This window comes from Asanoa sp. NPDC049475 (assembly GCF_040676915.1).
Lineage (GTDB): Bacteria > Actinomycetota > Actinomycetes > Mycobacteriales > Micromonosporaceae > Asanoa.
In genome coordinates, this window is record NZ_JBFAPY010000011.1 from 1 (window position 1) to 113,356 (window position 113,356).

Here is a 113,356-nt window from a genome sequence, read left to right on the forward strand (position 1 = left end):
GCGGCGGCACCATCAACCTTCCGTTCGACGGCGTGATCGCCCGCCTCAGCGACACCTGGCTGCCGCCGTGGGCGACCCCTCCACCACACGTCACGAACCGACGCAGGTCACCGTCGGCAGCGTGTTGGTGCCGGAGTGCGTGCCGAGGAAGCCGAACGTCGTCTTGCCTTCCGGCGCGATCGAGCCGTTGTAGCTCACGTTCCGGATGGTCACGTTCGTCCCCGAGACGCTCGACGTGCCGTTCCAGACCTGTGCGAGCGTCTGCCCGGACGGCCAGGCCCACGACGCGGTCCAACCGCCGTACGTCCGGTTGCTGTGATTCATGATCTCGACCTCGGCCTGGAAGCCGCCGGTCCACGAACCGATGATCTTGTAGACCGCCATACACTCGCCGCTCGGAGCTGGCGTGGTCGGCCCAGTCGTCGGACCCGTGGTCGGGCCGGTGGTCGGGGTCGGCCCGCCCGGGTCGCCGGGGTTCTCACTGCCCGGGCCGACGCCCGTGACCTGGCCATTGCCGCCGTCGAAGACGACGTCGGAGCAGCCGAAGAAGTTCTCGTTGCTGTCGGAGCGCACCCAGCGCGAGTAGATCAGGTGCCGGCCGCTCTTGTTCGACGGCAGGTTGCCGCTGAAGTAGTAGTGGCCCTCGTTGGTGCCCGGCCCACCGTTCTGCGGCGGGTTGGTCACCGTGAGGAACGGCGTCGACTCCAGGTCGTTCCAGGCCAGTGCCCGGGTCGGGCTCCAGCTGTCCTTGGTCACGTAGAAGTAGAACGTGCCCGGGTGGTGTGCCCAGTTGCTGTACTTGAAGTCGAATCGGGATCCGGCCGTCAGGTGGGTCAACGGCCAGTCGTTGCGAGCCTGGTTGTACGCGGAGAACGTGGTGTTGCCACCGCTGCAGAGCTGCCCGTCGGGGATGAACCCGACGGTCCGGCCCGCGGCGTCCGAGCGCAGCACGCTGAACCAGTTGTAGAGCGGGTTCGTCCCGCCCTGCTGGACGGCCGCGGCGCAGGCCGGGTTGTGCGGCTGGATGTCGCCCTGCTGCGACAGGCCGTCCTTCCAGCACAGGAACGTGCGGCTGCCCGGCGACATCGGCGTGCCGTGTCCTTGGGCGGGCAGTTGGCTGACCACCGACACGAGGCCGGCGGCGAGCATGGCGGCGGCACCGAACACCGCGGCCCTGCGGATGAGTCTCACGGGATTGCTCCTCGGGGAGTCGGCGCGATGGCGCGCCGGAGTCGACTCGGGGAGCGCGGGCTCGCGAGCATGCCGCGGCGCGCGCTGACCCACCTGTGCCCCTGTCGGTGGGCGGCGCCATCCGCGTGTATTGCCCGGCGTGGATATCGGACCACGACGGGGCGCGCGCGGGCAAGGGCGGGCTTGCGAAGATGCACCCCATGGCATACGCGGTGGTGCTCGGTGAGGCGTTGATCGACCTGCTCGACGGCGAGTGCGCCGGCGAGCGGGTCTTCCGGCAGGCGATCGGCGGCGCGCCGTTCAACGTGTCGGTCGGGGTGGCCCGCCTCGGCGGCGAGGTGTCGTTCGCGGGCTCGCTGGGTGACGACGCCCTGGGCACACGGATTCTGGACTTCCTGACCTCCGCCGGGGTCGGGGACCGGGCGGTGGTACGCGTGCCGGTGCCGACCACGCTCGCGGTGGTCACCTTCGACGGCGCCGACCCGGAGTTCCGGTTCTACGGCTCGCCGCCCTCGTACTCGCTGCTGGCCGAGGTGCCGCGTGACCTGCTGGCCGGCTCGGCGGTCGTCTACTGCGGCTCGATCGTGCTGCTGCACCCGGAGTTCCTGAGCGTCGCCCGGTCGGCCTGGTCGACGGCCGGCGGCCTGCGGGTCTTCGACCCCAACGTGCGGCCGACGCTGCTGCCGACGCCGGCCGACGTGGACGCCTTCCGTGGGGTCGTCGACGAGTTCTGCGCGTCCGCCGACCTGGTCAAGCTGAGCCACGCCGACGCCGCCGTGCTCTATCCGGGGCTCTCGCTGTCGTCGGTGGCCGGCGACCTGCTCTCCCTGGGCGCCGGCGCGGTCGTGGTCACCCGTGGCGCGGCCGGTGCGCTGGTCGCGCACGGCGACGAGCGCGTCGACCTGCCGGCCCCGGTGGTCGAGGCGGTCGACGCGACCGGCGCCGGCGACTCGGTGATGGCGGCCCTGATCTCCGGGTTGCTGACCGACGGCTCGCCGACCACTGTCGACGGTTGGTCCCGGCTGACGACGTACGCGCTCCAGGTGGCCGGGCTGGTCTGCGAGCGGCCGGGTGGCGCGGTGGCGATGCCGACCCGCGCGGAGGTGGCCGAGCGCTTCGGCGCCCGGGCATGATCGACGGGTGACGCAGACCTACGCGACCGACCCCGCCCACCATGCGGCGCTGTTGGACAACCTGCCCGCCGACGTCGAGGCGCTCGGGATGGTGGTACGCAACGTCGTCGGCGGCGCCGGCACGCCCGGGGCCGACCATGCCCGGGTCGTCGACCTGCTCGACGCCGACCAGGCGTGCTTTCCGGCGCAGGGCCTGCGGGTGCCGCGGGGGCGTCCGGTCGGCGGCACCTGCCGGTCGGCGGCGCTGCTCATGCTCGCGGCGCTGCGGCACCGCAGCCTGCCGGCCCGGTCCCGGGTCGGATTCGCGCCCTACCTCGACGACGCGGCCCACGTCGTGGTGTCCTATCACGACGGTGAGCGCTGGCGGACGACGGACCCGCGCGTGGCAGGCGCCACGGGCTTCGTCTTCCCCGGCGACGCCTGGCTCGCCTACCGCGCCGGCAGGTCGAACGCGGCTCGCTTCGGCGGCGGAGCGGCCCTCCGCGACGCCGTGCTGCGCGACGTCGCCCACGTCAACGGGGCCGAGGTGCGGCTCACCGGCGAGTGGGGTCCGATGGGTCCCGACCTGGTCGACGGCCTCGACGTGGTGGACGACCTGGCGGCCCTGCTGGTCGGGCTCGCGGAGGGCAACCGGGTGGCGGAGCGGGAGTTGGCGGAGCGCTACGCGAGCGACCACCGGATCCGCGCGCCGAGGCTGGTCGTGGCGACGGCCTGAACGGGGGACGCCGCCGAGCGCGCCGGTCAGCGAGAATCTCCGGTCATGGCACTCCTCTGCCGGCTGGGCTGGCACCGCTGGACCGACTCGGGTGGGCGCGTCCTGTGCCCCAACTGCCGCACCGTGGCGGTCGCGCCCCGGCCGCGCCTGGTCCGGCTCGCGTCGTGGACGCTCGTCGCCATCGGGGTGGTCTCGGTCATCCGGGCGCTGGTCGCGGTGCTCGTCACGCCGCACGTCGACGAGGCCGAGCGGCAGTTCGCCGCGGTCGTCGGCGAGGTCGAGACCGCGGTGTACGAGACCCGGGACGTGCTCGGCTACAGCATCCTCGCGGGCGTCCTGCTCGCCGTGGTGCTCGTGCCGGTGCTCCTCGCGCTGCGGGGTCCGCTCAGCGGCGCCAGGTGGGCGACGATCGCTGTCCTGTCCGCGTCGCTGATGGGCCAGATCCTCTTCGTCGCCAGCGACCTGTCCGGCGGGGCGCTGCGGTGGGGCATCGTGCCCGACTGGTACCCGCTGACCCAGCAGATGATCGAGCTCGTCCTGATGCTGGCCTCGGCCGCCGTGATCGTGCTGCTGCTGCACGGGACGTCCCGGGAGTACTTCGAGGAGGGCATCGCCGACGCCGACGCGGATGACGACATGGAACGGGCACTGGCGGCGGCCCGCGCCCGCCGGGCCGCCGAACGATGAACTGATCGCCCACGGTCGGACGGTCGGAGGTTCGCGCGTTGTCGGCCTAGCGCGGACCCTCGGGCGTATTGCCCAGTGCGGGAGTCGCACCCTGTGTGATCTTGTCGATCTCGGCCAGGTCCTCGGCGTCGAGCGTGAGGTCGGCCGCTTCGGCGGCCGCCTCGACGTTGCGCGCGTGCCGGGCACCCACGATCGCCACGTGTACGCCCTCCTGGGCCAGCACCCATGCCACGGCCAGCTGGGCGACGGTCATCGAGCGGCGGGCCGCGAACATGGCCAGGTGGTCGACGATCTCCAGGTTCTTGATGAAGGCGTTGCCGGAGAACGCGCTCGACTTGGCGCGCCAGTCGTCCTCGTCGAACCGGGTCGAGGCGTTCAGGGCACCGGTGAGGAGGCCGCTGCCCAGCGGGCTGTAGGCGAGGACGCCGATGTCGAGGCGCCGGGCGTACGGCAGGATCTCGTCCTGGATCTCCCGCTGGAACAGGTGCAGCGGCGACTGCAGCGTCTCCACCGGCCGCACGGCCTCGAACGCGGTGAGCTCGGCGACGTCGTAGTTGGACACACCGACGTGGCGGATCTTGCCCTCGTCGACCAGCTCCTGGAGCGCGCCCGCGGTCTGCTCGGCCGGCGTCGCCGGGTCCGGCCAGTGCACCTGGTAGAGGTCGATGTAGTCGACGCCGAGCGCGCGCAGGCTCGACTCGACACCGGCCCGCAGGTGGGCGGGGCGCGCGTCGCGGGTCCGCGTGCCGGCCGGGTCGATGCCGCCCTTGGTGGCCAGCACGATCGACTCCCGGTCGGACCGCAGCTCCGACCGCAGCGCGCGGCCGAGCACCTCTTCCGCGGTGCCGTAGCCGTACCCCTGTGCGCTGTCGAAGAGGTTGATGCCCAGCTCGTAGGCCCGTCGGATGGCGGTGATCACCCCCGACTCGTCGAAGCTGCCCCAGTCGCCGCCGAGCTGCCACGTGCCGAACGCGATGCGCGAGACCGCCAGCCCGGACCGGCCAAGTGTCGTGGTCCGCATCTTCAAAGCCCACACCCCGGCTGTCCGGCGTACGACCGTTTCGGGCTGATTGAGAAGCAGATCACCCGGGAACGCGAGGTCCGATCGGCGCCAGACGTGGGACCGCCAGTCGATCAAGCTTCTTCGCATGGACAACACACTTGACGGCAAGGTCGCCCTGGTCACCGGCGGCGGACGTGGGATCGGCGCGGCGGTGGCGCTGCGGCTGGCGCGCGAGGGCGCGGCGGTGGCACTGACGTTCCAGCAGGACCAACAGCGGGCCGACGACATAGTCGAGCGGATCGTGGCGTCGGGCGGCCGGGCGACCGCGATCCGCGTCGACAGCGCCGACGCGACGGCCCTGGTTGCCGCCGTCGACCAGGTCGCGGCCTCGTTCGGCCGTCTGGACATCCTGGTCAACAACGCGGGCGCGTTCCTGCTGGGTCCGTTCGGCGAGCTCGGCACGGCGGAGTTCGAGCAGACGGTCGCGGTCAACGTCCGGGCGCCGTTCCTGGCGACGCAGGCCGCTGTCCGGCACATGGTGGCCGGCGGGCGGATCATCAACATCGGCAGCAACATGGCCGAGCGGGCGGTCTTCCCAGGGTTCTCCTTGTACGCGATGAGCAAGACCGCCCTGATCGGACTGACCAAGGCGCTCGGCCGCGAGCTCGGCCCGCGTGCGATCACCGTGAACCTGGTCAACCCCGGCCCGACGGACACGGAGCTCAATCCGGCCGACGGGCCGAACGCCTCGGCCATCAACGGGCTGACCGCGCTCGGCCACTACGCCGAGCCGGCCGACATCGCCGCCGCGGTGGCGTTCCTCGCGGGCTCGGGTGGGCGCTACATCACCGGTGCCACAGTCAACGTCGACGGCGGGTTCACCATCTGACAATGATGTAAAACTTTCTAGACATGGAGTAAAGGATTCGCTACCTTCGTGATGTCAAATATTCTGTACACGCGAAGGAGCGGGTCGATGACCCTCGAACAGAGACGGGCCTGGATCGGACTCGTCGTGGCCGTCGTCGGCTACGGCGTCTACCTGGTCGTGGTGCTCGGCCGCGCCGACGGTCTGCCGCTGGCGGAGGTGGCCTACGCGGCCCCGCTGCTGTGGACCATCGGCGCGGGCATCGTCACGGCGATCGTCGCCGAGATCGTGTTCGGCATCTTCAACCCGCGGGCGTCGCTGCTCAAGGACGACCGCGACCGCGAGATCGGCCGCCTCGGCGGCCACGTCGGCCAGCCGTTCGTGGTGATCGGCGCGGTCGCGGCGATGCTGATGGCGATGGCCGACTGGGCGCCGTTCTGGATCGCCAACGTGATCTACCTGGGGTTCGTGCTCTCCGCCGTGGTCGGCGGCGTCGCCAAGGTCGTCGTCTACCGGACCGGCGTGCCCCAGTGGTGAAGCCGACCCAGGTGACCAACCGCATCCGCGCCCTGCGGTTCGAGCACGACGAGATGACCCAGGCCGACCTGGCCGACCGGATCGGCGTGACCCGCCAGACCCTCATCGCCATCGAGCAGGGCCGGTACTCGCCCTCGCTGGAGATGGCGTTCCGCATCGCCCGCGCGTTCAAGGTGCCGCTCGACGACGTCTTCCAGTACCCCGAGGAGCCATCATGAAAGCTCTGGTGCAGTCCGTGTACGGGTCGGCCGACGTCCTCTCGCTCCGCTCGGTGGCGGCGCCGGTGGCCGGCCCGGGTTCCGTCCTGGTCCAGGTGCGGGCCGCCGGGGTCGACCCCGGTGTGTGGATCAACATGACCGGTCAGCCGTACGCAGCGCGGGCGGCTTTCGGTCTTCGGCGGCCGAAGGTCGCCGTCCGTGGTCGGGCGCTGGCCGGCGTGGTGGCCGCGGTCGGTCCCGGTGTGACGGCGTTCTCGGTGGGTGACGAGGTGTACGGGACGACGGGGTCCGGCAGTTTCGCCGAGTACGCGGCGGTCCCGGTCCGATCCCTCGCGCGTAAGCCGGCTCGCCTGTCGTTCACCGAGGCCGCGGCGGTGCCGATCTCGGCCGTCACCGCGCTGCTGGGCGTCCGTGACGTCGCCCAGGTGCGGCCCGGGCAGCGGGTGATGGTGATCGGGGCCGCGGGCGGCATCGGCGCGTACGCGGTGCAGATCGCCAAGGCTTCGCACGCTGTGGTGACCGGAGTGTGTGGTCCCGGCAAGGGCGACCTGGTGCGTTCGTTGGGCGCGCAGGACGTCATCGACTACACGGCGGAGGAGGTTGACCGCGACGGCGCCGTGTATGACGTCGTCCTCGACACCGCCGGCTGCCGGCCGCTGTCGTTGCTGCGGCGGGCGGTGGTGCCGCGCGGTGTGGTGGTGCTGGCCGGAGGTGGGCACGACGCGGGCGGGCTGCTGGGCGGCTACACGCGTTCGCTGCGGGCGCCGTTCGTGTCGATGGTCGCGGCGCAGCGGGTGCGGGGTGTGATGGCGGGGGAGAAGGCCGAGCATCTGGACGACCTGACGCGCCTGATCGAGGACGGCACGGTGAAGCCGGTCATCGACCGGGTCTATCCGCTGGCGGAGGCCGCGGACGCGATCCGCTACCTGGCCCAGGGCCACCCCGCGGGCAAGGTCGTCGTCACGATCTAGCCGGTCAGTTCGAAGTGCCAGATGACCAGGGCCGGCGTGCCGTCGTAGACGGCCCGGTGCGCCTCGGGGACGAGTGCGAACAGCGACCACGGCCACTCGTCCCACGGCCCTGTCTCGCGGTCGAGGCTGGGTGCGGTCGGCTCGGCCACCCGCATCCTGGGCTCGGCGCAACGGCGCACGGTGAAGCCCGCCGCGAGCGCGGCGTCGAGGTAGTCACTGGCCCGGTGGCGGTAGGCCGGCAGGAACGCGGGTTCGCCGCCCGCGAGCCGGACGTGCGGCATGGAGCCGAGCGCCACCAGCTCGTGGTGGCAATCGGAGATCACCAGGTGGCCGTCGGGACGCAGCACCCGCGCGAACTCCTTGAGCACGGGACCGAGGTCGCGCAGGTGGGTCAGCGCCAGTGCGCACACCACCAGGTCGACCTCGTTGTCTCCGAGTGGCAGCGCGGTGAGGTCGCCCTCGCGGAGGTCGTCGTCGGGCAGCCGGTTGCGGGCGTGGGCCAGCATGTGGGGCGAGCTGTCCACGCCGATCACCTGATGGCCGCGCTCCGCCAGGTATTCGGTGAGCCGGCCCGTGCCACAGGCCGCGTCCAGGGCGACGCCGAGCGGCAGCGGGTCGACGATCTCGCGGAGGACGGGCCGTTCCAGGTCGAAGAGCCCGTTGCCCGGTTGGTCGTAGGTGCGCGACCAGATGCCGTACCCGGTGACGGTGTCGGTGTGCCCGGCCGCCACCGGCTCGGTGTCGAGCGCCGGGTCGTCGAGCAGCTGGCGGATCTCGTCGATCCTGGCGGCACCGAACTCGGCGTCGTAGTCGCCCGCGTTGGCGCGCAGCAGGGCGATGCCCTCCAGTGCCAGCAGGTAGGCCAGCGGCCGCTGGTAGATCATGGTCCGACGCTAGTTTCGGGGCTCCTTTATCGCCAGCGATTAATGTCGTACCCCTGTGATGCACTACGGGTCATGGAGAGCTCCCGCTACCTCGAATGCCTGGCCGCCGATTTCGACCGTCTGCGCACGGTCGCTCAGGTCGATCCGGCCGGAGCGGTCCCGACCTGTCCCGGGTGGACAGTCGCCGACCTGACCCGGCACGTCGGCGAGGTCTATCTCCACAAGACCCTGGCCATCCGCGACGGCGCCGAGCCCGAGCCGTGGCCGCCGGCCGAGCTGGCGAGCGAAGACCCGCTGACGCTGCTCGACCGCACCTATGGCGCGCTACGCCACGAGCTGACGTGGCACGCGCCGACGGACCGGGCCGGCTCCTGGTACGCGCCGGACCAGACCGTCGGCTTCTGGATCCGCCGGATGGCCCAGGAGACGGTCGTCCACCGGATCGACGCGGAGCTGGGGGCGGGCCAGGCGGTCGCCGCGATCCCCGACGACCTGGCCATCGACGGCGTCGACGAGCTGCTGAAGGTCTTCGTGGCCTACTCGGTGGCGGAGTGGAGCGACGCCTTCAAGGAGGCCCTTGATCCGTCGCCGGGGTGGGTCTTCGCGTTCCGCACCGACGGGGCGGCCTGGCGCGTCCGCACGGCCCCGGGCACGTTCACCGTCGAAGACGGCGACGCGACGGACGCCGACGTGACGATCAGCGGTCCGCCGGCGGCCCTGCTGCGCTGGGTGTGGCACCGCGAGCCCGGCGACGAGGTGAGGGTCACGGGTCCGGCGGAGGCGCTGACGGAGCTACATGGCTGCATCACCATCGCCACCCAGTAGGGGAGGGAACCCCGGGCTTGGCCATCGGGTCCAACCATGATGGGGATGGCACTGAAGGGTTCGGGTCGGCTGGCAGCGGGAGGCATGTGTGCACTGCTGGTGATGAGCTTCGCAGCCGCCTGCGGCGCGGGAGACGAAGGTGCGCGGCCGCCCGGCTCGGCCGCCGCCACCGGCTCCGGCGAGTGCACGAGCCCGGCCGAACCCACAACGAGATCCGAGCCCAAGCCAGGCGGGTCCCCCGGGGGTGCGGGCGGCGGCGAGAGCGGTAGCCCTGGCGGGCCGGGCGCGCCCGACGAATGTGTCGGGTCCGGCGGCGCTACCGGGAAGACCGAGGCCGGCGGGTCGATCGCGCCAACCGTCGCTGCGGTGCCGACGGGCGGCGGGCTCGATCTGCGGCGGTCCGGTGACGTGGCGTTCTATCAGATGTTCAACGTGGACAGTGCCACCCGGACGGTCCACTACCGCGACCTCGACGAGGGGACGCGGGCGTCGACCGCCGTGGTGGTGGCCCGGGTGGTCGACGTGGCCACTCGGCCGTTCGAGGTCGCTGACGAAAGGTTGCCGCGGATCGGCGTCGTGCTCCAACCCACCGACGTCGTCGCCGGGTCTTTGCCGCGGCAGGCTGCCGAGCGCCTGACGGTCGAGTTCGTCGGCAGAGGATACGACGAGGAGGAGGTCGCGAAACTGAAACGGCGCCTGCCCGCGCAACCGGGCCTCTGGTTCCTGCGGTTCGACGACGAGCGGCCGCGCGACGCCTTCTTCCACGTGATCTCGCCGCAAGGGCTGTTCGTGCAGGGCACCCAGGGCGTGGAGACCCCACTGACGAAGGAGGGAGACGGCGACCTGGGCGCGCAGGGACGCACGTACCGCCGGCTCAGCGCACTGGTCCAGCGCGTCCGCGGCGTCCGCTAGTTAGATGAGCGGGGCGTTGCAGGCGGACACGAGCGCCCCTCGGCAGGCGGCGGCCAAGGGGCGCAGGGCCGCGTCGCGAGCCTGGACCTCGAAGCCGTTGACCGCGCCGCCCGGGGCCACCTCGTCGGCCAGTGCCAGCACCCGGTCGAGCACGCTCGCGCGGGCGAACAGCCGCCGCGAGCGGGGGTCGAACCCGGGCGGGAGCTCGTTGGCGCTGTCCGGCTTGCGGATCGCCGCCAGGGCGCCGGCCAGTTCCGGGCGCCACTGTGCGATGTCGAGCCGGGCCAGCGTGTTGGTCGCCTCGGCGAGCAGCTGGTTGAGCTCGCTCTCCGCCTCGGCCACCGAGACCGGCACCGGAGCCGGTGTGCCGGCCGGCAGCGGGAAGCAACGCCACAGCACGGTCTCGAAGGTGACGCCCGAGCCGGAGGTGTGCGTGCGCACCTCGGGGATCAGCCCCAGGTCGCCCGCGATCACGGCTTCGCCCGCGACCAGGGCGGCACCTGTGAACTCGCCGGCGCCGGGGCCGGGCAGGCCGCGGGGGTCGCCGGGCGCCGGCAGCACCAGTCGGATCTGGTCGGGGGTCAGTTTGGAGAACGCCGTCAGGCCCTCGCGCAGGGAGACATCGGTCCAGGCGCCGGGTGCGTCGGCGACGAGGTGCTCCTCGCCGCGGGCGACCTCGTCGGCTACCTCGTCATAGGGCACCAGGCCGGCGCGCCACGACCGCACCCAGGTGACGAGCCGGCTCGACCGGCGCGTCGCGAGGGTGGTGGCACCCGCTGCGGTGGACATGCAGGAAAGGGTACGTGCTGACCGCGCCGCTGTCTCGATCGCGCGACCTGCGGCACCCGCGAGGAACACCACACCCGCCCGAGCTGGACAGAGCGGTGGGAACCGGTCGAGACGGCGCGTCGGGCGGGAACGGCGACACGTGGGCGGCTAACGTCCGGATTCATGTATGGGGAGGACGTGCTCGCGGGCAACTGGCGCCGCCGCAAGGTGACGCCCGAGGTGGACGCCGAGCCTGACCTGGTCGTCGAGGACGCCGACTCCGGCTTCTGCGGCGCCGTGGTCGGCTTCGAGATGGGCGCCGTCGTGCTGGAGGACCGGTTCGGCAAGCGCCGCAACTTCCCGCTGCTGCCGGCCGCGTTCCTGCTGGACGGGCAGCGGGTGACCCTGAGAAGGCCGACCGTGGCGCCGGCACAGCCCCGAAGGACCCGTACCGCCAGCGGCTCCGTCGCCGTCCAGGGCGTCACCGCCCGCGTCGCCCGGGCCAGCCGGATCTGGGTCGAGGGCATCCACGATGCCGCGCTGGTCGAGCGGATCTGGGGAGACGACCTCCGGATCGAGGGGGTCGTCGTCGAACCGCTCGACGGCATCGACGAGCTGGAGCACGAGGTCGCCACATTCGGTCCCGGCCCGGGCAGCCGGCTCGGCGTGCTGGTCGACCACCTCGTGCCCGGCTCGAAGGAGAGCCGCATCGTCGCGAAAGTGACGTCAAAGTACGTGCTGGTCACGGGCCACCCGTACGTCGACATCTGGCAGGCGGTCAAACCCGCCGCCGTCGGCATCCGCGCCTGGCCCGTGGTGCCACCGGGACGCCCGTGGAAGGAGGGCATCTGCGCGGCCCTCGGTGTGGCCGAGCCCGCCGACATGTGGCGCCGCATCCTCGGCACTGTCCGGTCCTACAAGGACGTCGAGACGCCGCTCATCAACTCGATGGAACGCCTGATCGACTTCGTCACCGCGGAAGACTAGGGCCCCAACCGGTCGGGGTGTCGCGTGTAGATGAACGTGGCGATCTCCAAGGCCACCGGCACCCCATGTTCGTCCCGGCGCACCGTCATCACCTCGCCGTCGTTGGGTCCGCCCCGGCCGCGCCAGCGATCAGTGCCCTCCGCCGCGAACCGGGTCGCCTTCGGCGCGCCTACCCGCAGCTGGGACAGCACGAGCTCGCCGCCGGCGTCATCCCACGCCAGGTCGTACTCGATGCCCATCCACCACCAACGGCCCGTCAGGGGGGCCAGCGGCGGCGGGGGCGCACCGGCGGGGCGCCACGGGGTCGGCAGCTCCGGTTCCCGGTCCAGCACGTCCGTCAGCACCTCCCGGCCCAGCGCGCCGATCGAGCCCTGGCGGAAGCTGTACGCGTTGGCGAACCCCACCACGCCCGTGCGCGACCGGCGGTGCACCGCCAGGCAGGCGACGTAGCCGGGCATCGAGCCGCCGTGCCCCACGTACACCCGCTCACCGACGCGGTAGAGCTCCAGACCCAGACCGTGCCCGGAGGTCCACGCCTCCAGGTCGGAGATGATCACAGGCGCGCACATCTCGGCCAGAGTGTCGGCGGCGAGCACCTCGGGGCGCGGATCCGCCAGGAAGGCCGCCCAGTGGGCCAGGTCGGCCACGGTGGACCAGAGCTGACCGGCGGGCGCCATCGCGCCGGTGTCGGTCCGCGGTTCCTCGCGGAGCGTCGACGACCAGGGGTGTACGACGTAGCCGCGCGCGAACGGCTCCACCGGCTCGTACGTGGTGGCGCGCATGCCCAGCGGGTCGAACAGCCGCTTGGTGAGCAGCGTCGTCCACTCCTCACCGGTCACCCGGCGCAGGACGGCGCCGAGCAGCCCGTACGCCAGGTTGGAGTAGTGATAGGTCCGATGTGGCGGGAAGGCGACCTTGTCCGGCGTGAGGCCCGCGAGCAGCGCGTCGATGTCGTCGCCCTCGTGCCGTTCCCACCACTTGCCCTCGGGCTCGCGCTGCAGACCCGCGGCGTGCCCCAGCAGCTGGCGCAGCGTCACCCCGCCCACCGGCGTGCCCGGCAGGTGCCGGTAGAGCAGGTCGTCGAGGGCCAGCCGGCCCTCGTCGCGGAGCTGGAGCACCAGCGTCGCGGTCATCGTCTTGGAGATCGAGCCGATCCGGTAGCGGGTGTCCGGACCCGGCCGGGCGTCCTGCGGTGAGGCGGGGCCACCGGCGGTCGCGACGTGCACGAGCTCGCCGTCGCGGACCACCCCGAGGGAGATCGACGGAACCTGGCCGGTCGCCTGGGCGCGGGCGACCGCGGCATCGACCGAGCGAGCGGTCTCCGGAAGCAACGACGTCATCTCGAGTGGGCTCCTCGGGCTGGGGCGCGGGCGTTTCCGGAGGGTCAACTGGTTCCCCCGACCCGACGTTACCGTCGTGCGACCGTTGCGCAGTCGCAATGGGTGCGCCGCCGTGACACGATCGATGTGTGGATGTCGTTCTCTGGGTCGTTCTGGGAGTGGTACTCGCGGTGGCTGAGATGTTCACCGCGACCCTGTTCCTGTTGATGATCTCGGTGGGTGCGCTCGCGGCGGGAGCCGCCGCCGCCCTGGGCGCACCCGCGATCGTGCAGGCGATTGTTTTCGCCGCTGTTTCGGGCCTGACCGTCTTCGCGGTGCGCCCGATCATCCAACGGCACCGGCTCTCCGCGCTCGAGTCCAACTCCGAGCCGATCGGGCTGGAGGCCTTCGAGGGTTCGAGCGCGCTCGTGCTCGAGCAGGTCGACGCGGACCAGGGCGTCGTCAAGATCGACGGAGAGACGTGGCGGGCCCGCGCGTACGACGCCCACCAGGTGTTCGCCCCTGGCGAACGCGTACGCGTGATCGAGGTCAAGGGCGCGACCGCCATGGTCTGGCGGGATGACGTGTCAGATACGGATAAACCCGGAGAAAAGGTGAACTAGGGATGGAAATTGCCATTGCGGTCGTGGTAGCGGCGATCGTGCTCGTCGCGGTCATCACGATCGTGCGCTCGGTGCGGATCGTTCCGCAGCAGCGGATGGACGTCATGGAGCGGCTCGGCAAATACAAGCGGACCCTGTCGCCGGGCCTCAACCTCCTGGTGCCGTTCATCGACGCGGTGCGCACCAAGGTCGACATGCGGGAGCAGGTCGTCAGCTTCCCGCCCCAGCCGGTGATCACGTCCGACAACCTGGTCGTCTCGATCGACACGGTGCTCTACTTCCGGGTCGTCGACCCGGTCCGGGCGACCTACGAGATCGCCAACTTCCTGCAGGCGATCGAGCAGCTCACGGTGACGACCCTGCGAAACGTCATCGGCTCGCTCGACCTGGAGAAGGCGCTGACCAGCCGCGAGGAGATCAACCGCCACCTGTCCGGGGTGCTCGACGAGACCACCGGGCGCTGGGGCATCAAGGTCACCCGGGTCGAGATCAAGGCCATCGAGCCGCCGCCGAGCATCCGCGACTCCATGGAGAAGCAGATGCGCGCCGAGCGTGACCGGCGAGCCGCGATCCTCAACGCCGAGGGCCACAAGCAGGCGGCGATCCTGACCGCCGAGGGTGAGAAGCAGGCCGCGGTGCTGCGCGCCGACGGTGACCGGCAGTCCCGGATCCTCCAGGCGGAGGGCCAGGCCAAGGCGATCCGCACGGTGTTCGACGCGATCCACACGGCCAACCCGAGCCAGAAGGTGCTGGCCTACCAATACCTCCAGGCGCTGCCGCAGATCGCCAACGGCTCCGCCAACAAGGTCTGGATCGTGCCGACCGAGCTCACCAAGGCCCTCGAGGGCATGGGCGGCGCGCTGGGCGGCCTGGCCAACATGGTCGGCGACCAGCCGACGCAGGGTGTCGACTCCAGCGCCGTCGAGCGCGAGGCCGACGAGGCGGCGCGGGCCGCCGCGGAAGCGGCGGCCGAGGTCAACCACGAGGTGCGCCAGGCGGAGGAGCAGGTCTCCAGCTCGCCCGGTCTCCCGCCGCAGACGCCGGGGATCACGGCCGGCAACCCTGTGCCACCGTCCACGGTGCTCGGCGAGGAACGCGCCCGCGAACGCGGCTAGCACCATCTGGAAGGGCCCTTTCTGCTACGGAAGGGGCCCTTCCTGCTGTCCACTGAAAGTTCCTCACTGTTTCGCCGATCCAACGCGAGAGGGCTTCGGAAGCTGTCAGGATTCCCGTAGGTAACGCACGGTCACCCTAGGGTCACGGGCGCCATGCGCGTTCCGTCGCCGGAGGACCGTGGTCCGTTCCCCTGAGAATCGAGGTGACGGCGATGGGTCACGTGGCGAAGCACTCCGCCGGCGCGGGGTCCAACCGGGACCGTTCCGCGCCGCCGCGCAAGCCGGGCGAACCCGCGGAGACACCGGCGGAGCCGGTCGCGGTCAAACCTGGCGAGCCCGGCGACCGGCCGGACGACCCGGCCGGCTCGGTCGTGGTCGAGCCGGTGGCCACGCGTGCCCGCGCCGACGCCGACCGGACGGTCGTCCGTCCCACCATGCCCGCCCGCGGTGGGCGCCGCTGGTGGCAGTTCGGCCGAGGTGCCGAAGCGCCGCGGCCCGTCTCCCACGCGGCCGGCGCGAAGAACCGGTCCACAGCTGACGAACGCCCCTCGCGTACGGCCGACCGCGACCCGTCGCCGGGCGTGGCGACCGGGCGGTCCCGCGTGGAGCCCACCGCCCGCGGCCGCGACTCCGTTTCGCCGGAGGGTGCCGACGAGGCGCCACGCCGGTGGCAACCGGCCGGATCGGACGGTGCCCGGCAGGGCGACGCTTGGGGCAGCAGCGGACCCGGTCTCGGTGGCACGCCGGACGTCACCGACCGCCCGACCGCCCTGGAGTCCGTGAGCGGCGGTAGCGCCTGGGGCGCGTGGGAGTCGCGGGAGAGCGCGTCGCCGGATTCCCCGATCACCGACATCGCGCCCTGGAAGGGTCCGGACGGCGCCAACGACCACGCGGAGTCCGACGAGGACGACGGGGACCGCGTCAGCGTGAAGCTGCGCGAGGGCGAGCGCTCCTCGCTGCGGCCCACCGCTCCGGCCGGCACCCCGACCTACGAGGGGGACTGGGCGGGCGTCGAGGACACGGCCGTGCTGCCGCCGCTCGGCAGCCCGCTTCAGACCCAGCGGATCTGGACCAGCCGGCCCGACCCCGCGGACGAGGACACCGACTCCGCGGGCAGGAACGGCAAGGGCAAGAGGAAGAAGAAGATCGACGTGACCAGCCTGCTGGACGTCGGCATCAAGCTGCTTCCGGAGATCGAGCCGGCCGCACCGGACGGCCCGATCACCAACGCCCGCTGGGCGGCCCTGGTACGCGCGGCCGCGCGGCGGATGAGCTGGAGCCTGCCGCTCGCCGGCGTCGTCGCCGGAGCCGCGTCGATCGGCGCGATGGTCCGTGGCGGTCCGGCGCACTATCTCAACGGTGCCGAGCCGTTCCGCCTGATCGCCTGGGTGACCAGCGTCTGGCTGGGCATGCTCGCGATGATCTGCCTGGTCGGTCTGCTGGCGGCGGTACGCGTCCGCGGCACGGCCCTGCTGGGCCTCATGCTCGGCCTCCTCGGCGGCATCTCGATGCTGATGTTCGCCGCGGTCGCGCCGGCCACCCCCATCTGGGGCCTCAGCGCGAAAACGCTGACCCTGTCCTGCGGCGCCCTGTACAGCGCCGGGTGGATGGCGATGGGCTGGGCGGTCTTCCGGTCCCGCATGTTCACCCGGGGCGACGGGCTGATGCTCATGCTCGCCGGTCCGATGGTCGGCATCGCGGGCCTGTGGATGTCGCCGTTCCACACGGCCGGCGCGCTGCTGATGATCGCGGGCGGCCTGGGCATCGCCTGGAAGTCCAACAGCACGCTGCGCGCCGTCCGCGCCGGCCGCGAGGCCGAGCTCGTGGAGCGGGCCGGGCCGCCGCTGGAGCTAGCCGAGATCCGGCCCCGCAGCGCCCGCAAGGAGAAGAAGGCGAAGGCACCGAAACCGCCGAAGCGGCGTGGGCGGGCGGCCAAGCGGGCGGAGGCGGCCAAACAGGCGGCAGATGCCAAGCAGGCCGAGGCGGCCAAGCGGTCGGACCAGGGCAGGCAGGCCGAGGCGGCCAAGCGGTCGGACCACGGCAGGCAACCCGACGCGGGACGCGGCCAGCCGGCGCAGCCCGAGCAGGGCAGGCAGTCCGACCCGACGAAGCCGTCGGAGTGGTCCAGGCAGGGCAGCCAGCAGTCCCAGTGGGACCGGCGACCCGACGGGCGCGAGGCGACCGACCAGCCGACGCGCTCGGCCCGGCCGGGCGCGGACGCCGGCAGGTCACAAGGGACGACCGGCCCGACCAAGGACGAGAAGGCACCGCGTCGGCCGGGCAAGCGCCGCCTGCGCGTGGGCGCCACCACGGAGACCCCGGCGGCGCCGCCGCCCAAGCCGGAGGGGGACCGCGGCAAGCGCTGGGGATTCAAGCGCGACGGCAAGGACTGACGACCGAAGGAGACCCGGGCACAGCCGCCCGCCGCCCACCCGGCGCCGGCTGTGCCCGCCTTCGCGTCCGGGAAACGGCGCTAGAGCCGCTTCGCGCGCAGGACCGCGCTCGACAGTGGGTGCTCCCCGCCTTCGCCGCTCGTGTGGATGTCCCAGTAGTGCGGCGCCACGCGGTCCGGATCGGCCTCCTCCGCCTCGCGCGACAGCGGAACATGAGCCGCGTACACGCCCTTGCCCGCCAGCGCGTCGTGCAGGTTCAGCACCCAGTTGCGCAGCGCCGCGCAGGCCAGGGCCACGTTGCCCATCGCGGGCGCCGGCCGCACCGACCCCGACCCGGTCGTGTAGAGGAGCGTGCCGCTGCCGCGTTCGAGCATGTCCGGCAGCACCTGGCCCGTGGCCGTGATCGCTCCGTGCACGTAGAAGTCCAGGTGCGGCTGCACGTTGGCCACGCTCACGTCCAGCGGCCCCGCCAACACCAGCCCCGCCTCCGGGCCGTGCGGCGCGGGGGAGAACTCCAGGACCTCGACCGGCTCGTGGTTGCGGGCGATGTCCCGGAACGCGCGCACCAGGCTCGGCCGGTCCATGACGTCGGCCGTGTAGCCCGCCGCCGCGATCCCCTCGTCCGTCAGCGAAGCCACCAGGTCATCCAATGTGGACGCCGTGCGGGCGATCAGGGCGACCTCGAAACCCTGCTCGCCGAAGACCCGGGCCAGGGACAGGCCCAGCCCCGGCCCCGCACCGACGATCGCGACGGTAGCCACTAGCGGCGCGTGTCCACCACGAGCTTGCCCAGCTTGTGGCTGCCGAAGTCGGCGAGCGCCTGGGCCGCTTCGGCCATCGTGTACGTGTGCGTGATCGGCACCCGCAGCGTCCCGGCGGCGATCGAGTCCAGGATCGTGCCCACGGTCTCCGGCGTCGCGGTGGGCATCACCGGGGTGACCGTGATGTCCTTGCGGCCGACCGAGTCGGTGTCCGCGCCGAGGGCCGACGACATCCGGCCGCCCGCCGGCAGCAGCGCGGCGAGGGTGGTCGCGTCACCGGCGGCGTGCACGATCGCCGTGAGTCCGGGTGGGGCGGCGAAGCCGTCCGTGTAGTCGACGGTCTCGTTCGCGCCGAGCCCCCGCACGAACTCGGTCGGCTCGCCGGGACGCGCGGTGGCGTAGACGGTGGCGCCGACCGCCCGGGCGAGTTGCACGGCGTACGCGCCCACCCCGCCCGTCGCCCCGGTGACGAGCACCGTGTCGTCCTCGGTCAGCTTGAGCGTGTCCACGAGGGCCTTGGCCGTGACCGCGGCCAGTCCGGCGGCGGCCGCCTGCTCCTCGCTGATGCCCGGCGGGAGCGGCGTCACGCTGCGGGCGTCGAAGACGATCGTGTCGGCGAGCGCGCCACGGGCCATCGACGTACCCGTGATCACCCCGGCCACGCGGTCACGAGGGCGGATGGTGGCGACGCCGGGGCCGACCCGTTCGACGGTGCCGGCGAAGTCGCGGCCCAGCACGACCGGGAAGCGGTGCGGCTCGGACTCCCAGAAGGCCCCGGCCCCGGTGGCCACGTCGATTCCGTTGACCGAGGCCGCCTCCACCGCCACCCTGATCTGTCCGGGTCCCGGGTTCGGCACCGTGACCTCGACAACCGCGGGGGACTGGTCGCGGCCGGCGACCGCCAGTGCTCGTGCCATCGCGAGACCACCTCACCTAACTGGGGGATTGTCCCTGCTTAGCTCCTTCTGCGACGCTAGCACGACCAGAGATCAACCCCCGGTTACCGTCGTAAGGTATCGACCATGTCTCCCGGGAGCCTGCGGGCCGACGCTGAGCGCAATCGCCGCCAACTCCTCGACGCCGCTCGCGCGGTGTTCGCCACGCGCGGCCTCGACGCGCCGCTGGACGACATCGCGCGGCGTGCGCGGGTCGGCAACGCCACCCTCTACAGACGCTTCCCGCGCCGCCGCGACCTCGTCGGCGCCGTCTTCCTCGAGCCGCTGCGCGAGGTCGTCGCCACCGCCCGCGAGGCCCTCGAAGACCCGGACCCGTGGCTGGCCTTCGCCGGTCACCTGCGCTACCTGTGCGAGCTGCAGGCCCGCGACCGGGCGCTCGCCGAGCTGCTCACCGCGCGCATGTCCGATGTGGACGAGCTGGACGACCTGCGGGACATCGCGTTCGACTGCCTGACCGCGCTGTTCGACCGCGCCCGGGCGGCCGGTGCCATCCGCGCCGAGGTCGACCACGCCGACGTGGTGCTGATCCTGATGGCCAACGCGGGCCTGGTCGAGCGGACGGCGGCCAGCGCCCCGGACGCCTGGCTCCGCCACCTCGGCTACGTGCTCGACGGCCTGCGTCCGGCGGCGAACGCGACCACGGCCCCACGCCAACTGGCCGAGCGGCTGCCCGGCTGACGGCCGCCGGCTGCCGGGGCGGAGAATGTCCCGCGTGCCGGTCACCGTGATCACCGAACCTGGCGACGAGCGGCTCGCCGACTACCGCGCGCTGACCGACGTCGAGCTGCGTACCCGCTGGGAGCCCCCGCACGGCCTCTTCATCGCCGAGGGTGAGCTCGTGCTGCGGCGCGCGCTGCGCGCCGGCTACCGCCCCCGCAGCTACCTGGTCGACGAGAAGCGGGTCGACCAGCTCGGCGACCTGATCGACACCGCACCGGTGTACGCCGCCGGCCAGGCCGTCCTGGAGCAGGCGACCGGCTTCCACGTGCACCGGGGCGTGCTGGCCAGCTTCCACCGCCGCCCGCTGCCGGACCTGGACACCGTGCTGGCGGACGCGCGGCGGCTCGCCATCCTGGAAGACGTCAACAACCACACGAACGTCGGTGCCATCTTCCGGGGCGCGGCGGCACTGGGCATCGACGCCGTGCTGCTCTCGCCGACGTGCGCCGACCCGCTCTACCGGCGCAGCGTCCGAGTCAGCATGGGCGAGGTCTTCGCGATCCCGTACGCGACCCTGGCTCCCTGGCTGAGCGGCCTCGAGAAGGTGCGCGAGGCCGGGTTCACGGTGCTGGCCATGACCCCGGCCGACGACGCCGTCCCGATCCAGAAGCTCACCGAGGCCCAACGGCGCAGGGCGGCCCTGCTGCTCGGCGCCGAAGGTCCGGGCATCACCGAGAGCGCCCAGCGGGCCAGCGACATGCGGGTCGCCATCCCCATGCGCAAGGGCGTCGACTCCCTCAACGTCGCCGCCGCCGCGGCCGTCGCCTTCTGGGAGCTCGGCCGCGAGGACGAGGACTAGGGGAGCAGCTTCGCGTACGTCTCCGGGACGAAGTGCGGGCCGCCCGGCGTGAAGACCTCGGAGTCCGACGCCGCCGCCCAGGCCTCGGACGGGACGGCCGCGACCAGCGCGGTCACCACCGGCGACCCCGACCAGGCCGGCTGGCGGGACAGCAGCCCGAGGGCGACCAGCGACTCCTCGACCTCGCCGACGCACTCGAACGGCTTGTGCCCGTCGATGCCCAGGATCTCCAGGTAGCCAGGGATCTGCGCCGGGTCGGCGAACAGGTCCAATCCGAAGATGTTGGCCAGCCGCGCAGGCTCCATGAACGGCGCCATGGCCAGGAAGACGAACCGGCACTTCGGGCAGTGGCCGCACCAGCGGGCGGTCGCGTCGCGCAGCTTGAACGCCTGGTTGCAGCTCGTCACCACGTCGTCGTAGCCCGTGAAGCCCGCGAACAGCTTGGCGATGTGGAGCTCGGACAGCGTCCGGAGCAGCGAGAAGTAGGGGTCGACGAGCCCGGCGTGCGCGGCCAGCGCGGCCCGCAGCAACCCCTCAGCTTCGACGCCCTTCGACCACTGGTGGTTGACCTCGTGACCGTTCCAGATCAGGTTCGGGTCGGACGCCGAGCGCTCGTTGGACATCACCACCGGCCCGAGCCCGTGCAGCACGGCCGTGGCGACGGCGATCAGCGAGTTGATCGCGGTGACCGGGATGTGCCCGTTGAGCGCCCCGGCCCCGTTGAGCTCCAGCAGCAGCGGGTCGAGGCGCCGGCGGGCGGCCAGCGCGGGCACGCCCGAGGCCGCGTTGACCGCTTCGATGATCCGGTTGGGGTTGACCGAGAACGGCACGGGGTCGAGCCCACCGAGCCGCAGGGTCTCCAGTGAGACGATCGAGTCCTTGCCGCCGCCGACCGCCGACAGCGGCCGGCCCTCGGTCAGCTCCGGCGCCGGCGCCAGCGGCGCGGCCGTGCCGACCACGACCGGCACCAGCGACAGCACGTGCGGCAGGTCGTTGCGGTACGCGTACTCGGCGAGCCCCTTGGTGTAGACCGCGGTGACGTATTCGACCACCGCGTCGGACACGGGCGCCGGCAGCTCGATCCGCGGCGGCGCGGCGGCCTTGTAGTAGCTGACCCCGGCGACCAGGTGGAGCAGCGAGAGCACCTGCCGGACCGCGGCGAGCCGCGCCTCGGAGGGCGGCGACGAGGGCACCGGAAGGGTGACGGTCTCGGTGAAGGTCACCGCACCGGCCGGCCCGTCGAGCTCGTAGGAGAAGGTCGCCACCCCGGTGGAAGGGTCGAACGACGCGGACGGGAAGCGGAACACCGCCATCTGGCCGAGCTGGTCGTTGGGCACAGGCCATACTAGTTCGGCGCCCGCTACCGGGCCGCTCGACACCACGAGGGAGCACTCCGATGAGGTTGGCCGACCTTCAGGGACGCCGGGTCGCCGTGTGGGGCACCGGGCGCGAGGGCCGGGCCGCGGTGGTCGCGATCGCCGCCCACCATCCCGCGAGTCTGCGCGCCGTCGACGACAGCGGCAACTTCCTCAGCCTGCCCTGGGAGGGCGAGCTCGCCGCCGCGGCGCCGCTCACCGACCGTTACGAGGCGCTCGCGGAGGCGGACGTGGTCGTCCGCTCGCCCGGGATCCCGCAGACCCACCCGTGGATGGTCAAACTCCGCGAAGCCGGCGTCACGGTCACCCAGGGTACCGCGCTGTGGATGGCCGACCACGCCGACCGCACCGTCGGGGTCACCGGCAGCAAGGGCAAGAGCACCACCTCGAGCCTGGTCAGCCACCTGCTCACGGCGCTCGGCCGACCCAACCTCTACGGCGGCAACATCGGCGTGCCGGTGCTCGACCTGCCCGGTGACGCCGACCGGTACGTGTTGGAGCTGTCCAGCTACCAGTGCAGCGACCTGGCCGTCTCGCCCGCCGTCGCGGCGGTGACCGCGCTGTTCCCGGAGCATCTCGACGCGCACGGCGGCGAGGAGGAGTACTACCGCGACAAGCTCAACCTCGTGGCCCACGGACCGAAAGCGATCATCTACAACGCGGCCGACCCGCGCCTGGCGCCCCGCGTGCGGGACCTGCCCGGAGCGGTCCCGGCCAACGACCCCGCCGGCTTCCACATCGACGGTGACGACGTCGTGGCGCCCGACGGCACGAGATTGTTCGAGCGGGCCGCGCTCAACCTGCCCGGCCGCCACAACGCCGGCAACCTCTGCGTCGCGCTGGCCGTGCTGACCGCGCTCGGCATCGACTGCGTCGCCAGCAAAGCCGACCTGCGGGCGGCCGCCGCGAGCTTCCAGCCGTTGCCGCACCGGCTGACCGAGATCAGCGACCCGTCCGGCATCACCTTCGTCGACGACACGCTCGCCACCAGCCCCCATGCGACCACACACGCCATCGACGCGTACGTCGGCAAGCCCTTGACCTTGATCGTCGGTGGCAACGACCGCGGCGTGGACTACACCGTGCTCCGGGACCACCTGGAGGCCCTCGACGCGATCACCGTGCTGGCGGTCCCCGACAGCGGCCCGCGCATCGTCGACGCGCTCAAGGGCCTCGAGCACGTCCACGCGGAAGTGGTCGACGACCTCGTCGCGGCCGTGCGTCGGGCACGGGCGCTGACCCCGCCCGGCGGCGTCGTCCTGATGTCACCGGGCGCGCCCAGCTACGGCCGGTTCCGCAACTACGAGCACCGCAGCGAGGTGTACGCCGAGGCGATCAGGGATTCCGCACCGGCGTAGAAAGCCCACCGGGGTCTGCGGTGTGCTAGACCGTGAGGATGACGAGCACCGACGACCTGCTGGCGCGGCACAAGGCCGTGCTGCCGAGCTGGATGCCGCTCTACTACGCCGAGCCGCTGGAGATCGTCTCCGGTTCCGGGCGGCGGGTGACCTGCTCCGACGGCCGCACCTACCTCGACTTCTTCGGCGGCGTGCTGACCACGATGGTCGGCTACGACATCCCCGAGATCACCGAGGCCGTGGAGCGGCAGTTGCGCACCGGGGTGGCGCACACCTCGACGCTCTACCTGATCCGCGCGCAGGTCGAGCTGGCCGAGAAGATCGCCCGCCTGTCGGGCATTCCGGACGCCCGGGTGTTCTTCACGAACTCCGGCACCGAGGCCAACGAGGCGGCCCTGCTGATGGCCACCAACCATCGCCGGTCCAACCAGATCCTGGCGGTGCGCAACAGCTACCACGGCCGGTCGTACGCGGCCATGGGCATCACCGGCCATCGCGGCTGGTCGTCGAGCTCGCTCAACCCGCTCCAGGTCAGCTGGCTGCACTCCGGTGACCGGCTGCGTGGCCTGCTGTCCCGCCTGGGCAGCGACGAGCAGGTCGACGCCGCCGTCGACGACCTGCGCGAGGTGCTCGCCACCCAGACCTCGGGCGACGTGGCGGCGCTGATCGCCGAGCCGGTGCAGGGCGTGGGCGGTTTCGTCGCCGGCCCCGACGGGCTGTTCGGCGCGCTCAAGAAGGTGCTGGACGAGACCGGCATCCTGCTCATCTCCGACGAGGTGCAGACCGGCTGGGGTCGCACGGGCGAACATTTCTGGGGCTACCAGGCCCACGGCGTCGTGCCCGACCTGCTCACCTTTGCCAAGGGCATCGGCAACGGCTTCGCGCTGGCCGGCGTGGTCGGTCGGGCCGACGTGGTCAACAACGTGCCGGCGATCTCGTTCTCGACCTTCGGCGGCAACCCGATCTCGACCGCGGCCGGCAACGCGGTCGTCGACTACGTGCTCGACCACGACCTCCAGGGCAACGCGGCCCGCGTCGGCGCGATCCTCCGGGAGGGCCTGCGGGCTCAGGTCGGCGACAACCCGATGGTCGGCGAGATCCGCGGCCGGGGCCTCATGTTGGCCATCGAGTTCGTCCAGCCGGGCACGACCGTGCCCGACGTGCCCGCCACCGTGCGGGTCTTCGAGGCGTGCCGCAAGGGCGGCCTGCTCGTCGGCAAGGGCGGTCTCTACAACAACGTGATCCGGATGGGCCCCGCGCTGACGCTGACCGAGGACGAGGCCCGCGAGGCCCTGAACATCCTGGTCAACGCCATTGAGGAGACAAGCGCCGCCTGATCGTTACCGCTTCGAGAACCCCGCCGGTGCAGCATGCCCGGCGGGGTTTCGCGTGCGTATCGGCGCGTAACAGTTTGAAAACTTCACCCAAAGTCTTGACACAAGGGGGGCTTCAGTAAGAACTTTTACCACTAACAGTTAACACTCTTTTTTGAAAGGCGGACCCATGATCGAGCGCGAGGCCGACTCGACCGCCACCGCGGTCGTCGATGCCTCGCCCGCCGACGGGGTCCTGCTCCGGGTGCGTGCGGGCCTTCCCGAGTTCACCGGAGCGTTGCAGCGGGTGGCCGAGCAGGTGCTCGCCGACCCGGCCGCCGCGGCCCGGGCGACGATCGTCGAGCTGGCCGAGCGCAGCGGCACCTCGCCCGCCACGATCACCCGGTTCTGCCGGGCGCTGGGCTTCGACGGCTACGCCGACCTCCGGCTGGGCATCGCCGCCGAGACCGGCCGCGCCCGCTCGGCCGGCTGGACGTTCGACATCGGACGCGAGATCCAGCCGACCGACCCGCTCGACCGGGTGCTCGGCCAGATCATGGCCGCCGACACGCGGGCCATGCACGACACCGCCGCGCTGCTCGACCTGGCCGAGGTGGAGCGGGCCGCCGACGCGATCGCCGCCGCCACCCGGGTCGACATCTTCGGCGCCAGCGGCAGCGCGCTGGTCGGCGAGGAGATGCAGTTCAGCCTCCACCGCATCGGCGTCGCGGCATGGGCCTGGACCGACGTGCACAACGGGCTGGCCAGCGCCGCGCTGCTGCGCCCCGGCGACGTGGCCCTCGGCGTCAGCCACAGCGGCGCCACCCGGGAGACGATCGAGATGCTCGCCGAGGCGGGCAGCCGCGGCGCCACCACGGTCGCGCTGACCAGCTTCCCGCGGTCGCCGCTGGCGGAGCTCGCCGACATCGTGCTGCTGACCGCGGCGCAGGCCACCACGTTCCGGCCGGACGCGCTCTCCGCGCGGCATCCGCAGCTCGTCGTGCTCGACCTGCTCTACATCGCGGTCGCGCAGCGCACCCACGACCGGGCACACGCCTCGTTCCAGCGCACCGCGCAGGCGGTCGACGGACACAAGACGGCCAAGGGGGCGGCGCTGTGATGATCTCCGCGAGGGGCTACGCCGACGCCGTACGCCCGCTGCTCGACGGTGTTCTCGACGCCCAGACCGACGACCTGGCGCGTGCCGCGGACCTGATCGCCGAGAGCCTGCGCGACGGGGGAGTGCTCCAGGCGTTCGGCGCCGGGCACTCCGCCGCGTTCGCCGCCGACCTGGTCGGCCGGGCCGGCGGCCTGGTGCCCACCAACCGGCTCGACATCCACGACCTGGTGCTGCACGGTGACGCGCACCGCGACGTGCTCGGCGATCCCAAGCTCGAGCGCGACCCCGGCATCGCCCACCAGATCTACGAACTGGCCCGGCCGCAGCCGCAGGACGTGTTCGTGGTGGCCTCGCAGTCCGGGATCAACGGTTCGGTCGTCGAACTGGCGTCCCTCGTGAAGGAACGCGGTCACCAGCTGATCGCGGTCACCTCGGTGGCGCACACAACCCGGGTGGCACCGCGCCACCCGTCGGGTCGGCGGTTGTCCGACCTCGCTGACGTCGTGCTGGACAACGGCGCGCCGTACGGCGACGCACTGCTGCCGACGCACGACGGCGGCACGGTCTGTGCGGTCTCGTCGGTCACCGCCGCGCTGTTGGCGCAGCTGTTGACCGCCGAGGTCGTGCGACGGTTCCACCAACTCGGAGAGGTTCCCCCTATCTACCTCTCCGCCAACGTCCCCGGTGGGGACGCGCACAACCACGCCCTCGAATCGCGGTATGCCGGGCGTCTCCGGCGTACCGCATGACCCCGATCGATTGAATCGAGGAGACAAGATGTCGCAACTCCCCGACAGCACGTCGGACCTCAGTCGCCGCTCGCTGTTGCGCGGTACGGCGGCCGCCGGTCTGCTCGCCACCCCCGCCGTCGGCCTGCTCTCCGCATGCGCCGGCAGCTCCACGGGGGATGACAAGGCCGAGACCGGGGCCAAGACCGACGACAACCCGCTGGGTGTCGCCGACTCCGGCAAGGTCGACGTCGTCGTCTTCAACGGCGGCCTCGGCGACGCGTACGCCAAGTTCGACGTGACCGTGTTCAACAAGAAGCACGCGGGCGTCACCGTCAACCTGAGCTCGACCCAGAAGATCAAGACCGAGCAGCAGCCGAAGTTCAGCACCACCCCCGCTGACCTGATCAACAACGCCGGCGCCGACATCATGGCGCTCGACACCCTGGTTAACGAGGGTGCGCTGACCGAGCTCACGCCGCTGCTGGACGCGCCGAGCTGGGACGACCCGAACACCAAGGTGCGCGACACCCTGCTGCCGGGCACCGTCTCCGACGGCACGTTCGACGGCAAGGTGTTCGTGCTCAACTACGCGTACACCGTGTTCGGCATGTGGTACAACCAGGCGCTCTTCGACAAGAACAGCTGGACGGCGCCGACGACCTTCGACGAGTTCTTCACGCTCGCGCCGAAGATCAAGGCTGCTGGCATCGCGCCGTTCGCGTTCGCCGGCAAGTACCCGTACTACATGCGCTGGGCCATCATGAGCTGGATCTGGCAGTCCGGTGGCAAGTCCGCGGTCGTCGACATCGACAACCTCAAGCCCGGCTGCTGGAAGACCCCCGAGGTCATGGCCGCGCTCGAGGCGACCGAGAAGCTGGTCAAGGACGGCTACACGCTCGCCGGCTCGGCCACGCTGAGCCACACCGAGTCCCAGCAGGCGTTCCTCGACGGCAAGGCCGCTCTCCTGCCATGCGGCACCTGGCTCGAGAACGAGATGCGCCAGACGATCCCGTCGGGTTTCCAGATGAAGCTCGCCAACTTCTGGGGCGTCACGGCGAACGACAAGGCCAAGGGCGCGGTGTACGCCGGCTCCGGCGAGAACTGGATCGTCCCGAAGAAGGCGGCCAACGCGGCGGCTGGCATGGAGTTCCTCCGCGCCATGTTCTCCGTCGAGGGTGCCGGCAAGTTCGCCGAGCTGACGAGCTCGCTCTCCTCGCGGATCGGCTCGGGCGACAAGGTCACCAACTCGACCGCGCTGGTCTCGGCCGGCGAGGTCATGAAGAAGGCCTCGGGCGACCTGGTCTCCTTCAAGCACCCCGACTGGTACGCCGACATCGACAAGGCGGAGCAGAACGCGATCGGTGAGCTCATGGCCGGCCGCATGACCGCTGCTAAGTTCGCCGATGTGCTCCAGCAGGCCACCGACAAGGTGGCCAAGGACAGCTCCATCAAGAAGTTCACCCGCGACGCCTAGAACGGATAGTCGAGATGCGGCACGGTAAAGCCCGCTTCGTCACGAGCTTCCTGTTCCTGCCGGTGCTTCTGTACGTGTTCTACGTGCTGTGGCCCTATGCGCAGGACATCGGATACTCGCTGACGAACTGGGGCGGCTACTCCGACACACAGGAGTTCGTCGGGCTGGACAACTACGTCCGGCTGGTCAAGGACGAGCTGATCCGGAAAGCCTTCTGGCACAGCGTGTTCTTCCTGGTAACCGTGCCGGTCTTCACGATCGCGCTGGCCCTGCTCTTCGCGTTCCTGCTCAATGTGGGCGGACGCGGGAGCAGGGCCGGGGTCCGCGGCGTCTGGGGCTCCCACGTCTACAAGGTCGTCTTCTTCTTCCCGCAGGTGCTCTCGCTGGTCCTGGTCGCCATCATGTGGCAGGCCATCTACCGCGGCGACGAGCAGGGCCTGCTCAACGGGTTGCTGATGAAGATCGGCCTGGTCGACCCCGAGAAGCCGCTGCAGTTCGTCGCCGACCCCACGCCCTTCCTCGGCGTACCCACCGTGCTTTGGTGGTTGTTGCTCATCGCCGTCTGGGGTGGCACCGGTTTCTACATGGTGCTGTTCTCCGCCGCCATGCAGTCCATCCCGAAGGACATCTTCGAGGCCGCGACGCTCGACGGCGCCAGCCGGGTCAAGACGTTCTTCCGGATCACGCTGCCGCTGCTGCGCGACTCGGTGTCGGTGGCCTGGGTCTACCTGGGCTTCATCGCGCTCGACATGTACGCGCTGGTCTACGTCATGACGCCGAGCCAGGGCGGGCCGGACCACGCGAGTGAGGTGTTCGCCTCGGTGATCAACTTCACGGCCTTCAACAAGGGCCAGTTCGGGTACGCCTGCGCGATCGCGGTGGCCCTCGGCATCTTCACCCTGCTGCTTGCCGCCGTGCAGCTGCGCGTCACCCGCCGCGAGCGGATCGAGTACTAGGAGTGTTGGGATGAGCACGATCACCACACCTCCGTCGACGGGGACGGTCGGGGTGCAGCCTTCGCCGTCCGGTCGCGGTCGGTCCGGTCCCAAGGGCACCTCGGTCGGCGACGCCGCGGTCAGCGGCTTCTCCCACCTGTTCCTGCTCGTGTGGGGCGCCATGGTGGTGCTGCCGCTGTTGTGGGTCGTCATGTCGTCGTTCAAGACCGACGCGGAGATCATCAAGAACCCGCTGTCGCTGATCCCGGACGGCCTGCACTGGGGCAACTTCTCCCGGGCCTGGACCAACGGCCACTTCAACGACGTCTTCCTCGACACGATCATCATCGTGGGCGGCGGCGTCTTCCTCACGATGCTGCTCGGATCGATGGCCGCGTACGTGCTGGCCCGCTACGAGTTCCCCGGCAACCGGCTCATCTACTACCTGTTCCTGGCCGGTCTGACGCTGCCCGTCTACATGGCCGCGGTGCCGCTCTACAAGGGCATCGACAACATGGGCAACATCCTGCCGTTCCTCGGGCACAACCAGTACGTGATGCTGATCCTGGTGTACGTCGCCTGGTCGCTGTCGTTCACCGTCTTCTTCATGCACTCGTTCTTCCGCACGCTGCCCTCGACGGTGGCCGAGGCGGGCCTGGTCGACGGCTGCTCGCACACCACGCTGTTCTTCAAGGTGATGCTGCCGATGGCCAAGCCGGGCCTGATCAGCATCGGCATCTTCAACGTCATCGGCCAGTGGAACCAGTGGTACCTGCCGGTCCTGCTGATGCAGCCTCAGAGCGGCGAGGACAAGAAGGCACCGATCGCCCAGGCGCTGATCGACCTGTCGGTCAACCAGGGCTACCGCTCCGACTGGTCGGGCATGTTCGCCGGCCTCACGATGGCGATGCTCCCGGTGCTCGCGGTCTACATCATCTTCCAGCGCCAGGTCCAGGCGGGTCTGACGGGCAGCATCACGAAGTAGTTGTCGTACCTCTGGGGTTAGATGGCTTCGTGCTGGTCGCGGCGGTTCCGGGGGAGGGCGGGTCGGGTCGGCTCCTGCCGCTCGACGACGGGGGCCGCCCAGCCGGTCCTGCTGTGACCGCACCGTCGCTGGCCACCGCGGTGGCCTCGTGGGAGTCGTCGGCTCGACCTCGTTGGGTCTGGCCGTCGACTCTCGCCGTCTATCCGGGTCTGCTGGCCGCCGGCGTGCGGGTTTCGCGCTGCCACGACCTCGAGCTCACCGAGGCGCTGCTGCTGGGCTCGGCCGGCTCGTGGGGCGCGCCGCGCTCGGTCGCCGCCGCGCTGGCCCGGCTGCGCGGCACGCCCGTGCCGCCCGATCCGTTGCCGGTCGCGGCCTCGCCGCCCGGTGGGGGCCAGGGCGAGCTGTTCGCGCCGCCTTCGGCTGCTTCTCCTGTGTCTCTGGACGACCTGGTGGCTGTCTACGCTGACCAGCGTGCCCGGATGGCTCTCGTGCCGTCGCCGCCGGGGCGGTTCCGGTTGCTGGTCGCGGCCGAGTCGGCGGGTGCCCTGGTCGCGGCCGAGATGGGCGCCGCCGGGCTGCCATGGCGGGCCGACGTGCACGACGCGCTGCTCCGCGAGCTGCTCGGCGCGCCGTCCCCGGTCGGCGGGCCGCCGGCGCGGCTGGTCGCCCTGACCGCGGAGATCGCCGAGGCCTTCGGCGTGCGCTCGCTCCATCCGGAGTCGCCGGGCGAGCTGCTCAAGGCGTTCCACCGGGCCGGGGTCGACATCCCCAACACCCGTTCCTGGACCCTGTCGCGGGTCGACCACCCGGCGGTCCGCCCGGTCCTGGCCTACAAGGAGCTGTTCCGCATCTGGACGGCCCACGGCTGGGCGTGGCGCGACGCGTGGGTCCACGAGGGCCGCTTCCGCGCCGAATACGTGCCGGGCGGGGTGGTCTCCGGCCGCTGGGCCAGCCGTGGTGGGGGAGCGCTGCAGATCCCGAAGGTGGTCCGGCGCGCGGTCATCGCCGACCCGGGCTGGCGCCTGGTGGTGGCCGACGCCGCCCAGCTCGAGCCCCGGGTCCTGGCCGCGGTCTCGGGCGACGCCCGCCTGGCCGCCGCCGGCCGCGCGGGGGATCTCTACGCGGCGCTGGCCAACGACGCCTTCGACGGCGACCGGGCGAAGGCCAAGGTCGCCCTGCTGGGCGCGATGTACGGCCAGACCGGCGGCGCCGCCATTCCCGCGTTGGCGGCGCTGCGCACGCACTACCCGACGGCGTTCGACTACGTCGAGAGCGCGGCGCGCACGGGCGAGGGCGGCGGCCTGGTGCGGTCGTGGCTGGGCCGCACGTGCCCGCCGTCGTCGGTCTCGGTGTCGCTCGCGGAGTCGGGCTACGAGACGGGCGACGCACCCGACGCGGGCCGCTCACGCGCGCGAGGCCGCTTCACGCGCAACTTCGTCATCCAGGCCACGGCGGCGGAGTGGGCGCTGGCCCTGCTGGCGACGCTGCGCACGGCGCTGGCCGGCACCCCGGCCGAACTGGTCCTCTTCCAGCACGACGAGGTGCTGGTGCACTGCCCGGCCGACCAGGCGGAGTCGGTGGTCTCGGCGGTGCACGAGGCAGGTGCCCGCGCGACGGCGACCCTGTTCGGCGAGACAGAGGTCCGCTTCCCGATGGAAGCGGTCGCGGTCGAGTGCTACGCGGATGCCAAATGACGCAGTTCGTCACGTCGACCGACGGCACCGCCATTGCCTTCACCGCGACCGGCGCGGGCTCGCCCGTAGTGCTGGTCGGTGGCGGGCTTGACGACGGCGCCGAGAACGCGCCGTTGGCCGAGGCGCTGGCGCCGTGGTTCACGGTCGTCAACTACGCCAGGCGCGGGCGCGGGGCGAGCGGCGACACCGCACCGTATGCGGTGGAGCGGGAGCACGACGACCTGGCCGCGCTGCTCGCCCTGTTCGACGGCCCGGCGCACCTGTTCGGGGCGTCGTCCGGCGGCGCCCTCACCCTGTCCGCCGTCGCGGCCGGCCTGCCGGCGGCCCGGGTCGCCGTCTACGAGGTGCCCTACCTGGTCGACGAACCACTGCGCGCCGCCTGGCTGTCCTATGTAGAAGAGATCGCGGCGTTGTTGACCGCCGACCGACACGACGACGCGATAGCGGCGTTCATGCGGCTCGCCGGCGCCGGCGAGGCCGAGATCGCCGGCGCCCGTGCGGCACCGGTCTGGCCGTCGCTGGTCGCGCTGGCGCCGATGCTCGCCTACGACGCGGCCTGCCTGGGCGACGGGCGCGTCCCGCGGTCGCTGGCGACCGTCGACCAGCCGGTGCTCGTCGCCACCGGCGCGCAGCCGGCACCGTTCTTCGCCACGGCCGCCGACGCGATGGTCGCGGCGCTGCCGCGTGCGCGGCGCACGCTCGTGCCACGCTCCGGCCACGTGGCTGACCCGGCCACCCTGGCCCCACTGCTGCGCGACTTCGACCTGTCGTGACCGTCAACGCGCTGGTCTTCGACTTCGACGGCCTGCTCATGGACACCGAGACCACGATGGTCGAGGGCTGGCGGGCGGCCTGGGCGCAGCACGGGCTGACCCTGGACCTCGACGACGGCTTCTGGCCGGGCCACGGCGGCGACGTCACCGCGCACCGCCTCGACCGGCTGGCCGCGCTCGTCGGTCCGACCTTCGACCGGGGGGTCGGCCACCGAGCCTACGAGGCACACCGGGCACGGTTGAACGGCTCGCTGCCGCTGCGGCCGGGCGTGGCCGAGTGGCTGTCCGCCGCGCGTGACGCGGGTGTTGCTCTCGCGGTGGCCAGCAGCTCACCGCGGTCGTGGGTGCGTGAGCACCTGACCCGCGCCGGAGTGTTCGACCACTTCGACACCATCGCCACCGGCGACGAGGTGGCCGACCACAAACCGGACCCGGCGGTCTACCACCTGGCCCTGCGCCGCCTCGGCGTGCCGGCGCACGAGGCCGCGGCCGTGGAGGACACACCCCACGGGCTGGCCGCGGCGCGCGCGGCCGGGATGCGCACCGTCGGCATCCCCAACCCGTTCGTCCCGGCCACCGCGCTCGCGGCGGCCGATCTCGTCCTCGCGAGCGCCGCGGACCTCCCACTCAAGGACCTCCTGACCCGCCTGGCGTGACGCCCGCGCCCCTCAGACGCGGAGCGCCCCTGGCCGGCCGGTGAGGTGGTCGCCGCCGCACGCACCGCCGGCCGCGCGGTCGGATAGGCGACTCGTGGGGTGCGTGTGACGCCTGTGCGTGGTGAGACTGCTGAACGTATCGATTCGGTCGCCGTGCGGAGGCTGGCGTGGGACGGATCGCGGGGATTGTGGTTGCTGCCGGTGGCGGTCGGCGCATCGGAGGCCCGGAGGCGTTGCTCAAGCAGGGTGACGCGCTTCTGGTCGACTCGGTGTGTGAGATCGCCCGCGAGGTCGGCTGCTCGCCGTTGGTCGTGGTGCTGGGCGCCGCGGCCAACCAGGTGCGCGGCGCGGCCGAGCTCACCGGCGCCACCGTCGTGGTCGACAAGGCGTGGGGGACCGGGCTCGGGTCCAGTCTCCGAAAAGGGCTCGAGGCCCTCGAAGGCGACGAGGCGGACGCCACGCTCGTGCTCACCGTCGACATGCCGGGGGTGACCGTCGAGGCGGCCCGGCGGGTCGCCCTGCTGCCGCACCCGGGTGCGCTGGTCTGCGCCACCTATGACGGGTTGCGCAGCTATCCGATGCTGCTCGGGCGCCGGCATTGGGCCGGCGTGGCCACGCTGGCCAAGTCCGACGTCGGGGCTCGTCCCTATCTCCTGGCGCACAAGGACGAGATCGTCGACATCGCCTGTGACGCGGTCGCCGACGGCAACCACCTCGACAACCCCGACGCGCTGACGCTCTACGGGCTGGACCGGGCCGATTGATCTCGAAACCGCGCATCCAACCGCCCCGGGTGGGGTAGGGAGGAGGCATGGGTGACCCCAAAGATCGAGAAGACACGCCTGAAGAGCCCAACGAGCCCAACGAGTTCGGGTTCGCGGGCGGCGCCACCGGGCCGGAGCCCAACCTCTCCGACGACGAGGTCTCGGAGGGCGAGGAGATCGCGGTCCCGGCGGGCGACATCACCGGTGCGATCGTCAGCGCCATCGAAGGCGACCGCGACCGCGACGAGGAAGAACGCTAGAGCTCGTACCGCGTGCCGACCGTGTTCGGCCGGGTCGCGGACGGCATCGCCGCCGCCAGCGCCTGCTGCGCCGTCCACGACGTGCAGTGCGACGGCACCAGCAGCCCCGGCGACAGCTCGGCCAGCGCCGCGACCGTCTCCGCGACCACCGGGCCGGCGCGGAGGTGGAACCCGCCCAGCACCGCGTACACCTGGTCGACGCCGGTCAGCCGCCGGGCGTAGCGGACGATGTTGACCACTCCGGCGTGCCCGCAGCCGGTCAGGATGACGAGGCCCTTGCCCGCCACGTGCAGCACCAGCGCCTGGTCGTCGTGGATCAGCGGGTCGGGCTGCCAGGAGCCGCCGACGTACGCCTCGTGGTTGGGAAGGCCCTGCTCGAACGGCATCGTCCGGTCGACCTCGCCGGTGACCAGCAACATCCCGTCCAGCAGGTACGACCGTTGGCGCCCTTCGATGATCTCGAAACCCACGCCCTCGATCGCCGACCGCGACGGCACCGGCAGCTCGAACGCGCGGCCAGGGCCGGAGACGAGCCGCCGCTGCCGCCAGAAGTCGGGGTGCAGATAGACCGGCATGTGCGACGTGCCGAGCCGGCGGACCAGACCGTCGAGCCCCATCACATGGTCGAAGTGCCCGTGGCTGAACACGATCGCCTCGAACGAGTCCGGCCGCAGCTCCAGCCGGTCCAGGTTGCCGATCAGCCCGTCGGGCGTGACACCGGCGTCGAACAGGATCCGCCGGACCGCCCCGTCCACCCGCAGCTCCACCAGCGCCGAGAAGCCGTGCTCCGCGCGCAGCCCGTCGACCGTCTGGCCCGCGACCGAGATCGAGTCCGGCACGGGCGCCGCGCGGCCGCCGGTGCCGACCGCACCCCACCGCTTGATCGGGCCCTCGTCGGGCAGGAGCACGTCCGTGTAGTTGTCGATCAACGTCGTGACGTGCACGCCGTCGACCGGACGCAACGCGACGGAAGCCTCCATCTCCTCATCATGCCCCTTACGGGCGGCGTACGGTCAGGATCAGGTCAGCCACCAACGCCGTCCAGCCGGTCTGGTGCCAGGCGCCCAGCCCCGCCCCGTTGTCGCCGTGGAAGTACTCCGGGAACGAGATCAGGTCCCGCCAGTCCGGGTGGGTCTGGAACAGCTCGCAAGCGCCGTAGATCGCCCGCCGCCCGTTGCGGTCCCGGGTGAACAGGCCGATCACCCGCCGCGACAGGTCGTCGGCGATGGCGGCCAGCGGCAGGCGGGACCCGGAGCCCGTCGGGTACTCGACCAGCAGGTCGTCGCCGAAGAAGGCCGCGAACTCCCGCAGCGCCCCGATCAGCAGGAAGTTCGTCGGCAGCCAGATCGGCCCGCGCCAGTTGGAGTTGCCGCCGAACAGCCCGCTGGTCGACTCGGCGGGCTCGTAGCCGACCGTGAACTCCTGCCCGCCCAACGAGACCGTGAACGGCTTGTCCAGGTGCTGCCGGGACAACGTGCGCAGCCCGTACGGCGAGAGGAACTCCGACTCGTCGAACATCCGGGCCAGCATCCGCACCAGCTGGTCCGGCGCGACCATCGCCAGCAGCCGCTGCTGCCGACCGTCTCCTGACCGGCGACGGGTGCCGACGACCAGGCCGTACTCCGGCCGGTTGTGCAGGAACCAGCGCAGCCGCAGCGACAGCTCGGGCAGCCGGTTGACCATCATGGCCGACATCGACGCGGTCGCGGCCAGCGGCAGCAGCCCGACCACCGAGCGCACCTTCAGCGGCACCCGCGAGCCGTCCGGCAGCCGGAGCACGTCGTAGAAGAACGCGTCGTCGGGATCCCACAGCCCCTGCTCGTACGCCGCCGACGCGATGTAGGCGAAGTGCTCGAAGAACTTCGTGGCGATGTCCTCGTACGCCGGCGAACGCACCGCCAGGGTCAGCGCCATGTCGAGCAGGTTCAGCGCGTACATGGCCATCCAGCCCGTGCCGTCGGACTGTTCGAGCACCCCGGCGACCGGCAGCGCGGCCGAGCGGTCGAACGGGCCGACGTTGTCGAGCCCCAGGAAGCCGCCCTCGAACACGTTGTTGCCCGTGACGTCCTTGCGGTTGACCCACCAGGTGAAGTTGAGCAGCAGCTTGTGCATCGCCCGGGCAAGGAAGTCGACGTCGCGCCCACCGTCGATCTCGAACACGCGCAGTGCCGCCCAGGCGTGCACCGGCGGGTTCACGTCGCCGAACGCCCACTCGTACGCGGGGATCTGGCCGTTGGGATGCATGTACCACTCGCGGAGCAGCAGGAGCAGCTGCTGCTTGGCGAAGGCGGGGTCGACCCGGGCCAGGGTGACACAGTGGAACGCCAGGTCCCAGGCCGCGAACCACGGGTACTCCCACGGGTCCGGCATGGAGATCACGTCGAAGTTGGTCATGTGGCGCCAGGCGCTGTTGCGACCGTGCCGGCGCCCGGCCGGCGGTGCCGGCGATCCCGGGTCGCCGTCGAGCCACTGCCGCACGTCGAAGTGATAGAACTGCTTGCCCCACAGCAGTCCGGCGATGGCGGCCCGGAGCACCGCCCCCTCGTCGGCCGAGGCGCCGTCAGGGGTCAGCGCGGCGTAGAACTCGTCGGCCTCGGCCCGCCGCGCCGCGAACACCGCGTCGTGGTCGGCACCGAGGTCGAGCACGGGCGACGCGGCGGCGGTGGCGCCGGGCACCGCGGTCGAGCACAGCCGCAGCTTGATCGTGGCCGACGAGCGCGCCGGCACCTCCAGCACGTAGTGCAGCGAGCCCTTCGTGCCGGTCCCCGCCGGGTTGACCGTCGCCGCGCCCTGGGTCACGTGGTCGTTGATGCCGTCCTTGGGGTACGCGGAACCGCCGTCCAACCCCCAGAGCCGCTGGGCGTTGGACTCGTTGTCGCACAGCAGCGGCGAAGGCTCCCCGTCGCCTTCCAGCACGAGCTCGCCGAGCACCCAGTGGTGTCCCACGAGCCGGTTGGCTCCGTCGGCGGCCAGCACCGGCACCGGCTCGCGCCCCGGCAGTCCCCACGACCACGTGTTGCGGAACCACAGCGTTGGCAACACGTGCAGCGTCGCCGCCTCGGGACCCCGGTTGGCCACGGTCACCCGCACGCACATGTCCGTCGGGGAGGCCTTGGCGTAGTCGACCGTCACCGCCCAGAACCGGTCGTCGGCGAACACCCCCGTGTCCACCAGCTCGTACTCGGGTTCGTCGCGCCGCCGCAACGCGTTGACCGCCACCAGCCGGTCATAGGGGAACGCCGCCTGGGGGTAGTGGTAGCGCCAGCGCATCGACGAGTGCGTGGGCGTGGAGTCCTCGTACCACCAGTACTCCTTGACGTCCTCGCCGTGGTTGCCGCCGTCACCGCCCAGGCCGAACATCCGCTCCTTGAGGATCGGGTCGACGCCGTTCCACAGGCCGAGGGCGAAGCAGAAGGTCTGCCGGTCGTCGCAGATCCCGGCCATCCCGTCCTCGTTCCACCGGTAGGTGCGGGACCGGGCGTGGTCGTGCGGGAAGTAGTCCCAGGCGGTGCCGTGCTCGCTGTAGTCCTCGCGCACCGTGCCCCAGGCGCGCTCGGAAAGGTACGGACCCCACGAGCGCCACGGCCGTGCGCCGCTGTCGGCCTCCGCGAGCCGCGCCTGCTCGGCCAGCACCTCGGGGGTCACCTCCATGTCAACGATCTTCCCTTGCGTCCTTGGTCATCGACCATTCTGCGGCGGGCGTGTTTCCTTTGTGGTCATTGCCGGCCGGATCGTGCCGGACCGCATCCTGCCGCATGGCGCGCCGGTAAACGACATATTTCGCGGCATTGAGGGGTCTTTGCTGCTGATTGCCCTAGGCTCCCAAAAGACCCAGTTGGCACGCTGGCACCCGCTCGGGTGCCTATTGCCATATGTCCAGGGTTTACCGCGAGGGGGCCGGGTTATGAAGCGCACCGCCGACGTTCTCGACGACGAGCCGGTCACCGGTTCGGGCATCAGGCGTGTCCTGATGCTGTCGTGGGAGTACCCGCCGGTGGTGGTGGGTGGTCTCGGCCGGCACGTGCACTCCCTGGCCACGTCGCTCGCCCGGGCGGGCCACGAGGTCACCGTGGTCACCCGCCACGCGGCCGGCGCGCCCCTGGAGGAATACCAGGAGGGGGTACGGATCGTCCGTGCGCCCGAGGACCCGCCGAACTTCCCGCTGGCCACGCCGTCGCTGCTGGCCTGGACGATGGCGTTCAACCACACGCTGACCCGGGCGGCCCTGCGGGCGGCCGAGAGCGGCGAGTACGACGTCATCCATGCCCACGACTGGCTGGTCACGCACACCGCCGTGACCCTCAAGGAGCACCTCGACCTGCCGCTGGTAGCCACCATCCACGCCACCGAGGCCGGCCGGCACCAGGGCTGGCTGCCGGACGAGATGAACCGGTGCATCCACAGCGTCGAATGGTGGCTGGCCCGCGAGGCGTGCAAGATCCTGGTCTGCTCGTCGTACATGAAGTGGGAGGTCTCCCGCCTCCTGGAACTGCCGCCCGAGCGGGTCGAGGTGATCCCGAACGGGGTCAACGACCGGGTCTGGCGCGCCGGGCCGCGCGCGGTCGCCACCGCCCGCAAGCAGTTCGCCGGTGACGGCCCCCTGGTCGGGTTCGCCGGTCGCCTCGTCTACGAGAAGGGCGTCCAGCACATCATCCGGGCGGTGCCGCGGCTGGCCGCGGACCACCCCGGGCTGCGCGTGGTGATCGCCGGCGACGGCCCGTTTCGCGGGGAGCTCGAGTCCGAGACGCACCGGCTGGGCATCCCCGACAAGGTCAGCTTCGTCGGTTTCCAGAGCGAGGCCACGCTGCCGGCGCTGCTCGCCGCGACCGACACCACCGTGGTGCCGAGCCTCTACGAGCCGTTCGGCATGGTCGCCCTGGAGGCGGCGGCCGCCGGCGCCCCGCTGGCCGTGGCGGCCACCGGCGGCCTCGCCGAGATCGTCGAGTCGGGCGTCACCGGGGTCACGTTCCCGCACAGCGACCCGGACGCGCTCGCCGGCGCCGTCGACTCACTGCTCGGCGACTCGCGGTTCGCCCGCAAGGTGGCCAAGAAGGCCCGCACCATGGTGGCGAAGCGCTACGGCTGGTCGACGATCGCGGAGCGCACCGCGGACGCGTACGGCACGGCGATGGCCGAGTCGCAGGAGTTCCTGACGCGGGAGGCGGCAGCCCGTCTGGCGTACGGTCAACCGAAGTTGGTCGTACCGGCGGGTAACCTGCTCGCGTAGCGACACGGTCCCATCCGCGGGACAATCACTCCATCGACCGGGGCTTCATCAACCCGCCTCCGATCACTATGGTTGAAGCGCGGACGAACAGGGATCGGACGGTTGCAGCGGACACTGATCGCGGAGCGTTACCGGCTGCTCGAATCCGTGGGCAGCGGGGGGATGGGTCGCGTCTGGCTGGCCCGCGACGAGATGCTGCACCGGGACGTCGCGGTCAAAGAGGTCCAACCTCCCGAGTGGATGAGCGCGGCCGAGCGGGCGGAGCTCGGCCAGCGCACGCTGCGTGAGGCGCGCACCGCGGCCCGCCTCAGCCACCCCAACGTCGTCCAGATCTACGATGTCGTGTACGCCCAGGGAAGCCCCTGGATCGTGATGGAATACGTGCGATCCCGCTCGCTGCACGAGGTGATCGAGAGCGAAGGACCCCTCGCGCCGGAGCGGGCCGCCGAGATCGGCCTCAAGATCCTCGACGCGCTCTGCGCCGCGCACTCCCGCGGCGTGCTCCACCGCGACGTCAAGCCGCACAACGTGCTGATCAGTGACGACGGCCGGGTGGTGCTGACCGACTTCGGGCTGGCCACCTTCGACGGCGACAGCTCGGTCACCCGGGCCGGCATGGTGATGGGCTCACCGCAATACGTGGCGCCCGAGCGGGCCAGCGACGGCACCTCGACTGCCGAGGCCGACATGTGGTCGCTCGGCGCGACCCTCTACGCCGCCGTCGAGGGGCGCTCTCCGTTCTATCGGCGCACCACGCTGGCCACCCTGACCGCGCTCGCGACCAGCCCGCCGGACCCGGCCAAGCTGGCCGGGCCGCTGCGCCCGGTGCTGACCGGGCTGCTCCGCAAGGACCCGCGGCAACGGCTGAGCGCCGACGACGTCGACCGCCTGCTGCGCCGGGTCATCGACCCCACCGTCAAACCGCGGCCGCGCCGGCTTCCTCGCCCACGCCGACCCGAGGGCGCCGCGACCCAGCAGGTCGACCCGTCCTCCGCGCCGACGGTCGCGCTCGATCCCGATGGGCGGCCGCGGGCGGTGACCCTGTTCGGTAGGGGGCCGACGGAACGGCTCGGCGGGCTCGGCCGGAGACAGGCGACCGTCGTGGGGGTCGGCGCCGCGGCGGTCCTGCTGCTGGCCGGCACGGCCTGGGCGTTCAACCGCTCCGACCGTGAGCCGGGGGTGGCCGGCCCGACGGTGACGGCCACGGCCGACCGGGCTCTGGCCGGCCTGGGTGGTGGCCGGTTCTCGTGCCAGGACCCGGAGAACGCGGTTACGGACACCGTCCGCCTCACCACGTCGCAGCCCCGGGGCGAGCGCTTCGGTCTGCTGTCGACCTTCACCTGGTACACCTCGCCGGCCGGCTACCGGCTGCCCGCGCCGATCGGCTGGCGCGTCTACACCGAGTCCGTGAACACCACCTGCCTCTACGACTCCCGCATGGAACGGATGATGAGCGTCGAGGTGGTCGCGCCGGCGGCCGACCCGGTCGCCTACTGGACGAGGGCCGCCCGGGACGCGCAACTGACCGGCAGCCTGGTCGGCTACGCCGACGCCACGGTGACCCGCAGCGAGCTTTTCGACGGCGGCGCCGAGTGGGAGTACACCTTCACCCCGGCCGGCGGTGCGCCCCAGCGGGCGCTCCGGATCCTCTACAACGTCGGTCCGCGGGCCTACGTGATCAGCTGGACCTGCCCCTTGATCGACTGGAACGCGGACCTGGTGCCGACCATCAAGCTCGGCTTCCGTCCACCCGAGATGGTCGCCGACTAGGACATGACCTATGCGCTTCGAACAACGCCTCCGTGACGGGATCGCCGACGGCACGATCACCGCGGCCCTGCGGCGCTGGCGCCGGCCGCAGGTGGTGGTGGGCGGTCACTACCGCACGGGCCAGGGCATGGTGGAGATGCTCGCCGTCGAGCCGGTGAGCCCGTCCAAGCTGCGCGCCGCCGACGCCCGCGCGGCCGGTTTCCCGACGATCGGCGCGCTGCTGGCCGACGTGCCCGACAGCGAGGGCCGGCTCTACCTCCTGCGTTTCCGCCGCCTCGACACGCCCGACCCGCGCAGTGTGCTGGCCGCCGACGCCGACCTCGACGCCACCGCCCGCGCGACCATCGACGCCCGCCTGGCCCGGCTCGACAAGGCCAGCCCGCGCGGCCCGTGGACGGCCACGACCCTGCGCCTGATCCGGGACCACCCAGGCGTACGGGCGCCGGACCTCGCCGCGTCGGTCGGGCGGGACACCCCGTCGTTCAAGATCGATGTGCGGAAGCTCAAGGCCCTCGGCCTGACCGAGAGCCTGCTGGTCGGCTACCGCTTGTCGCCTCGGGGCCGCGCGTACCTCCGGACGGACTAGATTTGGCAGGGTGACGGGGGCAAATCCCATCAGAACGCCCGATGAGGACGAGTACGAGCTCGCCGCCCGGCTGCCGAAGCTCGTCTACGTCAAGCAGCCCGCCCCGGACCGGGATCCGCGGCTGGCGGCGATGCTGGAGCGGATCCGGTGGGACGCGCGGGTCTCCTACCGGGTCTTCGGCACGGCGGGCGAGCTGCGGCACATGATCCGCGACGACATCGCCCTGCTGCTCAGCGAGCGGTTCGCCACGCCGGAGCCCGAGCCGGACCTGCAGGTGGCGACCGTGCCGGCCCCGTCGAGCCCGATCCTCGGCCGCGAAGCGGAGATCGCTCAGCTACGCAAGCTGCTCACCGACCCGGACGTGCGGCTGGTGACGCTGACCGGGCCGGGTGGCGTCGGCAAGACCCGGCTCGCCACGGAACTGGCCGGGATGCTCGCCGGGGCGTACCCGGACGGGGTCCGGTTCGTCGAACTGTCCATCGTGACCACGCCCGACCTGGTCGGCGCGGCCCTGGCCCAGGAGCTGGGTCTGCACACCACGGCCGGCCGGCCGCCGATCGAGGACGTCGAGGCGTACCTGCGGAGTCGGACCCTGCTCCTGGTGATCGACAACTTCGAGCAGGTCGCCGAGTCCGCCCCGGTGATCAGCCGGCTGCTCTCCGCCGCACCCGGCGTCACCGCGCTCGCCACCAGCCGGGCGGCGCTCCGGCTGACCGGCGAGTACACGGTCGAGGTGCCGCCGCTGCCACTGCCGGACCCGGACAGCGACTACAGCGACGCGCGTACGGGTGCCGTCCGACTCTTCGTCGACCGGGCGCGCGCGACGAAACGCGACTTCGCCCTGACGCCGGAGAACACCAAGGCGGTGATCGAGATCTGTCGCCGGTTGGACGGGCTGCCGCTGGCCATCGAGCTCGCCGCCGCGAAGGTCCGGGTGCTGCCACCGCCGGCCCTGTTGGCCCGGCTGCGCAAGGGCGTCGGCACGCTCAGCGGCGCACGCCGTGAACGCCGCGTACTTCCTGGCCCTGGCCGAACGGATCGAGCCGTTGCTGGGGTCCGAGCCGTCGGCCCTGGAGCGGCTGGAGACCGAGCACGACAACCTCAACGCCTCGATGAACTGGTTCATCGACGACCGGGACTACCAGCAGGCGATCCATCTCTCCTGGCTGCTCTGGGGGTTCTGGTGGTTGCACGGGCACGTCGAGGAGGGCGTCCGCTACCTGGACCAGGTGGTCGACGAAGCCAGTGACCTGTCGGACCACGCGACCGCGCTGCTGTTGGTCGGCACCGGCGCGATGGCGTTCGTCAGCGGCGACCTGGATCGGTCGGAGGCCGACCTGACCCGGTCGCGGGCGATGCTGCTGGCGCAGGGCGACGACGGCAACGTGCCCGCGGTCAGCGGGATCCTCGGCTCGATCGCGATGCGGCGGGGCCTCAGTGCCCGCGCGCGGGAGTTGCTGGAGGAGACGCGCCTGCTGGGCGAGCGGTTCGGCAAGGAGTGGGTGCACTCGCTGTACTACAGCCGGATGGGCAACATCTCGCTCAGCGAGGGCGACACCGACGTCGCCGCGAGGATCTTCGAAGAAGGCCTGGAGATCGCGGAGCGGTCGCACGACCGGCTGGGCGCCGTGGTCGACCTCTACAGCCTCGCGGTCACGGCGATCACCACCGGCGACGTCGAGCGCGCGGAGGCGGTGCGCGGTGAGCTCGGCGAGGCCGGGTTCGCCGCGGCCTGGGCGCGGGGGAGTGCGGACGACCTGGGATCAGCGGTGCGCTTCGCGTTGGGTCTTGAACGGGGATAAACCGGACAAAACATCGAGGCCGGGTCCGTGGTCCCGCTCCCGGGTTACGGTGACCAGAGGCGGGCGCCCCGGGGGGAGGATGCGTCATGTCCACTGTGGAACATTCCGGTGGCACGTTGACCGGTGCCGAGACCGAACAGGTGCGCACCCGCGTACGCCTGCTGATCGAGCTCACGTCCCGCACGAACGAGTACCGGCGCGGCCTCACGGCGGCGGCCCGGCGGCTCAGCCCCGAAGAGGCCACCGTCCTGGTCGACCTCGAGAAGCACGGGATGCAGGTCCCGCAGCTCCACGACGTGCTGTGCGGTGGCCACGTGCTGGTCGACAACCCGGAGCTGTACGAGGACTGGCGGCACTCCAAGGGCGCCCGCGAGCGGATCTCCAGCCACCACAAGCAGATCGACAAGAAGAAGTGGCCGGACATCGGCATGCGAGGTTCGGTGGTACGCGAGAAGCTGCACGGCCGCACGGCCCAGGGCACGTGGGTCCAGCTCGAGAAGACACCGGCCGCGTTCGGCAAGAAGAAGCTGCCGAGCCTGGACGACCTGCGCCACCTGGTGGACTACTTCACCTACAAGATCACGCGTTCGAACGTCGGCCCGTGGGGTTTGAGCCGCAAGACCGAGCGCCGCCCGATGTACCTGTCACCGGACGTCGCGATGCCGCAGAGCGTACCGCCGGCGGTGGCGACGTCGCTGAGCAGCGCGCTGAGCCGCCTCGAGGAAGGTGACGACGTCACGTCGGCGTCGGCCGACCTGGCCCGGCTCTTCCCACCACCCGAACGCGACGACCCGGTGGACGAGCTCGGCCGCTCGATGGCCAACGGCGCCGGCCGGGGACTGTTCGGAAACTCCAACGTGTGGGTCTCGGAGACCACGTCCGGAACGGCGGCCGCGATCCGCGGCCGAGACAGCGGGAAGCGCGGACCAGAGTCGCTGCTCGCGGAGATGGGGCTGTCGTGACCACAGCGCAAGTTCCTGGTGACCTGGTCTCCTCGGTGGTCGACCTGGTCGACACCGGCCCGGTGCTGCTGGGCGCGTACACGTCGGCGGAACTGACCGCGGTGGACGCGGTGGTCGACTTCCTGGAGGCCCGTCCTTCGGACGAGGTGCTGGCGGAAGCGGTGCGTTCGCTGGCGGCCCGCGAGCTCCTGGTGGCGAGCGACGGCGACGAGCAGTTGCAGGTGCGCGGCGACCTGGGCATCGCGGTGGCCTTCCAACAGCGCGCCCGCACGGTCCTGGACGCCCGCGTGTCGGGCACGTCACCGGGTGAGCCCTGGCGGATGCTGCTGCTGCCACAGCCGGAGCCGGTGTCGCTGCTGGTCCGCATCGACGCGCTCGGGGTGCACGACCTGGGCCTGTTCCCGGCGGACGACGCGCTGGACCAGCTGGTCGAGTGGCTGCCGCGCGGGGACTACGAGAAGGGCGGGGAGGCCGCGGAGGTGGTGGCGGCCAGCGAGCGGTCGGCGCTGGTCACGGTCGTGCACTACACGTCGGAGGGTTCGGCGGAGACGGCGGGCGACACGGACGACCTGGTGCTGGCGCGGCGCGGGGGAGACCTCTACGCCTTCGGCCGGGACGAAGCGGACCGCGCCCGCCTGGTCCCGAGGCGCCTGGACGACAACAAGGTCGAAGACACCCTCAAGGCGATGCTCGTGCTCTGACGATCCGGGCGAGGCGACGGTGGCACGGCTAGCGTGAGAATATCCGATCTTGTCGGAACGCCTGGGTTGCGCCAACACCGCGCCCTCAACGTGGACGGCTACGGCATGCCGATCTACATGACCATAGAGACTTAAGCACTCAGCGATCCCGCGGACGAGGCCAGAGTCGGCTCCGCCGAGGCCATCAAGCGCTTGCACAATCTCGAGACCGGCGACGCGCTACGCCTGTCACGCGCAGTCCTGGACCGCCCGGCCAGCCCGGTCGCGGCGCGGGGTCTCGCACTGTGTGTGATCGCCCATCTCCAGGCTGTTCAAGGAGAGCTGCGTGCCAGCGAGCGTACGGTGGCCGTCGTCGTTGCCGACGCCCCGCTGTGGCGCACCGACATGCCATACATCCAGTTCGCACTCGAACTGGCGCAAGGTACCCGCCTGGCGATCGCCGGCGATCTGGCCGGTATCGACGCGATCGTCCTCGACGAGCTCGCCGACCTCACGGAAACCGGCGATTTCCGGCTGGGATCCGGGTTCCTGTCGATCCTGCGAGCCCAGGCGGCCCGCTTGCGTGGCCAGACTGGCGAGGCCCTGCGTACCAGCGTGCAGGCCTGCGCTTTCCTGGCGACCAGCCGGATCTACGCCGGGCTTGCTCACGCCGAGCGGGCCCATGCCCATGCCGTTCGTGGGGAGGTCGACGAGGCCCGGGCCGCGATGGCCGATTCTGATGCGGCGCGCGCGTCGAACATGTCGATCTTCTATCCGTGGCGCGAACAGGCGCGGGCGGCCGTGCTCTCCGCTGCCGATGATGTTCCGGGCGCGGCCGACGTGCTGCGCAACCTGGTTTGGCAACTTCGGGTCGACGGTCTCGCGGGCCACGAGGTGACAGCGCTGCACGATCTCGTGCGGCTTGGCTGCGCGGCCGAGCCGATCGGCTGGCCTGACGAGCATGATCCCAAGCAGACGGTTACCGAGCGGCTCGACGAGTTGGCGGCGACCCTCGACGGCGACCTGCCTGGAATCATGTCGCTTCACGCGAAGGCGGCCACGGACCGATCCGGCCCCGATCTCCTCGTCGCGGCCGATCGGTTCAAGGCGAAGGGTCTTTGGGTGTATGCGGCCGAAGCAGCCACCGTTGCCGCAATCCGGCTCGGCGAGACGCGGACCGCACAGGAGGCCACCGCAGCCAAGCGCTTGGCAGCTGACCTGCTTAGCTATTGCGACATGCTGAGTACGCCGGCCCTCGGTGTGTCCCGGCCGGCACTTGACGACCGGACGCGGCGGATCGCCCGGATGGCCGCGTCCGGCGCCTCCACCCGGACGATCGCTGCCGAGCTCTTTCTGTCGACCCGCACGGTCGAAAACCACCTTCAACGGGTGTACAGCAAACTCGGTGTTGCCAGACGCGACCCAGATCATCGTTCCTAGACCGACGTCGCCGGATTCGGAGAAAGCGACGGTTTCAGACTCAGGGCAACGCCGCGGCTCGTCAGACGCTCGTCGCGTATCCCGCCCGGTAGCGGGAAATCGTCCAGGGCGAAGCAGCGGCCGCGACGTATTCCATGCTCAGGCGCAGCGGGTTTGCGTCGCCGACCACCCGGCAGGCGTACGTCTCGACGCGGATGGTGCTGCCGAGCACGTCGTACAGCCAGGCGCGGTGACCATCACCCGCAGCCCGGTCTCCTCGTGGATCTCGCGGATCAGGGCCACCGGCAGGCTTTCGCCCGCCTCGGGCCGGCCGCCCGGAAGTTCCCACTGCGCACGGTCGTTGCGTAGCAACAGGAATCCCGGTGGCAGGCGGAGCACGCCCTTGACGGAGACGGCGGGTGCCATGCCGGCAACGGTAACCGCCTACAGTGGCCGGATGGCCTTGATCGACCTGGATCGGGAAGAGACCACGCGGCGCTCCGCGAGGCATCCGGCTCGTACGGCCGCCGCGCTCGGTGTGCTGGCGGCGCTGGTGGTCCTGCCCGGCGAGATTCCGGCCCCACACGGGTCGAAGCCGGTCCCGGAGTGCACCGTGCTCCTCGGCAACGGCCCGGTCGAGGGCAACGAGTCGATCGCACACAGCGCCGTGATCGATCCGGAGACCGGCGCGGTGATCTTCGAGGTGCCACCGGGCGAGGACTTCGGCGTGGTCCTGGCCGTCTGCCCCGACTAGCCGCCCGGACGTACGCTGATCGGTGTGGATCCCGACGAGATCGTCGCCGCGCTGGGTTTTGTGCCTGAGGTTCGGGCGACCGTGCTCGGCGGGCGGGTCATCGTTTTCGTGCCGGCCATCGGCGACAGTGTCCACCTCGTCGCCTCGCAGGTGCGGCGGGTCAGTCGCATCTGGGCGCCCGACGGTGCGCCGGCCCTCGAGTTCGCGGTCGGCGACCGGCCGCTCATCGTCACCGGCACCGACGTCGTGTTCCGGCCCGAAGACCCACAGGCGGTCCTCGACACCACGATGCGGTACGTCGTCCGCGAGATGCCGCACCTCGTCGCGTACACGGAGATGCTCCGCGACGCCGAGGTGCACGGCCGCCGGCCTCATCGAGGCGACGCGGCAGGGACGTTCCTGCTCCTGCGCTGTCTCATCGCGGGCGCGGCCCGGTTCGGCCTGCGGCCGGCGGCGGCGGTCGGCTGTTGGGAGCGGGGCTGGCGTGCCGTCGAAGACCGGGTGATCCTCCCTCCTTGGCGCGAAGATCCGTGGTGGGACGGCCTGGCGGCCGAGGCGGTCCAGGAGACTCCGCCGGCAGCGACCGAGGTGCGCGAGGAACGACCCGTCGAATTGGCAGACTTCGAGCGCCTGGCTCCCGGCCTCACCGTCGTCGGGCTCGACGACCAGTTCGTCGCCGCGTGGCGGCGGTGGGTGCCCGTCACACCGGATGCTTTCCACGCGACCCTGACCCGCGGCTTCGCGGACGCCCATGCCGACGTGTGCCTCTATCCGGAGGGCGGCGGGAGCATCGACCTCCACGTCGGGCGCGCGTTCCTGCAGGCCCGGTTCACGTACTCCGACGGTGACCTGGCGATCGACGAGGTCCGGGTTCCCGAGGGTACGGGCGGCGGTGTCTTCCAGCGCCTGATGTTCAACATCGAACAGGTCGCGGCCCTGCTCGGCATGCGGCGGGTCTCGCTGCACGCCACGGGCATCGGCGCGTACGCCATGGCCCGGGTCGGGGTCTACCCCCGCGATCCGAGCCTAGGCGCGGCGGGCGAGTGACCGCCGCAGGGCCGCCATCGCGTCGGCGCCGACGGCCTGCTCCACCGACGACACCATCCGCGCGCACAGCTCCCGCGCCCGGGCGAGCGCGGCCGCCGCGACCTCGACGTCGTGCCGCAGCCGCTCCGCCTGGCCCGCGTCGATCTCCCGGATGTCGCGCACCTCGACCGACCGGGTCTCCCGCAGGACGAGCGCCAGCGTCCTGACGTCGTCGGCCGCTTCGATCGCCGCCGGGGACAGGAAGAACAGGGTCGTCGTCGAGTACGTGCTCACCTTCCGCTGCTGGGACCACCGCGTCAGCAGGCCCGACTTCTCGTCCAGGAACGGCGACAGCGTCAGGTACAGCTCCGCGTCGACGCTGGTGAGCAGGGCGCGCGAGGCGACGATCGCGGCGCGCAGGTCGGCCATCGTGGTGACCTGTTCGTCGAGCAGCCGCCCGAGCTCCTCGTCGATCGTGCGGTCCGCGACGCCGTCGGCGAACTGCCGTGCGTGCGCCAGCACCTGGTCGCCGCGCAGGCACAGGTCCTGCAGGAGCATCACCACGTCGAGCAGGCGGCGTGCCACCTCGGAGTCGCGGACCGTACGCCGGTGGTCGAGGAAGCGCATGCCGTAGTTCGCGAGGATGTCCGCGAGCTTCTCTACGAGCGTGAACACGCGCAGAGCCTAGCGTCGCGTCGGTTTTGTCGCTCTCTCAGCTGGGCATGGGACTCTGTTCATCTAGTCGACGATCTTCGGAGGGGACGCCCGTGGGGGGCTATGGGGTGCAGATCGCGCTCGTACTCGTGCTGGTGTTGGTGAACGCGGTCTTCGCCGGCAGCGAGATGGCGCTCGTGTCGTTGCGGGAGAGCCAGATCCGGCGGCTCGAGCGCAGCTCGCGCGGCGGGCGGGTGTTGGCCCGGCTGGCCGACGACCCCAACCGGTTCCTCGCGACCATCCAGATCGGGATCACGCTGGCCGGCTTCCTCGCCTCGGCGGCCGCTGCCGTCTCCCTGGCGCAGCCGCTGATCGGGCCGCTCGGGTTCCTGAACGACGCGGCCGAGCCCGTGGCGATCGTGATCGTGACCATCGTGCTCACGTTCTTCACGCTCGTGTTCGGTGAGCTCGCGCCGAAGCGGATCGCCATGCAGCGGGCCGAGGGGTGGGCGCTGATGGTGGCCCGGCCGCTCGACGTGCTCTCGACGGTCTCGCGGCCGCTGGTGTGGCTGCTCGGCAAGACCAGCGACCTGGTGGTCCGGCTGACCGGCGGCGACCCCGAAGCGGGCCGCGAGGAGGTCAGCACCGAGGAACTGCGCGACATGGTCGCCGCGCACGAGACGATCCCGGCCGACCAGCGGATGATCATCAGCGGCGCGTTCGAGGTCGCCGACCGGGTGCTGCGCGAGGTGCTCACCCCGCGCGGGCAGGTGTTCACGCTGGCCGCCGACACCGCGGCGCCCGAGGCGCTGCGCGAGATCGTCAAGGCCGGGCAGTCGCGGGCGCCGGTGGTCGGGCCGACCGGGCTCGACGACGTGCTCGGGGTGGTGCACATCCGCGACCTGGTCGACAGTGACGGCGCCGTCGCCGCCAACGCACACCCGGCGGTGTTCCTGCCCGAGACGCTGAAGGTGACCGACGCGATCCGCCAGCTCCGGCAGCAGCGCCAGCAGTTCGCCGTGGTGGTCGACGAGCGGGGTGCGGTCGACGGCATCGTCACCATGGAGGACCTGGTCGAGGAGATCGTCGGCGAGATCTACGACGAGACCGACCGGGACGTGCAGAACGTGGTGCGCACCAAGGACGGCGACCTGCTGCTCGTCGGCACGTACCCGATTCACGACCTGCCCGACATCGGCGTCGACCTGGGCGACGAGGAGCAGCGCGATTACACGACGATCGCCGGGCTGTTGCTCTCGCGCCTCGGCCACATCCCGACCGCGCCGGGCGAGACGGTGGACCTCCCGGGGCACATCGCTGAGGTCGTCGAGGTGACCGGAAGGGCGATCACCCGGGTCCGCCTCCGGGACCGGGTGGACACGGTAGGGCAAGCTCAACGTTGATCACGGCAGGTCACGGCTACGGAAGGACGGTCAATGCTGCACGTCACCGCCCTGGGGTGGACGCTCACGATCCTGGTCATCCTGGGGTTGCTCGCCCTTGACCTGATCATCGGAACGCTCAAGCCGCACGCGGTCCACTTCAAGGAAGCCGTCGCCTGGTCGGTCTTCTACATCGCGGTCGCGGTCGTGTTCGGTGTGATCTTCGCGTCGATCTCGGGGTGGGAGTTCGGCACCCAGTACTTCGCCGGCTACCTGGTCGAGAAGAGCCTTTCGGTCGACAACCTGTTCGTGTTCGTGATCATCATGTCCACGTTCGCGGTGCCGGCCGCGCACCAGCAGCGGGTGCTCACCTTTGGCATCGTGCTGGCGCTGGCTTTCCGCGTCGTCTTCATCGTGCTCGGCGCGACCCTGCTGAACCTGTTCTCGTTCATGTTCCTGGTGTTCGGGCTGCTGCTGATCTACACGGCGGTCCAGCTTTACCGGCACCGCGACGAGGACCCGGACGTGGGCGACAACGCGCTGGTACGGGCGACTCGCCGGCTGGTCCCGGTGACCGACGACTACCGTGGCGGCAAGCTGTTCAGCAAGGACGACGGCCGGCGGGTGGCCACACCGCTGTTCGTCGTGCTGATCGCGATCGGCAGCACCGACCTGCTGTTCGCCCTCGACTCGATCCCGGCGGTGTTCGGCGTGACCGAGGAGACGTACATCGTCTTCACCGCCAACGCCTTCGCCCTGCTCGGCCTGCGCGCCCTGTTCTTCCTCGTGAAGGGCCTGCTGGACCGGCTGGTCTACCTGTCGACCGGGCTCGCGATCATCCTCGCCTTCATCGGGGTGAAGCTGGCCCTGCACTGGGCGCACGTGGACATCGACGAGAGCGTGCCGGAGATCTCGACCAACCTGTCGCTGGTCGTCATCGCGGTGGTCCTGATCGTGACCACGGTGGCCAGCCTGGTCGCGGTGCGCCGCGACCCGAGCAAGAAGGCCCACGCGGGCTCGGTCCGGGCGCGCCGCGAAGGGCCGGAGCGGCCGGACGCTAGCTGAGCTTCGACACCTGGTAGTGGCCGATCAGCCAGTCGTCGCCGACCCGGCGCGCGATGACGCAGAGCGAGACAGACAGCGTCGGCCGGTCGGTGAAGGAGAAGTCGACGCTCAGGTAACCGAGGACGGCGTCGTCGGCCAGGCGGCGGGTCTCCCGGATCTCGTACGCGGCGGTCAGCCCGATCGGCTGCGAGGCGTAGTAGGCGGCGACCCCGTCCGGCCCGACGCTGTACGGGTGCAGGCCCTGGAAGATCGCGTCGTCGGTGAACACGGCGGCGACGCGCTGCGGCTCGTGCGCGTCGACGCCCGACTTCCACCGGTCGAGGACGCTGCGGAGGATCTCGGTCTCGGTCATGGTGAACATCCTGGCTCGGATGGCTGCTCCTGGCACGACCGCCTCGCTCGCTGCTGGGAGGCTGCGCCTATCAGCGCGCTAGCCTGGTAAGGGTGGAGTTGCGCCAGTTGCGCTATTTCGTCGCGGTCGCCGACGAGCTGAACTTCGGCCGGGCCGCCGCCCGGCTCCGGATCGCCGGCCCGTCGCTCTCCCAGCAGATCAAGGCCCTCGAACGCGACCTGGGCGTACGCCTCTTCGACCGTGACCGCCGCTCGGTCGCGCTGACCGCCGCCGGGGAGTCGCTGCTGCCCCGCACCCGGGCGCTGCTCGACCAGGCCGACGAACTGCGCCGGTTCGCGGCCGGCGGGTCTTCCTCGCTGCGGCTCGGCTACGTCAACTGGCGGCCGCCGGACCTGGCCGCCCGCGTCTCCGGGGTGGCGCAGGTGCACGTGGACGCCTGGGTCCTGCCGTCACACGTCCAGGCGGGCCGGGTCGCCGACGGCAGCATCGACCTCGCGATCTGCTGGGTGCCGGCGGCGGACCTGGCCGCACACGGCCTCGACGCCCGACTGGTCGGCGCGGACCTGCTCTACGCGGTCTCGACCGGCACGGACCCGGCACCCGTGCGGGCGGCGGACACCGCGGCCCTGGTCGACGCCGACACCGCCACGTGGTCGTCCTGGAACCGATACGCCGAGGAGTTCGCCCAGACGACCGGGGCGCGGCTGGTCCACATCGACGACGGCGGCGTCACCGGCCCGGCCTTCTTCGACCAGGTGCGGCGCCTCGACGGGCCGGTGGTCAACTCGCCCAAGGGCCACACCACCCAGTTGCCGCCCGACCTGGTGCGGCGTCCCGTGGTCCGGCCGACACCGTGCTGGACGTGGGCTCTGGTCTCCCGGCGCGACGACGACCGCGCCGCCGTCCGGGCGGTGATCGAGGCGCTGACCCGCGACGTCGGCCCACTCGACCCCGACGCCTGGCTGCCGGCGGACGACCCGTTCAGCCCGGATCGCTCCGCGTCAACGAGGCGAGGGCGGGAGAGCGGCTAGAGGCCGACGGCGCGGCGGGTGTAGGTCAGGCAGGTCGACTCGACCGTCGTCCACCTGGCGCCGAGGACCCGTTCGCCCGCCGCGGCGGTGTCCTCGCCGTTGCGGAGCACGGCGTCGACCAGAGCCAGGAGCTTCTTGCGGCCGTACTTCTCGTCGATGCACGTGGTGGCGTAGTAGGCGAGGCCGTACACGGCGTTGATCTGCTTGTCCGTCAGCTGTCCGCTCATGTTGACGGTCGACAGGCTGCCCTTGTACGACGGCGTCGCGCGCAGGTGGTCGCGGGTGTCGTCGCGGGTCGGATAGCTCGCGCCGTTGGCGCCGGCCAGCTCGTTCAGTCCCTCGCTCAGCCACCAGGTGGTGTTGGTCGTGTTGGGGCGCGGGGCGTGGCTCATCGCGGCCAGCCGGGTCATCTCGTGGCGGAGCAGGAAACCGGACCGTTCCACCGGCACCTCGTCGAGCCGGGTGACGAGATCGGTGCCCTCGGCCCGCTCCGGCAACCCGTATCCGTAGGACGACGGGGACGGGTTGCTGTACCAGGTCTTCCAGTGCGACCCGGGCGCCAGGTAGACGACGTACCGGAACGGCTTGCTGCCCGGGACGGCGAACCTGTCGGCGACCTTGGCCGCGTCCTCGGCCTTCGACAGCGCCAGCGGCAGCTCCGCGGCGTGCGCCTTGGTGGTGGCGACGACGACCCGCTTCCCGGTCCGCACGGCCAGGTCGTCGACCTCCCACGGCAGCGGCCCGTAGCTGGTCGCGTCGAGGTCGACCAGCTTGACGCCCCCGGACGTCTCCTGCCACGCGCTGCTCATCACCGGACCCTCGACGCCGCAGCCGCTCCCGCCCACGCAGTAGTCGAAGCGGATCTGGGCGTTCCAGCGGCCCGGGTCGCCGGACGGGTCCGGGCCGAGGTTCACCGCCTGCTTGACGTCGGCGACCTTCAACGCGCGCAGGTTGGCGAAGCGCTTCTTGAGCATCGCCTCTACCTCGGCGTTGCCGGCCGCCGGTGCCAGGAACCCGGCCTGGTCGCCCTCGTTCAACGCCACGCTCTGCTCGGCGAGCACCGCGTCGATCTTCGCCCGGACGGCGGCCCCAGGATCCGGGGTGGCCGAAGGCGACGGCGACGGCGAAGGCGCCTCCGAGGCGGAACATCCCGCCAGACCAGCGGCGAGCAGGAGGGCGGCGACAGCCGAACGGATCTTGGGCACGACTGAAGGTACGGCCGGCGTGCCCGTTCTTGATCATCCATTCGGTCAGATGTATGGCGTGGCCCCGGCCGAAGGCACCGACCGGGGCCACGCGACCGACTACGCGGAGACGCCCGACGCGCGGCCCTCGTGGAGGGTGATGTTGCGGCCGTCGGACGGGTCGAAGAGGTGGATCTTCTCCAGGTTGACCCAGACCTTGGCCGTGTCGCCCTCCTTGACCCGCGACTCCGCCGAGAAGCGGCACACCAGGTTCGAGCCGCCCGACGGCAGGTCGCCGCTGCCGACGTCCGCGGCCAGCTCTTCGAGCTCCGCCGCCGACGCCTTCTCGCCCTCGATCGTGAAATAGACGTACTTGTCGGAGCCCATCGACTCCACCAGGTCCGCGGTGGCGTCGAACTCGGCGCCCCGGGCACGGATCGAGTCCTCGATCAGCGACGCGTCCTCGAAATGCTCCGGGCGGATGCCCACGATCAGGTTCTCCGAGCCCTCCGAGACCTGGCCCCGCATCCGCTCTCCGAGCGGAAAGTCGCCCAGCGGCGTCGAGAGGCGGCCCGACGACACCGACGCCGGGAAGAAGTTCATCGACGGCGAGCCGATGAAGCCCGCGACGAACAGGTTGTTCGGGTGGTCGTAGAGCTGCTGCGGCTCACCCACCTGCTGCACCGCGCCGGCCCGCATGATCACGACCCGGTCGCCGAGGGTCATCGCCTCGGTCTGGTCGTGGGTCACGTACACCGTCGTGGTCCCGAGCCGTTTCTGGAGGCGGGACACCACCGTGCGCATCTGGACCCGCAGCTTGGCGTCCAGGTTGGACAGCGGCTCGTCCATCAGGAACGCCTTGGGTGAGCGGACGATCGCCCGTCCCATCGCCACCCGCTGCCGCTGGCCGCCGGACAGGTTCGCCGGCTTACGGTCGAGCAGCGCGGTCAGCTCCAGCACCTTCGCGGCCTCGTCGACCTTGCGGTCGATCTCTTCGCGAGACAGCTTGGCCAGCTTCAACGGGAACGCCATGTTCTCCCGGACGGTCATGTTCGGATAGAGCGCGTACGACTGGAACACCATCGCGATGTCCCGGTCCCGCGGTGCCTTGTCGTTGACCCGCTGCCCGTCGATCCGGAGCTCGCCGGAGGTGATGTCCTCCAGCCCCGCGATCATGTTGAGCGTCGTCGACTTGCCGCAGCCCGAGGGGCCGACCAGGATCACGAACTCCCCGTCGGCGATCTCCAGGTTGAGCTCCTGCACCGCGAGCGTGCCGTCGGGGAACGCCTTGGTCACCTTGTCGAGAACGATGTCTGCCACGTGGATTCCCCTAACCCTTCACAGCGCCGGACGTCAGGCCGGAGACGATGCGCCGCTGGAAGAACAGCACGAACAGGATGATCGGGACGGTGATGATCACGGCCGCCGCGGAGATGGCGCCGGTCGGGTCCTCGAACTGCGAGGCGCCCTGGAAGAACGACAGCGCCGCCGGGACCGTACGCGAGCGCTCGGTCGAGGTCAGCGAGATGGCGAACAGGAAGTCGTTCCAGCAGAAGATGAACACCAGGATCGCGGTGGTGAACACGCCCGGCGCGGCCAGCGGCGCGATCACCCGGCGGAACGCCTCGCCCTGGGTCGCGCCGTCCATCTTGGCCGCCTTCTCGAGGTCCCACGGGATCTGCCGGAAGAACGCGGACAGGGTGTAGATGGCCAGCGGCAGGCCGAACGTGATGTAGGGCAGGATCAGGCCGGGCCACGTGTCGAACAGGCCGATCGACCGCTCGATCTCGAACAGCGGCGACACCAGCGAGACCTGCGGGAACATCGCGATCAGCAGCGAGATGCCGATCAGCAGCTTCTTGCCGGGGAAGTCGAGCCGCGCGATCGCGTACGCGGCCATCGTGCCGAGCACCACCGCCACCAGCGTCGAGATCAGCCCGATGCCGATCGAGTTGATCAACGCGCGTACGAACTGGTCGGTGCTGAAGATGTTGCGGTAGTTCTCGAGCGTCCACTCCCGAGGGATGAAGTTGCCGTCGGTGATCGTCGCCGGTGTCTTGAAGGACAACGAGGTGATCCACAGGACGGGGATCAGCGCGAACACGATCACCACAAGGTCGATGAGGCTCCACCGCCACTTGGCGGCGGCCGACTGGTCCATGACGGCCATCAGCGCCGACCCTCCTCTTCGCTGCCGGGTGCGGCGGTGCCGAAGAGCTTCACGAAGATGAACGCGATGATCGCTACCGCGATGAAGATCAGCACCGACATGGTCGACCCGATGCCGAGGTTCAGCCCGCGGATCAGGTTGTTGTAGGCCAGCATCGAGACCGACGAGGTGTTGTTGGCCCCGGCGGTCAACACGTAGATGTTGTCGAAGACCCGGAAGGCGTCGAGGGTACGGAACAGCAGCGCGACCAGGATCGCCGGCTTCATCACCGGCAGCATCACCTTGGTGAACCGCTGCCAGCCCGTGGCACCGTCCATCGAGGCGGCCTTGAGCAGGTCGTCGGGCACCAGCGCGAGACCGGCCATCAGCAGCAGCGCCATGAACGGCGTCGTCTTCCAGATCTCGGCCAGCACGATGATCGCCAGCGAGCTGGCCCGCTCGGTCAGCGGCGCACCGTCGGCGAACAGCTTCGCGAGATAGCCGGTGTCCGGCGTCCACGCGTACTTCCAGGAGAACGCCGCGACCACCGTCACGATGCCGTACGGGATCAGCGCCGCCGTGCGGACGATCCCCCGCCCGACCAGCGTCTTGAACATCACCCAGGCCAGTGCCATGCCCAGCACGAGCTCGACCGCCACGGTGACGACCGTGATCAGCATGGTGACGCCGAACGCCGTCCACCAGTACTGGTTGCTCAGCACGGTGATGTAGTTGCCGAGCCCGATGAACTCGCGCTGGTCCGGGAACTTGAGGTCGAAGCGCTGGAACGAGAGCCAGACCGAATAGATGATCGGGTACGCGGTGACCGCGAGCATCACGATCGCCGCCGGCGCGCAGAGCAGCCAGCCGAGCTTCCGCTCCTGCTTCCTGCCCTCTGACAGCTGGGTCTTGGCCTTCTTCTCCGCGCGTGCCCGATGCGTGGTGGGCTTGGTCGCGGTTTCGGCCGTCATGGCAGGACACCCTTCGACTCGAGCGCGTCCTGGATCGAGCCGCGCAGCTCCTTGGCGTCCTGTTCCGGCTGGATGTCGGCCGGCGGCGACAGCGTCGCGGAGAGCACCGTGGACAGGTTCTGGTAGGCCGGGGTGATCGGGCGGTTCGCGCCGTCCTTGACCTGGGCGAGGATGTCGGCCTTGAACGGGTACGCCTCGTCCATCTTCGGGTCGTCGTAGACCGACTCGATCGTCGGCGGCACGCCGTCGTTGACCGCCGAGAACAGCTGGTGCTCCGGCGAGCGCAGGCACAGCGCGGCTTCGTACGCCTCGGCCGGATGCTTCGAGTACGAGGAGACGGCCAGGTTGTAGCCGCCGATCGTCACCTTGCTCGGAGTGCCGGCGTCGATGCCGGGGTACCGCGCCCACTTGACCTTGTCCTTGAGGTCCGGCGCGCCCTCCTGCAGGGCCGGCCACACGAACGGATAGTTGAGCTGGAAGGCGCCGCTGCCGCTCTGGAACTGGAGCCGCGCGCCGTCCTCCTGCGTGTTGGTGAACGACGGGTTGGTGACGCCGGCCGACGCGAACTTCTGGAGCGTGCCGAGCGCGTCGACGGCACCCTGGTCGAACTCGACCTTCCCGCCGTCGTCGCTGAGCATCTTGCCCCCGCCGCTCGCGACCATGTTGTTGTAGAGCACCACGAGGCCCTCGTACTGCGCGCCCATGGTGTCGATCTCGTACGGCTTGCCCTGGCTCTTGAGGTCCTGGGACATCTTGATCATCTCGTCCCAGGTCTTCGGCGGGTTCGGCACGAGGTCGCTGCGGTACCAGAGCAGCTGCGTGTTGGTGTTCTTCGGCGCGGCGTAGAGCTTGCCCTCGTAGGACGCCGACTCCAGCGGCTGCTGCAGGGTGCCCTGGGACGCCTCGCTCTTCTGCTGCCCGGTCCACTCGCGGATCCACTTCGCGCTCGCGAACTCCGCCGTCCAGGTCACGTCCAGGCCGAGCACGTCCATGCCGTCGTCCTCGGCGGCGAGCCGGCGCACCATCTGCACCCGCTGCTCGTCGGCGCCGCGCGGCAGCACCTGGTAGGCCAGCCGATAGCGGCCCTGCGCCTGCTGGTTGCAGTCGTCGACGACCTGCTGGAAGTTCTCCTCCGGCGCGTAGTAGACGTTGATCTCCGGCACGCCGCCGTCATCGCCCCCGCCACAGGCCGCCGCCGTGGGTCCCAGGAGTGCGACCGCCGCGAGCGCGGCCACCCCCCGCCGTCGCCTTCTGCTTTCCCGAGATCGTTCCGCCATATCCGACCTCCGTTCCCGCGTCATTGCGGTTCGCCGATCTCGGACCATGCCCCGGTCGCGGGGAAAGCAAACGTGGACGGCCGTACACCTCGTGGTTGACGGCAGGACACGGTACGGTCGCCATACGTAACGCGTCGCCCCCGCCCGACCCGCGGAGGTAGTGCCGTGCAGGAGACCACGTCAGCCCTGTCCTTCGAGGTGCGCGGCCTGCCACCGCAGAAGACCGAGACCCTGTCGATCCTCTCCGCCGGCCATCGCCAGGCCGAGCGCGTCCGCGCGTTGCTGCTGGCGGCGCTGGCCGCGGCGCAGCAGAGCGGCTGGACCCCGTCTCGTGCCGAGGTGTCGCTGGAGGTCGTCGTGCGCGGGTCCGCCTCGCACGTGGGCTCCGCGCCGCGGTTCCTGGCCGGGGTCGCCGACGTGTTGAGCGACAAACGGGGACGGCTCACCGGTACGCACCTGGGGGTGCTCGCCGACGTCACGCTCTACGCGGACGAGCGGCAGATCCGGGCGATCAGCTATCGCGAGGAGCCGGCCGACGAGCCGTCCTACCTGGTGCGGGTGGCCGCGCTCGGGGTTTGATCTTTCGTCGCCGCGGGAATCCGCAGGGCATGGCCGCGGAACCTCATGTCACGCTCGAACCGGACCCTCACGATCCCGTGCAGCACAAGCTTCGCGGCCCGCTCGAGGAGCAGCTGACGTCAGCCCTGACGGCGGCGACCGAGCGGGTGCGGTCGTCGTACCGGGGCGAGTCGTTCGACATCGTCTGCCGGCGGCTGCTCGACGAGACGAAGGCCGGCCTGCATCCGGACATCGCCGCCGGGTTCGAGCCCGACATGGACGAGTTGGCGCGGGTCGCGGTGGCTATCGTGCGGGGGGCTTGAGCAGTCGCACGACCTCTTCGGCGGTACCCCAGCAGAGGGTCATGCCGGCGCCGCTGTGGCCGTACGCGTGGATGACCCTGCCCTCGGCCTCGACGCGCGGACCGCCGTGGCGGGCCGGCCGCAGGCCCACGAGGTGTTGCCGGATGCCGGCTTCGGCCAGTCGCGGCTCGACCAGGGTGGTGCGCTCGACGATCGCTTCGGCGGTGGCCCGTCTGATGGCGAGGTCGGTGTCGCCGACCTCGAAGGTGCCGCCGAGCACGACGTCCGTGCTGCGGGGATGGATGTAGACGGGGCCGAGCGGGTGGTCCTCGTCGCGGATCGAGGTGGTGAGCCCCGGGTTGTCGACGACGACGACCTGGCCGCGGATCGGGTAGAGGCTCTGGTCGTCCGTCAGGGACGCGGCGCCCAGACCCGTGGCGTTGACGATTCTTGGGGCCTTCAGGTCGTCGAGGCGGTCCACGTGTTGGATGGTCAGCGTGCCGCCGTTGGCCCGGAAGCGGTCGAGCAGGTGGGCCAGGTAGGGCAGCATCTCGACGGCCGGCACGGTGAAGCGCCATTCCCCCGGGTGTTCCGTGAAGTCCGGGACGGCGGCCGCCCACCAGGGCCGGCCCTGCTCGCCGCGGCGGGTGATCATCCTGGTCGGCCGCATGGAGACGCCGGGAGCTCCGGTTCCGGCCTCGTGGCTGAAGACCTCGAAGGTGCGGTTGCCCCAGCCCAGGACGCGAGGGTCGGCGTCGATCCTGGTCGGGTACCAGACGGCGGCAGCGATGGCCGAGACGGTGTATTTCGGCTGGTCGGTCGTGATGACCTCGACCTCGGCGCCCGCGTCCTGCAGCGCGAGGGCCGAGGTCAGCCCGATGATCCCGGCACCGAGAACGACGACGTCCGCCATCCCTTCATCATGACTCGTTGCCGGAACAGGTCGTACGCGGCGGCCCGGCGCTCCGGCCTCCCCGGCGGCCGTCTGATGATGCGCGGCGCGGACACGGTCTGCCCGTCCTGAAACTGCTCGAACGTCAGGTCGAGCTCGAGCCCGCCCGGCAGCCGGTTCCACCAGTGGTAGCCGTGCCGCTCGCCGTCGAGGTGCACGTCGCCGAGCACGATGTCGCCGCCGAACAGGTCGTTGAGCACGAGCGCGGTCACGTCGCAATGCCCCCACGCCGGGTTGCCGGGATGCCACCCGGCGCGGGCCAGGTCGTCGGGCGAGCAGGTGTCCGCGGCCCAGCTCGCCCGTATCGCATACTCGATGTCGGCCAACACGGCGCCGAGTCTGAGCCCTCGACCAGGTGGAGACTCAAGCCCGCCGCACGTCGACGGCCACGACGTAGGTGCCGTCGGCGCGAACGAGCTCACCGACCCGGATCGGCAGGGCCTGGTCGCTGTTCGGCTTGACCTGGATGCCGAGACCGTAGGTGACCTGCCCTTCGAAGTCGCCGCCGAACCCGTACCCCTTGAGCGTGGGGTAGCCGAGCTTGAACCCGGGCCGTTCGGTCTGACGCCCGTGGTCGTCGTGCGCCTGCGCGTCGGTGAAGGTGATCCGCAGGACGCTGTTGCCGGGCAGGGGCACGTGGTTGCCACTGCCGTCCTGGGTCAACTCCCGCTGATAGGCGATCTCGTAGGTAGGCCAGGGCCCGTCGAACGCGAACGTGATCCGGGTGTACGCGGGATTGTCGTTCGGATGATCGCCGACCTGGATGCGAACCAGGAACGGGAACGGCGTGGCCGGCGGATCGCGCATGACAACGGTATGCGGAACCCGAGCGGGCCGAGAGGGCACGGCCCAGCCATAGGTGACGCGATAGGGCCGCAGCGGCGTGGCCGCGGGTTTCTTGGTCACGGACGGCTGCGGCAGAGCCACAGGCTTGGAAGCCTCAGCGGGCCGCGGCGACCCGATGCTGGTCCCGGCCCCGGCGGGCTCACACGCACTGACGCCAAAGGCAGCCAGCAGGATCAGAGTGGGTACGAAGAGTCGTCTCATGGTGGTTGGACGCCCCAACCACGAATCCGGTTTACCGTGGACAGCCATGTACACCACGAGGGTTCTGCACCACATCGCCGCTCCTCGGACGGCGGTCTACCGAGCACTGCTGGACCCGGACGCGGTCGCGCGGTGGCGGGTGCCGGAGGGCATGACCAGCGAGGTGCACCTCTTCGAGGCGCGCGAGGGCGGCCGGTTCCGGGTGTCGCTCACCTATACGGACCCGGACAGCAGCGGCAAGACGTCGACACACACGGACACGTACCACGGCCACTTCTCCCGGCTGGTGCCGGACGAGCAGGTGGTCGAGGTCTTCGAGTTCGAGACGGACTCACCCGGCCTCGCGGGCACGATGACGATGACCACGACGCTGACAGACGCGGAGGGCGGCACCGACGTGCTGATGGTCCACGAGGGCCTGCCGGACAGCATCCCGCCGGCGGACAACGAGCTCGGGACCCGGATGGCCCTGACGAATCTCGCTCGCCTCATCGAGTCGGGACACGACGAACGCAATGCTTGACGGTAGATGGTGGATTCGCGCGGAGCTGAACGCCGAAGCGCACGTCGGATGCTGTGGTGGACCGGACGCGGACATCGACATCCAGCAGCGTTAGCATCATCGGTCTCTTCCAGATCGGGCAAAGTCAGAATGCGACAAACCCGGCGCGTTGGTAGCGTGTTCTTATGTCCCGCGAGGCGTGGATAGCCGTCATCGTCGTCGCTGGCATCGTGCTCGTGGGTGCCCTGGTCGGCACGATCGTCCTGCTCGTGCGGGTGTTCCGGGTTCGCGGTCAGCTCGGTGAGCTCGGCTTCGGCGGCAAGGTCGCCTTCTACGGCGCTCTGGTCTTCACGTTCTTTCCCGTCGACCTGCTGCCCGACCCGATCTACCTCGACGACATGGGCGTGCTGGGCCTGGCCCTGCTTTACCTGAACAGCCTGGTCCGCCGCCGTCAGGACCGCCTGCCGCCCTTGCCGCGCAGTCCCATGGCCCGGCCCGCGCGGCAGCCACGTCGATAAAGCTGAGCACCACTGCCAACCTTTCACCGGCCGGGTCTCGTGTAGGTCGTGACGTGCGTTTCCGGCGAGCGGGGATGGGATGCGGGACGAGGCTGGCTTCCGGGACTTCGTGACGGCCCGGCTCGCCAAGCTGTCGGGGGTCGCTTACCTCCTGGCGGGCGATCATCACGCGGCGCAGGATCTGGTGCAGGCCACCTTGGTCAAGATCGCCCGGCACTGGGATCGGGTCTCGCGGGTCGGCGAGCCCGAGGCGTACGTGCGCAAGGCGCTCTACCACGAGTTCATCTCCTCGCGGCGGTTGTCCCGGCGCCGCGAGCTGCCGACCGCCCAGCAGCCGGATCGGCCGTCCGCCCGCGACGAGGCCGACGACGCGGTGCGGCGGCTGCTGATGCGGCAGGCGCTGGCCAAGCTCACTGCCAAGCAGCGCGCGGTGATCGTGTTGCGGTTCTACGACGACCTGCCCGAGGCGGAGATCGCCGAGACGCTCGGTTGTTCGCTCGGCACCGTGAAGAGCCAGACCCACCACGCGCTGCGCCGGCTGCGGGAGCTCGCACCCGAACTGGCCGACCTCATCCAGGAGCCCCAGGAGGTGCCGCGATGACCGGCATGAGGGACCTGCTGGTCGACGTCGCGGCGGAGGCGAGGCCCTACGACGTGACCGACCAGGCGCTGCGGACCGCACGCCGGCAGCGCCGGATCGCCTGGCTCGCCCCGGTCGCGGCCGTCGTGCTCGCCACCGCCGGCGTGGCCGCCGTCCTGCCGCACAGCCGACCGGCGAACTCCACCGTCGTGAGCTGGCTGCCCGAGAAGCTGGACGTGGCGGAGTCGACGAGCGCGCTGCCCGACAGCCGGCTCGGCCTGGCCGTGCTGGCCTACACCCGCGCCGACGGGTCGACGGTCCTGGTGGCCGACGACGGCGGCCACTACGACGCGGGCGAGGGTGTGCGCGCCATCTCGCCGGACGGCCGGTGGGTCGCCCTGGTCCGCGACGGCCGGGTGGTGCTGCGCGACCTGGGCGGCGACCGGGTCGTCGACCTGGGCTCCGACGACGACACGAACGTCGCCGCCTGGTCCTCGGACGGCAGATGGTTGGCGGTGCGCTCGGGCGTCACGAACCACGGCGCGCCGCAGTCGGTCATGGTGATCGAGCTGGCCACCGGCCGCCAGGCCGCGAAGGTGGCGGCCGGTGACTACGGCACGACTGTCGTCTGCGGGTTGCGGGACAGCGCGTTCCTGTTGCTGTGCTCGGACTTCGACAACATCGACGAGGTCTCGCTGTCGAGGGTGAATCCCCTGACTGGTGACGACCTCGGCCGCCAGACCGTGGACCTGAACAAGGGCGTCACCAAGAGCTTCTTCGTCGGCGGCGAGCTGATGCCGGACGGCCACACGCTGGCGTTCCGGACCGAGGGCCTCGAGCATGCGGCGGGTGACCTGTTGACGTTCGACCTGAGCCGGCCTAACCTGCGCCCGCGCCACCACAACCTGCCCGTCCCGACACGGGACGAGCGTGCGCTGCGGCAAGTCCAGTCCAGTGTGGATGGCGGGGTCATCGTCACCCGCCGCTACGGGCAGGACCTGCGGATCGCGGCCGTAGAGCTGCTCGACTTCGCCGGCGACCGCGTCGAGACGATCACGACCGTCAGGGGCGACATCCGCGACATCGTCGTACGCGGCCAGGTGTGAAACCGCCGTAGGACGCGCTCTAGGCTCGTCGGATGGCCGGCCTCCTGGACGACGAAGCGCTCTCCGCATCAGCGGTCGTGGCCAACATCGCGATGAACCGGGAGCGCCAGCTCGCCGGCCCGAACAGCTACACCCGTGACCTCGGCTTCAACCCCCTTGACCGGCTCCTCGCGCGGCTGACCGACGCCGGCGAGCTGGTCGCGGACCTCGACCTCACGAGCATCCGGGGCGAAGACGGCGAGCCGCTCGGCCGCGCCCTCACCGGAGAGCTTCGCCGCAACGGCTTCGCATACGACGCCCGGCGGCACCGGATCAGCCTCGTCGGTGGCCGCCGAACAACGTTCCCGTATCACTACCGCGGCGCCGACGACCGGGCCGGACCCAACTACACGGGCCAGCCCGCGGTCCAATCGTTCTACGCGCCGCTGTCTCTAAATTCCGGCACATTGGAGACATAGATCAACCCTTGTGTCCCGCCGCGCGGCGGGGCTACCGTGCTCGTGTCGGGTACGCGGCGGTACTCCCCAGAGGAGGACGTATGGACCCACCCGTGGTTCGGATTCCCAAGGTGGGGCAGGCGCTCGGGATGGTGCTTCTCCGCCGCCGATTCCTGATGTCGGTGCGCGACCGCTACGGCCCCACGTTCGTCCTCGACGTGCCGCCGTTCGGGAAGACGCTGGTGATCAGCGACCCGACACGGCTCAAGCAGCTCTTCACCGCCAGCCCCGAGATCGCCGGCACCCCGCAGCCCAACCTCAGCCGGATGCTCGGCAGCGGCTCCATCTTCGGGCTCGACGGCGAGCCGCACCGGCTCCGCCGCAAGCTGCTCGTGCCGCCGTTCCACGGCAAGCGGATGCAGGCGTACGCCGGCCTGATCGAGGAGGAGTTCCGCAAGGAGGCCGACACCTGGCCGCTGGGCCGGGAGTTCGCCACGCTCACGCCGTTCATGCGGATCACCCTCAACGTGATCCTGCGGGCCGTCTTCGGCGCCGGCGGCAAGGAGCTCGAGGAGCTCCGCGAGAAGCTTCCGCGCTTCGTCACGTACGGGTCGCGGATGGCCGTCGTCCCGTTCAAGGAACGCTCGATCGGCCCGTGGAACCCGTGGCGGCGACTGCGGGAATACCGCGCCGCGTACGACGGGATCGTCCAGCGGCTCATCGAACGCGCCCGGGAAGAGCCGGGCGACGACATCCTCTCGATGATGCTGCAGAGCCGCTACGAGGACGGCGCGCCGATGTCCGACGCGCACGTCCGCGACGAGCTGCTGACCCTGCTCGCCGCCGGACACGAGACGACCGCGACCACACTGGCCTGGGCGATGGAACGGCTCACCCGCCACCCGGCCGCATTGCACGCGCTCGTCGACGACCTCGACCAAGGCGGCACGGACCTGCTCGCCGCCACGATCCTGGAGCTCCAGCGCACCCGGCCGGTGGTGCTCAACACCGCCCGCAAGGTCCGCGCCGACGGCCTGGTCGTCGAGGGGTTCGAGGTGCCGAAAGGGTGGAGCGTGCTCGCCGGGATCGACCTCGTGCAGAACGACCCGGAGGCGTTCCCCGACCCGGAGCGGTTCGACCCCGGCCGTTTCGTCGGCGTCAAGCCGGCCACGTACGCCTGGATCCCGTTCGGCGGCGGCACCCGGCGCTGCGTCGGCGCCGCCTTCGCCAACCTGGAGATGACCGTGGTCCTGCGCACGCTGCTGCGTGACTTCGAGCTGCGCACGACGTACGCGCCGGACGAGCGGTGGCACTCCCGCGGCGTCGCCTACGCGCCGCACCGGGGTGGCCGGGTGGTCCTGCACCAGCGCGACAAGGCAAGGCCGAAGGCACAGGAAGCCCGGATGGAGGTCGGCGCGTGACCGAGGAACGTTTCGCGGACGTCGGGCGCGGGATCACCCTGTGCTACACCGAGACCGGCGATCCCGACGGCCCACCGCTGGTGCTGGTGGCCGGTCTGGGCATGCAGCTGCTCTCGTGGCCGACGGGCTTCCGCGACCTGCTGGCCGAGCGCGGCTACCGCGTGATCGCGTTCGACAACCGGGACGTGGGCCGCTCGACCCACGCCGACTACAGGCCGCCGTCCCTGCCGGCGATCGTCCGCGGCCGCATCCCGGCACACGCGTACCACCTCGGTGACCTGGCCCGCGACACCGCCGGGCTGCTCGACGCGCTCGACCTGCCCAGCGCCCACCTGGTCGGCGTCTCGATGGGCGGGATGATCGCGCAGACCGTGGCGGTGCACTTCCCGTCCAGGGTCCGCACGCTGACCTCGATCATGTCCACGACCGGCGCGCCCAAGGTGGGCCGTCCGGCGTGGTCGACGTGGGCGCTGCTGGCGAGCCGGCCACCGCGAACCCGTGCGGAGGCCGTCGCCCGCGCGGTGCGGATCTTCCGCCACATCGGCTCGCACGGCTTTCCCTTCGACGAGGACGCCGTGGGCGCGCGGGCGGGCGAGGCCTGGGACCGGGACCGGTCGTCGGCCGGCGTGGGCCGCCAGCTCGCCGCCATCTACGCCTCCGGCGACCGGACCCACGAGCTGCGCGAGGTCCGGGTGCCGACGCTCGTCGTGCACGGCGACCGCGACCGGATGGTGCACCCGAGCGGCGGCCGGGTGACCCACGAGACGATCCCCGGCTCGCGTCTCGTCGTCATCGAAGGCCTCGGCCACGACTGCCCGGCCGGCGCCTGGCCCCGGCTGGCCGAGCTGATCGCCGGGCACGCGCAGGACAGGCCCGCCGATGTCCCGGCCTGAGGCGCTCGCGGGTCGCACGGTCGTCGTCACCGGCGCCGCGTCGGGAATCGGCCGGGCGCTGGCCCGGCGGCTGTCCGCGGCCGGCTGCCCGGTGGCGATGGCCGACGTGGACGAGCCCGGGCTCAAGGAGGCTTCGGCCGACCTGACCGGGCCGGTGCTGCGGCACGTGCTCGACGTGCGCGACGCGGCGGCGGTGACCGCGTTCGCCGCGACGGTGACCGACTGGGCGCCGGCACCGCTCGGTGCGGTGTTCAACAACGCGGGCGTCGCGATCGGCTCGTCGGTGCTCGGCGCCGTGCCGGCCGACGACGACTGGCTCCACGACATCAACTTCCGCGGGGTGGTCAACGGCGTCCGCGCGTTCCTGCCGGCGCTCGTCGCCCAGGACTCCGGCACGATCGTCAACACCTCCAGCGTGTACGGGCTGATCGGCGTCCCGTACCAGAGCGCCTACTGCGCGGCGAAGTTCGCCGTGCGCGGGTTCACCGAGGCGCTCCGCCAGGAGCTGCGCGGCACCGGGGTGCGGGCGGCGACCGTACACCCGGGTGGGGTGAAGACCAACATCGCGCGCAACGCCCGGTTCCGCTCGGACCCCGAGGGGCGGGGGCGCACGCACGAGCAGATCGCGGCCGAGTTCGACGCGATCGCCCGGACGACGCCCGAGCGGGCCGCCGCGATCATCCACAAGGGAGTCGACCGGGGCCAGGCGCGGATCCTGGTCGGCCCCGACGCCTACCTGGTCGACGCGCTGGCCCGGCTGGCACCGACCCGCTACTACGACATCGTGGCGAGCCTGCGCCGGTCGCGGCGATGACCGACGACCCGGTCCGGGAGCGGTTGCTCAAGGGGCTCCACCGGGCGATCGAGGAGCGCGGCTACCGGGAGACGACGATCGCCGACATCGTGCGGCACGCGCGCGCCTCGCGGAGCACGTTCTACCAGGTGTACGCGACGAAGGACGAGAGCCTGCTCGCCCTCATGGAGGCGGCCAACGGCGCGCTGATGCGCCGCATCGTCACCGCCGTCGACCCCGCGGCGCCGTGGCCGGCGCAGACCCGGCAGGCCGTGCTGGCCTACATCGCGCACGTCACGGCCAGCCCGGAGCTCTCGCTGTGCTGGATCCGCGAGTTCCCGTCGCTCGGCCCCGTGGCCGGCCGGGTGCGGCGGGACACGATGAACGCGCTCGCCGACCTGGTGCAGCGGCTCACCGGCAACGAGCCGTTCCGCCGGGCGGGCATCGCGCCGGTCTCCCGGGAGCTGGCCCTGGTCATCCTGGGCGGCCTGCGCGAGCTGACCGCGACGGTCCTGGAGGAGGGCGGCGACGTGCGCGACGTGGCGGAGACCGGGATCGCCGCCGCCGTGGCCCTGCTCGGCGCCGGCCGTGCACCCGAACGACCGGCGAAGACCAGCACCGGCCTGCTGCTCACCGACGACCAGTGGGCGCGGATCCGCCCGTTGCTGCCGGCGGCCCGGTCCGCGGTCGGGCGCCCACCGGCACCACAACGGCAGGTGGTGGAGGCGATCATCTACCGCGACCACACCGGCATCGCGTGGCGCGAGCTGCCACCCCGCTTCGGCGCGTGGCAGACCGCATGGAAGCGGCACCGCCGCTGGTCGGAGGACGGCACCTGGGACCGCGTGCTAAGCCGGCTCCAGGAGACCGGCCAGCCGGACCATCCCGACCCCGTAGCGGGCGTCCAGCTCTCGCCGGCGGGCGTCGGTGGCGAGGTAGACCTCAACGAGGACCTGGTTGGTGAGGAGGTCCGCGCCGGCGCTGAGGACTCCCGGCTGGCCCGATAGCTCGGCCGCGATGCGGTTGAGCTCGGCGGTCGACCGGGCCGCCTGTGACACGCACAGGGCTCCGCCCCACACCGCGCGCAGACGGGCCTCATGCGCGGCCAGGTCGCCGGTGAAGCGCGCGTTCAGCACCAGCTTGCGCGGGTCGTTGGTGCCACCGTTCTGGTCGATCCAGACGCCGGCGGCGTCGGGCTCCGCGTCGGCCAATCGGGCCGCCTCCTTGTACGCGGCGACCGTGGCCTTCGCCTCGTCGACCACCCGCCAGCCGCCGGGTGGTGGGGGACAGGGTGTCGTGAAGGCCGGTTCTGGACCCGGCCGCTGGACGGTCGGCGGCTGTGGCGGCTCGACGAGCGTGAGGCGCTTGCCGTCGAACGTGGCCACGAGCTCGAAGGCGCCCCAGCGGGTCCCGGCACGGTCTTCGTGTTCGAGGCCGTCCCAGGACCAGGCGACGATGTCGAGCCCTTCGCACTGCGGCGGCAGGGACTCCCGCATACCGCGGCATAGCTGCGGGCCGTGCTCGGCGTTCTCCAGCACGGTCCCGCTCACACGGTAACGGCCCGGGTAGGCCGAGCCGTCCTCCGGCTCGGGCTCGACGGGCTCGTGGGACGGATCGGCGCAGCCGGCCAGCGGAGTGATGAAGAGGCCGGTCAACAGGAGCGGGAGCAGTCGTGGCTTCACACCTAGTGCGACGTGCCCGCGACCGCGCCGGTTCCGTCAGAGCAACCCGGCGGCCATCGCGGTGGTCACGGCGGCCGTGCGGTCGTTGACGCCCAGCTTGGCGAACGCACGCAGCAGGTGGGTCTTCACCGTCGCCTCGCTGATGTGCAGCGCCCGCGCGATCTCACCGTTGGACAGGCCGCGCGCGACCAGCCGGAGCACTTCGGCCTCGCGGGCCGACAGGCTCTCGGCGCGCGGATGGCGCACCCGGTGCAGCAGGCGGGTGGCCACCGACGGGCTCAGCACCGTCTCGCCGCAGGCCGCCGACCGCACCGCCGAGACCAGGTCCGTGCGGGAGGCGTCCTTGAGCAGATAGCCGGCCGCACCGGCCTCGACGGCGCGGAGGATGTCGGCGTCCGTCTCGTACGTGGTGAGCACGACCACCCGCGTCGCGGGCAGCGCGGCCAGCACCTGGGCGGTGGCGCCGACCCCGTCGAGGCCGGGCAGCCGCAGGTCCATCAGCACCACCGACGGCCGCAGTGCCCGCGCAGCCGCCACCGCCTCCGTGCCGGACGCGGCCTCGCCGACCACCGTGATGTCCGGCTCGCCGGAGAGCAGGCCGCGCACGCCGGCCCGCACGACGGGATGGTCGTCGACCAGCAGCACCGTGATCACGCCGGCACCTCCACCCGCACCGAGGTCGCCCCGCCCGGAGCGGAGTCGACGGTCAACGAACCACCCACCTGAGCCACCCGCGCGCGCATGCCGGACAACCCGTAGCCGGCCGACGCGGCCGAAGGATCGAAGCCGGGGCCCGGGTCGCACACCGTCAGGGTCACCGACGCCGCACCGTAGTCCAGCGACACGGCCGCGGGACCGTCGGCGTGCTTGGCCGCGTTGGTCAAGGCCTCCTGCGCGGCCCGCAGCAGCACCACGTCCACCCCCGTCGACAATGGACGGACGTCGCCGCGTACCGCGACCGCCGGCGCCAGCCGGCGGATCGCGTCCAGGAGCGAGCGGCCGTCGAGCAGGGCCGGCGTCAGCGCCCCCACCAACGCCCGGGCCTCGTGCAGGTTGTCGCGGGCCGTGTCGAGCGCCAGCGCGAGGTGTCCGTCGGCCCGTGCGGGGTCAGGTTCGGCGCGTGCCGCCTGGATCAGCATCACCACGCTGGAGAGTCCCTGCGCGATCGTGTCGTGGATGTCGCCCGCCAGCCGCTGCCGCTCGGCCAGCATGCCCAGCCGACTCACCTCCGCCCGCGACGCGGCGAGCTCGCGCACCAGCGCGGCTCGTTCGTCGCTCTGCACGAGGATCCGCTGCGACCAGATCCCGTAGATGGAGGTCAGCACGACGATCATCACGGCCGACGGCAGGACCTCGAGGATCAGGCCCAGATCCCGTTCGGAGAACCAGAGCACCACCACGTGTACGCCGGTGAAGGCGGTCACGGCGACCACGCCCGCCTTGGCCGGCAGGGTCATGAAGCACTGTGGACAGATTGCGAACAGCGCGAACGACGTGGTGTTGACCAGCGAGACGGCCGTCGCGTAGAGGACGAACGTGCCGGCGAGGTAGACCACCCCGCTCCAGCCGATCGCCTCGTCGCGCATGAACGGGCGGCCGACCAGCACGTAGAGCACCGCGATCCCGCCGAGCAGCGCGACCGCACCCCAGCCGCGGGCGGGGGAGTCGGCGGTCTGCAGCACGAAGACCGAGACACCGACCCCGACCACCGCGAAGTACGCGTCGAACCAGTGGAACCGGGTCGCCCACGCCGAGGTCAGCTCGACTGCCGGCCGCGCCAGCGAAACGTCGTCAGGCATAGCACCAGTCCTCCGATGCACCAGGCGGTGAGCACGAGAGCGGTGCGCCCATGCTCCCATGACCGCACGACCTCCTGCGGAAGGATGCTGTCGGGCAGGAACGCCGACCGGAACCCCTGCGCCATCCACTTGAGCGGGAACACCGAGCCGATCCGGATCACCCAGTCCGGCAGCGCGCCGACCGGCGTGTAGTAGATGCCCGAGAGGAACGCGAGCACGACGTACGGCAGGTTCATCACCGCCGCCGCACTGCGCGCGGACCGGGCCAGCGCGCTGGCCGCGACACCGAGCAGGCTGCACGCCACCACGCCGAGGGCGAAGACCCAGCCGAACGTCAACCAGCGCGAAGGGCTCGCCGGCAGCGGCAGGTCGAACAGCAGCACGCCGACCAGCGACAGCAGCAGCACCTCGGCGGCCGTCACGACGGCGACGAGCAGGATCTTGCCGATCAGGTACGCCAGTGGCGGCGTCGGCAGCCCGCGCAGCCGCTTGAGGGTGCCGTCGTCCCGGTCGGTCGCGATCCCGACGCCGAGGTTGACGAAGGTCGTCGACGCGACGCCGGCTGCGATCATCGACGGCACCAGGTACTGCGCGGAGGTCACCGGGCTGCCCGGGTAGACCCCGCTGAACAGCGAGCCGAGCAGGGTGAGCAGCACGACCGGCAATGCGAACGTGAACACGACGGCGTCGCGTTCCCGCCAGAACTGTCGAAGCTCGACACCCGCCCGTGCGGAGCCGAGGCCAAGCGTTGTCATCGGGAGCCTCCGATCAGGTCGAGGTAGACGTCTTCGAGAGACGGTCGGGTGATCGACAGGCCCGGCACCTGACCGCCGTACGCGGCGCTGAGCCGGGCCACCACGGCCGCGGGGTCGGCGGTCTGCTCGCGGCCGTCGCGCCATACGACCGTGGCGAGGTCCCGCCTGCCGAGCGTGTCCGGCGTGCCCTCGGCGACGACCCGACCGTCGGCGATCACCGTGACCCGGTCGGCCAGCGCCTCGGCCTCTTCGAGGTAGTGGGTCGTGAGCAGCACGGTCGTGTCGAGGCCGCGCACCGTCTCCCAGAACCGCCGCCGGGCGACCGGGTCGAACCCGGTGGTGGGCTCGTCGAGGAAGAGCAGCCGGGGCCGCCCGACGATGCCGAGCGCCACGTCGAGCCGCCGCCGCTGGCCGCCGGAGAGCTTGCGGATCCGGCTGTCCCGCTTGTCCGTGAGCCCGACCAGCGTGAGCGTCTCGTCGAGCCCGCGTGGCCTCGGGAAGTAGCGGGCGACGTGCCGGATCATCTCGGCCACCGTGAGCTCGGCACCGTCGGCCGTCGACTGGAGCACGATCCCGATCTCGCGCCGCCACGCCACGTCGGCCCGCGCCGGGTCGACGCCGAGCACGAGGACCTCGCCGCCGTCGCGCGGCCGGTGCCCCTCCAGGATCTCCACCGTGCTGGTCTTGCCTGCGCCGTTCGGCCCGAGCAGCGCCCGCACCTCGCCGTGCGCGATGGTCAGGTCGAGCCCGTCCACCGCCACCGTGTCGCGATAGGACCTCCGCAGCCCTCGCACGCGTACCGCGTCGTCTGTCATGCCTTCGATGGTTCGCGACCGAGGGACCCGCGCGGGACGACCGGCGGACGGAACCACAGTGTCCGTCGACCGGTGGACAGTGCGACGCCGGCGGACCGAGCGGGGGCTCTCGGACCCGCCCGACCCACCGGCTCGCGGGATGCCGTACCCCGGAACTCCCCGACTATGCCGACGGGACCGGGGCGAGCACGTGCAGCAGCAGGTCGGTCAACGCCGTCAGGCCGTCCTCGCTCAACACCGACTCGGGGTGGAACTGCACGCCCGCGAAGGTCGGCCCGCGCAGCGCGGGCACGGTGCCGTCGGCGGCCCGGGCCAGCTCGACCGGGCCGTAGGGCGACGACAGCTCGCCCGCGGGCGCGATCGGCGTGAAGGTCGAGTAGAAGCCGACCCGGCGCGGCGTGCCGAACAGGTCGACCACCTGCTGGACGCCCTGGTACGGCGCTCGGCGCCGGTGCATCCCCAGCCCGAGCAGGGACGACAGGATCTGGTGACCGAGGCAGACGCCGAGCAGCGGGCGCCCGTCGACCAGCCGCGCGGTCACCACGGAGCGCATCGCGGCCATCTTCGGCGACTCCGGGTCGGTCGGGTCGCCAGGGCCGGGACCGGCGATCACCAGGTCGGCGTCGCCCCAGGCCGGAGCGGTCCACGGCACCACGGAGACGTCGACTCCGAGGGCGCGGAGCTGGTGCGCGAGCATGCCGGTGAACGTGTCCTCGGCGTCGACCACCACCACCCGCCGCCCGGCCAGGGCCGGGACCACCAGGGCTCGCGGGTCCGGGCGCTCGTCGAGCCAGAACCGCGCCAGGTGCGTGTTGCGGGCGGTCAGCAGCTCCTGCACCCGCGGATCGGCCGCCCGCGACGCCGGCACGCCTGTTCGCGATCGGGCCGGGACGAGACCGAGCGCCGCGAGGATCCCCGCCGCCTTGGCGTGGGTCTCGGCCACCTCGCCGGCGGTGGTCGAGTGCCGGACCAGCGTGGCGCCGACCGGCACCCGCAGCTCGCCCCCGGCGGTGATCTCCGCCGAGCGGATCAGGATCGGCGCGTCCAGCGTCTGGCGCCCGTCGGCGTCGTGCCCGAGCAGCGCGAGCACGCCGGCGTAGTAGCGCCGGCCGCGCTGCTCGTGCCGGGCGATCACCCGGCAGGCGTTCTCGATCGGACTGCCGGTCACCGTCGGCGCGAACATCGTCTCGCGCAGCACGTCGCGCACGTCCCGGGTGCATCGGCCGGCCAGCAGGTACTCGGTGTGCGTGAGGTGGGCCATCTCCTTGAGCGAGGGCCCGACCACCTGGCCACCGGTCTCGGCGACCGTGGCCATCATCTTCAGCTCCTCGTCGAGCACCATGTAGAGCTCGTCGATCTCCTTCGGGTCGGCGAGGAAATCGAGCAGGTCGACCCCGGAGCCGTGCCGGTGCGTACCGGAGATCGGGTTCATCATGACCAGGCCGTCCTCGACCGAGACGTGCCGTTCCGGCGAGGCGCCGACGATCACCCGGGCGCCGGTGTGCACGAGGAACGTCCAGTACGCGCCGCGCTCGTCGAGCAGCAGCCGGCGGTACGCGGCCAGCGCCGCCGCCACCGGCGAGCCCTCGACCCGGGCCGTGAAGGCGCGGTGGATGACGAAGTTGGCGCCCTCGCCCCGGCCGATCTCGTCGGCCAGCACCCGCGACACCGTCGCCGCGTAGTCCTCGTCGCTGACGTCGAAGCCGGTCGGCCCGACGGTCCGGACCGGCGCGTCGGGCAGGGCCGCGAGCGCGTCCGCGAGCGGCACCCGGTCGTGGGTCTCGATCGACAGGCATTCCAGGGGTACGTCGTCGTCGACGGCGTCGAAGCCGCGCTCGGCGACCTGGCGGTAGGGGACGACGGCGAGGGACGGGATCGGGAGCTCGGCGAGCGTCGTGAGCGTCCGGACCGGTCCGGCGTACACGTCGACGTGGTCGGCGCCTTCCCGGCGGACCAGGGCGAACGGGCGTTGCTGATCGATCTGCATGGCGGCTTCCTCTGAGCTCGGGCGGGTGCCGTCGAGCGGGAAACCGGCAAGCGGGCCGCCTCGAGGGCGGCCGCGTCGGATGGTTACGCGCGGAAGTGGGCCGCCGGGTCGGCGGGCCACCACATGCTCAATCGCGCGTGCACGGACGTCAACGTACCGGCTGCGCGCGGGATTCGGAAGAGAACCCGCGGGGTACGGTGGCTGGCGATGAACGTTCTCGCCCTGGACCTGGGCACCTCGTCGGTGCGCGCGATGGTCTTCGACGACAAGGTGCGCGCCCGGCCCGGCGCGCTGGCCCGGCGCGGGTTCGACCTGTCGATCGCCGCCGACGACAGCGGCACCGCGACCCTGGACGCCGACGAATACCTCGCGGCCCTCTGCGCCTGCCTCGACGAGTTGGCCAAGGCCGGGCACCTCGACGACATCGGGCTGGTCGCGGCGTCCGCGCAGTGGCACTCGGTGCTCCCGCTCGACGGCGCCGGCCGCCCCCTCGGCCCCGTGGTCACCTGGCTCGACACCCGCCCGGCCCCGCCCGAGGGCGCCACCGGACCGCTCGACCCGGAGGCCTTCCACCAGCGCACCGGCGCGTGGTGGCACCGGTTCTACTGGACCGTCAAGCTGCCCTGGCTGCGCGACCTCGGGCTGGCGCCGGCCCGCTACACCGGGCTCGTGGAATACATCCTCACCGAGTTGCTCGGCGAGGCCCCGATGTCGGTGTCCCAGGCATCCGGCACCGGGATGCTCGACCTGGCGGCCATGGACTGGGACCCGGAGGCACTGGAGATCGCCGGCGTCGGCACCGGGCAGGTCCCGACGCTCGCGCCGCTCGGCTGGCACGGCCGGCTGCGACCCGACTACGCCCGCCGCTGGCCCGCATTGGCCGGAGCACGCTGGTCGCCGGCCGTCGGCGACGGTGCCGCGTCCAACATCGGCTCCGGCTGCGTCGACGAGACCCGGGCCGCCGTCACCGTCGGCACCTCGGCCGCGGTGCGGCTGGTCCAGCAGGCGCCGCGCGGCGCGACCCAGCCGCCGCTGCCGCACCGGCTGTGGCGCTACCGGGTCGACGACCAGCGGGTGGTGACGGGCGCCGCGTATTCGGCGGGCGGCAACCTGTTCGCCTGGGCGCGGCGCGAGCTGCGCCTCCCCGAGGGGGCCGCGTTGGAGGAGACCCTCGCGGGGATCGCACCGTTCTCGGGCGCCGTAGCGGACCCGCGGCTGGGCGGCGACCGACCGCCGGGCACCGCGCCGGCCGGCTCCGGCGAGCTGCGACACATCGGCTTCGGGACGACCGCCACCGAGATGTTCGCCGGGCTCATGGCCGGTGTCTGCACGATGGTGCTCGCCGACCTCGAGGTGCTGGAGTCCACCGTCGACCATCGCGTGGCCGTCACCCTCGGCGGCGGCGCGATCGCCGCCTCACCCTGGTGGCGCCGGGCGTTCGAGCTGGCCCTGGCACCGCGCGAGGTGGCGCACGTCGACGATCCGGAGGTGGGTTGCACCGGAGCGGCCCTGGTCGCGCTCGGTCGGGCGGACCAACCCACCGGGTGACTCGACCCATTGGTGATCTCTCTGCGAGGATGATCCAGCCGGACGGACGAGTGTGCGCCGCCGGACGGGCGGCTGGCCCCTCCACCACGCGTTCATGGTGACCACACTGGGCGGTTGTCCCCGTGCGCGGCGCCGCGCCGCCTGGTTGGATGAACGGGTTTCCCGGTGTGGCCGGCGCCGGGGCGACGAGGAGGACACTGGTGGCAGGAGCGACCGGGCAGCCGACAGGCGCCGTGCCGCACCATCGCCGGCAGAGCGCCGAGACGAGGCTAGCGTCTCATCGCCCGTACTCGCGCTACCGCCTGCGCGACTGGCGCATCCGCACCAAGCTGATGGCCGTCCTGATCGTCCCGTCGGTGGCGTTCCTGCTGCTCGCGGGCTTCCAGGCGCGCACCCTGTTCACCCAGGCCAACACGCTCGGCCAGTTCTCCTCCGAGGCCGGCGTCGCCGACGAGATCGCCGCGCTGATGGACGCCGTGCAGCAGGAGCGGGACCGCACCGCAGGTGAGCTGGCCGCGCCCCTCGACGCGGGCGGTCGACCGGACCCCGGCCGGCTGAGCAACGTGCTGCGCCCGTACGAGACCGCGGTCGACGAGGCGGCGACGAACTTCCGCGCGGCGGCGGACCCGGCCCTCGGCGGCGACGTCTCCTGGCAGGTCGCCTACGGCCGCACGATCGAGCTGATCGACCAGCTACCGACGCTGCGCACCGCGGCGGGCGGCAGCGCCACTCCGCAGACCGTGTTCGACACGTACACCCGGCTGCTCGACGCCCTGGTGGCCCTGCTCGCCGAGCCATCGCCGGGTGCGCGGCACGCGGAGCTGTCGCAGGCCGTGCTCCGCTCGGTGCAGATCGCCCGGGTCAAGGAGCTCGGTTCGCGCGCCCGTGCCCGGATCTTCGCCGCCTCGATGGCCGGCGGTTACGGCCCGGACGACCTGGTCGCCCTCTCCGACCTGCGCACCCAGCAGCTCGCCGCGCTCGCCGACTTCCGGCTGACCGCCCTGCCCGGCCAGGTCACGATGTACGACGACACCTCGGCCCAGCCGGAGTTCGTCGAGGCGACCCGGCTCGAGGAGCAGACCATCGGCACCGCCCGAGCGCCGCGGGTGCTCCCGGCCGAGCAGTGGTGGGCGGCGAGCCAGAACCGCGCCGCGCAGTTGCGGACCGTGGAGGAGCGGGTCAACGCCGACGCCGCCGCGGCGGCCGAGGCGGCCAGCACCGCACAGCTGCGCGACAGCGTCCTGGTCGCCGGCGGCATCCTGCTCGTGCTGGTGATCGCGGTGCTCGCCTCGATCATCGTCGGCCGCTCGATCGGCCGCTCGCTGCGTACCCTGCGGACCCACGCCCTGCAGATCGCCCAGGTGCAGCTGCCCGACGCGCTGCACCGCCTGCGCAACATCAGTGGCTCGGTACCGCAGATCGACGTCTGGCCCAACCCGATCGAGTCACGCGACGAGATCGGTGAGATGGCCGAGGCGTTCATGGCCGTGCACCGCAGCGCGATCGCGGTCGGCGTCGAGCAGGCGACGATGCGGCGCACCGTCAACGCGATGTTCGTCAACCTGGCCCGGCGCAGCCAGGTGCTGGTCGAGCGCCAGCTGGAGCTGCTCGACGAGCTGGAGCGCGAGGAGAGCGATCCGGAGCAGCTGGAGAACCTGTTCAAGCTGGACCACCTGGCCGCCCGCATGCGCCGCAACGACGACAGCCTGCTCGTGCTGGCCGGCATCGAGTCGACGCGCCGGTGGAGCGACCCGGTCGCGCTGCCGGCCGTGGTGCTGGCCGCGGTGGCCGGCATCGAGTCGTACCCGCGGGTCCGGCACGAGGGGATCGACCCGGTGCACGTGGTCGGGCACGCCGTCGGCGACGTGGTGCACCTGCTCGCCGAGCTGCTGGAGAACGCCACCGTGTTCTCGCCGCCGACGACGACCGTCCACGTGTACGCGCACGGCGGCTCGCGGGTCGGCACGGTGGTCGAGATCGTCGACGACGGCCTGGGCATGTCCCCGGCCGCGTTGCAGGAGGCCAACGACACCCTGGCCGCGCCGCCGACCGCCGACGTGGCGGCGTCCGAGCGGATGGGTCTGTTCGTGGTCAGCCACCTGGCCGCCCGGCACGGCATCCGGGTCGAGCTGCGCCCCGGCCGGAGCGGCGGCGTGGTCGCCGTCGTACGGCTGCCGGCCGACCTCCTCGTGCACGACCAGGCCGAGCTGCCGTACCGGCCGGCACGCCCGATGCTGGCCGCGGTGGCCGCCGTCTCGGGCGCGGCTCCGTCGCTCCAGCCGGCGCCGTCGGCCGGCGGTCCGGCGGCCGGCGGCCCGGCGCCGGCGCTCACCCTCTCGACGCCGGGCCGCGGAGTGCCGACGGTGCCCGGGGGGCCGATCCCGCTGCCGATCGAGACCGCTCCGGCGACCAACGGCCACCCGGCCGTGCCGACCGTCGCCGCACCCCCCGTCCCCGCGCACGAGGTGCCGGCCCCGGCCGCGCCGGTGGTGCCCGCCCCGGCGCCCGCTCCCGCCCCGGCGCCGGCTCCCGCCCCGGTGCCGGCGCAGGCGAGCCGGCGGTCGGCCGGCGCCGACGCGGGCGTGTCCTGGTTCGCCCGCACCGGTTCCCCGGCCATCCCGCGAGCAGCCGAGGCCGCCGCGCGGACCCCGGCCCCGCCCGCGGTGCCGACGACCGGGGGAGTGGGCCGCACCGGCCTGCCCCTGCGGGTGCCGATGGCCCAGCTTCCGGGCGGCAACGGCGCCGCCTCGGTCCCGGCACCTCGCACCGAGGCCGACCCGGACGCGGTGGGCAGCCTGCTCAACCAGTTCTACGGCGGGGTGCGCCGCGCCGAGTCCGAGGACCCGAACGATCTGACGAGCGCGCCGGCCTGGCGCGGAGAACAGGAGCAACGATGACGACGCTCAGCCGGGAGGCACGCGACCTGAGCTGGCTGGTCAGCGGTTTCGCCCAGCGGGTCCCGGGCGTCGCGCACGCGATCGTGGTGTCCTCGGACGGCCTGCTGATCGCCGTCTCCGACCACCTGCCGCGCGAGCACGCCGACAAGCTGGCCGCGGTCACCTCCGGCGTCATGAGCATCACCAGCGGCGCCGCCCAGATGTTCGACAACGACTACGTCAAGCAGACGGTCGTCGAGATGGGCCGCGGCTACTTCCTGGTCATGCACATCCGCGACGGCTCGATCCTGGCGACGCTGGCAGGCTCGGACGCCGACATCGGCGTGGTCGGCTACGAGATGGCCCGGCTGGCCAAGCAGGCCGGCGAGATGCTCACGCCGGCGCTGCGCGAGGAGCTCCAGCAGGCACTACCCAGGTAGTTAGACCGTGTTGTCCTTGATGACTCCGCGGTACCAGTGGGCACTGCGCTTCAGGACGCGGCGCTGCGTCGGGTAGTCCACGTAGACCAGTCCCCAGCGCTGCTCGTACCCCTCGGCCCATTCGAAGTTGTCCATCAGCGACCACACGTGGTAACTCTCCAGCGGCACGCCGGCCTCGATCGCGCGGTGTGCCGCGGCGAAGTGGTCGCGCAGGAACTCGATCCGGCCGGAATCGTCGACGCTGCCGTCCGCGTTGAGCTCGTCCGGGCACGGCAGGCCGTTCTCGGTGATGGTGAGCGGGAGCGGGCCGTAGTCGCGGGTGATCCGGGTCAGCAGGTCGAACATCCCCTCCGGGAAGATCTGCTGCCAGAACGCCTCGGAGGTCGGCCAGCGCTTCTCCGTCCCGCCGGCGCCGGTGACGTAGTAGGGCGTGTAGTACTGCACGGCCAGCAGGTCGACCGGCGACGAGATGATCTCGAGGTCGCCGTCGCGGATCCCGCGCACCATGCGGCTGTCCGGTCCGAGGTCGTCGAGCACGTCCTGCGGGTAGGCGCCACGCAGGATCGAGTCGAGGTAGAGCCGGTTCTCGTAGCCGTCGTAGAGCCGGGTCGCCGTCTCGGTCTCGGGCCGGTCGTCGGCGGGATAGCACGGGTGCAGGTTGAGCGCTGGCCCGATCCGCGCGTCGGAGGTGGCACGCAACGCCCGCACCGCGAGCCCGTGCGCGAGTTGGAGATGGTGCGCGACCAGGTAGGCCGCCTCCGGGTCGCGCAGCCCGGGAGCGTGGTGGCCGCCGAGGTAGCCGTTCTGCACGACCGTCTTGGGCTCGTTGATGGTCAGCCAGGCCGGCACGGCGGTGCCGAGCGCCTCGAACACGGCGGCGGCGTAGTCGGCGAACCGGTACGCGACGTCCCGGTTCTCCCAGCCGCCTGCGTCCTGCAACGCCTGCGGCAGGTCCCAGTGGAACAGCGTCGCCATCGGCTCGATGCCGCGCTCGTGCAGGCCGTCGACCAGCCGGCGGTAGAAGTCGAGCCCTCGCTGGTTGGCCTTGCCGGTGCCATCGGCCTGCACCCGCGGCCACGAGATGCTGAACCGGTAGCTGCGTAGCCCCAGGTCCTTCATCAGGTCGAGGTCGTTCGCCCAGCGGTGGTAGTGGTCGGCGGCGACGTCGCCGGTGTCGCCGTTGCGGGTCCGGCCGGGCGTGTGGCTGAACGTGTCCCAGATGGACGCGCCGCGACCGTCTTCTTTCGCGGCACCTTCGATCTGGTACGCCGAGGTCGCGGCACCCCAGCGGAAGTCGTCGGGGAAGCGCAGCCCCAGCCGGCGTTCGGGGTTCGGATCGGCGTCCGGTGAGTCTGGGTCGCAGGCGGCGGCGAGCAGCGACGTCGCGGCGACGGCGACTCCGCCGGCCGGGCGCACGGACACGCGGGCGGCGGTGGCCGCGGTGGCCGAGAGAGCGGCGCGGCGCAGCAGGCGCCGCCGGGTCAGCACGGTCATGTCGCAGGTCTCCTCGAGGGGTGGGATCTGGGAGCGCTCCCAAGATCGTACAACGAAAAGCCCGGTCCCGGAACCCCGGACGCTGAAAAAGCCGGACAAAGCAGACGGTCGACCGGTTGGGCGTCGCCGCCTGTCCTGTCGACCGATTCATGCCCGTAACAATCGAGGGCTAGCGTTGGGGGCGGGGAGGGCAACCCCACCCCCAACCTCAGTTACATACACGCACGTCGGTTGGCACCACATCGTGCGTGTCGCGCGGGAGCCGGGCCACGCGAGTGGCGGTGGTTCCACCTCCTCTCGAAGAGGGAGCGGAGACCGGCGACGGAGTCCGGGCTGGCCCGTCGCCGGCCTACTCTGACGTTCATCAATGGAAGCGCTCCCATCGACGTTGGTCAGACTGTAGCTCCCCCGAAGCGCGCGGGAAACCCCCTGGACATGATCGGAAGTTTCGATTTATCGCGTGTCGTCCGGGTGCAGATGGAACCCGGAATTCCGGCGCTTCGCCTCGTACATCGCCTCGTCCGCGTCGCGCAGCAGAGCCTCGTACGACTTGGTGCTGCTCGCGGCGATGCCGACGCTGGCCGACGGCCGCACCGTCCGACCCTCGATCCGGACCGGCTCACGCAGGGTGCCCAGGACGCGGTGGGCGGCCGCGACCGCGTCCTCGACGGTGGCGTCGGTCAACAGGACGCTGAACTCGTCCCCGCCCATCCGCGCCGCCGTGTCGGTGGGGCCGAGGCAGGCCGCCAGCCGGCCGGCCGTGACCCGGAGCAGGTCGTCGCCCGCCCGGTGGCCCAGGGTGTCGTTGACGGTCTTGAAGTCGTCGAGGTCGAGCAGCAGCACCGCCCGGTCCTCGCCGACCCGCGCGTCGAGCTCCCGCGCCCGCTCGTCGAACGAGCTTCGGTTGGCCAGGCCGGTGAGGTGGTCGTGGCCGGCGGCGTAGCGCAGCGCGTCCTCCTCGCGGGCCAACGTCGCGACGGTCTCGTCCAGGCGCCGGACCAGTCGCTCGTTGTCCACCAGCACCACGTGCTGGCGGGCCAGGACCAGCGCGGTGACGACCACCGAGCCGGCCAGCGCACCCCAGGTCTGGCTGGTCAGGCCGCGAGTCGCGAGCTCGACGACGAGCACGATCTGGGTCACGCTCACCGCGACGATCGGCAGTCGGGCGCCGGATCGACGCGCCCGGGGCGGCACGGCCGCGGGTGGCCGCCGCAGCTGTTCGAACCGGGCGGAGGCGAGCAACAGCAACGCCGGCACCATCCGGGCCACCAGGATCGCCCGGAGGTCCGGCGCGGCCGCGATGTCCGCGTTGAGCACCCGGTCGACGCCGAACAGCGCCACCGCCAGCCCGAGCGTCACGCCGGCGCGTCTGCGGACCGGCGTCGACTCGCTGCTCACCAGCCGAATCAGCGCCAAGGCCGCCACCAACAGCGTCGCCGCGCCGACGACCGCCCAGACCTTCTCGCCCTGGTCGCCGTCGTAGCTCCGGCTGCTCACGGTGACGGCCCAGATCGCGACCGCCGCGCCGACCATCACGGTCACCATGTCGAGCCACAGCCGCGACCGCTCGCGGCGCGAGACCCGCCACGGTCGGGCGAGCATGGTCGCCAGCAGCACTCCCGTGCCGATGGTGAGCAGGATGCCTGGCACGGTCCGGATCGCCGTCGCGGACGCCGGGTCGGTCACCGCCTCGACGGCCCGCAGCACCGCGCCCGCGGCCAGGATGAGGCCCGCCACGGCCGCGGCCTCCCAGAACCGGCGTCTCCGGGCACCCTGGCCCCGGCGCTGGGCCAGCTGCCAGGACAACGTCGTGAAGGCCGCGTCGAGGACGGCCTGGGCCGCCCACGAGGTGACGCCCGGGGCGGGACCCCAGCCGATGAGGACCGCGGCGACCGCGAAGAGGGCGAGTGCCGCACCGAGGATCCGGTCCACGGTCAGCCCGTGGAGTCCGGGTGCACGTGGAAACCCGAGTGGCGTCGCTTGGCCTCGTACATGGCCTCGTCCGCGTCGCGCAGGAGCGACTCGAACGGCTTGGTGTCACTGGCGGCGATGCCGACGCTGGCGGACGGGCGCAGCGTGCGGCCGTCGACCCGCACCGGCTTGGCGAGGGCGCCGAGGATGCGGTGCGCGGCCGCCACCGCGTCCTCGGCGGAGGCGTCGGCCAGCAGCACGCTGAACTCGTCGCCGCCCAGCCGGGCGACCGTGTCGCCTGGCCGCACACTGCGCCGCAGGCGGGTCGCGGTGAGCTTGAGCAGGTCGTCACCGGCATGGTGACCAAGGGTGTCGTTGACCATCTTGAACTCGTTGAGGTCGAGCAGCAGCACCGCCCGCCCCCGGCCGACGTCGGAGTTGCCGAGCCGCTGGGCGTGGTGGTCGAAGAACGCCCGGTTGGCCAGGCCCGTCAGGTGGTCGTGGTTGGCGGCGTGGCGCAGCTTCTCCTCCTGCCGGCCGAGCGCCTCGATGCTCTCGTCGAGGCGGCTCACCAGTCGCTCGTTCTCCATCAGCACCACGCTCTGCCGCGCGGCGACCACCGCGGTGAGCACCACCGAGCCGACCACGGTGCCCCAGCTCTTGATGGTCAGCCCCTGGATGGGCAACTGGATGATCAGCATGAGCTGGACGAGGCCGACAGCGATGAACGGGAGCCGTGTGGTCACCCTCGTCCGCTTCGGCGGGCCGGCGGAGCGCGTCAGCGTGCCGCGCAGCCGTTCGACGTTGGGTGAGATCGCGAGGATCAACGCCGGCAACAGCCGCAGGATGTAGCTCCCCCGTGAGTCGGCCGCCGCGAGCTGCGGGTTGAGCGCGTGCTCCACACCGAAGAGCGCGATCGCGATCGCGAGGACGACCCCGGTCATCCGGTTGAACGGCGCCTCCTTGGTCATCAGCAGGCGCACCACCGCGAACGCGGAGACGATCATGATGACCGAGCCGGTCAGCGACCAGGCGAGCTGGCTGGTGTCCTTGGCCTGCTCGCTGCCGGTCAGCGTGATGCTCCAGACGAAGACGGCTGCCGCGACCATGACGATCGCGGCGTCGAGCCAGAGCCGGAACCGCTCCCGTCCGACCAGGTCGGGTGGTCGGGTCAGCAGGAAACCCAACAGCACGAGTGAGCCCGCCGCGACCAGCAGGGTCGGCACGGTGCGGTGGCTGCTGGCGTTCGCCGGCTCGATGGCGAAGTCGATCGCACGGACGACGGCGCCGGCCGTCTTCAGCACACCGGCGATCGCGGCCGCGCCCCAGAACCGCCGGCAGAGCGAGTCCTGCCCGGGTCGGCGCCACAGGCGCCACGCCAGAAGCGTGAACATGGCCTCCAGCACCGCCTGCGCCGACCACGACGTGATGGCCGGGGCGGGACCCAGCCAGATCAGGATCGCCGCGACGGCGAAGATGCCGAGCACCCCGCCCAGGACGCGGTCCATCGACCCATCACACCACGTGCGCCACGAACCGTACGCGGTTCGCCACGCTTGCCTGCGGGAGCGCTCCCATGTAAGACTGTCGATCCAATCGCGGGTTGGGAGCCGACCTTCGCGCACGCGTCCCGGGCAGGACGCGCCGCTCATCCCTGCTTCCGCGAGGAGACAACGCTTCCATGAGACTCAGGCTCAGACGCGCCGTGGCCATGCTGGCCGCCGGCACCCTGGTCGCCGCCGCGGTCGCCGTGCCAGCCGGCCCGGCCCAGGCCGCCGTCGCCTGCGACGTGGTCTACGCGACCAACGAATGGCCCGGCGGCTTCACCGCCAACCTCACCATCCGCAACCTCGGCGACCCGATCACCAGCTGGACCCTCGGTTTCGCCTTCCCCGGCAGCCAACGGGTGACCCAGGGCTGGTCGGCCACCTGGAGCCAGACCGGCAACCAGGTCACCGCTACCAGCATGCCGTGGAACGGCAATCTGCCGACCGGTGGCTCGACGGGCATCGGCTTCAACGGCAGTTGGAGCGGCAGCAACCCGAAGCCGACCGCGTTCACCGTCAACGGCACGACCTGCGGCGGCACGCCCGTGCAGCAGCCGCCGACGGTCGACCTCACCGTGCCCTCCGGCCCCTTCGAGGCGCCCGCCGACGTCGCGCTCTCCGCGACCGCGAGCGACCCGGACGGGACCGTCAGCAAGGTCGAGTTCTACCGCAACGGGCTGCTGGTCAACACCGACACCACCACGCCGTACGGGTACACGCTGGAGGACCTGCCCGCCGGCTCGTACACGGTGCAGGCCAAGGCGTACGACAACGCGAACCTGACCGCGACCGACGAGGCGAGCTTCACCGTCAGCCAGGCCTCCGGACCGGTGCTGCGGGCGAACCCGACGTCGGTCTCGGTCACCGAGGGCTCGACCTCGTCCACTCGGCTCACGCTGAGTGCGGCGCCGTCGTCCTCGGTCACGGTCGCGCTGGCGCGCAGCGGCGACACCGACGTCTCGGTCTCGCCGACCAGTGTCACGCTGACCAGCTCGAACTGGAGCACGGGCGTGCCCGTGACCATCTCGGCGGCCGAGGACTCCGACACCGTCGGCGGCTCCGCGACGATCACGGCGTCCGCCACCGGCTACGCGCCGGTCGCGATCGCCGTCACCGAGATCGACAACGACGGCTCCACCGGCGACAACGAGTACGTCGAGAAGTTCCTCGAGCAGTACGGGAAGATCAAGAACTCCGGGTACTTCAGCCAGGAGGGCGTCCCGTACCACTCGATCGAGACCTTGATCGTCGAGGCGCCGGACCACGGCCACGAGACCACCTCGGAGGCGTTCAGCTTCTGGATCTGGCTCGAGGCGCAGTACGGCCGGGCGACCCAGAACTGGGCGCCGTTCAACAACGCGTGGACGGTGATGGAGCGCTACATCATCCCGTCGCACAACGACCAGATCACAGCAGGGGTCAACGGCACACCGCAGTACGCGGCCGAATACAACCTGCCGAGCCAGTACCCGTCGGCGTTGCAACCCAACGTGCCCGTCGGGCAGGACCCGCTGCGGTCGGAGCTCCAGTCCACCTACGGCACCGGTGACATCTACGGCATGCACTGGCTGCTCGACGTCGACAACACCTACGGCTTCGGCCGTTGCGGCGACGGGACCACGCGGCCCGCGTACATCAACACGTTCCAGCGGGGTCCGCAGGAGTCCGTCTGGGAGACCGTGCCGCAGCCGTCCTGCGAGACGTTCAACTTCGGTGGCCCGGCCGGCTTCCTGGATATCTCCATCAAGGACCCGAACTCGCCGGCGAAGCAGTGGAAGTACACCAACGCGCCGGACGCCGACGCGCGGGCCATCGAGGCCGCCTACTGGGGGCTGACCTGGGCGACCGCCCAGGGCCGGGCCGCGGACGTATCGGCCACCGTGGCCAAGGCGGCCAAGATGGGCGACTACCTGCGGTACGCGATGTTCGACAAGTACTTCAAGAAGATCGGCAACTGCGTCGGTGCCACCACGTGCGCGGCCGGCTCCGGCAAGGACTCGGCGCACTACCTGATGTCCTGGTACTACGCCTGGGGCGGCGCGACCGACCCGAACGCCGGCTGGTCGTGGCGGATCGGCTCCAGCCACAACCACTTCGGCTACCAGAACCCGATGGCGGCGTGGGCGTTGACCAACGTCAACGAGCTCAAGCCGCGCTCACCGTCGGCGGTCTCGGACTGGCAGAAGAGCTTCGACCGCCAGCTCGAGTTCTACCAGTGGCTCCAGTCGGCCGAGGGCGGCATCGCCGGCGGTGCGACGAACAGCTGGGACGGCTCGTACGCGCAGCCGCCGTCGGGCACGCCGACGTTCTACGGCATGTTCTACGACGTCGACCCCGTCTACCACGACCCGCCCTCGAACCAGTGGTTCGGCATGCAGGTCTGGTCGATGCACCGGATCGCCGAGCTGTACTACGCGACCGGCAACGCGAAGGCCAAGGCGCTGCTCGACAAGTGGGTGCCGTGGGCGCTGGCGAACACCACGATCGGCACCGGCGGGGCGTTCGAGATCCCGTCCGACATGACGTGGAGCGGTGCGCCGACGACCTGGAACCCGTCGTCGCCCGCCGCCAACACGAACCTGCACGTGACCGTCACCAAGAAGGGTCGCGATGTGGGCGTCGCCGCCGCGTACGCGCGGACGCTGATGTACTACGCCGCCAAGTCCGGCAACACGGCCGCCAAGACCGGGGCCAAGGGACTGATCGACGCCTTGTACGCGAACAGCGACGCGAAGGGTGTCGGGACGCCCGAGACCCGCGAGGACTACCGGCGGTTCGACGACGTCTACGACTCCAGCACCGGCCAGGGCCTGTACCTGCCGCCGGGCTGGAGCGGTGACATGCCCAACGGCGACCTGATCACGCCGGGCAAGAGTTTCGTCGACATCCGGTCGTTCTACAAGCGCGACCCGGACTGGCCTAAGGTCCAGTCCTACCTGGATGGTGGTGCGGCACCGACGTTCACGTACCACCGGTTCTGGGCACAGGCCGACGTCGCGATGGCGTACGCGGACTACGGTCATCTATTCCCGAATGGTTGATCCACCCCGCTACCCATAGCGCCTAGGACGGAGTATCGTTCTGCGCGGAGAGGCCGCTTCCCCCGTGGCGGCCTCTCCTTAGCTTTGAAGCGCCCCTGTCCGCCGAGTGCGCGGACAGGGGCGCTTCGCATGCCGGCCCCGGGGCCGAGCCCCGGGAACCCCACGGCGGTGGTTGCGGTCACGGCGGTGGTCGCTGATTCGGGGTTTCTCCGCTCCGACGCACGAAAGCCCGGGCCTGGCCCGGGCTTTCGTTGTGTGCGGTGCGGTCAGGCCGCTTGGGTCTCGGCTGCGGTTACCGCGGCGCCCTGCATCATGGTGCCGGCCGCGAAGGTGTAGGCACGTACCCAGGCGCCTTCTACTTCCGGGGTGAAGGCGTCGCCGGCGAACTCGCGCAGGGTGGCGAGCAGGCAGCCGGCTACGGCGGTGTAGTGCTCGGGCTGTACGCCCCAGCCGTCGTGCTTGGCGCCGAGTGCCAGCAGCGTCGGGCGGAGCGCCTCCGGGTCCTCGTAGTTGGTCACGAGGGCGACGATCGCACCCAGGAGCTTGTCGTGCTGCGCGTCCATGCTCGCGGGGAACATCGGCCGGACGGCGGGGTATTCGGTGAAGAGCCGGTCGTAGAACGACGCGATGAGCGCGTCGGCCCGGTCGGCGACGACTTCCAGGCTGGCTTGCAGCAGCTTCGCGTCGGCCTGGTGGCTGGAGTTCGTCTCCTCGGTCATAGGTCCTCCCCAGCGGTGGTGACCGTGGGCGCCTCCGGAGGTTCCGAGGGGCGCTTCGTCACACTGAGCGTAGGGATCGACACTGCCCGTGACAAGACTCACGTGAATATGGCACAGATAGCGACAACTGCCGATTGCAACATGCGAGGGGCTGTGGTAAGGCCAGGTCGCCATTGGCCTGCTGGCGAGGGGCCACCTGGCTGGTCGTACTCGTGCGGGTTGGTCCCGATCTGATCGCCGGGCCTTCGCGGTTTGCGACCCAGTTCACGCGGCGGTCGGGCGGTCTCGGCAATATGCTTAGTACAGCTAATGAAACGAGGCGGCCATGGCAATTCAGGCCCGGCCCGGTGGCCGGATCCCGCACAAGTGGTCGGTGCTGTCGAACACCACGCTCGGCATGCTGATGGCCACGGTCAACGCGTCCATCCTGATCATCTCGCTGCCGGCCATCTTCCGCGGCATCCACCTCGACCCGCTGGCTCCCGGCAACGTCAGCTATCTGCTCTGGATGCTGATGGGCTACCTGCTGGTGACGGCCGTGCTGGTGGTGTCGCTGGGACGGCTGGGCGACATCTTCGGACGCGTACGGATCTACAACGCGGGCTTCACGGTGTTCGCTCTTGCTTCCGTGGCCTGCCTGCTCACCCCCGGATCCGGGCGCACGGCGGCCCTCTGGCTGATCGGCTGGCGGATCGTGCAGGGCGTCGGCGGCGCCATGCTGATGGCGAACTCGGCGGCGATCATCACCGACACGTTCCCGGCCCGGCAGCGAGGCACGGCGCTCGGCGTCAACCAGGTCGCCGGCCTGGCGGGCAGCTTCGTCGGGCTCGTCCTCGGCGGGCTGCTGTCCGCCTGGCACTGGCGGTCGATCTTCGCGGTCAGCGCGCTGGTCGGGGTCGTCGGCGCGGTCTGGGCCTACCGGAACCTGCGGGAGACGGTGACGCGCCGAGCGGGCGTACGCATCGACTGGTGGGGCAACGCCACCCTCGCGGTGGGCCTCACGGTGCTGCTGGCGGCGCTGACCTACGGCATCCAGCCGTACGGCGGCCATGTCGAGGGCTGGGCCAACCCCTTGGTCTACGGCGGCCTGATCTCAGGCGCGGTGCTGCTGGTCGCGTTCTGCGTCATCGAGACGCGGGTCGCCCAGCCGATGTTCCACCTGCGCCTGTTCAAGATCCAGGCGTTCTGGGCCGGCAACGCGGCGGCGCTGCTGAACGCGGTCGCCCGCGGCGGCCTGCAGTTCATGCTGATCATCTGGCTACAGGGAATCTGGCTCCCGTTGCACGGGTACGCCTTCGAGGACACCCCACTGTGGGCCGGCATCTATCTCGTTCCGCTGACGGTTGGCTTCATCGTGGCCGGCCCGGTGAGCGGCTACCTGTCGGACCGCTACGGCGCGAAACTCCTGGCGACGGGCGGCCTGGTGGTGATGGCGGCGACGTTCGTCGGGCTGCTGCTGATCCCGGTCGACTTCAGCTACGTCACCTTCGCGGTGCTCCTGTTCCTCAACGGCGTCGGCTCGGGCCTGTTCTCGGCCCCGAACACCACGGCGGTGATGAACGCGGTGCCGCCGGGGGAGCGCGGCGTGGCGTCGGGCATCCGGGCGACGTTCCAGAACGCCGGCATGGTGCTCTCGATCGGTGTGTTCTTCTCGCTGTTGATCGCGGGCCTGTCGTCGTCCCTGCCCGGTGCGTTGCACGACGGACTGGGCGCCCAGGGGCTGCCCCCGGACGCCGTGTCGTCGGTCGTAGCCGTGCCGCCGGTGTCGTTGATGTTCGCGGCCTTCCTCGGCACGAACCCCATCGGCACCCTCCTGGACCAGGCCGGCGTGACGGGCCAGATCCCACCGGACACGCTGTCGCACCTGACGGGCCGCACCTTCCTGCCGGGCCTGCTCAGCGGCCCGTTCCACGACGGCCTGATCGTGGTCTTCGTGTTGGCGGCGGCCTTGGCCGCGGCGGGCGCGGTGGTCTCGCTGTTCCGCGGCGGCGTCTACATCCACGAAGACCCCACCACCGCGGCGGTCCCGTCCGCGACCGGCAACGCCCGTCCGGCAACGCCCACGAGCCCGCGGCGGACGAACCTTCCTGTCGAGCCCGCGATGAATGCCACGTCCGGTCGGGCGGCGTCGGTCTCCGCGGAGTCGGCGGCGAATGGCGCGTCCGGGCGGGCGACGGCAGGCTCTGCGGAGCCTGCGGCGAATGGGATCGGTGGGTCGGCGGCGGCCTTGCCGCGTGCGGACGAGGAGCCGGCGGGTCCAGGCTCGGCCGGAGAGGAGCGTTCCGAACCGCGGGGGCGGCCGGTCAGGCGGTCGAGCCGACGCGGCTGATGAGCTTGCGCATCGAGGCCAGCCAGCGGTCCGGGTTCTCGGCCTTGCGCTGCTGGTAGGTCGCTACCTCCGGGTGCGGCAGGATCAGGAAGCGTTCCGCCGCGAGGCCCTCGACGACCGCGTCCGCCACCTGTTCCGGGGTCAGCACCTCGCCCGAGGCCGCCGTCACCTGGGCGCCGGCGTGGCCCTGGGCCAGGCCGGTCTCGAGCATCGGCGTGCGGACGCCCTGCGGGCACAGGGCGCTGACCCCGATGCCACGGTCGCCGTAGGTCATCGACAACCACTCGGCGAAGGCGACCGCCGCGTGTTTGGTCACCGCGTACGGGGCGTCGCCGACCGCCGTCAGCAGGCCCGCCGCGGAGCAGGTCTGGAGCAGGTAGCCGGCGCCCCGGTCCAGCATCGACGGCAGCACGGCGCGGGCCGCGACCACGTGCGCGTGCACGTTGATCGACCACGCGCGGTTCCAGGACTCGTCGGTGGTGTCGAGGCCCGTACCCGTGGTGACGCCGGCGTTGGAGCAGAACAGGTCGACCGGGCCGAACGCCTCGTGTGCGACCTCGACCAGCGCGGCGACCTGGGCAGGGTCGGTCACGTCGCAACCCACCGCGCGGGTGAGGCCGCGGTTGATCGAGGTCGCCAGGGCCTCCGCAGCGTCCGCGTCGAGGTCGGCCAGCACTATTCCGGCTACGCCCTCGTCGGCGAACCGGCGGGCCAGCGCCGCACCGATGCCGCCGGCCGCGCCCGTGATCACGACGACCTTGCCAGCCAGCTCCATCGGATCAGCCTCTCTCCACACTGGACGGTGCTGACAGCTCGCCGATCAGCGTGTGCAGCGCTTCGAGGCCGCCCGCGGTCAGCTCGGGGGTCGGCAGCGGGGCCATGACGGGCGTGGTGACGCCGGCCTCGACGTACCGCATGATCTGCTCTTTGCACTGGTGCGGTGTGCCGTGGATGACCAGGGCGTCGACGAGCTCGTCGGGCACGGCGGCGAGCGCGCCGCGGCGGTCGCCGGCCTGCCACGCCGACCAGACCGGGTCGAGCAGGTCGCTGTTGCCGAGCCAGCGATGGAACTCCGCGTACGCGGGAACGGTCAGATAGCTCGTGATCATCCGGCGGCCGACGGCGCGGGCGTGGTCGGCGTCGTCGGTCGGGCACAGGAAGATCCGCGCGGCGATCTCGAAGCCGGCCGGCGTCTCGCCGAGGGTCTTGACCACCTTGGGCACGTCGGTCGCCGCGAGCCAGTTGAGGATGGTGCCGTCGGCCTCGGCCGCGGCCAGCCGCAGCATCGCCGGGCGCAGGGCCGCGAGCAGGATCGGCGGTGGCGTCGCGGGCGGGCGTTCGAGGCGGAACCGGCGCACCGCGAACGTGTCGAACTCCTGGTCGACCGTCTCGCCGGCCAGCGCGGCCCGCAGGAAGCGGAGCATGTCGCGGCTGCGCTTGAACGGCTCGGTGAACGGCACCGCGTTCCAGTCGCCGACGACCACGGGCGAGGAGGCGCCGATGCCGAGCACGAAGCGGCCCGGTGCCGTCTCGGCCAGCGACGCGGCGGTCATCGCGAGCAGACCGGGGCCGCGCGTGAAGACGGGTGCGACCGCGGTGCCGAGACGCATCCTGGGCGTGGTGATCGCGCCGATGGTCAACGGGGTGAAGGCGTCGGTGCCGGCGACTTCGGACGTCCACAGGTCCGTGAAGCCGGCGTCGTGCAGCAAGGCGTAAAGCCGACCGTGGTCGGCCAACGGGATCCCGGCGAACGGGACCGTCATTCCCCAACGGTGGCTCACGTCTGAAGAACCTACCGGTTGTGGGCGCTCGGGTCGCGTCCTGATTCTTATCGAAACCGATCTCTTAGGGTAGCCTAACCGCGAGTTCCGGGGAGGGTTCGATGGCCGAGGAGTCGCTGCACGACCTGCTCGGCGGCCGCCGAGGCGCGATCGAGGCGTCGCTGCCACCGCTCGCGTTCGGCGTCGGCTGGGCTGCGACAGCCGGCTCAATTTTGGGCGGCGTGGTCGCGGCGCTCGTCGTCGGCGCCGTGGTGGCCGCGTGGCGACTGTCCCGCGGCGACCGCCCGATGGCGGTGGTCATCAGCTTGTTCGGCGTGTGCCTGGCCGCGCTGATCGTCCTGCGCACGGGCCGGGCCGCCGACTTCTTCCTGCTCCAGCTGCTGACGAACGCGGCCAGCGCCCTGGCCTGGCTGGTCAGCATCGCGATCCGCTGGCCACTGCTCGGCGTGGTCGTCGGTGTCGCCCTCGGCCAGAAGACGCGGTGGCGCCGCGATCCGGCTCTGGTCCGCGCGTACGGCTGGGGGAGCGTCGTCTGGGTCATGCAGTACGTGGTGCGCGTGGCGGTGTTCCTGCCGCTGTGGGCGGCGGATCGGGTGCTGGCCTTGACCGCTGTCCGGGTCGCGCTGACCTGGCCTCTGGTGGCGGCTTGTGTGGCGGTGAGCTGGTGGGTGGTGCGGCGGACGCTGCCGGCGGGCCATCCAGGACTCCGCAACCCTGTGCCCGCTTAGAGGTCCTAACAGAGTTGTCGTACGTGTCTGAAGGTGATGATGCAGGTGGCGAGGCCGAGGAACGCTTCGTGGATGTCGTCGCGGCGTTCCCATCGGATCCGGAGCCGTTTCATCCCGTGGTACCAGGCGATGGTCCGTTCCACGACCCACCGGATCGCGCCCAGACCGGTGCCGTGAGCGTCGCCGCGGCGGGCGATCCGCGGCCGGATGCCTTTGTCACGGACGAGTCTGCGGTACTTGTCGTGGTCGTAACCGCGGTCGGCGAACAGCTGATCAGGTCGTTGCCGTGGCCGGCCGCGCCGGCCGGGCACTGCCGGGATCGCGTCGATCAGGGGAAGCAGCTGGGTGACATCGTTACGGTTGCCGCCGCACAGCAGGACCGCCAAGGGGATGCCCGCGCCGTCGGTCAGCAGGTTGTGCTTGGAGCCCGGCCGGGCGCGGTCGACCGGGCTCGGACCGCTTTTGGGCCACGACGGGCCGCCCGCACGTGCGAGGAGTCGATGACCGCCCGCGACCAGTCCAGCCGTCCGCCCTGGTGCAACTCAGCCAGCAACAGCTCGTGCAGCCGACGCCACACGCCTGCCTCGTTCCACTCCGCCAACCGGCGCCAGCAGGTCATCCCTGATCCGTAGCCCAACTGTTGCGGCAAGAACTCCCACTGGATCCCGGTATGCAGCACGAACAAGATGCCCTGCAACGCCAGCCGATCAGAGAACCGGCGACGCCCCGGGCTACGGAACCGGCGCGGCTTGACCGGCAGCAGCGGCTCGACCCGCCGCCACAACTCATCCGACACGATCCACGGAGGCTGTTCACCACGACGCATACCAGCAAGACCCACAACCACGGCCACCATCACGGCCGACCGAGACCATTCACCTCATTGAGTTAGGAACCCTTAGAGCCTGTCGTAGCGCCGGGCCGGCATCGTCTGGCTGCCCGAGGGCCGAACGAGGGCCGAACGCGACCGCCCCAACGTGTCTTCACGGCGCGCATCGGCGGAGCCGGCGTCGCCGCTGGTGGGCGGGGAAAGCGCGCTGTCACCATGGCCGGCTGGGGCGGTTGCGGTCGTGTTGTCGGCTGCTGCGGTGCTTGCGGTCCGGACTAGTGGTCGGGTGGTGCGGTACTTGGCCTGTGCGGGCGGCGTTGGCGGTTGTCGCGGCCTAGGCGTGCCGCGGTGGTCGCCGTCCGGGCGACCGGTGCTGGGCTCCCGCGCTAAGCCTTCGCCAGCATGTTGTGGAGCTCGGCGCTGTCGATGACGGTCGCGCGGCGGCCGAAGACCTTGTCGAGCAGCAATTCGTGCATGTCGTTGTCGAAGTCGGCGACGCCGTCGGAGAGGACGTAGACGCGGTAGTCGCGGTCTGCCGCGTCGATCACCGTGGAGAGCACCACGCCGCTCGTGCTGACGCCCGCGAGGACCACGGTGTTGACGCCGCGGGCGCGCAGTCGATGGTCGAGGTCGGTGGTCGACATCGCGCCGATGCGTACCTTGCGGACCACGATGTCGCCCTGTTGCGGCGCGAGCGCGTCGACGATCGCGGTGCTGGGGTCGTCGTCGCCCATCGCCCGGTTCTCCGCGGCCGCGGCGAAGGTGACGTTGGTGGCCGGCACGGTGGCGTAGTCGTCGTCGGTGAACGCGACCCGCACGTACCCGATGACGCCCTCGTAGGCACGTACGTCGGCGATCGCGTCGCGTACCCGGCCGATCAGCGCGTCCGGATCGTCGAGCCGCCCGACGATGCCGCTCTGGAAGTCCATCACGAGCAGGGCGGTGCGTTTCGGATCGAAACCGTTCGCCGGCGCGGGCATGGCGTTCTCCTTGCGGGTCGTGCGGTCCTCGTTGGCCAAGCTACCCGCCGCGCGAGCGGCCCGCCGCCCAACCCCGCCCCCGATGCGGTGCGTGATCATGACCGGAGCGGACGGTTGCGGCCGACGGGTCAGCGCGGGTCCCTGTGGTCCTTTCGGCGCCAGCGCAGGGGACCGGGGTGGATCGGCCAGACGAGCCTCCGCCAGCGGGACTGGACCGCGCGGAGGCGGGCCGTGTAGGCGCGGGCCGCCGCACCCGCTGCCGCCGCGTCCGCGTCGGCGGTGTGGTCGGGGGCGAATGCGTCGCGATTGACCAGGTCGACGAGGGTGTCCAGCTCCGGCACCCGGGCGCTCCCAATCCCGGATCCACCGACCGCCCACGCGTCACCGCCGGCCGCCGCCGGTGCGGCCAGTCGCGGGCTGGCTCCAGGACTCGCTGACACGGGAGCCGCCTGGTCGCCGCTTGCCGTGGCCGGCGCCGGCGGGCGTGGGCGGGTTCCGTGGCCGGCGGACAGGGCCGCCGCCGCGTGGGTCGCGAGTTCTGTGGCCGACAGGTGCGTCGCGGCCGGTGTGCCCGCGAGTCGGAGGGCGTCGTGGACCTCCAGCCACGCTCCGGCCACCCGGTCGGTCGGGGTGCCGGTCTCCAGCCGCTGCCGGCTGAGCCCGCGGCGCATCACGATCAGCGCGCACAACGCCCCGACCACGAGCAGCAGCAGGCCCCCACCGCCGATCGCGTAGACGGGTGCCACGCCGGAACCACCGGGCGCTACCGCCACGATCGGGGCTGCGGTCGGCGAGACCGTCGGGTCCAGGGTGGGCAGCGGCGCCTCGGACGGCGGCGGGGTCGGCGGCTCGGGCTTCGGAGGCTCCCGCTCCGGCGGCTCCGGCACCGTGTCGGGCTTGGGCATCGGGTCGAACGGCACCCAGCCCACGTCGGTGAAGTAGACCTCGGGCCACGCCTGGGCGTCCGCGCCGCGGACCGGGCCGTTGCCGGTGGCGCTGCGGAAGCCGACGACGATTCGGGTGGGCAGGCCCATCATCCGGGCGAGCACGGCGTACGAGGCGGCGAACTGTTCCGACGTGCCCTGCTGCCCGCCGCCGTTGGCCGGTCCGAACAGGAAGAACGCCAGGTTGGGGTACGCGTGGCCGCTAGGAGCGTCGGCGATCTCCTTGTAGTGGGTGGCAAGGTAGTCCTCGATGCCCAGCGCCCGTTCGTAGGCGCCGCCGCCGGCGTCCGACGCGATCTTCTCGGACAGCTCGCGAACGGGATCGGGCGCGCCGGCGCCGAGGGCCAGCATCCGCGCGATCCCGTCGCCGAACGGCACCTCGGCCGCGGTCAGCAGGTTGAGGTCGGGCTCTTCGGCGAGCGACGACACGGTGTACGCCAGGCCGGGCCGCAACCCGTCCGGCTCGATCATGGTGCCGGTCGAGGGGTCGTACGCCACCCGCACACCATCCACACGCGACGGTGTCGGCACGGCGGGCAGCAGCCGACCGGACAGGTCGCCGATCTCGATCCGTTGGGTCACGGGCGCCACCGCGTTGTCCGGAAGCGTCGCCGGGGCAGGCAGCACGCGACCGGCACCTCGGTAGACCGCGCCGACCCGCCAGGTGATCCCGTCGTAGTCGGAGAGCACCGCCAGCCGGATCCGGGTCGGCGCGCTGCGGTCGCTGGTCAGGTCGAACAGCTTCTGGTCGGGGTTCAGCGCCCACCCCGAGATGCGGATCAACGGGTTCTCGTCGAGGCTGTCCACCTGCGGCGGCTGCACGTACTGCCTCGGGTCCACCGGTGTCGCCTCGACCCGGCGGGTCACCAGTGGCGCGGTCACGGCGACCAGGGCGATCGCGGCGAGGGCGGCCACGGCGGCCCGCACCCGCAACGCCACTCGCGCCCGGCCCGGCAGGGTCGTGTCCGGCTCGGGCGGTCGGCCGGTCACGGCGAGTCCGAGGGCGCCGGCGACGACGACCATCAGCACGGGTACGACGGCCGGTGCGGCGTTGGGACCCACGACGTAGAGGGCACCGGCGAACAGCAGGACGGGTGGGGCGTACCCGATGAGCAGTCGTCCCCAGCGCACGCCGAGCTCGGCGCCGGCGAGCCCGGCCAGCCACCCGGCGACGACCGGCACGATCACGGTGTCGGGCGTCGGCTCCACCGGGATCATCGCGGTGAGCAGCCTGGGTATGCCGTTGCGGGCGGCTTCGACCGCGAGGTCGCCCAGCGGGCCGGGCAGGCCGGCGCGGTCGGCGGCCCACCAGAGCGCGCCCAGCGTGTAGCCCGCCATGCCGATCACCGAGATCGGCGCGACCAGCCACGACGGCGCGCGGCGGGCCGCGACGGAGATCAGCACCGCGCCCGCGCCGGCGGCGGCGACGAGTGGCATCAGGACCGTGCCCGCGTAGACCCGACCCAGGGCCGACGCGGCGGCGGCGATCATGACGATCAGGGCCAGCGGGGGTACGGCGGCCCGCGCGAACCTCACCATCCCCGCACCCCGTCCCACGCGGCGGCGAACGCCTCCCCGTCGGCGGCGTCGAGCACGACCATGCCCTCGACCGCGGAGGGCGTGGAGCCCTGGCCGAAGACGGCGGCGACGATGGCCGCGTACGGGCCGCGCAGCGCGCCGACCAGTCCGAGGTCCGCGCGCGCCCCGGTGCCGGTCAGGAAGATGATCGTGTCGCCGGCCCGCTGCTGGCGGAGCTGGTCGGTGGCCGCCTGGAGGTCCCCCGCGGTCAGGGCGGCCTCGGCGAGCCGGTCGAGCGGACGGGTGGCCGGGGTGGTGTCGCCGGCGACGAGCAGCAACGTGACGTCGACGTCCTCGCGTGCGGCGGCGGTGACGACGGACGCGGCCGCCTCGCAGGCCGCCTCGAAGGTCGGCGCCTCACCACCCGTGCGGTCCGGGTGCGCGGCGGCCCGGTTGTCCAGCAGGACGACGAGCCGGGGGAGGCTGGTGTCCAGCTGCTCGCGGACCATCAGCTCGCCGATCCGGGCGCTGGTGCGCCAGTGGACGCGGCGAAGCTCGTCGCCGACGACGTACTCCCGCAACGAGTCGAAGGTGATCGTCCCGTGCGGGACGCTGTCGACCCGCCCGTCGAGGCTGCGCATCGCACCGGCCGGCACGGCGGTGAGGGGGTGGATTCGGGGATGAACCCAGACGGTCCCGGTGCCGCCGTGGGAGCGGGCCGCCGTGACGAGCCCGAGCGGGTCGCGACGGGAGACCCGCAACGGCCCGACCAGCACGACGCCGCGCCGGGTCGTGGGCACCGGATAGTCCACCGTGGTGTCTTTGCCCGGTCGCAGCCGTAGCAACGGCACCGGCACCATGGCCGACCCGCAACGGTCGTGGGCGAGCAGGTTCGCGGCGCGTAGGCGCGCGCTGTTGCGCACGGTGAGCTTCACGCCGGCGGGTTCGCCGCGCGCGACGCGGTCGGGCTCGACCTCGCGAGCCACGGCGAGCCTGGGCCGCCACATGGCGTGCGCGACGGCGAACGCGATCGCGACCAACGCGGCACCACCGAGCGCGGCGAGCTCGGCGTATCCGAACCGCCACCCGACGCCGACCAGCGCGACGCCGGCAACGGCCAGCCCGACACCCCGGGCAGTCGGCCGCACGACTCAGCTTCCGGGCAGCGGCCGCAGCCCGCCGAACCCGAAAGCCCTGCCACGCACCTGCGCCGCGCTCCCGGTGGGCGGGGTGGTCGCGTGTGCGGCGACGGAAGGGTGCGCGGTCAAGTGAGACTCTGCCGGGTAGTGGCCGGCTCCAGTCGGCGGGGTCGTCGCCTGAGCGGCGCCGTTGGGCTGGGCCGGCGTGCCGTAGCCGTTGGCCGCCGGCGCTGCGGGAGCCGCCGGTGCCACCCGCGCCGACGCGCGCCCGTTGGCCGCCGCCGGCGGGGTCGTGCCGCCGCTACCCCCACCCCCGCCCGGCAGCGGAACCGGGACGGTTCGCACGGCGTCGGCCAGGACCTCGTCAGCCGTCGTGCCGCGGAGCTGTGCGTCGGGCGTGAGCAGGATGCGGTGGGCGAAGACCGGGCCGAGCAGGGCCTTGAGGTCTTCGGGCAGCACGTACCCCCGGCCGTTGATCAGGGCATAAGCGCACGCCGCCCGGGTCAATGCGATCACTCCACGCGGGCTGACCCCGACCCGGACCTGCGGGTGCGCGCGTGTCGCGGCGGCCAGTCGGACCGCATAGGCGTAGAGCGGGTCGGCCACGTGCACCTGCTGCGCCATCCGCACCATCTCGCCGACGGTCGCCGTGTCGGTGACCGCCTCCAGCGCGTCGGGGGAGCGCAGGTTGGCGCCGCGGAGCACCTCGATCTCGACGGCCTCGTCGGGGTATCCGACCGACAGCTTCATCAGGAAGCGGTCGAGCTGAGCCTCGGGCAACCGGTACGTGCCGTCCATCTCGACCGGGTTCTGCGTCGCGACCACCAGGAACGGGCGGGGCACGGTGTGCCGCACGCCGTCGACCGTGACCGTGCGCTCTTCCATCACCTCGAGCAGCGCGGACTGGGTCTTCGGCGACGCCCGGTTGATCTCGTCGGCGATGACGATGTTGGCGAAGACCGGGCCGGGATGGAACTCGAAGCCGCGGGTCGCCTGGTTGAAGATCGTGACGCCGGAGACGTCGGACGGCAGCAGGTCGGGCGTGAACTGGATGCGCCTCCACTGGCCGTGCACGGTCGCGGCCAGCGCCCGGGCCAGCGTGGTCTTGCCGACGCCGGGCACGTCTTCGAGCAGCACGTGGCCCTGCGCGAACAAGGCGGTCAGCGTGAGCCGCACGACCTCTTCCTTGCCGAGCACGACCGCGCCGACCGCGTCGGCGAGCCGGGCGGCCAGGCCGGCGAAGCCCGAGATGTGCCCGGCCGGCAACGGCTCCTGCTGTGGGTGGGTCACCGGGTCCTCACACGCACGTCGGCAGGCCGTTGATGTTGTCGCCGTTGTCGAGGTTGAGCCAGGCGAACGGGATGTAGCGGGCGTTGCCCTTGAACGTGATCTGCACCCACCACGTGCTGGCCTTGTTGCCGTTGTACTGCACGGCCTTGATGTTGGTGCCGGCCTTCTTGCACCACGCCCCGTAGCGGGTGCCGTTGGTCGTGTCACCGACCGCCTCGCTGGCGACCTGTCGGGTGCCGGTGTAGACGCCGATGCCGTCGTCGCAGTACGTGCCGCCGCTGTCGTTGCAGGTGACGACCCCGTTGACCGCGGTGGTGGCCGCGTTGCGGGCGGGTTGGTCGACCTGGCCGGCGTTGTTGCGGGCCGAGGCCACGTAGGAGTAGGTCGTGCCCGCCCGCCACGCGTTGACCACGATCTCGCCGCAGGCGCGCCAGCCACTGGCCACCGAACGACCGCCGTACGAGATGGTGACCTGGCACTGCGCCGCGCTGCCGTTGTCGTTGACCGTCATGGGCACGGTGATCGTCGTCGACGAGACCCGGGCCGCGCCGAGCGTCACCGTCGGCTTCGCGATCGTGGTCGCGGTCGCGGTGTCGGAAGGACCTTCACCGGCCTCGTTGACCGCCAGCACCGTGGCCGTGGCCGCCCGGCCCTCCGGCAGGCCGGAGACCTTCTGCGTCGTCCCGGTCGTGCGCAGCGTCTGGCCGTTGACCGTCACCACGTATTCGGTGATGGGCCGGCCGTTGTCCGGCGGCGCACCCCAGCTCACGGTGATCGTGCCGGGCTCGTTGGGCGCGACGGCGTCGACGTTGAGCGGCATGTCGGGCACCGTGAACGGCACGACGGTGTCACTGGCCGGCGACGGCGTCGAGGCGGCGCCCTTGTCGCTGACGGCGACGACGGTGAACGCGTACTGCGTGCCGTAGTCGAGCTCGCCCTTGGCCACGATCAGCTCGGTCTTCGTGCTCTCGCCGGCCGGTGCGGTGGCCCCGGCCGTCGTCGCGGTCACCGCGTACTTCGCGATGCGGTTGCCCTGGCCGTTGGCCGCGGGCCAGCTCACCCGCACCGTGCCGTCGGGCCGGGCCTCGGCGGTGACGCTGGCCGGCGCGTCGGGCACCTCGGCGGTCGGCATCACCGGGTTGCTGCGCTTCGCGGGACCGGCACCCTTGCCGTTGACCGCGCGCACGGAGAACCGGTAGGTCTCGCCGTTGGTCAGACCCTTGATCTCGATGGAGCGCTGCCGCGCGCCCACCTCGACCGGCTGCGGGCCGCCCTCGACCACGTACTTCGTGATGGTCGAGCCGTTGTCGGAGGCCGCCCGCCAGCTCACCCGGGCCAGCTTGTCACCGGCCGTCGCCGAGACCGACCGCGGTGCGCTCGGCTTGGTGACGACGTCTTCCTTCACCGGCGGCGGCTTCGGCGGGTCCTTGGGCGGGTCGCCGCCCAGCACGTCGTCGGCGTACTTGTCGACCACCCGCACGTGGTGCTTGTCGTCGACGACCCGGGCCGTGGAGGAGTTCGGCGCGTTGATGAACAGGTAGTTCTCGCGGACCTCGAGCTCGAGCGGCCCGTTGGCGCCCTTGATCTCGATGGTGTCGACGAGCTGGCCACGCTCGTCGAAGACGTAGACAGCACCCGACCGCTCGTCGGCGCAGTAGTAACGCCCGGCCCAGGCCACCGCCGGCCGCAGCTCGGCGCCGTCGCCCGGCACCTTGAACTGGACGACCGGGCCGCCCTCGCCGACCACCACGACCTGCCGCCCGTCGGCCACGGTCACCGGCACCCGCGAGCCGTTGGTGCGCGGCGGCACCGCCCCGATGCCGGGCAGCTGGAGAACGACCTGGTGCTCACGGTCGCCGCGCACGGTGGTCAACGCGCCGGTGGTGCGGTCGAGCACCGCCACGCCGTCGTCCAAGGTGCTGACCGCGAGGTCGTGGCTCGGGTCGGCCACCGTCACGGTCTTGACCTGCGCGGGGCCGACCCCGCCGCCGGAACCGCCGGATCCGGGGTTGGACACGCCGACCAGCGCGGCGCCGGTCGGGAGTGGATCGGCCGGCGCGCTCGGCAGCGGTGCCGGGGTGATCGCGGACACCGTGCCCTCGCTGGGCACGGCGACCCAGAGCCGCCCGGCGCCGTCGAAGGTGCCGCCCGAGATGCCCGGTGGGTAGCGGACCGGCTCGCCGATCGGCACCAGCGAGCGCGGGTCGAGCTGGCGGACCACGCCCTGCGGCGCGTCGACCACGAAGGCCGCGTCGTCACGCATCGCGACGCTGACTCCGAGCCCGGAGGTCGTGCGGGTCGTCGCCATCACCTGCAGGGTTGCCAGGTCGAGCGAGCTGACCTGGCCGGTCGCGAGGTCGCGGAGGATCAGGAAGCGGTCGGTCTGCGTCACCTGCATCGGGTGGTTGACGGACTGCGCGACCGGGACCCGGGTGTCGACCCGGCCCGTGAGCCCGTTGACCCGTGCCACTTCGCTCTTGGCCCGGCTCCACAGCCAGGAGCTCGCGTCGTAGTTGGCCACCGCGTTGTCGGCCACCCCGAGCCCGAGCACGGTGAAGCCCATCGCCGCCACCAGCGCGATCACCACGCCGCCGGTCACCAGCCCGCCGCGCGGAATGCGCCGCTTCGGCTTGGCAAGCGCGGCGTCGAGCGCCTTGCCGAGATCTTCCGCTGCGCCGTCGGCGCCCGTCATGGTGCCGTTGTCTGTGGTGGCCACAGCCGGCTGCCCCTCCCCACCCGTGTGTCGGCGACGCTGGGCCGCCTGGCGTTCCTCCCCGAAGCCAGGGGCCATCATATGGGGCTGTCAATGGCGGTGGGCACCCGTTGTGGTCGGCTGTGGACAGTGTGCGTGTGCCCTGTGGACAACGGTGAGCGATCCTCGGATCACCGCTGGTCGCTCCAGTCGCGCGTACCGTCGGTGTGTTGTGGATTACCGTGGAGACTCGGCCGTGCGGGTGGTGCAGACCTGACCGGACGTCGCGTACTTGTCGGTCGAATAGACAGCCACCACCGTGAAGCAGTAGTCGATCTCGGTGCTGAGGCCATTCGCCAGATATCGGGTCGCACCGGGCTCGATCGTCGCCATCGCGCGAAGCTGAGTGCCGGACCGTCCAGCCGCGACGATGAACGGCACCGTCCCGGCGGTGGGGTCGGTCCAGGTGAGCAGGAGGGCGTCGCCGTCCTCGCGTACCGCCAGGTCAGTGGGCGGATCACCCCCGAGCGCCGGCCCGGTCGGGATGGGCGCGCCGGCGCTGAGCTCGGGCACCGCCCCGACCCGCGGCGGATCGGTCTCCTTGCGCAACACGACGGTCAACACGAGCAATGCGGCCACGACAGCCGCCGCGGCGGCGACGAACGCGGCCACCGTCGCACTGCGCCCCCGCGCCCGGTCCCGAGCCGCGGCGGCAGCCATCGGACCATGCAGGGATACGGGCGCCACCTCGACCGCCGCGGTAGGAGTGGCAGCAGCCCCGGACCGCTCCCCAAACGCCTGAGGCATCCTCGCGCGCGCGGGCTCCAACTCCTGCCCCCACGCAGCGGGTCCGCTCGCCCCGCCCGCACCCCATCCTCCCCCCGCACCCGACCCCAACGGAATGGCCGCGCCGTTGCCTCGCTGCGAGCCCGCGTTGCCAACCCACCCAGAAGCGTTGCCCGGTTGAGCGGGCGCAGCGTTGCCAGGTTGCGTGGCGGGCCACCCTGAGAGGTTGCCGGGCTGAGCCGGTGCGGCGTGGCCGGGTTGTGGCGGCGGCCAGCCGCCCGAGTTGCCCGGCTGCGCGGGCGGCATCGGCGTGGCGGTGCCCGGTTGGGAGGGCGACATCGATGCCGGCGTGGCGCCGCCCGGTCGCGCCGACGGATCGGCGGTGAAACCCGACCACCTGTTGCCTGCTGGTCCTGCGGCCTGACCACCCCGTGTGTCGGTGCTGGCCGGCGGGGGTGAGCTCGGTGCCGGCGAACCCCAGCCGAGCGCGGCGCCGGGCGGCGTCGAGCTGCGCTGGTCGCCTGACGCGCCCGGCGCGGATGGGTCCCGCGCGGGTAGGGCTCCGGACGCCGAATTGCCCATGTTCGACGTGGGCTCGTGACCCGGTCCTGACCTGCCAGTGTGGACTTCGTCCGACTGCCGCGCACCCTGCGTCGGCAGAGCCTGGGTCGGGGCGTCGATCGCAGCCCGGCTGGCCTCGGCGACGACACCGTCCTGCGGCGGGCCGAACACCCCGGGCGCGACCTCGCGCCCCGACCGCGACGGCGCCTCGCCGGGCGCGGTAGCCCACGGCGACGAAGGCCGCGTCCCACCGCCGGACTCCGGCGACGTGGCGGACGGACCTCCCGGCCGACCGCCATCGTGCGAGGAGACCACGGGCGGTGGGACCGCTGGGCCGGCCAGGTTGGCCGCACGAGGTTGAACCGTGGGCCATTCCCCGCCTGGTGCGGCAACCGCAGGGCTGGGCGGACCAGCTGGCCCGGCCTGGCCTGCGGGCCAATAACCGCCGGGAGGTGCGACCTGCGGACCGGTTGGGCTCGACGGAACCGCCTGACCGCCAGGAATCGGTCCAAAAGCTGGGGCGGGTGGACCGGCCGCGAAGCCCGGGGACGGCGGCACCGCTGGGCCAGGTGGACTCGCTGGCCAGCCACCGGCAGCCGAGCCGACCGGCCATCCGTTGCCCCCGGGCGGAAACGCCGGTGGGCGGCCACCTGGCGGCGGCGGCGGAGGTGGCGCGACCTCCGACTGCAAAGGCGGCAGCGGAGGCAGTTCGCCGCCGCTCGATGCCAGATAGTCCACCGCCGTCCGGACCATGTGATGGTCCTCACCGAACGCCGCGCGGCCGTGGGTGGCGACGCGGCCGAAGTTGCGGCGGGCCTCGTGGCGGTTGCCCAGCTCCTCGGCGACCGTGCCCAGGTCGAACGACAGCGCCAGCATCAGCGGGTGGGCCTCGCCCAGGTGCAGCTCGCCCGCCGCGATGGCTTCCTCCAGCACCCGGCGCGCGGCGGCCGGGTCGTCGGCCTCGCGGTGCAGCGTGGCCAGCGCGTGTTGGCCGCCGAGGAGTTCCGGATGGTCCTCGCCCAGCAGCGGGCGCGACGCGTCGATCGCGTCCTCGAGGATCGCGCGGGCGGTGTTCAGGTCGCCGGCGTCGCGCAGCGCCTGTGCCTGGCGGAGCGCGGCGGCGAGCGGGGAGGGCGACGACACGCCAGACACTCTGCCCTCGGCACCGCCCTGCGCGCTAGTCGTGTGGATGGCCGTGATCTGCTGGGTGAATGCTGCAGAGGTACGACCAGAGGAACGCCGACATCCGCTATTGGGTCAATGGTGTGCTGCGCCACCGCGACGAGCCCGGATTGTCGCCGTTCGACTCGGTTGTCCAGGGCGGCGACGCGGTCTGGGAAGGACTGCGGCTCTATGACGGCAGGATCTTCGCGCTCGACGCGCACCTGGCCCGCCTGAGGCGCTCGGCCAAAGCACTGAACTTCACCGACATTCCGTCCAACTCGGACATCACCCACGCCGTCGCTGAGACACTCAAGGCCAACGACATGCGCGACGGCGTACACGTGCGGCTGACCTTGACCCGCGGCATCAAGCTCACCAGCGGCATGGACCCGCGGCTGAACACGGTCGGCAGCACCCTGATCGTCCTGGCCGAGCACAAGCCGCCGGTGTACGACACGGCCGGCCTGACCCTGGTCACCGCCAGTGTCCGCCGGCCCGGCGCCGACGTGCTGGACCCGAAGATCCACCACGCGAACCTGCTCAACTCGATCCTGGCCAAGGTCGAGGCCAACGTGGCCGGGGCCGACGACGCGCTGATGCTCGACTCGCGCGGATTCGTGGCGGAGACCAACGCCACCCACCTGTTCGCCGTGGTCGACGGCGCCCTGGTCACCCCGCGTACCGTCGCCTGCCCTGAAGGCATCACCCGCGACACCGTGCTCGACCTCGCCCCGAAGGCCGGCATCGCCGTCACCGTCCGCGACGTCTCGCTGGTCGAGATGTACACCGCCGACGAGGTGTTCTGCACCGGCACGATGGGCGAGCTCGCCGCCGTGACCACGATCGACGGCCGGACGATCGGCAGCGGTGAGGTCGGCCCCGTCACCGCCAAGCTGTCCGCGATCTACCAGGCCCACGCCCGCGCGAACGGCACGCCCATAGGCTAAAGACGGTGGGCGGCCAGCTCGTCGTAGAACGGCTGTGCCGCCTCCACCAGATGCGCCAGGTGCTCCGGCACCTCGGCGGGCTCGTCGCGGTGCGGGGCGAAGCCCGTCGACCGCTCGACCGCCGCGTACCAGTGCGGCGCCCACACCCCGTCGCCCTCGTGCCGCCCCGCGGGCCAGCTCAGCATGGCCTCGTCGAACTCGATGCCCAGCTCCGCGCAGAGCTGGCGCAGTTGGCCGGCCGGGTCGCGGAGCAGCGAGGCGGAGTCGAGCACGGGACCGCCATGCGCACGGAAGATCTCCACCTGCTGCGGGTAGCCCAGGTCTTCGAGGGTCGGCGTGCCGCGCACCTTCGCGTACGAGGCGACCACGTGCGCCGGGTCGCGAATCAGGAAGGCGTTGGTCACCTGGCCCAGCCACATCCGACCGGCCTCGCGCAGCAGGTGGTGGGCCATGTGCTTCTCGAACTGGACCGACCGACCCGGCGGCAGCGGCCGGCGCAGCTCGTCGACCGCCTCGGACCAGTGGGTCGGTTGGCTGGCCAGGATCTCGGCGCGGCCGGGATGGTCGAGGCCGGTCGCCGCCAGGTAGAAGGCGTAGAGCGGCTCGTCGACGACCACGCAGTCGGGGCGCGAGCCGAAGCTGCGCATAAGCGCCGTCGAGACGTTGCGCGGCCCCGACCACATCGCTATCCGCGTCACGCCAACTCCCGCCGGTCCCTGCGCCAGTGCTGTTTCTTCTTCTCGTCGCGTACGACGATGCCCAGCGTGAGCAACTGCTCGCGGAGCATGGCCGCCTCGTCGTTCTTCCCCTTCTCCAACGCGGTGGCCCGGTCCATGAGCAGGCCGTGCGCCACGCCGGGCAGGTCGTCGTCGAGCCGGGTGTAGATCCGGAACTCGGCGCGGTGCGGGTCGCCGTCGGCCAGCCACGGATAGCCCTTGCCGGTGAACGCGTCCGCCACGGCGGCCTTCGAGAGGTCGGTCTTCTCGCGGGCCAGCTCGCGGGCCTCGCGGCCGAGCAGGACGAGCTCGTCGCGGTCGAAGAACACCGCGGTGACGTCGCCGCGGGCCGCCCGGCGCTCCTTGGCCTTGTCGCCACCGCGGGTCAGGGTGACCTCGCCCGGCCCGACCCGGACGACCAGCATGTCGGCGATCGCGAGGAAGGTGACGATCAGGCCGATCACCGCGCCGACGCCGACCGCGGCCAGCGTCGCCTGGGGGTCGGGCGCCTCGTCGATCCACCGGAAGACCGGTCGGAGCGGGGCGACCGGCAGCCCGGCGACCCAGCCCGAGGCCCAGTGGACCACCCAGCCGAGCCCGGCGCCGAGCAGGGGAAACAGCACCCAGTAGAGGACCCGCGCGCCCGGGTCGTCGACGACGGTCTCGTCGAAGGACGACTCGTTGGCGGTCACGCCGCCGATTGTGCCGGAAAGCCCGGCCCGGGCGCCGCCCCGTCCGATCAGGCCGGCGGCCCCGTCTCCAGCGGCGTGGTCGGCGAGTCCAGCCACGGGTGGATCAGCGTCTGGTCATTTCTCGGTCTCGCCCAGCAGGTCGCGGACCATCGGGGCGACCTTCGTGCCGTACAGCTCGATGTTGCGCATCACCGCGTCGTGCGGCACGCCGGCCAGGCCGTACTTGAGGTCGAACCGCACCGCGCCCAGCGTCGTGAGGGACTCGGCGATCTTGCGCGCCACCGTCTCCGGGGAGCCGACGTGCCAGGCGCCGTTCTCGATCTCGTGCCGCAACTGGTCGGCCGTCGGCGCCCGCCAGCCGCGCTGCTTCCCGATGCGGGTGAGCACGTCGAGGTAGTGGGGGAGGAGCTGCTCGTACGCCTCCTCGTCGGTGTCCGCGATGTGTCCTGGCGAGTGGATGCCGATCGGCATGGCCGGCTTCTCCAGCCGGCGCTCCGCCTCCCGGAACAGGTCCGCGAACGGTTTGAAGCGCTCGACCGGCCCGCCGATGATCGCCAACATCAGCGACATCCCGTACGTCGCGGTCCGGATCACGGACTTGGGGCTGCCGCCGACGCCGATCCAGGTCCGGATCGGCCCGCCCTCGGTGTGCGGCACCACGTCGGCGTCGACCAGCGGCGCGCGCAGGCGGCCGGACCAGGTGACCGGCTTCTCCTCGAGCAGGCGGGCGAACAGGTCGACCTTCTCCTCGAACAGTTCCTCGTAGTCGGCCAGGTCGTAGCCGAACAGCGGGAACGAGTCGATGCTCGACCCGCGACCGAGGATCACCTCGGCCCGGCCGTCGGAGAGCGCGTGCAGCGTCGCGTACCGCTGGTAGACCCGCACCGGGTCGTCGGAGCTCAGCACCGTCACGGCGGAGCCCACCCGGATGCGCCTCGTCCGGGCCGCGATCGCCGCCATCACCAGGTCGGGCGCGGACAGCGGCATGTCGAACGTGTGGTGCTCGCCGATGCCGAAGAAGTCGAGGCCGACCCGGTCGGCGAGCACGGCGTGCTCGACCAGCCCCCGGATGGTTTCGGCGTGGCTGACCGGTTTGCCGTCGTTGTCGGAGAGGACGTCACCGAACGTGTCGAGACCCAATGAATATTTGCTCACGCGACGAGGTTGCATCGGGGTAGCGACGGCGACCACGCCCTGCGCTGGGTACCCACGGCAGGGGACGGCACCGGCGTCGTCGCGGAGGGGATGATCAGGTCCATGAGCAGCGAACTCGGCGACTTCCTGCGCTCGCGCCGGGCGGCCCTGACGCCGGCTTCGACGGGGATCCGGACATACGGCACGGCGCGGCGGGTGCCGGGCCTGCGCCGCGAGGAGGTGGCCCAGCTCGCGGGCGTGAGTGTGAACTACTACACCCGGATCGAGCAGGGCGAAAGCCACCAGATGTCCGACTCGGTGCTGGACGCGCTGGCGGGCGCGCTGCGCCTGGACGAGGCCGAGCGGCTGCATCTCGTGCGCCTGGCCCGCCCGGCGGCGGTGCCCCGTCGTCCCGCTGGTCCGGAGACGGTGCGGCCGTCTGTGCTCGCGCTGGCCGAGAGCACGGTCGACCAGGCGGTGATCGTCGTCGGGCGGCGCTCGGACCTGCTCGGCGGCAACCGGCTGGGCTTCGCGCTGCTGGGCCTGGGGTTCGACGAGCGCCCGAACATGGCGCGCCAGATGTTCCTGGAGCCGGCGATGCGCGACCTGATCGTGGAATGGGAGCGCGAGGCCCACAACACGGTCGCCTACTTGCGCAACGCGTCCAGCGACGCCCCCGACGACCCGCTGCTGGCCGAGCTCGTCGGCGACCTGAGCATCCGCAGCGCCGAGTTCGCCCGGATCTGGGCGACCCACCCGGTGGCGGAGTGCCTGCACTCGACGCGGGAGTGGGACCACCCGCTGGTCGGCCGGCTCACGCTCAACGAGGAGAGCCTGCGCCTGCCGGACGACCCGGGCCAACGCATCATCTTCAACGGAGCCGCGGCGGGCTCCCCGTCCGCGGAACGCCTGCGCCTGCTGTCGTCTCTGGCCACCGCCCCGGACGAGCCGTAGTCTGTCGGTTGTGGACGGTGTCGCCCGGCTGCTCGCGACGATGGGCGGGCCGGGCTATCCAGCCGCGCTGAAAGACTTCCTGCTGCTCGACGACGACGCGTGCGCGGACCTGCTCGCGGTGGCCGAAGGCGCCGTGCCCCTGCCGCCGACGGGCGCACCGGGCGCCCACCCGATCGAGGTCGTGGAAGACGCGTCGGAAAGCGTGCGGTCCGCGGCCCGCCAGTGGCCGAAACGCTTCGAAGCGGTCGTCTCCGCGAGCCCGAAGCTCCGCCGCGACACCAACGTGATCCGGGCGCTGGCCTCACTGCGGACCCCGACCTCCGAGGCGATCCTGCTCGAAGCGGCGCAGGTGCGGGAGGCAGGCAACGGCTACCTGCGTGCCGTGGCGGTGGCAAGCCTGGTCGAGCGGCGCAGCCGCGCGTTGACCGCCTTGCTGCCGCGGCTACTCGGCGACCGCCACGAAGCGGCCCGACAGGCGGCGTTGGACGCGGCACACCGTTTCGGGGACGCCCGCTCTCTGCCGGCCCTGCACCGCATAGCCACCAACCCCCGCCGCAAACCCTGGGAACGAGCCAAAGCCGCCGGCGCGATCACAAAGATCAACCGAAGAACGGGCTGATGACTCGGGTCCGCGATGGTCCAGACCGTTCCTCCCGCGAGAGACCGTCGCGGCGTTCGCTTACCTTGGTTTCGTGAGCGCGTCGAGCGATCCTGCGGACGATCTCGGCCCGGTTCGGCCTGAGGTGGCGGCGAAGGTTGCCGGCGTGTTCGCTGCCGTCGGTTCTCATAGGTTTTCCGACGTACTCGAGCGTTTCCTGCGCCTGGACGACGATGCCTGCACCGCCTTGCTCGTGGTCCTGGCCGTCGACGCCGAGGGACCGAGCAGCGCGCCCGGCGCACACCCGATGCGGGTTTCCGAAGACACCGGTCTTCTCCTGGCCCGCGCGGTCGAGCGATGGCCGGCCCGCTTCGAGGCCGTCGTGGCGGGGAGCCAGGTGTTGCGCCGCAACAGTCTGGTGATCCGCGCGTTGAGCCGGTTGCGGACCCCGACCGTCGAGGCCATCCTGGTCGACGCCGCCGGCGCAGGCGAGGATCACGTGCGCGCCGCGGCGTTGGACGGCCTGCTCGCCCGGCACAGCGCGGCGATCACCGGCCTGCTGCCGACGCTGCTCGGCTATCCCTACGGTGCCGCCCGGGCGGCGGCGCTGGGCGCCGCCCCGGACTACGGCGACCTGAACACGCTGCCGATCCTGCGCTGGATCGCCGGCAGCCGGCGTTGCAAACCGTGGGATCGCGAGAAGGCCAGCCAGGCGATCGAGGCCATCAGCCTGCGACTGGGCCGATGATGCCGGCCGAAGACGCTGTCGATCCTGGGTTGGATCGCCGGCAGGCCATCAGTCTCCCGGTCTGAGAGTGTCCCGCGACGGGGCTGGCAGCGCAGCGAAGCGGAGCGGTCTCTCGCGGGAGGAACGGTCCGGACCACGGCGAACCCGAGTCATGAATTCTTGCTCCTGCTCGGCCACCACCAGTTGACGCGGCCGAAGGCGGCGACGAGGGCTGGGGTCAGGACGCCTCGGACGATGGTGGCGTCCAGGGCGATGCCCAGCGCCAGCGTCGTCGCGAAGATCTTCACGTCGACTACCGGCACCGTCGACAGGGCGATGAAGGCCAGCACCAGGATCAGCGCCGCCGACGTCACCAGGCGGCCCGTGTAGCCGATGCCGTGGATCGTTGCCTCGTCCGTCGACAGGCCCGCGTCGTGGCCCTCGCGGATTCTGGACAGGATGAAGACCTCGTAGTCCATCGACAGTCCGAAGAGGAACGAGAACGCCGCGATCGGGACCCATACCGTGATCGAGCCGCTCGACTCCGTGCCGAACAGGGCCTCGCTGCCGTGGCCGTCCTGCCAGATCCAGACCGTCAGGCCGTACGCCGCCGCGATCGAGACCACGTTCAGGAGCAGGGCCTTGATCGGCAGCCAGATCGAGCGGAGCGCCCGCGCGAGCAGGGCGAAGGTGATCACCACGACCAGGGCCAGCACCCACCAGCTGTCGCCGTAGATCGCCTCTACCGCGTCCGCGTCCTGTGCCGCGGTGCCGCCCACCTCGCCCGGTGCGGCCTCGCGGACCCGGGCGACGGTCTCCGCGCCCGCCGGCGTCGCCGGGTCGTCCGTCAGCAGCACCGGGAGCAGCCGCTCGTCGCCGGCCGTCCAGCCCGGGCCGGTCGGATGGACCACCGTCCACACACCTTCGACGTCGGCCAGCCCGTCGGCCGCCGCCGGGTCCGTCGTGATCAGCTCGACCGGTCGCAGGGCGCCCACCGCGCCCGCGTCCACGAGGTTCCGGTAGCCGACCGCCGCCGGGCTGTCGCCGCCCGCGATCGCGCCCAGTTCCGGAGAGCCGAGCCGGAGGCCGAAGACCGGCAGGGCCAGCACGATCAGCGCGGCGGTGGCCAACGCGGCCGAGACCCAGCGGTGCCGCACGACGAACCGGCCGACCGACAGCCAGGCCCGGCTCTCCGTCTTCGGTAGCCGCCGTCGCGGCCACTCCAGGCGAGGGCCGACCGAGGCCAGCAGCGCGGGCAGCAGCGTCATCGCGACCAGCACGCTGACCAGCGGGATCAGCAGGCCGCCCAGGCCGACGCTGCGCAGGAAGGGCAGCGGCAGCACGATCAGCGCGAGCAGCGAGATCGCCACGGTCACGCCGCTGAAGACGACCGCGCGGCCGGCGGTGGCCATCGCCGTGCGTACCGCCTGCTCGTTGTCGGCGCCTCCCGCGCGTTCCTCGCGCCAGCGCATGATCAGCAGCAGCGCGTAGTCGATGGCGACGCCGAGGCCGATCAGCCCGACCAGGTACTGCACGATGAACGACACGTCGAGGCCCGCCGTCAGCGCCAGCACCAGCAGGAACGTGGTGGTGATGGCGACGGCGGCCATCAGCAGCGGTACGAGCGCCAGCACCGAGCCGAACGCCAGCGCCAGCACGACCAGGGCGCCGCCCGCGCCCAGCGCGATCTCGACGATGATCGGGCGGTCGGAGCCACCGCCGCTCTCGTTGAGCGGGTCGACGCCGGTCACCAGCGGCTGAGCGCCGCCGACGGTGACGCCCGCGAGGGCGCCTTCGAGCTGGGGGAGGGCGGCCGCGTACGGGCCGGGTCCCGGTGTGAACGGCGGGTAGACCAGGGCGAAGGCCGTGCGGTCGCGGATGAACGGCGCCGGGTCGGCGACGTCGAGCGGTGACGCGACCCGCCAACCGGGGCGCTGGAGGCGACCGAACGCGGTGGCCAACTCGTCGCGTACGCCCGGATCGGTGAAGCTCCGGCCCTCGGGCAGCGTGACGGTGACGACCAGCGGGTCCACGTTGCCGCCGCCACCGCCGAAGGTGTCCTGGATCTTCAGGTTCGCCTCGTACGCGGGCTGGCCCGGAAAGCTGAACTCGTAGCTGAGCCGGTCGATCGCCTTGGGCGCCAGGGCGCCGCCGACGATCGCGAGCACCAGCCAGCCGAGCATGACGAGCCGTCGGTGCCGCAGGATCCGGTCGGTCCACATCGCAAGCCGCTCCCGGGTCAGGGGTATAAGGAGCCTTATAGTTAGCCGAGACCATACGCTACGAAACATGGAGTTCGACGACGACGCGGTCGTCCCGTGGACGGTGGTGCGAGCCAGCCACGCGCTCAGCCGCGTCTTCACGGCTCAACTGGCCGAGGTCGGGCTCAAGCCGCACCTGTTCGGCATCCTGGCGACGCTGAGCCGCAACCCGGGGATGTCGTCGGCCGAGCTGGCCCGCCAGGTGCGGGTCACGCCGCAGAGCATGGGCTCGCTGTTGCGTGGTCTCGTCGCCGACGGGCTGGTCGACCATCCCGAGCCGCGGCGCGGTCAGCCGCTGTCGATCAGCCTCACGCCTGCGGGTCACGAGCTGCTCGGCCGTGCCTGGCCCGTGATCGCCCGGATGAACCGCCCGGCGGCGCTGGGCCTGACCGCGGCCGAGGCGGCCCAGCTCAACGCGCTCCTGCACCGGGTGCTGGCGGCCACGGACTAGGTTCGGGCCGGTGCGGGTGAGACGAGGAACGGCCACCGACGCGGCGGCGCTGGCCGGCCTGCGGTGGCGGCTGGTGACCGAAGAGGGCGACTACCGAGGGACCGACCGCGACGACTATCTGGCGCACATGGCGGACTGGCTCGCCTCGCATCGCGAGTCGCACCTTCCGTTCCTGGCCGAGGACGACGACCGGGCGGTCGGGATGGCCTGGCTGATGGTGGCCGAACGGGTCCCCACTCCGCGCGGGCGAAGCCGGTGGAGTGGGGACATCCAAGCGGTGTACGTGGTCCCGGAGCT

At 71.6% G+C, this 113,356-nt stretch carries 105 protein-coding genes and 1 pseudogene (1 of these 106 cut by a window edge); 63 read left to right on the forward strand and 43 right to left on the reverse strand.

Going from position 1 to position 113,356, the window contains the following annotated elements:
• Nucleotides 1-90: 90 nt before the first annotated feature.
• Nucleotides 91-1,149, reverse strand: a complete 1,059-nt coding sequence (locus AB0J88_RS35265; protein WP_364355346.1) for a lytic polysaccharide monooxygenase — start codon at nt 1,147-1,149, stop codon at nt 91-93.
• A 242-nt stretch (nt 1,150-1,391) separates the two neighbouring features.
• Between AB0J88_RS35265 and AB0J88_RS35270 the strand changes: the two genes are divergently transcribed.
• From AB0J88_RS35270 to AB0J88_RS35280, 3 genes are read left to right on the forward strand one after another with little or no spacing between them, the layout of a single operon-like run.
• Nucleotides 1,392-2,324 carry a carbohydrate kinase gene (locus AB0J88_RS35270; RefSeq protein ID WP_364355319.1) on the forward strand — a complete coding sequence of 311 codons (933 nt, stop codon included), beginning with the start codon at nt 1,392-1,394 and terminating at the stop codon, nt 2,322-2,324.
• A gap of 7 nt (nt 2,325-2,331) precedes the next feature.
• Nucleotides 2,332-3,039 carry a hypothetical protein gene (locus AB0J88_RS35275; protein WP_364355316.1) on the forward strand — a complete coding sequence of 236 codons (708 nt, stop codon included), beginning with the start codon at nt 2,332-2,334 and terminating at the stop codon, nt 3,037-3,039.
• 45 nt (nt 3,040-3,084) lie between these two features.
• Nucleotides 3,085-3,726: a hypothetical protein gene (locus tag AB0J88_RS35280; RefSeq protein ID WP_364355313.1), complete on the forward strand. Its 642-nt coding sequence runs from the start codon at nt 3,085-3,087 to the stop codon at nt 3,724-3,726.
• A gap of 46 nt (nt 3,727-3,772) precedes the next feature.
• On the opposite strand, the gene AB0J88_RS35285 is transcribed toward AB0J88_RS35280, so the two are convergent.
• Nucleotides 3,773-4,747, reverse strand: coding sequence for an aldo/keto reductase (locus AB0J88_RS35285; RefSeq protein WP_364355310.1), 975 nt, complete (start codon nt 4,745-4,747; stop codon nt 3,773-3,775).
• Nucleotides 4,748-4,874: 127 nt separating this feature from the next.
• Here AB0J88_RS35285 and AB0J88_RS35290 point away from each other — a divergent pair, with 127 nt between their 5' ends.
• The 4 genes from AB0J88_RS35290 to AB0J88_RS35305 all read left to right on the forward strand — a co-directional run bounded on the left by AB0J88_RS35290 (nt 4,875) and on the right by AB0J88_RS35305 (nt 7,323).
• Nucleotides 4,875-5,618: an SDR family oxidoreductase gene (locus AB0J88_RS35290; protein WP_364355307.1), complete on the forward strand. Its 744-nt coding sequence runs from the start codon at nt 4,875-4,877 to the stop codon at nt 5,616-5,618.
• A gap of 87 nt (nt 5,619-5,705) precedes the next feature.
• Complete coding sequence (locus tag AB0J88_RS35295) at nt 5,706-6,134, forward strand: hypothetical protein (RefSeq protein ID WP_364355304.1); 429 nt, start codon at nt 5,706-5,708, stop codon at nt 6,132-6,134.
• On the forward strand, nt 6,131-6,352 hold the full coding sequence (locus AB0J88_RS35300) for a helix-turn-helix transcriptional regulator (protein WP_364355343.1): 222 nt from the start codon (nt 6,131-6,133) through the stop codon (nt 6,350-6,352). Before AB0J88_RS35295 ends, AB0J88_RS35300 begins: the two co-directional genes overlap by 4 nt.
• Nucleotides 6,349-7,323, forward strand: a complete 975-nt coding sequence (locus AB0J88_RS35305) for an NAD(P)-dependent alcohol dehydrogenase (protein ID WP_364355301.1) — start codon at nt 6,349-6,351, stop codon at nt 7,321-7,323. The genes AB0J88_RS35300 and AB0J88_RS35305 overlap by 4 nt, the downstream gene beginning before the upstream one ends.
• On the opposite strand, the gene AB0J88_RS35310 is transcribed toward AB0J88_RS35305, so the two are convergent.
• On the reverse strand, nt 7,320-8,207 hold the full coding sequence (locus AB0J88_RS35310) for a class I SAM-dependent methyltransferase (RefSeq protein ID WP_364355298.1): 888 nt from the start codon (nt 8,205-8,207) through the stop codon (nt 7,320-7,322). The two genes, AB0J88_RS35305 and AB0J88_RS35310, sit on opposite strands and share 4 nt — an antisense overlap.
• 72 nt (nt 8,208-8,279) lie before the next feature.
• Between AB0J88_RS35310 and AB0J88_RS35315 the strand changes: the two genes are divergently transcribed.
• Both AB0J88_RS35315 and AB0J88_RS35320 read left to right on the forward strand, forming a co-directional pair.
• Nucleotides 8,280-9,032 carry a maleylpyruvate isomerase family mycothiol-dependent enzyme gene (locus AB0J88_RS35315; RefSeq protein ID WP_364355295.1) on the forward strand — a complete coding sequence of 251 codons (753 nt, stop codon included), beginning with the start codon at nt 8,280-8,282 and terminating at the stop codon, nt 9,030-9,032.
• A gap of 102 nt (nt 9,033-9,134) precedes the next feature.
• Nucleotides 9,135-9,944: a hypothetical protein gene (locus AB0J88_RS35320; RefSeq protein WP_364355292.1), complete on the forward strand. Its 810-nt coding sequence runs from the start codon at nt 9,135-9,137 to the stop codon at nt 9,942-9,944.
• On the opposite strand, the gene AB0J88_RS35325 is transcribed toward AB0J88_RS35320, so the two are convergent.
• Nucleotides 9,945-10,733 carry a hypothetical protein gene (locus AB0J88_RS35325; RefSeq protein WP_364355289.1) on the reverse strand — a complete coding sequence of 263 codons (789 nt, stop codon included), beginning with the start codon at nt 10,731-10,733 and terminating at the stop codon, nt 9,945-9,947.
• A gap of 162 nt (nt 10,734-10,895) precedes the next feature.
• On the opposite strand from AB0J88_RS35325, the gene AB0J88_RS35330 reads away from it, so the two are divergent.
• On the forward strand, nt 10,896-11,699 hold the full coding sequence (locus tag AB0J88_RS35330; RefSeq protein WP_364355286.1) for a DUF3097 domain-containing protein: 804 nt from the start codon (nt 10,896-10,898) through the stop codon (nt 11,697-11,699).
• Here the strand turns inward: AB0J88_RS35330 and AB0J88_RS35335 are convergent.
• On the reverse strand, nt 11,696-13,039 hold the full coding sequence (locus AB0J88_RS35335; RefSeq protein ID WP_364355283.1) for a serine hydrolase domain-containing protein: 1,344 nt from the start codon (nt 13,037-13,039) through the stop codon (nt 11,696-11,698). The genes AB0J88_RS35330 and AB0J88_RS35335 overlap by 4 nt on opposite strands.
• 128 nt (nt 13,040-13,167) lie before the next feature.
• On the opposite strand from AB0J88_RS35335, the gene AB0J88_RS35340 reads away from it, so the two are divergent.
• From AB0J88_RS35340 to AB0J88_RS35350, 3 genes are all read left to right on the forward strand, one after another.
• Nucleotides 13,168-13,641 (forward strand): NfeD family protein, encoded by a 474-nt coding sequence (locus tag AB0J88_RS35340; protein ID WP_364355280.1) that lies wholly within the window; start codon nt 13,168-13,170, stop codon nt 13,639-13,641.
• 2 nt (nt 13,642-13,643) lie between these two features.
• Nucleotides 13,644-14,756 (forward strand): SPFH domain-containing protein, encoded by a 1,113-nt coding sequence (locus AB0J88_RS35345; protein WP_364355277.1) that lies wholly within the window; start codon nt 13,644-13,646, stop codon nt 14,754-14,756.
• Nucleotides 14,757-14,968: 212 nt separating this feature from the next.
• On the forward strand, nt 14,969-17,149 hold the full coding sequence (locus AB0J88_RS35350) for a hypothetical protein (RefSeq protein ID WP_364355274.1): 2,181 nt from the start codon (nt 14,969-14,971) through the stop codon (nt 17,147-17,149).
• A gap of 80 nt (nt 17,150-17,229) precedes the next feature.
• Here AB0J88_RS35350 and AB0J88_RS35355 read toward each other — a convergent pair whose 3' ends face one another.
• Together AB0J88_RS35355 and AB0J88_RS35360 are read right to left on the reverse strand one after the other, a co-directional pair.
• Nucleotides 17,230-17,910 carry an SDR family NAD(P)-dependent oxidoreductase gene (locus AB0J88_RS35355; protein ID WP_364355271.1) on the reverse strand — a complete coding sequence of 227 codons (681 nt, stop codon included), beginning with the start codon at nt 17,908-17,910 and terminating at the stop codon, nt 17,230-17,232.
• Nucleotides 17,910-18,827 carry an NADP-dependent oxidoreductase gene (locus AB0J88_RS35360; RefSeq protein WP_364355268.1) on the reverse strand — a complete coding sequence of 306 codons (918 nt, stop codon included), beginning with the start codon at nt 18,825-18,827 and terminating at the stop codon, nt 17,910-17,912. Before AB0J88_RS35360 ends, AB0J88_RS35355 begins: the two co-directional genes overlap by 1 nt.
• Nucleotides 18,828-18,932: 105 nt before the next feature.
• On the opposite strand from AB0J88_RS35360, the gene AB0J88_RS35365 reads away from it, so the two are divergent.
• Entirely contained in the window at nt 18,933-19,544 is a 612-nt protein-coding gene (locus AB0J88_RS35365; RefSeq protein ID WP_364355265.1) for a TetR family transcriptional regulator, read from the forward strand.
• Between the two features lie 34 nt (nt 19,545-19,578).
• The gene (locus tag AB0J88_RS35370) at nt 19,579-20,385 is read left to right on the forward strand and encodes an RNA methyltransferase (RefSeq protein ID WP_364355262.1); all 807 of its coding nucleotides are present in this window, start codon (nt 19,579-19,581) and stop codon (nt 20,383-20,385) included.
• Here AB0J88_RS35370 and AB0J88_RS35375 read toward each other — a convergent pair.
• Complete coding sequence (locus AB0J88_RS35375; protein ID WP_364355259.1) at nt 20,382-21,722, reverse strand: hypothetical protein; 1,341 nt, start codon at nt 21,720-21,722, stop codon at nt 20,382-20,384. The two genes, AB0J88_RS35370 and AB0J88_RS35375, sit on opposite strands and share 4 nt — an antisense overlap.
• A 59-nt stretch (nt 21,723-21,781) precedes the next feature.
• Here AB0J88_RS35375 and murD point away from each other — a divergent pair, with 59 nt between their 5' ends.
• The 12 genes from murD to AB0J88_RS35435 all read left to right on the forward strand — a co-directional run bounded on the left by murD (nt 21,782) and on the right by AB0J88_RS35435 (nt 33,824).
• Entirely contained in the window at nt 21,782-23,119 is a 1,338-nt protein-coding gene (gene murD, locus AB0J88_RS35380) for a UDP-N-acetylmuramoyl-L-alanine--D-glutamate ligase (protein ID WP_364355256.1), read from the forward strand.
• 38 nt (nt 23,120-23,157) lie between these two features.
• Complete coding sequence (locus AB0J88_RS35385) at nt 23,158-24,456, forward strand: aminotransferase class III-fold pyridoxal phosphate-dependent enzyme (protein WP_364355253.1); 1,299 nt, start codon at nt 23,158-23,160, stop codon at nt 24,454-24,456.
• A gap of 166 nt (nt 24,457-24,622) precedes the next feature.
• Nucleotides 24,623-25,552 (forward strand): MurR/RpiR family transcriptional regulator, encoded by a 930-nt coding sequence (locus AB0J88_RS35390; protein WP_203711844.1) that lies wholly within the window; start codon nt 24,623-24,625, stop codon nt 25,550-25,552.
• Nucleotides 25,552-26,301: an SIS domain-containing protein gene (locus AB0J88_RS35395; protein WP_364355249.1), complete on the forward strand. Its 750-nt coding sequence runs from the start codon at nt 25,552-25,554 to the stop codon at nt 26,299-26,301. The genes AB0J88_RS35390 and AB0J88_RS35395 overlap by 1 nt, the downstream gene beginning before the upstream one ends.
• A gap of 28 nt (nt 26,302-26,329) precedes the next feature.
• On the forward strand, nt 26,330-27,757 hold the full coding sequence (gene ngcE / locus AB0J88_RS35400) for an N-acetylglucosamine/diacetylchitobiose ABC transporter substrate-binding protein (protein WP_364355246.1): 1,428 nt from the start codon (nt 26,330-26,332) through the stop codon (nt 27,755-27,757).
• A 14-nt stretch (nt 27,758-27,771) separates the two neighbouring features.
• The gene (locus AB0J88_RS35405; protein WP_364355243.1) at nt 27,772-28,713 is read left to right on the forward strand and encodes a sugar ABC transporter permease; all 942 of its coding nucleotides are present in this window, start codon (nt 27,772-27,774) and stop codon (nt 28,711-28,713) included.
• A 10-nt stretch (nt 28,714-28,723) separates the two neighbouring features.
• Complete coding sequence (locus AB0J88_RS35410; protein ID WP_364355240.1) at nt 28,724-29,677, forward strand: carbohydrate ABC transporter permease; 954 nt, start codon at nt 28,724-28,726, stop codon at nt 29,675-29,677.
• Between the two features lie 32 nt (nt 29,678-29,709).
• On the forward strand, nt 29,710-31,371 hold the full coding sequence (locus AB0J88_RS35415; protein WP_364355340.1) for a bifunctional 3'-5' exonuclease/DNA polymerase: 1,662 nt from the start codon (nt 29,710-29,712) through the stop codon (nt 31,369-31,371).
• Nucleotides 31,368-32,144, forward strand: a complete 777-nt coding sequence (locus AB0J88_RS35420; protein WP_364355237.1) for an alpha/beta hydrolase — start codon at nt 31,368-31,370, stop codon at nt 32,142-32,144. The genes AB0J88_RS35415 and AB0J88_RS35420 overlap by 4 nt, the downstream gene beginning before the upstream one ends.
• Entirely contained in the window at nt 32,141-32,800 is a 660-nt protein-coding gene (locus AB0J88_RS35425; RefSeq protein ID WP_364355234.1) for an HAD-IA family hydrolase, read from the forward strand. The genes AB0J88_RS35420 and AB0J88_RS35425 overlap by 4 nt, the downstream gene beginning before the upstream one ends.
• A gap of 185 nt (nt 32,801-32,985) precedes the next feature.
• Nucleotides 32,986-33,564, forward strand: coding sequence for an NTP transferase domain-containing protein (locus AB0J88_RS35430; RefSeq protein ID WP_364355337.1), 579 nt, complete (start codon nt 32,986-32,988; stop codon nt 33,562-33,564).
• 47 nt (nt 33,565-33,611) lie between these two features.
• Complete coding sequence (locus AB0J88_RS35435) at nt 33,612-33,824, forward strand: hypothetical protein (protein WP_364355231.1); 213 nt, start codon at nt 33,612-33,614, stop codon at nt 33,822-33,824.
• On the opposite strand, the gene AB0J88_RS35440 is transcribed toward AB0J88_RS35435, so the two are convergent.
• Nucleotides 33,821-34,804 carry an MBL fold metallo-hydrolase gene (locus AB0J88_RS35440; RefSeq protein WP_364355228.1) on the reverse strand — a complete coding sequence of 328 codons (984 nt, stop codon included), beginning with the start codon at nt 34,802-34,804 and terminating at the stop codon, nt 33,821-33,823. The two genes, AB0J88_RS35435 and AB0J88_RS35440, sit on opposite strands and share 4 nt — an antisense overlap.
• Nucleotides 34,805-34,820: 16 nt before the next feature.
• The gene (locus tag AB0J88_RS35445) at nt 34,821-37,475 is read right to left on the reverse strand and encodes a glucosidase (RefSeq protein ID WP_364355225.1); all 2,655 of its coding nucleotides are present in this window, start codon (nt 37,473-37,475) and stop codon (nt 34,821-34,823) included.
• A gap of 253 nt (nt 37,476-37,728) precedes the next feature.
• On the opposite strand from AB0J88_RS35445, the gene AB0J88_RS35450 reads away from it, so the two are divergent.
• From AB0J88_RS35450 to AB0J88_RS35485, 8 genes are all read left to right on the forward strand, one after another.
• The gene (locus tag AB0J88_RS35450; protein ID WP_364355222.1) at nt 37,729-39,051 is read left to right on the forward strand and encodes a glycosyltransferase family 4 protein; all 1,323 of its coding nucleotides are present in this window, start codon (nt 37,729-37,731) and stop codon (nt 39,049-39,051) included.
• Between the two features lie 102 nt (nt 39,052-39,153).
• Nucleotides 39,154-40,821 (forward strand): serine/threonine-protein kinase, encoded by a 1,668-nt coding sequence (locus tag AB0J88_RS35455; RefSeq protein WP_364355219.1) that lies wholly within the window; start codon nt 39,154-39,156, stop codon nt 40,819-40,821.
• Between the two features lie 10 nt (nt 40,822-40,831).
• On the forward strand, nt 40,832-41,407 hold the full coding sequence (locus tag AB0J88_RS35460; RefSeq protein ID WP_364355216.1) for a hypothetical protein: 576 nt from the start codon (nt 40,832-40,834) through the stop codon (nt 41,405-41,407).
• Between the two features lie 10 nt (nt 41,408-41,417).
• Entirely contained in the window at nt 41,418-42,656 is a 1,239-nt protein-coding gene (locus AB0J88_RS35465; protein WP_364355213.1) for an AAA family ATPase, read from the forward strand.
• Nucleotides 42,595-43,209: a hypothetical protein gene (locus tag AB0J88_RS35470; RefSeq protein ID WP_364355210.1), complete on the forward strand. Its 615-nt coding sequence runs from the start codon at nt 42,595-42,597 to the stop codon at nt 43,207-43,209. The genes AB0J88_RS35465 and AB0J88_RS35470 overlap by 62 nt, the downstream gene beginning before the upstream one ends.
• Before the next feature lie 86 nt (nt 43,210-43,295).
• Nucleotides 43,296-44,171, forward strand: a complete 876-nt coding sequence (locus tag AB0J88_RS35475) for a hypothetical protein (RefSeq protein WP_364355207.1) — start codon at nt 43,296-43,298, stop codon at nt 44,169-44,171.
• Nucleotides 44,168-44,872, forward strand: a complete 705-nt coding sequence (locus AB0J88_RS35480; RefSeq protein WP_364355204.1) for a hypothetical protein — start codon at nt 44,168-44,170, stop codon at nt 44,870-44,872. Before AB0J88_RS35475 ends, AB0J88_RS35480 begins: the two co-directional genes overlap by 4 nt.
• A gap of 192 nt (nt 44,873-45,064) precedes the next feature.
• Nucleotides 45,065-46,291 carry a helix-turn-helix transcriptional regulator gene (locus tag AB0J88_RS35485; RefSeq protein WP_364355201.1) on the forward strand — a complete coding sequence of 409 codons (1,227 nt, stop codon included), beginning with the start codon at nt 45,065-45,067 and terminating at the stop codon, nt 46,289-46,291.
• A 138-nt stretch (nt 46,292-46,429) separates the two neighbouring features.
• Here AB0J88_RS35485 and AB0J88_RS35490 read toward each other — a convergent pair whose 3' ends face one another.
• Nucleotides 46,430-46,696, reverse strand: a complete 267-nt coding sequence (locus AB0J88_RS35490) for an NUDIX hydrolase (protein ID WP_364355198.1) — start codon at nt 46,694-46,696, stop codon at nt 46,430-46,432.
• Between the two features lie 31 nt (nt 46,697-46,727).
• Here AB0J88_RS35490 and AB0J88_RS35495 point away from each other — a divergent pair, with 31 nt between their 5' ends.
• Nucleotides 46,728-47,024 (forward strand): hypothetical protein, encoded by a 297-nt coding sequence (locus tag AB0J88_RS35495; RefSeq protein ID WP_364355195.1) that lies wholly within the window; start codon nt 46,728-46,730, stop codon nt 47,022-47,024.
• A 24-nt stretch (nt 47,025-47,048) separates the two neighbouring features.
• Nucleotides 47,049-48,071, forward strand: coding sequence for a hypothetical protein (locus tag AB0J88_RS35500; protein ID WP_364355192.1), 1,023 nt, complete (start codon nt 47,049-47,051; stop codon nt 48,069-48,071).
• On the opposite strand, the gene AB0J88_RS35505 is transcribed toward AB0J88_RS35500, so the two are convergent.
• Nucleotides 48,051-48,725: a hypothetical protein gene (locus AB0J88_RS35505; protein WP_364355189.1), complete on the reverse strand. Its 675-nt coding sequence runs from the start codon at nt 48,723-48,725 to the stop codon at nt 48,051-48,053. The two genes, AB0J88_RS35500 and AB0J88_RS35505, sit on opposite strands and share 21 nt — an antisense overlap.
• Before the next feature lie 92 nt (nt 48,726-48,817).
• Here AB0J88_RS35505 and AB0J88_RS35510 point away from each other — a divergent pair, with 92 nt between their 5' ends.
• Complete coding sequence (locus tag AB0J88_RS35510) at nt 48,818-50,107, forward strand: hemolysin family protein (RefSeq protein WP_364355186.1); 1,290 nt, start codon at nt 48,818-48,820, stop codon at nt 50,105-50,107.
• 33 nt (nt 50,108-50,140) lie between these two features.
• Nucleotides 50,141-51,151 carry a TerC family protein gene (locus tag AB0J88_RS35515; RefSeq protein ID WP_364355183.1) on the forward strand — a complete coding sequence of 337 codons (1,011 nt, stop codon included), beginning with the start codon at nt 50,141-50,143 and terminating at the stop codon, nt 51,149-51,151.
• Here the strand turns inward: AB0J88_RS35515 and AB0J88_RS35520 are convergent.
• Nucleotides 51,144-51,503: a hypothetical protein gene (locus AB0J88_RS35520; RefSeq protein ID WP_364355180.1), complete on the reverse strand. Its 360-nt coding sequence runs from the start codon at nt 51,501-51,503 to the stop codon at nt 51,144-51,146. The two genes, AB0J88_RS35515 and AB0J88_RS35520, sit on opposite strands and share 8 nt — an antisense overlap.
• Nucleotides 51,504-51,595: 92 nt before the next feature.
• Here AB0J88_RS35520 and AB0J88_RS35525 point away from each other — a divergent pair, with 92 nt between their 5' ends.
• Nucleotides 51,596-52,534 carry a LysR family transcriptional regulator gene (locus AB0J88_RS35525; RefSeq protein WP_364355177.1) on the forward strand — a complete coding sequence of 313 codons (939 nt, stop codon included), beginning with the start codon at nt 51,596-51,598 and terminating at the stop codon, nt 52,532-52,534.
• Here AB0J88_RS35525 and AB0J88_RS35530 read toward each other — a convergent pair.
• The 5 genes from AB0J88_RS35530 to AB0J88_RS35550 form a co-directional block, all read right to left on the reverse strand.
• Nucleotides 52,531-53,739: a hypothetical protein gene (locus AB0J88_RS35530; RefSeq protein ID WP_364355174.1), complete on the reverse strand. Its 1,209-nt coding sequence runs from the start codon at nt 53,737-53,739 to the stop codon at nt 52,531-52,533. The genes AB0J88_RS35525 and AB0J88_RS35530 overlap by 4 nt on opposite strands.
• 99 nt (nt 53,740-53,838) lie before the next feature.
• Nucleotides 53,839-55,038 (reverse strand): sn-glycerol-3-phosphate ABC transporter ATP-binding protein UgpC, encoded by a 1,200-nt coding sequence (gene ugpC, locus AB0J88_RS35535; protein WP_364355171.1) that lies wholly within the window; start codon nt 55,036-55,038, stop codon nt 53,839-53,841.
• Between the two features lie 10 nt (nt 55,039-55,048).
• A complete protein-coding gene (locus tag AB0J88_RS35540) occupies nt 55,049-55,888 on the reverse strand; it encodes a carbohydrate ABC transporter permease (RefSeq protein ID WP_364355168.1) in 840 nt (279 codons plus the stop codon).
• Nucleotides 55,888-56,838: a sugar ABC transporter permease gene (locus AB0J88_RS35545; RefSeq protein ID WP_364355165.1), complete on the reverse strand. Its 951-nt coding sequence runs from the start codon at nt 56,836-56,838 to the stop codon at nt 55,888-55,890. The genes AB0J88_RS35540 and AB0J88_RS35545 overlap by 1 nt, the downstream gene beginning before the upstream one ends.
• Entirely contained in the window at nt 56,835-58,073 is a 1,239-nt protein-coding gene (locus tag AB0J88_RS35550) for an ABC transporter substrate-binding protein (RefSeq protein WP_364355162.1), read from the reverse strand. Before AB0J88_RS35550 ends, AB0J88_RS35545 begins: the two co-directional genes overlap by 4 nt.
• Before the next feature lie 207 nt (nt 58,074-58,280).
• Here AB0J88_RS35550 and AB0J88_RS35555 point away from each other — a divergent pair, with 207 nt between their 5' ends.
• Both AB0J88_RS35555 and AB0J88_RS35560 read left to right on the forward strand, forming a co-directional pair.
• On the forward strand, nt 58,281-58,694 hold the full coding sequence (locus tag AB0J88_RS35555; protein WP_364355159.1) for a hypothetical protein: 414 nt from the start codon (nt 58,281-58,283) through the stop codon (nt 58,692-58,694).
• A 29-nt stretch (nt 58,695-58,723) separates the two neighbouring features.
• Nucleotides 58,724-58,996 (forward strand): hypothetical protein, encoded by a 273-nt coding sequence (locus AB0J88_RS35560; protein WP_364355156.1) that lies wholly within the window; start codon nt 58,724-58,726, stop codon nt 58,994-58,996.
• Here the strand turns inward: AB0J88_RS35560 and AB0J88_RS35565 are convergent.
• From AB0J88_RS35565 to AB0J88_RS35575, 3 genes are read right to left on the reverse strand one after another with little or no spacing between them, the layout of a single operon-like run.
• The gene (locus tag AB0J88_RS35565; protein WP_364355153.1) at nt 58,977-59,888 is read right to left on the reverse strand and encodes an FAD-dependent oxidoreductase; all 912 of its coding nucleotides are present in this window, start codon (nt 59,886-59,888) and stop codon (nt 58,977-58,979) included. The two genes, AB0J88_RS35560 and AB0J88_RS35565, sit on opposite strands and share 20 nt — an antisense overlap.
• Nucleotides 59,846-60,256, reverse strand: coding sequence for a hypothetical protein (locus AB0J88_RS35570; protein WP_364355150.1), 411 nt, complete (start codon nt 60,254-60,256; stop codon nt 59,846-59,848). Before AB0J88_RS35570 ends, AB0J88_RS35565 begins: the two co-directional genes overlap by 43 nt.
• A gap of 34 nt (nt 60,257-60,290) precedes the next feature.
• Nucleotides 60,291-60,734: a hypothetical protein gene (locus AB0J88_RS35575; RefSeq protein WP_364355147.1), complete on the reverse strand. Its 444-nt coding sequence runs from the start codon at nt 60,732-60,734 to the stop codon at nt 60,291-60,293.
• A gap of 286 nt (nt 60,735-61,020) precedes the next feature.
• Between AB0J88_RS35575 and AB0J88_RS35580 the strand changes: the two genes are divergently transcribed.
• The 9 genes from AB0J88_RS35580 (at nt 61,021) to AB0J88_RS35620 (ending at nt 68,231) form a co-directional block, all read left to right on the forward strand.
• On the forward strand, nt 61,021-61,497 hold the full coding sequence (locus AB0J88_RS35580; protein WP_364355144.1) for an SRPBCC domain-containing protein: 477 nt from the start codon (nt 61,021-61,023) through the stop codon (nt 61,495-61,497).
• 164 nt (nt 61,498-61,661) lie between these two features.
• A complete protein-coding gene (locus AB0J88_RS35585; protein WP_364355141.1) occupies nt 61,662-61,994 on the forward strand; it encodes a hypothetical protein in 333 nt (110 codons plus the stop codon).
• Nucleotides 61,995-62,073: 79 nt separating this feature from the next.
• Nucleotides 62,074-62,595 (forward strand): SigE family RNA polymerase sigma factor, encoded by a 522-nt coding sequence (locus AB0J88_RS35590; protein ID WP_364355138.1) that lies wholly within the window; start codon nt 62,074-62,076, stop codon nt 62,593-62,595.
• A complete protein-coding gene (locus AB0J88_RS35595) occupies nt 62,592-63,680 on the forward strand; it encodes a hypothetical protein (protein WP_364355136.1) in 1,089 nt (362 codons plus the stop codon). The genes AB0J88_RS35590 and AB0J88_RS35595 overlap by 4 nt, the downstream gene beginning before the upstream one ends.
• A gap of 32 nt (nt 63,681-63,712) precedes the next feature.
• Nucleotides 63,713-64,138 (forward strand): hypothetical protein, encoded by a 426-nt coding sequence (locus tag AB0J88_RS35600; protein ID WP_364355133.1) that lies wholly within the window; start codon nt 63,713-63,715, stop codon nt 64,136-64,138.
• An 80-nt stretch (nt 64,139-64,218) separates the two neighbouring features.
• A complete protein-coding gene (locus AB0J88_RS35605; protein ID WP_364355130.1) occupies nt 64,219-65,538 on the forward strand; it encodes a cytochrome P450 in 1,320 nt (439 codons plus the stop codon).
• Nucleotides 65,535-66,431 (forward strand): alpha/beta hydrolase, encoded by an 897-nt coding sequence (locus AB0J88_RS35610; protein WP_364355127.1) that lies wholly within the window; start codon nt 65,535-65,537, stop codon nt 66,429-66,431. Before AB0J88_RS35605 ends, AB0J88_RS35610 begins: the two co-directional genes overlap by 4 nt.
• Nucleotides 66,418-67,245 carry an SDR family NAD(P)-dependent oxidoreductase gene (locus tag AB0J88_RS35615; RefSeq protein ID WP_364355124.1) on the forward strand — a complete coding sequence of 276 codons (828 nt, stop codon included), beginning with the start codon at nt 66,418-66,420 and terminating at the stop codon, nt 67,243-67,245. The genes AB0J88_RS35610 and AB0J88_RS35615 overlap by 14 nt, the downstream gene beginning before the upstream one ends.
• A complete protein-coding gene (locus tag AB0J88_RS35620) occupies nt 67,242-68,231 on the forward strand; it encodes a transposase (RefSeq protein ID WP_364355121.1) in 990 nt (329 codons plus the stop codon). Before AB0J88_RS35615 ends, AB0J88_RS35620 begins: the two co-directional genes overlap by 4 nt.
• Before the next feature lie 711 nt (nt 68,232-68,942).
• Here AB0J88_RS35620 and AB0J88_RS35625 read toward each other — a convergent pair.
• The 5 genes from AB0J88_RS35625 to AB0J88_RS35645 form a co-directional block, all read right to left on the reverse strand.
• Entirely contained in the window at nt 68,943-69,560 is a 618-nt protein-coding gene (locus AB0J88_RS35625; RefSeq protein WP_364355118.1) for a response regulator transcription factor, read from the reverse strand.
• Nucleotides 69,557-70,705: a sensor histidine kinase gene (locus AB0J88_RS35630; RefSeq protein WP_364355115.1), complete on the reverse strand. Its 1,149-nt coding sequence runs from the start codon at nt 70,703-70,705 to the stop codon at nt 69,557-69,559. The genes AB0J88_RS35625 and AB0J88_RS35630 overlap by 4 nt, the downstream gene beginning before the upstream one ends.
• Nucleotides 70,663-71,460: an ABC transporter permease gene (locus AB0J88_RS35635; RefSeq protein ID WP_364355112.1), complete on the reverse strand. Its 798-nt coding sequence runs from the start codon at nt 71,458-71,460 to the stop codon at nt 70,663-70,665. The genes AB0J88_RS35630 and AB0J88_RS35635 overlap by 43 nt, the downstream gene beginning before the upstream one ends.
• The gene (locus tag AB0J88_RS35640; protein ID WP_364355109.1) at nt 71,457-72,275 is read right to left on the reverse strand and encodes an ABC transporter ATP-binding protein; all 819 of its coding nucleotides are present in this window, start codon (nt 72,273-72,275) and stop codon (nt 71,457-71,459) included. The genes AB0J88_RS35635 and AB0J88_RS35640 overlap by 4 nt, the downstream gene beginning before the upstream one ends.
• A gap of 163 nt (nt 72,276-72,438) precedes the next feature.
• On the reverse strand, nt 72,439-74,262 hold the full coding sequence (locus AB0J88_RS35645) for an anthranilate synthase family protein (protein WP_364355106.1): 1,824 nt from the start codon (nt 74,260-74,262) through the stop codon (nt 72,439-72,441).
• A 207-nt stretch (nt 74,263-74,469) separates the two neighbouring features.
• Between AB0J88_RS35645 and AB0J88_RS35650 the strand changes: the two genes are divergently transcribed.
• The 3 genes from AB0J88_RS35650 (at nt 74,470) to AB0J88_RS35660 (ending at nt 79,126) form a co-directional block, all read left to right on the forward strand.
• Nucleotides 74,470-75,810, forward strand: a complete 1,341-nt coding sequence (locus AB0J88_RS35650) for an FGGY family carbohydrate kinase (protein ID WP_364355103.1) — start codon at nt 74,470-74,472, stop codon at nt 75,808-75,810.
• 200 nt (nt 75,811-76,010) lie between these two features.
• Entirely contained in the window at nt 76,011-78,707 is a 2,697-nt protein-coding gene (locus AB0J88_RS35655; RefSeq protein WP_364355100.1) for a nitrate- and nitrite sensing domain-containing protein, read from the forward strand.
• The gene (locus AB0J88_RS35660) at nt 78,704-79,126 is read left to right on the forward strand and encodes a roadblock/LC7 domain-containing protein (RefSeq protein WP_364355097.1); all 423 of its coding nucleotides are present in this window, start codon (nt 78,704-78,706) and stop codon (nt 79,124-79,126) included. The genes AB0J88_RS35655 and AB0J88_RS35660 overlap by 4 nt, the downstream gene beginning before the upstream one ends.
• Here AB0J88_RS35660 and AB0J88_RS35665 read toward each other — a convergent pair whose 3' ends face one another.
• From AB0J88_RS35665 to AB0J88_RS35675, 3 genes are all read right to left on the reverse strand, one after another.
• Entirely contained in the window at nt 79,127-80,620 is a 1,494-nt protein-coding gene (locus AB0J88_RS35665; RefSeq protein ID WP_364355094.1) for a GH1 family beta-glucosidase, read from the reverse strand.
• Between the two features lie 453 nt (nt 80,621-81,073).
• Nucleotides 81,074-82,552, reverse strand: coding sequence for a GGDEF domain-containing protein (locus AB0J88_RS35670; RefSeq protein ID WP_364355091.1), 1,479 nt, complete (start codon nt 82,550-82,552; stop codon nt 81,074-81,076).
• A gap of 2 nt (nt 82,553-82,554) precedes the next feature.
• Nucleotides 82,555-84,039, reverse strand: coding sequence for a GGDEF domain-containing protein (locus tag AB0J88_RS35675; protein WP_364355088.1), 1,485 nt, complete (start codon nt 84,037-84,039; stop codon nt 82,555-82,557).
• A gap of 203 nt (nt 84,040-84,242) precedes the next feature.
• Here AB0J88_RS35675 and AB0J88_RS35680 point away from each other — a divergent pair, with 203 nt between their 5' ends.
• Nucleotides 84,243-87,119: a glycoside hydrolase family 48 protein gene (locus AB0J88_RS35680; RefSeq protein WP_364355334.1), complete on the forward strand. Its 2,877-nt coding sequence runs from the start codon at nt 84,243-84,245 to the stop codon at nt 87,117-87,119.
• 266 nt (nt 87,120-87,385) lie between these two features.
• On the opposite strand, the gene AB0J88_RS35685 is transcribed toward AB0J88_RS35680, so the two are convergent.
• Nucleotides 87,386-87,838, reverse strand: coding sequence for a globin domain-containing protein (locus tag AB0J88_RS35685; protein WP_364355085.1), 453 nt, complete (start codon nt 87,836-87,838; stop codon nt 87,386-87,388).
• Between the two features lie 325 nt (nt 87,839-88,163).
• Here AB0J88_RS35685 and AB0J88_RS35690 point away from each other — a divergent pair, with 325 nt between their 5' ends.
• Entirely contained in the window at nt 88,164-90,167 is a 2,004-nt protein-coding gene (locus tag AB0J88_RS35690) for an MFS transporter (RefSeq protein ID WP_364355082.1), read from the forward strand.
• Here AB0J88_RS35690 and AB0J88_RS35695 read toward each other — a convergent pair.
• Complete coding sequence (locus AB0J88_RS35695; protein WP_364355079.1) at nt 90,142-90,942, reverse strand: SDR family oxidoreductase; 801 nt, start codon at nt 90,940-90,942, stop codon at nt 90,142-90,144. The two genes, AB0J88_RS35690 and AB0J88_RS35695, sit on opposite strands and share 26 nt — an antisense overlap.
• A 4-nt stretch (nt 90,943-90,946) precedes the next feature.
• Entirely contained in the window at nt 90,947-91,930 is a 984-nt protein-coding gene (locus AB0J88_RS35700; protein ID WP_364355076.1) for an LLM class F420-dependent oxidoreductase, read from the reverse strand.
• 119 nt (nt 91,931-92,049) lie between these two features.
• On the opposite strand from AB0J88_RS35700, the gene AB0J88_RS35705 reads away from it, so the two are divergent.
• Nucleotides 92,050-92,676, forward strand: a complete 627-nt coding sequence (locus AB0J88_RS35705) for a DUF3159 domain-containing protein (protein ID WP_364355073.1) — start codon at nt 92,050-92,052, stop codon at nt 92,674-92,676.
• 5 nt (nt 92,677-92,681) lie between these two features.
• Here AB0J88_RS35705 and AB0J88_RS35710 read toward each other — a convergent pair.
• The 7 genes and pseudogenes from AB0J88_RS35710 to AB0J88_RS35740 all read right to left on the reverse strand — a co-directional run bounded on the left by AB0J88_RS35710 (nt 92,682) and on the right by AB0J88_RS35740 (nt 104,558).
• Nucleotides 92,682-93,502 (reverse strand): IS5 family transposase gene (locus tag AB0J88_RS35710; protein WP_364355331.1). Its coding sequence is split into 2 segments (ribosomal slippage): nt 92,682-93,142 and nt 93,142-93,502, totalling 822 coding nucleotides; the frame shifts between segments, so codons are not numbered across the junction.
• A gap of 389 nt (nt 93,503-93,891) precedes the next feature.
• On the reverse strand, nt 93,892-94,485 hold the full coding sequence (locus AB0J88_RS35715) for a cysteine hydrolase (protein ID WP_364355070.1): 594 nt from the start codon (nt 94,483-94,485) through the stop codon (nt 93,892-93,894).
• 128 nt (nt 94,486-94,613) lie between these two features.
• Nucleotides 94,614-96,968, reverse strand: coding sequence for a transglutaminaseTgpA domain-containing protein (locus tag AB0J88_RS35720; protein WP_364355067.1), 2,355 nt, complete (start codon nt 96,966-96,968; stop codon nt 94,614-94,616).
• Nucleotides 96,962-98,095, reverse strand: a complete 1,134-nt coding sequence (locus AB0J88_RS35725) for a DUF58 domain-containing protein (protein ID WP_364355064.1) — start codon at nt 98,093-98,095, stop codon at nt 96,962-96,964. The genes AB0J88_RS35720 and AB0J88_RS35725 overlap by 7 nt, the downstream gene beginning before the upstream one ends.
• Nucleotides 98,096-98,398: 303 nt before the next feature.
• A pseudogene (locus AB0J88_RS35730) lies at nt 98,399-99,352 on the reverse strand (MoxR family ATPase); the annotation flags it as partial.
• Nucleotides 99,353-99,383: 31 nt separating this feature from the next.
• A complete protein-coding gene (locus tag AB0J88_RS35735) occupies nt 99,384-102,068 on the reverse strand; it encodes a fibronectin type III domain-containing protein (protein WP_364355328.1) in 2,685 nt (894 codons plus the stop codon).
• A 237-nt stretch (nt 102,069-102,305) separates the two neighbouring features.
• On the reverse strand, nt 102,306-104,558 hold the full coding sequence (locus tag AB0J88_RS35740) for a tetratricopeptide repeat protein (protein ID WP_364355061.1): 2,253 nt from the start codon (nt 104,556-104,558) through the stop codon (nt 102,306-102,308).
• Nucleotides 104,559-104,626: 68 nt separating this feature from the next.
• Between AB0J88_RS35740 and AB0J88_RS35745 the strand changes: the two genes are divergently transcribed.
• Nucleotides 104,627-105,526, forward strand: coding sequence for an aminotransferase class IV (locus AB0J88_RS35745; RefSeq protein WP_364355058.1), 900 nt, complete (start codon nt 104,627-104,629; stop codon nt 105,524-105,526).
• Here the strand turns inward: AB0J88_RS35745 and AB0J88_RS35750 are convergent.
• The 3 genes from AB0J88_RS35750 to AB0J88_RS35760 form a co-directional block, all read right to left on the reverse strand.
• Nucleotides 105,523-106,224: an HAD family hydrolase gene (locus AB0J88_RS35750; protein WP_364355055.1), complete on the reverse strand. Its 702-nt coding sequence runs from the start codon at nt 106,222-106,224 to the stop codon at nt 105,523-105,525. The two genes, AB0J88_RS35745 and AB0J88_RS35750, sit on opposite strands and share 4 nt — an antisense overlap.
• Complete coding sequence (locus tag AB0J88_RS35755; RefSeq protein ID WP_364355052.1) at nt 106,221-106,934, reverse strand: hypothetical protein; 714 nt, start codon at nt 106,932-106,934, stop codon at nt 106,221-106,223. Before AB0J88_RS35755 ends, AB0J88_RS35750 begins: the two co-directional genes overlap by 4 nt.
• A 114-nt stretch (nt 106,935-107,048) precedes the next feature.
• A complete protein-coding gene (locus tag AB0J88_RS35760) occupies nt 107,049-108,089 on the reverse strand; it encodes an Atu2307/SP_0267 family LLM class monooxygenase (protein ID WP_364355049.1) in 1,041 nt (346 codons plus the stop codon).
• A gap of 102 nt (nt 108,090-108,191) precedes the next feature.
• On the opposite strand from AB0J88_RS35760, the gene AB0J88_RS35765 reads away from it, so the two are divergent.
• The 3 genes from AB0J88_RS35765 (at nt 108,192) to AB0J88_RS35775 (ending at nt 110,368) form a co-directional block, all read left to right on the forward strand.
• A complete protein-coding gene (locus tag AB0J88_RS35765; protein WP_364355046.1) occupies nt 108,192-109,022 on the forward strand; it encodes a helix-turn-helix transcriptional regulator in 831 nt (276 codons plus the stop codon).
• A 10-nt stretch (nt 109,023-109,032) separates the two neighbouring features.
• On the forward strand, nt 109,033-109,641 hold the full coding sequence (locus AB0J88_RS35770) for a HEAT repeat domain-containing protein (RefSeq protein ID WP_364355043.1): 609 nt from the start codon (nt 109,033-109,035) through the stop codon (nt 109,639-109,641).
• A gap of 145 nt (nt 109,642-109,786) precedes the next feature.
• Complete coding sequence (locus AB0J88_RS35775) at nt 109,787-110,368, forward strand: hypothetical protein (RefSeq protein ID WP_364355040.1); 582 nt, start codon at nt 109,787-109,789, stop codon at nt 110,366-110,368.
• A gap of 149 nt (nt 110,369-110,517) precedes the next feature.
• On the opposite strand, the gene AB0J88_RS35780 is transcribed toward AB0J88_RS35775, so the two are convergent.
• Complete coding sequence (locus tag AB0J88_RS35780; protein ID WP_364355037.1) at nt 110,518-112,569, reverse strand: MMPL family transporter; 2,052 nt, start codon at nt 112,567-112,569, stop codon at nt 110,518-110,520.
• A gap of 67 nt (nt 112,570-112,636) precedes the next feature.
• On the opposite strand from AB0J88_RS35780, the gene AB0J88_RS35785 reads away from it, so the two are divergent.
• Together AB0J88_RS35785 and AB0J88_RS35790 are read left to right on the forward strand one after the other, a co-directional pair.
• Nucleotides 112,637-113,059, forward strand: coding sequence for a MarR family winged helix-turn-helix transcriptional regulator (locus tag AB0J88_RS35785; RefSeq protein ID WP_364355034.1), 423 nt, complete (start codon nt 112,637-112,639; stop codon nt 113,057-113,059).
• A gap of 10 nt (nt 113,060-113,069) precedes the next feature.
• A protein-coding gene (locus AB0J88_RS35790) for a GNAT family N-acetyltransferase (RefSeq protein ID WP_364355031.1) crosses the window boundary here: on the forward strand, nt 113,070-113,356 show its 5' portion. 163 nt of this gene lie beyond the right edge of the window; the window shows 287 of its 450 coding nt (coding positions 1-287); its start codon is at nt 113,070-113,072; its stop codon lies beyond the right edge, outside the window.

Bases quoted from the DNA above. Each gene is read 5' to 3' on its own strand.
- AB0J88_RS35265 (WP_364355346.1), bottom strand. From the start codon at position 1,149: ATGCTCGCCGCCGGCCTCGTGTCGGTGGTCAGCCAACTGCCCGCCCAA.
- AB0J88_RS35270 (WP_364355319.1), top strand. From the start codon at position 1,392: ATGGCATACGCGGTGGTGCTCGGTGAGGCGTTGATCGACCTGCTCGAC.
- AB0J88_RS35280 (WP_364355313.1), top strand. From the start codon at position 3,085: ATGGCACTCCTCTGCCGGCTGGGCTGGCACCGCTGGACCGACTCGGGT.
- AB0J88_RS35285 (WP_364355310.1), bottom strand. From the start codon at position 4,747: ATGCGGACCACGACACTTGGCCGGTCCGGGCTGGCGGTCTCGCGCATC.
- AB0J88_RS35290 (WP_364355307.1), top strand. From the start codon at position 4,875: ATGGACAACACACTTGACGGCAAGGTCGCCCTGGTCACCGGCGGCGGA.
- AB0J88_RS35295 (WP_364355304.1), top strand. From the start codon at position 5,706: ATGACCCTCGAACAGAGACGGGCCTGGATCGGACTCGTCGTGGCCGTC.
- AB0J88_RS35305 (WP_364355301.1), top strand. From the start codon at position 6,349: ATGAAAGCTCTGGTGCAGTCCGTGTACGGGTCGGCCGACGTCCTCTCG.
- AB0J88_RS35310 (WP_364355298.1), bottom strand. From the start codon at position 8,207: ATGATCTACCAGCGGCCGCTGGCCTACCTGCTGGCACTGGAGGGCATC.
- AB0J88_RS35315 (WP_364355295.1), top strand. From the start codon at position 8,280: ATGGAGAGCTCCCGCTACCTCGAATGCCTGGCCGCCGATTTCGACCGT.
- AB0J88_RS35320 (WP_364355292.1), top strand. From the start codon at position 9,135: ATGAGCTTCGCAGCCGCCTGCGGCGCGGGAGACGAAGGTGCGCGGCCG.
- AB0J88_RS35325 (WP_364355289.1), bottom strand. From the start codon at position 10,733: ATGTCCACCGCAGCGGGTGCCACCACCCTCGCGACGCGCCGGTCGAGC.
- AB0J88_RS35330 (WP_364355286.1), top strand. From the start codon at position 10,896: ATGTATGGGGAGGACGTGCTCGCGGGCAACTGGCGCCGCCGCAAGGTG.
- AB0J88_RS35335 (WP_364355283.1), bottom strand. From the start codon at position 13,039: ATGACGTCGTTGCTTCCGGAGACCGCTCGCTCGGTCGATGCCGCGGTC.
- AB0J88_RS35345 (WP_364355277.1), top strand. From the start codon at position 13,644: ATGGAAATTGCCATTGCGGTCGTGGTAGCGGCGATCGTGCTCGTCGCG.
- AB0J88_RS35350 (WP_364355274.1), top strand. From the start codon at position 14,969: ATGGGTCACGTGGCGAAGCACTCCGCCGGCGCGGGGTCCAACCGGGAC.
- AB0J88_RS35360 (WP_364355268.1), bottom strand. From the start codon at position 18,827: ATGGCACGAGCACTGGCGGTCGCCGGCCGCGACCAGTCCCCCGCGGTT.
- AB0J88_RS35365 (WP_364355265.1), top strand. From the start codon at position 18,933: ATGTCTCCCGGGAGCCTGCGGGCCGACGCTGAGCGCAATCGCCGCCAA.
- murD (WP_364355256.1), top strand. From the start codon at position 21,782: ATGAGGTTGGCCGACCTTCAGGGACGCCGGGTCGCCGTGTGGGGCACC.
- AB0J88_RS35385 (WP_364355253.1), top strand. From the start codon at position 23,158: ATGACGAGCACCGACGACCTGCTGGCGCGGCACAAGGCCGTGCTGCCG.
- AB0J88_RS35390 (WP_203711844.1), top strand. From the start codon at position 24,623: ATGATCGAGCGCGAGGCCGACTCGACCGCCACCGCGGTCGTCGATGCC.
- AB0J88_RS35395 (WP_364355249.1), top strand. From the start codon at position 25,552: ATGATCTCCGCGAGGGGCTACGCCGACGCCGTACGCCCGCTGCTCGAC.
- ngcE (WP_364355246.1), top strand. From the start codon at position 26,330: ATGTCGCAACTCCCCGACAGCACGTCGGACCTCAGTCGCCGCTCGCTG.
- AB0J88_RS35405 (WP_364355243.1), top strand. From the start codon at position 27,772: ATGCGGCACGGTAAAGCCCGCTTCGTCACGAGCTTCCTGTTCCTGCCG.
- AB0J88_RS35410 (WP_364355240.1), top strand. From the start codon at position 28,724: ATGAGCACGATCACCACACCTCCGTCGACGGGGACGGTCGGGGTGCAG.
- AB0J88_RS35420 (WP_364355237.1), top strand. From the start codon at position 31,368: ATGACGCAGTTCGTCACGTCGACCGACGGCACCGCCATTGCCTTCACC.
- AB0J88_RS35435 (WP_364355231.1), top strand. From the start codon at position 33,612: ATGGGTGACCCCAAAGATCGAGAAGACACGCCTGAAGAGCCCAACGAG.
- AB0J88_RS35440 (WP_364355228.1), bottom strand. From the start codon at position 34,804: ATGGAGGCTTCCGTCGCGTTGCGTCCGGTCGACGGCGTGCACGTCACG.
- AB0J88_RS35445 (WP_364355225.1), bottom strand. From the start codon at position 37,475: ATGGAGGTGACCCCCGAGGTGCTGGCCGAGCAGGCGCGGCTCGCGGAG.
- AB0J88_RS35450 (WP_364355222.1), top strand. From the start codon at position 37,729: ATGAAGCGCACCGCCGACGTTCTCGACGACGAGCCGGTCACCGGTTCG.
- AB0J88_RS35460 (WP_364355216.1), top strand. From the start codon at position 40,832: ATGCGCTTCGAACAACGCCTCCGTGACGGGATCGCCGACGGCACGATC.
- AB0J88_RS35475 (WP_364355207.1), top strand. From the start codon at position 43,296: ATGTCCACTGTGGAACATTCCGGTGGCACGTTGACCGGTGCCGAGACC.
- AB0J88_RS35490 (WP_364355198.1), bottom strand. From the start codon at position 46,696: ATGGCACCCGCCGTCTCCGTCAAGGGCGTGCTCCGCCTGCCACCGGGA.
- AB0J88_RS35495 (WP_364355195.1), top strand. From the start codon at position 46,728: ATGGCCTTGATCGACCTGGATCGGGAAGAGACCACGCGGCGCTCCGCG.
- AB0J88_RS35515 (WP_364355183.1), top strand. From the start codon at position 50,141: ATGCTGCACGTCACCGCCCTGGGGTGGACGCTCACGATCCTGGTCATC.
- AB0J88_RS35520 (WP_364355180.1), bottom strand. From the start codon at position 51,503: ATGACCGAGACCGAGATCCTCCGCAGCGTCCTCGACCGGTGGAAGTCG.
- AB0J88_RS35540 (WP_364355168.1), bottom strand. From the start codon at position 55,888: ATGGCCGTCATGGACCAGTCGGCCGCCGCCAAGTGGCGGTGGAGCCTC.
- AB0J88_RS35545 (WP_364355165.1), bottom strand. From the start codon at position 56,838: ATGACGGCCGAAACCGCGACCAAGCCCACCACGCATCGGGCACGCGCG.
- AB0J88_RS35560 (WP_364355156.1), top strand. From the start codon at position 58,724: ATGGCCGCGGAACCTCATGTCACGCTCGAACCGGACCCTCACGATCCC.
- AB0J88_RS35565 (WP_364355153.1), bottom strand. From the start codon at position 59,888: ATGGCGGACGTCGTCGTTCTCGGTGCCGGGATCATCGGGCTGACCTCG.
- AB0J88_RS35575 (WP_364355147.1), bottom strand. From the start codon at position 60,734: ATGCGCGATCCGCCGGCCACGCCGTTCCCGTTCCTGGTTCGCATCCAG.
- AB0J88_RS35580 (WP_364355144.1), top strand. From the start codon at position 61,021: ATGTACACCACGAGGGTTCTGCACCACATCGCCGCTCCTCGGACGGCG.
- AB0J88_RS35585 (WP_364355141.1), top strand. From the start codon at position 61,662: ATGTCCCGCGAGGCGTGGATAGCCGTCATCGTCGTCGCTGGCATCGTG.
- AB0J88_RS35590 (WP_364355138.1), top strand. From the start codon at position 62,074: ATGCGGGACGAGGCTGGCTTCCGGGACTTCGTGACGGCCCGGCTCGCC.
- AB0J88_RS35595 (WP_364355136.1), top strand. From the start codon at position 62,592: ATGACCGGCATGAGGGACCTGCTGGTCGACGTCGCGGCGGAGGCGAGG.
- AB0J88_RS35600 (WP_364355133.1), top strand. From the start codon at position 63,713: ATGGCCGGCCTCCTGGACGACGAAGCGCTCTCCGCATCAGCGGTCGTG.
- AB0J88_RS35605 (WP_364355130.1), top strand. From the start codon at position 64,219: ATGGACCCACCCGTGGTTCGGATTCCCAAGGTGGGGCAGGCGCTCGGG.
- AB0J88_RS35615 (WP_364355124.1), top strand. From the start codon at position 66,418: ATGTCCCGGCCTGAGGCGCTCGCGGGTCGCACGGTCGTCGTCACCGGC.
- AB0J88_RS35620 (WP_364355121.1), top strand. From the start codon at position 67,242: ATGACCGACGACCCGGTCCGGGAGCGGTTGCTCAAGGGGCTCCACCGG.
- AB0J88_RS35630 (WP_364355115.1), bottom strand. From the start codon at position 70,705: ATGCCTGACGACGTTTCGCTGGCGCGGCCGGCAGTCGAGCTGACCTCG.
- AB0J88_RS35635 (WP_364355112.1), bottom strand. From the start codon at position 71,460: ATGACAACGCTTGGCCTCGGCTCCGCACGGGCGGGTGTCGAGCTTCGA.
- AB0J88_RS35640 (WP_364355109.1), bottom strand. From the start codon at position 72,275: ATGACAGACGACGCGGTACGCGTGCGAGGGCTGCGGAGGTCCTATCGC.
- AB0J88_RS35645 (WP_364355106.1), bottom strand. From the start codon at position 74,262: ATGCAGATCGATCAGCAACGCCCGTTCGCCCTGGTCCGCCGGGAAGGC.
- AB0J88_RS35650 (WP_364355103.1), top strand. From the start codon at position 74,470: ATGAACGTTCTCGCCCTGGACCTGGGCACCTCGTCGGTGCGCGCGATG.
- AB0J88_RS35660 (WP_364355097.1), top strand. From the start codon at position 78,704: ATGACGACGCTCAGCCGGGAGGCACGCGACCTGAGCTGGCTGGTCAGC.
- AB0J88_RS35665 (WP_364355094.1), bottom strand. From the start codon at position 80,620: ATGACCGTGCTGACCCGGCGGCGCCTGCTGCGCCGCGCCGCTCTCTCG.
- AB0J88_RS35675 (WP_364355088.1), bottom strand. From the start codon at position 84,039: ATGGACCGCGTCCTGGGCGGGGTGCTCGGCATCTTCGCCGTCGCGGCG.
- AB0J88_RS35680 (WP_364355334.1), top strand. From the start codon at position 84,243: ATGCTGGCCGCCGGCACCCTGGTCGCCGCCGCGGTCGCCGTGCCAGCC.
- AB0J88_RS35685 (WP_364355085.1), bottom strand. From the start codon at position 87,838: ATGACCGAGGAGACGAACTCCAGCCACCAGGCCGACGCGAAGCTGCTG.
- AB0J88_RS35690 (WP_364355082.1), top strand. From the start codon at position 88,164: ATGGCAATTCAGGCCCGGCCCGGTGGCCGGATCCCGCACAAGTGGTCG.
- AB0J88_RS35695 (WP_364355079.1), bottom strand. From the start codon at position 90,942: ATGGAGCTGGCTGGCAAGGTCGTCGTGATCACGGGCGCGGCCGGCGGC.
- AB0J88_RS35700 (WP_364355076.1), bottom strand. From the start codon at position 91,930: ATGACGGTCCCGTTCGCCGGGATCCCGTTGGCCGACCACGGTCGGCTT.
- AB0J88_RS35705 (WP_364355073.1), top strand. From the start codon at position 92,050: ATGGCCGAGGAGTCGCTGCACGACCTGCTCGGCGGCCGCCGAGGCGCG.
- AB0J88_RS35715 (WP_364355070.1), bottom strand. From the start codon at position 94,485: ATGCCCGCGCCGGCGAACGGTTTCGATCCGAAACGCACCGCCCTGCTC.
- AB0J88_RS35720 (WP_364355067.1), bottom strand. From the start codon at position 96,968: ATGGTGAGGTTCGCGCGGGCCGCCGTACCCCCGCTGGCCCTGATCGTC.
- AB0J88_RS35735 (WP_364355328.1), bottom strand. From the start codon at position 102,068: ATGACGGGCGCCGACGGCGCAGCGGAAGATCTCGGCAAGGCGCTCGAC.
- AB0J88_RS35745 (WP_364355058.1), top strand. From the start codon at position 104,627: ATGCTGCAGAGGTACGACCAGAGGAACGCCGACATCCGCTATTGGGTC.
- AB0J88_RS35765 (WP_364355046.1), top strand. From the start codon at position 108,192: ATGAGCAGCGAACTCGGCGACTTCCTGCGCTCGCGCCGGGCGGCCCTG.
- AB0J88_RS35780 (WP_364355037.1), bottom strand. From the start codon at position 112,569: ATGTGGACCGACCGGATCCTGCGGCACCGACGGCTCGTCATGCTCGGC.
- AB0J88_RS35785 (WP_364355034.1), top strand. From the start codon at position 112,637: ATGGAGTTCGACGACGACGCGGTCGTCCCGTGGACGGTGGTGCGAGCC.